General features: G+C 70.9%; 100 protein-coding genes, 1 tRNA gene and 2 pseudogenes (1 of these 103 only partly in view). 58 read left to right on the forward strand and 45 right to left on the reverse strand.

Going from position 1 to position 106028, the window contains the following annotated elements:
* Both ssd and ADK65_RS10455 read left to right on the forward strand, forming a co-directional pair.
* Positions 1-393: the 3' end of a septum site-determining protein Ssd gene (ssd, locus tag ADK65_RS10450; RefSeq protein ID WP_053669684.1), read on the forward strand. The gene continues 711 nt to the left of window position 1, outside the view; only the last 393 of its 1104 coding nucleotides appear in the window; its start codon lies off the left edge, out of view; it ends in the stop codon at positions 391-393.
* Positions 390-1265, forward strand: a pseudogene (locus ADK65_RS10455) (TadA family conjugal transfer-associated ATPase); the annotation flags it as partial. The gene ssd and the pseudogene ADK65_RS10455, both read left to right, overlap by 4 nt.
* Positions 1266-1340: 75 nt before the next feature.
* Here the strand turns inward: ADK65_RS10455 and ADK65_RS10460 are convergent.
* Positions 1341-1604 (reverse strand): GntR family transcriptional regulator, encoded by a 264-nt coding sequence (locus ADK65_RS10460; RefSeq protein WP_053669771.1) that lies wholly within the window; start codon positions 1602-1604, stop codon positions 1341-1343.
* 256 nt (positions 1605-1860) lie between these two features.
* Between ADK65_RS10460 and ADK65_RS10465 the strand changes: the two genes are divergently transcribed.
* The gene (locus tag ADK65_RS10465) at positions 1861-2088 is read left to right on the forward strand and encodes a hypothetical protein (RefSeq protein ID WP_159038758.1); all 228 of its coding nucleotides are present in this window, start codon (positions 1861-1863) and stop codon (positions 2086-2088) included.
* A 121-nt stretch (positions 2089-2209) separates the two neighbouring features.
* Here the strand turns inward: ADK65_RS10465 and ADK65_RS38490 are convergent, their stop codons facing one another.
* Positions 2210-2779, reverse strand: coding sequence for a hypothetical protein (locus ADK65_RS38490; protein WP_159038759.1), 570 nt, complete (start codon positions 2777-2779; stop codon positions 2210-2212).
* Between the two features lie 174 nt (positions 2780-2953).
* On the opposite strand from ADK65_RS38490, the gene ADK65_RS38495 reads away from it, so the two are divergent.
* Positions 2954-3676, forward strand: a complete 723-nt coding sequence (locus ADK65_RS38495) for a hypothetical protein (protein WP_159038760.1) — start codon at positions 2954-2956, stop codon at positions 3674-3676.
* 180 nt (positions 3677-3856) lie between these two features.
* Here the strand turns inward: ADK65_RS38495 and ADK65_RS10470 are convergent, their stop codons facing one another.
* The 7 genes from ADK65_RS10470 to ADK65_RS10490 form a co-directional block, all read right to left on the reverse strand.
* Complete coding sequence (locus tag ADK65_RS10470; protein ID WP_159038761.1) at positions 3857-4264, reverse strand: hypothetical protein; 408 nt, start codon at positions 4262-4264, stop codon at positions 3857-3859.
* A gap of 271 nt (positions 4265-4535) precedes the next feature.
* Positions 4536-4967, reverse strand: a complete 432-nt coding sequence (locus ADK65_RS10475) for a hypothetical protein (RefSeq protein ID WP_053669687.1) — start codon at positions 4965-4967, stop codon at positions 4536-4538.
* Positions 4960-5139, reverse strand: a complete 180-nt coding sequence (locus ADK65_RS38500; RefSeq protein ID WP_159038762.1) for a hypothetical protein — start codon at positions 5137-5139, stop codon at positions 4960-4962. Before ADK65_RS38500 ends, ADK65_RS10475 begins: the two co-directional genes overlap by 8 nt.
* A 307-nt stretch (positions 5140-5446) precedes the next feature.
* Positions 5447-6562 (reverse strand): phage major capsid protein, encoded by a 1116-nt coding sequence (locus tag ADK65_RS10480; RefSeq protein ID WP_053669688.1) that lies wholly within the window; start codon positions 6560-6562, stop codon positions 5447-5449.
* A 52-nt stretch (positions 6563-6614) separates the two neighbouring features.
* Positions 6615-6875: a hypothetical protein gene (locus ADK65_RS38505; RefSeq protein WP_159038763.1), complete on the reverse strand. Its 261-nt coding sequence runs from the start codon at positions 6873-6875 to the stop codon at positions 6615-6617.
* 894 nt (positions 6876-7769) lie between these two features.
* Complete coding sequence (locus ADK65_RS38510) at positions 7770-8165, reverse strand: hypothetical protein (RefSeq protein ID WP_159038764.1); 396 nt, start codon at positions 8163-8165, stop codon at positions 7770-7772.
* Between the two features lie 633 nt (positions 8166-8798).
* A complete protein-coding gene (locus ADK65_RS10490; protein ID WP_053669690.1) occupies positions 8799-10364 on the reverse strand; it encodes a recombinase family protein in 1566 nt (521 codons plus the stop codon).
* 49 nt (positions 10365-10413) lie between these two features.
* Here ADK65_RS10490 and ADK65_RS10495 point away from each other — a divergent pair.
* From ADK65_RS10495 to ADK65_RS37000, 6 genes and pseudogenes are all read left to right on the forward strand, one after another.
* A pseudogene (locus tag ADK65_RS10495) lies at positions 10414-10764 on the forward strand (ATPase, T2SS/T4P/T4SS family); the annotation flags it as partial.
* On the forward strand, positions 10761-11633 hold the full coding sequence (locus tag ADK65_RS10500) for a type II secretion system F family protein (protein ID WP_053669692.1): 873 nt from the start codon (positions 10761-10763) through the stop codon (positions 11631-11633). The pseudogene ADK65_RS10495 and the gene ADK65_RS10500, both read left to right, overlap by 4 nt.
* Entirely contained in the window at positions 11630-12421 is a 792-nt protein-coding gene (locus tag ADK65_RS10505) for a type II secretion system F family protein (protein ID WP_053669693.1), read from the forward strand. The genes ADK65_RS10500 and ADK65_RS10505 overlap by 4 nt, the downstream gene beginning before the upstream one ends.
* Positions 12422-12491: 70 nt before the next feature.
* Positions 12492-12701 carry a DUF4244 domain-containing protein gene (locus tag ADK65_RS36995; RefSeq protein ID WP_078955892.1) on the forward strand — a complete coding sequence of 70 codons (210 nt, stop codon included), beginning with the start codon at positions 12492-12494 and terminating at the stop codon, positions 12699-12701.
* Complete coding sequence (locus ADK65_RS10510) at positions 12688-13047, forward strand: TadE family type IV pilus minor pilin (RefSeq protein WP_053669694.1); 360 nt, start codon at positions 12688-12690, stop codon at positions 13045-13047. The genes ADK65_RS36995 and ADK65_RS10510 overlap by 14 nt, the downstream gene beginning before the upstream one ends.
* The gene (locus tag ADK65_RS37000) at positions 13044-13481 is read left to right on the forward strand and encodes an Rv3654c family TadE-like protein (protein WP_078955893.1); all 438 of its coding nucleotides are present in this window, start codon (positions 13044-13046) and stop codon (positions 13479-13481) included. The genes ADK65_RS10510 and ADK65_RS37000 overlap by 4 nt, the downstream gene beginning before the upstream one ends.
* On the opposite strand, the gene ADK65_RS10515 is transcribed toward ADK65_RS37000, so the two are convergent.
* Positions 13366-15900 carry a DEAD/DEAH box helicase gene (locus ADK65_RS10515; RefSeq protein WP_234352847.1) on the reverse strand — a complete coding sequence of 845 codons (2535 nt, stop codon included), beginning with the start codon at positions 15898-15900 and terminating at the stop codon, positions 13366-13368. The two genes, ADK65_RS37000 and ADK65_RS10515, sit on opposite strands and share 116 nt — an antisense overlap.
* A 78-nt stretch (positions 15901-15978) precedes the next feature.
* Between ADK65_RS10515 and bldG the strand changes: the two genes are divergently transcribed.
* The 11 genes from bldG (at position 15979) to ADK65_RS10570 (ending at position 32310) form a co-directional block, all read left to right on the forward strand.
* A complete protein-coding gene (gene bldG, locus ADK65_RS10520; protein ID WP_003991900.1) occupies positions 15979-16320 on the forward strand; it encodes an anti-sigma factor antagonist BldG in 342 nt (113 codons plus the stop codon).
* A 119-nt stretch (positions 16321-16439) separates the two neighbouring features.
* Positions 16440-16877: an ATP-binding protein gene (locus tag ADK65_RS10525; protein ID WP_053669696.1), complete on the forward strand. Its 438-nt coding sequence runs from the start codon at positions 16440-16442 to the stop codon at positions 16875-16877.
* Between the two features lie 273 nt (positions 16878-17150).
* Complete coding sequence (locus ADK65_RS10530; RefSeq protein WP_053669697.1) at positions 17151-19556, forward strand: sodium-translocating pyrophosphatase; 2406 nt, start codon at positions 17151-17153, stop codon at positions 19554-19556.
* Positions 19557-19749: 193 nt separating this feature from the next.
* The gene (locus ADK65_RS10535) at positions 19750-20340 is read left to right on the forward strand and encodes a small secreted protein (RefSeq protein ID WP_078955894.1); all 591 of its coding nucleotides are present in this window, start codon (positions 19750-19752) and stop codon (positions 20338-20340) included.
* A gap of 68 nt (positions 20341-20408) precedes the next feature.
* Positions 20409-21947, forward strand: coding sequence for a DUF7059 domain-containing protein (locus ADK65_RS10540; protein ID WP_053669699.1), 1539 nt, complete (start codon positions 20409-20411; stop codon positions 21945-21947).
* A 216-nt stretch (positions 21948-22163) separates the two neighbouring features.
* Positions 22164-22361, forward strand: a complete 198-nt coding sequence (locus ADK65_RS10545; RefSeq protein ID WP_053669700.1) for a hypothetical protein — start codon at positions 22164-22166, stop codon at positions 22359-22361.
* A gap of 247 nt (positions 22362-22608) precedes the next feature.
* A complete protein-coding gene (gene topA, locus ADK65_RS10550) occupies positions 22609-25434 on the forward strand; it encodes a type I DNA topoisomerase (RefSeq protein ID WP_053669701.1) in 2826 nt (941 codons plus the stop codon).
* A 200-nt stretch (positions 25435-25634) separates the two neighbouring features.
* Positions 25635-28907 carry a dTMP kinase gene (gene tmk, locus ADK65_RS10555; protein ID WP_053669702.1) on the forward strand — a complete coding sequence of 1091 codons (3273 nt, stop codon included), beginning with the start codon at positions 25635-25637 and terminating at the stop codon, positions 28905-28907.
* A gap of 260 nt (positions 28908-29167) precedes the next feature.
* Entirely contained in the window at positions 29168-30373 is a 1206-nt protein-coding gene (locus tag ADK65_RS10560; protein ID WP_053669703.1) for a DNA polymerase III subunit delta', read from the forward strand.
* 130 nt (positions 30374-30503) lie between these two features.
* On the forward strand, positions 30504-32126 hold the full coding sequence (locus tag ADK65_RS10565; RefSeq protein ID WP_053669704.1) for an alpha/beta hydrolase: 1623 nt from the start codon (positions 30504-30506) through the stop codon (positions 32124-32126).
* Positions 32127-32233: 107 nt separating this feature from the next.
* Positions 32234-32310: transfer RNA gene (locus ADK65_RS10570), tRNA-Thr, on the forward strand.
* Positions 32311-33621: 1311 nt separating this feature from the next.
* Here the strand turns inward: ADK65_RS10570 and ADK65_RS10575 are convergent.
* The 9 genes from ADK65_RS10575 to ADK65_RS10610 all read right to left on the reverse strand — a co-directional run bounded on the left by ADK65_RS10575 (position 33622) and on the right by ADK65_RS10610 (position 41652).
* Positions 33622-34512, reverse strand: coding sequence for a 2-hydroxy-3-oxopropionate reductase (locus ADK65_RS10575; protein ID WP_078955895.1), 891 nt, complete (start codon positions 34510-34512; stop codon positions 33622-33624).
* Between the two features lie 261 nt (positions 34513-34773).
* Positions 34774-35595, reverse strand: a complete 822-nt coding sequence (locus tag ADK65_RS10580) for a PAS domain-containing protein (protein WP_053669705.1) — start codon at positions 35593-35595, stop codon at positions 34774-34776.
* A gap of 25 nt (positions 35596-35620) precedes the next feature.
* Positions 35621-36331, reverse strand: a complete 711-nt coding sequence (locus tag ADK65_RS10585; protein ID WP_159038765.1) for an SDR family NAD(P)-dependent oxidoreductase — start codon at positions 36329-36331, stop codon at positions 35621-35623.
* A 29-nt stretch (positions 36332-36360) separates the two neighbouring features.
* Entirely contained in the window at positions 36361-36597 is a 237-nt protein-coding gene (locus tag ADK65_RS10590) for a phosphopantetheine-binding protein (protein WP_053669707.1), read from the reverse strand.
* Positions 36598-36612: 15 nt separating this feature from the next.
* Entirely contained in the window at positions 36613-37656 is a 1044-nt protein-coding gene (locus ADK65_RS10595; protein ID WP_159038766.1) for a cytochrome P450, read from the reverse strand.
* A 101-nt stretch (positions 37657-37757) separates the two neighbouring features.
* The gene (locus ADK65_RS38515; protein WP_159038767.1) at positions 37758-38222 is read right to left on the reverse strand and encodes a hypothetical protein; all 465 of its coding nucleotides are present in this window, start codon (positions 38220-38222) and stop codon (positions 37758-37760) included.
* A gap of 60 nt (positions 38223-38282) precedes the next feature.
* Complete coding sequence (locus ADK65_RS10600) at positions 38283-39803, reverse strand: amino acid adenylation domain-containing protein (protein ID WP_078955898.1); 1521 nt, start codon at positions 39801-39803, stop codon at positions 38283-38285.
* A 66-nt stretch (positions 39804-39869) separates the two neighbouring features.
* Positions 39870-40238 carry a cupin domain-containing protein gene (locus tag ADK65_RS10605; RefSeq protein ID WP_053669710.1) on the reverse strand — a complete coding sequence of 123 codons (369 nt, stop codon included), beginning with the start codon at positions 40236-40238 and terminating at the stop codon, positions 39870-39872.
* A 184-nt stretch (positions 40239-40422) separates the two neighbouring features.
* On the reverse strand, positions 40423-41652 hold the full coding sequence (locus ADK65_RS10610) for an MFS transporter (protein WP_053669711.1): 1230 nt from the start codon (positions 41650-41652) through the stop codon (positions 40423-40425).
* A gap of 265 nt (positions 41653-41917) precedes the next feature.
* On the opposite strand from ADK65_RS10610, the gene ADK65_RS10615 reads away from it, so the two are divergent.
* Positions 41918-42775 (forward strand): hypothetical protein, encoded by an 858-nt coding sequence (locus ADK65_RS10615; protein ID WP_053669712.1) that lies wholly within the window; start codon positions 41918-41920, stop codon positions 42773-42775.
* Positions 42776-42827: 52 nt separating this feature from the next.
* On the opposite strand, the gene ADK65_RS10620 is transcribed toward ADK65_RS10615, so the two are convergent.
* Both ADK65_RS10620 and leuA read right to left on the reverse strand, forming a co-directional pair.
* Complete coding sequence (locus ADK65_RS10620; protein WP_053669713.1) at positions 42828-43637, reverse strand: ABC transporter ATP-binding protein; 810 nt, start codon at positions 43635-43637, stop codon at positions 42828-42830.
* A complete protein-coding gene (leuA, locus tag ADK65_RS10625) occupies positions 43634-45433 on the reverse strand; it encodes a 2-isopropylmalate synthase (RefSeq protein WP_053669714.1) in 1800 nt (599 codons plus the stop codon). The genes ADK65_RS10620 and leuA overlap by 4 nt, the downstream gene beginning before the upstream one ends.
* 189 nt (positions 45434-45622) lie before the next feature.
* Between leuA and ADK65_RS10630 the strand changes: the two genes are divergently transcribed.
* Both ADK65_RS10630 and ADK65_RS10635 read left to right on the forward strand, forming a co-directional pair.
* Positions 45623-46312, forward strand: a complete 690-nt coding sequence (locus ADK65_RS10630; protein ID WP_053669715.1) for a FadR/GntR family transcriptional regulator — start codon at positions 45623-45625, stop codon at positions 46310-46312.
* A 32-nt stretch (positions 46313-46344) separates the two neighbouring features.
* Positions 46345-47130 (forward strand): thioesterase II family protein, encoded by a 786-nt coding sequence (locus ADK65_RS10635; RefSeq protein ID WP_053669716.1) that lies wholly within the window; start codon positions 46345-46347, stop codon positions 47128-47130.
* A gap of 10 nt (positions 47131-47140) precedes the next feature.
* On the opposite strand, the gene ADK65_RS10640 is transcribed toward ADK65_RS10635, so the two are convergent.
* Complete coding sequence (locus tag ADK65_RS10640; protein ID WP_053669717.1) at positions 47141-48022, reverse strand: AraC family transcriptional regulator; 882 nt, start codon at positions 48020-48022, stop codon at positions 47141-47143.
* Positions 48023-48229: 207 nt separating this feature from the next.
* On the opposite strand from ADK65_RS10640, the gene ADK65_RS10645 reads away from it, so the two are divergent.
* Together ADK65_RS10645 and ADK65_RS10650 are read left to right on the forward strand one after the other, a co-directional pair.
* Positions 48230-49123: a glycosyltransferase family 2 protein gene (locus ADK65_RS10645; protein WP_053669718.1), complete on the forward strand. Its 894-nt coding sequence runs from the start codon at positions 48230-48232 to the stop codon at positions 49121-49123.
* A gap of 441 nt (positions 49124-49564) precedes the next feature.
* Positions 49565-51553 (forward strand): AfsR/SARP family transcriptional regulator, encoded by a 1989-nt coding sequence (locus tag ADK65_RS10650; protein WP_053669719.1) that lies wholly within the window; start codon positions 49565-49567, stop codon positions 51551-51553.
* A 46-nt stretch (positions 51554-51599) separates the two neighbouring features.
* Here the strand turns inward: ADK65_RS10650 and ADK65_RS10655 are convergent, their stop codons facing one another.
* Together ADK65_RS10655 and ADK65_RS10660 are read right to left on the reverse strand one after the other, a co-directional pair.
* On the reverse strand, positions 51600-53291 hold the full coding sequence (locus ADK65_RS10655) for a bifunctional 3'-5' exonuclease/DNA polymerase (RefSeq protein WP_053669720.1): 1692 nt from the start codon (positions 53289-53291) through the stop codon (positions 51600-51602).
* Positions 53292-53345: 54 nt separating this feature from the next.
* On the reverse strand, positions 53346-54086 hold the full coding sequence (locus ADK65_RS10660) for a Clp protease N-terminal domain-containing protein (protein ID WP_053669721.1): 741 nt from the start codon (positions 54084-54086) through the stop codon (positions 53346-53348).
* A gap of 205 nt (positions 54087-54291) precedes the next feature.
* Between ADK65_RS10660 and ADK65_RS10665 the strand changes: the two genes are divergently transcribed.
* Complete coding sequence (locus tag ADK65_RS10665; protein ID WP_053669722.1) at positions 54292-55404, forward strand: DUF2786 domain-containing protein; 1113 nt, start codon at positions 54292-54294, stop codon at positions 55402-55404.
* 17 nt (positions 55405-55421) lie between these two features.
* Here ADK65_RS10665 and ADK65_RS10670 read toward each other — a convergent pair whose 3' ends face one another.
* The 4 genes from ADK65_RS10670 to rpmB all read right to left on the reverse strand — a co-directional run bounded on the left by ADK65_RS10670 (position 55422) and on the right by rpmB (position 57413).
* The gene (locus ADK65_RS10670; RefSeq protein WP_053669723.1) at positions 55422-55946 is read right to left on the reverse strand and encodes a DUF4232 domain-containing protein; all 525 of its coding nucleotides are present in this window, start codon (positions 55944-55946) and stop codon (positions 55422-55424) included.
* A 242-nt stretch (positions 55947-56188) separates the two neighbouring features.
* On the reverse strand, positions 56189-56704 hold the full coding sequence (locus ADK65_RS10675) for a hypothetical protein (protein WP_053669724.1): 516 nt from the start codon (positions 56702-56704) through the stop codon (positions 56189-56191).
* Between the two features lie 167 nt (positions 56705-56871).
* Positions 56872-57177 (reverse strand): 30S ribosomal protein S14, encoded by a 306-nt coding sequence (rpsN, locus tag ADK65_RS10680; RefSeq protein WP_053669725.1) that lies wholly within the window; start codon positions 57175-57177, stop codon positions 56872-56874.
* Positions 57177-57413, reverse strand: coding sequence for a 50S ribosomal protein L28 (rpmB, locus tag ADK65_RS10685; RefSeq protein ID WP_053669726.1), 237 nt, complete (start codon positions 57411-57413; stop codon positions 57177-57179). The genes rpsN and rpmB overlap by 1 nt, the downstream gene beginning before the upstream one ends.
* A gap of 63 nt (positions 57414-57476) precedes the next feature.
* Here rpmB and rpmG point away from each other — a divergent pair, with 63 nt between their 5' ends.
* The 5 genes from rpmG (at position 57477) to ADK65_RS10710 (ending at position 60286) form a co-directional block, all read left to right on the forward strand.
* Complete coding sequence (gene rpmG, locus ADK65_RS10690) at positions 57477-57641, forward strand: 50S ribosomal protein L33 (RefSeq protein ID WP_053669727.1); 165 nt, start codon at positions 57477-57479, stop codon at positions 57639-57641.
* Between the two features lie 2 nt (positions 57642-57643).
* Complete coding sequence (locus tag ADK65_RS10695) at positions 57644-57901, forward strand: type B 50S ribosomal protein L31 (protein WP_053669728.1); 258 nt, start codon at positions 57644-57646, stop codon at positions 57899-57901.
* Between the two features lie 4 nt (positions 57902-57905).
* On the forward strand, positions 57906-59108 hold the full coding sequence (locus ADK65_RS10700) for a CobW family GTP-binding protein (protein ID WP_053669729.1): 1203 nt from the start codon (positions 57906-57908) through the stop codon (positions 59106-59108).
* Positions 59109-59114: 6 nt separating this feature from the next.
* Positions 59115-59348 (forward strand): 30S ribosomal protein S18, encoded by a 234-nt coding sequence (rpsR, locus tag ADK65_RS10705; protein ID WP_053669730.1) that lies wholly within the window; start codon positions 59115-59117, stop codon positions 59346-59348.
* A gap of 719 nt (positions 59349-60067) precedes the next feature.
* Entirely contained in the window at positions 60068-60286 is a 219-nt protein-coding gene (locus tag ADK65_RS10710) for a DUF397 domain-containing protein (protein WP_053669773.1), read from the forward strand.
* Between the two features lie 92 nt (positions 60287-60378).
* Here the strand turns inward: ADK65_RS10710 and ADK65_RS10715 are convergent, their stop codons facing one another.
* Positions 60379-60894: an ATP-binding protein gene (locus ADK65_RS10715; RefSeq protein WP_078955900.1), complete on the reverse strand. Its 516-nt coding sequence runs from the start codon at positions 60892-60894 to the stop codon at positions 60379-60381.
* A 343-nt stretch (positions 60895-61237) separates the two neighbouring features.
* On the opposite strand from ADK65_RS10715, the gene ADK65_RS10720 reads away from it, so the two are divergent.
* From ADK65_RS10720 to ADK65_RS10745, 6 genes are all read left to right on the forward strand, one after another.
* Positions 61238-62062: a helix-turn-helix domain-containing protein gene (locus tag ADK65_RS10720; RefSeq protein ID WP_053669774.1), complete on the forward strand. Its 825-nt coding sequence runs from the start codon at positions 61238-61240 to the stop codon at positions 62060-62062.
* Between the two features lie 96 nt (positions 62063-62158).
* Positions 62159-63622 carry an aldehyde dehydrogenase family protein gene (locus ADK65_RS10725; RefSeq protein ID WP_053669732.1) on the forward strand — a complete coding sequence of 488 codons (1464 nt, stop codon included), beginning with the start codon at positions 62159-62161 and terminating at the stop codon, positions 63620-63622.
* A 106-nt stretch (positions 63623-63728) separates the two neighbouring features.
* Positions 63729-64280: a DinB family protein gene (locus ADK65_RS10730; protein ID WP_053669733.1), complete on the forward strand. Its 552-nt coding sequence runs from the start codon at positions 63729-63731 to the stop codon at positions 64278-64280.
* Positions 64281-64290: 10 nt separating this feature from the next.
* Positions 64291-64932: a PadR family transcriptional regulator gene (locus ADK65_RS10735; protein WP_053669734.1), complete on the forward strand. Its 642-nt coding sequence runs from the start codon at positions 64291-64293 to the stop codon at positions 64930-64932.
* A 73-nt stretch (positions 64933-65005) separates the two neighbouring features.
* Positions 65006-65956, forward strand: a complete 951-nt coding sequence (locus ADK65_RS10740) for an ATP-binding cassette domain-containing protein (protein WP_053669735.1) — start codon at positions 65006-65008, stop codon at positions 65954-65956.
* Complete coding sequence (locus ADK65_RS10745; RefSeq protein ID WP_053669736.1) at positions 65953-66714, forward strand: ABC transporter permease; 762 nt, start codon at positions 65953-65955, stop codon at positions 66712-66714. The genes ADK65_RS10740 and ADK65_RS10745 overlap by 4 nt, the downstream gene beginning before the upstream one ends.
* A 106-nt stretch (positions 66715-66820) precedes the next feature.
* Here the strand turns inward: ADK65_RS10745 and ADK65_RS10750 are convergent, their stop codons facing one another.
* A complete protein-coding gene (locus tag ADK65_RS10750) occupies positions 66821-68227 on the reverse strand; it encodes a glutamate decarboxylase (RefSeq protein ID WP_053669737.1) in 1407 nt (468 codons plus the stop codon).
* Between the two features lie 48 nt (positions 68228-68275).
* Positions 68276-69568, reverse strand: coding sequence for an ion channel protein (locus tag ADK65_RS10755; RefSeq protein WP_420709004.1), 1293 nt, complete (start codon positions 69566-69568; stop codon positions 68276-68278).
* 114 nt (positions 69569-69682) lie between these two features.
* On the opposite strand from ADK65_RS10755, the gene ADK65_RS10760 reads away from it, so the two are divergent.
* The gene (locus ADK65_RS10760; RefSeq protein WP_053669738.1) at positions 69683-70444 is read left to right on the forward strand and encodes a MerR family transcriptional regulator; all 762 of its coding nucleotides are present in this window, start codon (positions 69683-69685) and stop codon (positions 70442-70444) included.
* 19 nt (positions 70445-70463) lie between these two features.
* Here ADK65_RS10760 and ADK65_RS10765 read toward each other — a convergent pair whose 3' ends face one another.
* Positions 70464-70829, reverse strand: a complete 366-nt coding sequence (locus ADK65_RS10765) for a YbjQ family protein (protein ID WP_053669739.1) — start codon at positions 70827-70829, stop codon at positions 70464-70466.
* Between the two features lie 135 nt (positions 70830-70964).
* Between ADK65_RS10765 and ADK65_RS10770 the strand changes: the two genes are divergently transcribed.
* Entirely contained in the window at positions 70965-71903 is a 939-nt protein-coding gene (locus ADK65_RS10770; RefSeq protein ID WP_053669740.1) for a DedA family protein, read from the forward strand.
* A 100-nt stretch (positions 71904-72003) separates the two neighbouring features.
* On the opposite strand, the gene ADK65_RS10775 is transcribed toward ADK65_RS10770, so the two are convergent.
* On the reverse strand, positions 72004-73701 hold the full coding sequence (locus tag ADK65_RS10775; protein ID WP_053669741.1) for a threonine/serine ThrE exporter family protein: 1698 nt from the start codon (positions 73699-73701) through the stop codon (positions 72004-72006).
* Positions 73702-73822: 121 nt separating this feature from the next.
* The gene (locus ADK65_RS10780; protein WP_007452023.1) at positions 73823-74314 is read right to left on the reverse strand and encodes an inorganic diphosphatase; all 492 of its coding nucleotides are present in this window, start codon (positions 74312-74314) and stop codon (positions 73823-73825) included.
* 79 nt (positions 74315-74393) lie between these two features.
* Between ADK65_RS10780 and dacB the strand changes: the two genes are divergently transcribed.
* The 7 genes from dacB to ADK65_RS10815 all read left to right on the forward strand — a co-directional run bounded on the left by dacB (position 74394) and on the right by ADK65_RS10815 (position 83080).
* Entirely contained in the window at positions 74394-75980 is a 1587-nt protein-coding gene (dacB, locus tag ADK65_RS10785; protein WP_053669742.1) for a D-alanyl-D-alanine carboxypeptidase/D-alanyl-D-alanine-endopeptidase, read from the forward strand.
* Between the two features lie 77 nt (positions 75981-76057).
* Positions 76058-77197, forward strand: coding sequence for a zinc-dependent metalloprotease (locus ADK65_RS10790; RefSeq protein ID WP_053669743.1), 1140 nt, complete (start codon positions 76058-76060; stop codon positions 77195-77197).
* 196 nt (positions 77198-77393) lie between these two features.
* Positions 77394-78431 carry a tRNA lysidine(34) synthetase TilS gene (gene tilS / locus ADK65_RS10795; RefSeq protein ID WP_053669744.1) on the forward strand — a complete coding sequence of 346 codons (1038 nt, stop codon included), beginning with the start codon at positions 77394-77396 and terminating at the stop codon, positions 78429-78431.
* Between the two features lie 61 nt (positions 78432-78492).
* Positions 78493-79053 (forward strand): hypoxanthine phosphoribosyltransferase, encoded by a 561-nt coding sequence (gene hpt / locus ADK65_RS10800; RefSeq protein ID WP_053669745.1) that lies wholly within the window; start codon positions 78493-78495, stop codon positions 79051-79053.
* Between the two features lie 186 nt (positions 79054-79239).
* The gene (gene ftsH, locus ADK65_RS10805) at positions 79240-81279 is read left to right on the forward strand and encodes an ATP-dependent zinc metalloprotease FtsH (protein ID WP_053669746.1); all 2040 of its coding nucleotides are present in this window, start codon (positions 79240-79242) and stop codon (positions 81277-81279) included.
* A 127-nt stretch (positions 81280-81406) separates the two neighbouring features.
* Complete coding sequence (folE, locus tag ADK65_RS10810; RefSeq protein WP_053669747.1) at positions 81407-82012, forward strand: GTP cyclohydrolase I FolE; 606 nt, start codon at positions 81407-81409, stop codon at positions 82010-82012.
* Between the two features lie 234 nt (positions 82013-82246).
* Positions 82247-83080, forward strand: a complete 834-nt coding sequence (locus ADK65_RS10815; protein ID WP_234352848.1) for a hypothetical protein — start codon at positions 82247-82249, stop codon at positions 83078-83080.
* Positions 83081-83092: 12 nt separating this feature from the next.
* Here the strand turns inward: ADK65_RS10815 and ADK65_RS10820 are convergent, their stop codons facing one another.
* The 6 genes from ADK65_RS10820 to ADK65_RS10845 all read right to left on the reverse strand — a co-directional run bounded on the left by ADK65_RS10820 (position 83093) and on the right by ADK65_RS10845 (position 88155).
* Positions 83093-83581: a DUF3180 domain-containing protein gene (locus ADK65_RS10820; RefSeq protein ID WP_053669749.1), complete on the reverse strand. Its 489-nt coding sequence runs from the start codon at positions 83579-83581 to the stop codon at positions 83093-83095.
* 58 nt (positions 83582-83639) lie between these two features.
* Entirely contained in the window at positions 83640-84251 is a 612-nt protein-coding gene (folK, locus tag ADK65_RS10825; protein ID WP_053669750.1) for a 2-amino-4-hydroxy-6-hydroxymethyldihydropteridine diphosphokinase, read from the reverse strand.
* A complete protein-coding gene (gene folB / locus ADK65_RS10830; RefSeq protein WP_033310312.1) occupies positions 84248-84607 on the reverse strand; it encodes a dihydroneopterin aldolase in 360 nt (119 codons plus the stop codon). The genes folK and folB overlap by 4 nt, the downstream gene beginning before the upstream one ends.
* Before the next feature lie 237 nt (positions 84608-84844).
* Complete coding sequence (locus tag ADK65_RS10835) at positions 84845-85351, reverse strand: nuclear transport factor 2 family protein (RefSeq protein ID WP_053669751.1); 507 nt, start codon at positions 85349-85351, stop codon at positions 84845-84847.
* The gene (gene folP, locus ADK65_RS10840) at positions 85348-86229 is read right to left on the reverse strand and encodes a dihydropteroate synthase (protein WP_053669752.1); all 882 of its coding nucleotides are present in this window, start codon (positions 86227-86229) and stop codon (positions 85348-85350) included. Before folP ends, ADK65_RS10835 begins: the two co-directional genes overlap by 4 nt.
* An 84-nt stretch (positions 86230-86313) precedes the next feature.
* Positions 86314-88155: a phosphatidylglycerol lysyltransferase domain-containing protein gene (locus ADK65_RS10845; protein ID WP_053669753.1), complete on the reverse strand. Its 1842-nt coding sequence runs from the start codon at positions 88153-88155 to the stop codon at positions 86314-86316.
* A 231-nt stretch (positions 88156-88386) separates the two neighbouring features.
* Here ADK65_RS10845 and ADK65_RS10850 point away from each other — a divergent pair, with 231 nt between their 5' ends.
* Both ADK65_RS10850 and ADK65_RS10855 read left to right on the forward strand, forming a co-directional pair.
* Positions 88387-89505 (forward strand): alpha/beta hydrolase, encoded by a 1119-nt coding sequence (locus ADK65_RS10850; protein WP_053669754.1) that lies wholly within the window; start codon positions 88387-88389, stop codon positions 89503-89505.
* 135 nt (positions 89506-89640) lie between these two features.
* The gene (locus ADK65_RS10855) at positions 89641-90990 is read left to right on the forward strand and encodes a hypothetical protein (RefSeq protein ID WP_107092263.1); all 1350 of its coding nucleotides are present in this window, start codon (positions 89641-89643) and stop codon (positions 90988-90990) included.
* A 58-nt stretch (positions 90991-91048) separates the two neighbouring features.
* Here the strand turns inward: ADK65_RS10855 and ADK65_RS10860 are convergent, their stop codons facing one another.
* Together ADK65_RS10860 and ADK65_RS10865 are read right to left on the reverse strand one after the other, a co-directional pair.
* Complete coding sequence (locus tag ADK65_RS10860; RefSeq protein WP_053669776.1) at positions 91049-92338, reverse strand: PH domain-containing protein; 1290 nt, start codon at positions 92336-92338, stop codon at positions 91049-91051.
* A 131-nt stretch (positions 92339-92469) separates the two neighbouring features.
* Positions 92470-93000, reverse strand: a complete 531-nt coding sequence (locus tag ADK65_RS10865; protein ID WP_053669756.1) for a PH domain-containing protein — start codon at positions 92998-93000, stop codon at positions 92470-92472.
* Between the two features lie 31 nt (positions 93001-93031).
* Between ADK65_RS10865 and ADK65_RS10870 the strand changes: the two genes are divergently transcribed.
* Complete coding sequence (locus tag ADK65_RS10870; protein ID WP_053669757.1) at positions 93032-94183, forward strand: NADH-quinone oxidoreductase subunit D; 1152 nt, start codon at positions 93032-93034, stop codon at positions 94181-94183.
* Positions 94184-94207: 24 nt separating this feature from the next.
* Here the strand turns inward: ADK65_RS10870 and ADK65_RS10875 are convergent, their stop codons facing one another.
* The gene (locus ADK65_RS10875) at positions 94208-95227 is read right to left on the reverse strand and encodes an SAM-dependent methyltransferase (protein WP_053669758.1); all 1020 of its coding nucleotides are present in this window, start codon (positions 95225-95227) and stop codon (positions 94208-94210) included.
* Positions 95228-95345: 118 nt separating this feature from the next.
* Here ADK65_RS10875 and ADK65_RS10880 point away from each other — a divergent pair, with 118 nt between their 5' ends.
* Entirely contained in the window at positions 95346-96539 is a 1194-nt protein-coding gene (locus tag ADK65_RS10880; RefSeq protein ID WP_053669759.1) for a sensor histidine kinase, read from the forward strand.
* Between the two features lie 93 nt (positions 96540-96632).
* On the forward strand, positions 96633-97301 hold the full coding sequence (locus ADK65_RS10885; protein ID WP_053669760.1) for a response regulator transcription factor: 669 nt from the start codon (positions 96633-96635) through the stop codon (positions 97299-97301).
* Positions 97302-97364: 63 nt separating this feature from the next.
* On the opposite strand, the gene ADK65_RS10890 is transcribed toward ADK65_RS10885, so the two are convergent.
* A complete protein-coding gene (locus tag ADK65_RS10890) occupies positions 97365-98471 on the reverse strand; it encodes a DUF5937 family protein (RefSeq protein WP_053669761.1) in 1107 nt (368 codons plus the stop codon).
* Positions 98472-98630: 159 nt separating this feature from the next.
* On the opposite strand from ADK65_RS10890, the gene ADK65_RS10895 reads away from it, so the two are divergent.
* Positions 98631-98831: a hypothetical protein gene (locus ADK65_RS10895; RefSeq protein WP_053669762.1), complete on the forward strand. Its 201-nt coding sequence runs from the start codon at positions 98631-98633 to the stop codon at positions 98829-98831.
* Here the strand turns inward: ADK65_RS10895 and ADK65_RS10900 are convergent.
* Positions 98824-100005: a threonine aldolase family protein gene (locus ADK65_RS10900; RefSeq protein ID WP_053669763.1), complete on the reverse strand. Its 1182-nt coding sequence runs from the start codon at positions 100003-100005 to the stop codon at positions 98824-98826. The genes ADK65_RS10895 and ADK65_RS10900 overlap by 8 nt on opposite strands.
* 183 nt (positions 100006-100188) lie before the next feature.
* Between ADK65_RS10900 and ADK65_RS10905 the strand changes: the two genes are divergently transcribed.
* From ADK65_RS10905 to ADK65_RS10925, 5 genes are read left to right on the forward strand one after another with little or no spacing between them, the layout of a single operon-like run.
* On the forward strand, positions 100189-101136 hold the full coding sequence (locus ADK65_RS10905) for a Rossmann-like and DUF2520 domain-containing protein (RefSeq protein ID WP_053669764.1): 948 nt from the start codon (positions 100189-100191) through the stop codon (positions 101134-101136).
* The gene (gene panC / locus ADK65_RS10910; protein WP_053669765.1) at positions 101133-102134 is read left to right on the forward strand and encodes a pantoate--beta-alanine ligase; all 1002 of its coding nucleotides are present in this window, start codon (positions 101133-101135) and stop codon (positions 102132-102134) included. Before ADK65_RS10905 ends, panC begins: the two co-directional genes overlap by 4 nt.
* A complete protein-coding gene (locus tag ADK65_RS10915) occupies positions 102131-103840 on the forward strand; it encodes an L-aspartate oxidase (RefSeq protein ID WP_053669766.1) in 1710 nt (569 codons plus the stop codon). The genes panC and ADK65_RS10915 overlap by 4 nt, the downstream gene beginning before the upstream one ends.
* A gap of 5 nt (positions 103841-103845) precedes the next feature.
* Positions 103846-104820 (forward strand): carboxylating nicotinate-nucleotide diphosphorylase, encoded by a 975-nt coding sequence (gene nadC, locus ADK65_RS10920; RefSeq protein WP_053669777.1) that lies wholly within the window; start codon positions 103846-103848, stop codon positions 104818-104820.
* Between the two features lie 14 nt (positions 104821-104834).
* Positions 104835-105632, forward strand: coding sequence for a type III pantothenate kinase (locus tag ADK65_RS10925; protein WP_053669767.1), 798 nt, complete (start codon positions 104835-104837; stop codon positions 105630-105632).
* The last annotated feature ends 396 nt before the right edge of the window (positions 105633-106028 follow it).

The raw sequence follows: 106028 nt of genomic DNA on the forward strand, positions 1-106028 counted from the left end.
GCGGCCCGGCGCCGGGGCGGCACCGTCGTGGTCGACGTTCCGCGCCGGATCGACGACGGCGTGGCCGAGGTGCTCTCCCAGCTGGACGTGGGCGTGCTGGTGGTGCCCGCCGAGCTGCGGGCCGTCGCGGCCGCGGGGCGGGTCGCCTCCGCGGTCGGCATGGTTCTCCGGGACCTGCGGGTGGCGGTCCGCGGGCCCTACCCGCCGGGACTCGACGACCGCGAGGTGGCCCGGCTGCTCCGACTGCCCCTGGTCGGCGAGGTGCCCGTCGAGCCGGGGCTGTCGCGCCCGGACGAGGGCATGGCACCTCCGGGCGCCGCCCCGCGCGGACCGCTGGCCCGGTTCTGCAAGGGGTTCTGGGAGCGCGCCCTCGTCGAGGCGGGTACGGCATGAGCACCCTGGCGGGGCTCGAGGGCGCGGCGCTGCTGGACGGGGTGCGGCGGTGGCTGGCCGAGAGCGGGGCCGAACCGACCCCCGCGCGCGTGGCGCAGGCCCTGCGCGAGCAGGGACGGGTGCTCGGGGACACCGAAGTCCTCGGCGCCGCGGCGCAGTTGCGCTCCGAGCTGGTCGGCAGCGGACCGCTTGAGCCGCTCCTCGCCGATCCGACGGTGACGGACGTGCTGGTGTCGGCCCCGGACCGGATCTGGGTGGACCGGGGCGGCGGACTGGAGCTGACGCAGGTGCGGTTCGCGGACGCGGCGGCCGTGCGACGGCTCGCCCAGCGTCTCGCCGCCGTGGCCGGACGCCGCCTCGACGACGCCCGGCCCTGGGCCGACGCCCGGCTGCCCGACGGGACGCGGCTGCACGCGGTGCTGCCGCCGGTGGCCGTGGGCTGCGCCTGCCTGTCACTGCGGGTCGTGAGGCCGCGTGCCTTCACACTCGGCGAGCTGGTCGCGGCGGGCACCGTGCCGCCGGGCGGGGACCGCGTGTTGCGCGCCCTGCTCGACGCCCGGCTGTCCTTCCTCGTCAGCGGCGGCACGGGCACCGGCAAGACGACGCTGCTGAGTGCCCTGCTGGGGCTGGTGGGGCCCGGGGAGCGGATCGTCCTCGCCGAGGACTCGGCGGAGCTGCGGCCCGACCACCCGCACGTCGTGCGACTGGAGACCAGACCCGCCAACCAGGAGGGCGCGGGCCTCGTCACGCTGGAGGACCTGGTGCGCCAGGCCCTGCGGATGCGGCCCGACCGGCTGGTCGTGGGCGAGGTGCGCGGGCCCGAAGTGGTGCACCTGCTGGCCGCGTTGAACACCGGCCACGAGGGCGGGTGCCTGCTCTAAGCGTACATGCGTGCAGCACACGGCGGCAGGCAGGCGCGACAGGCCTGAGCACCCCGCGCTAGGCGCCTAGTTGGCTTCCGGCGGCAGCGGGTCAGACACGAACCATCCGCGCTGAGGGACGGCGAACAACCAACCTTCGTCGGCGAGGGCAGCCAGCCCCCGGCGCACGGTCGTGCGGGCAATGCCGTACGTCTGCACGAGCCGGTTCTCGGAGTCGATAGCGCGCCCAGGTGCCCAGTCACCCCGCCGGATGCGTGCCTTCAGAATCTCGGCAAGTTGTCTGTACGGCGTCAGCGGTGCTCCGTGATCAATCTCGGCCTCAGCGTCCATAAGCTCAGCGTGCGCGCCCCTATCCGTCTCCACACTTCGAGCTACGTACAGACACGTAGCGATACAAGGCGATACATTCGAGGTGTCGAAACGAAAAGCGCCCCAGGGTGACCGGGCAATGGTCAACACCTGGGGCTAAGACACGAACGGAGCGTGTCCTATGCGCGAGCCTAGGCGACTTGGGTACGACGCTGTAACCGGCAAGACGGCATACGCGCTGACGGCGCCGGGCGGCTTGCTCGAAGGCGTGGCCGACATGACGGCGCTGGAAACGGCGACCGTGTGGCGTGCGCTCGCTGAAGCGATGATCGAAGGCGACCAAATCAGCGGCGACGAAGCGGCGTTCGTGTTGGCGCGGGTGGTCGAGTCGCTAGGCGACGTCCTGGCGATTGCGGCGCGGGTGGTGGGCGACAACGATGCCCTTGCGCTGTACGCGGAAGCCGGGCGGAACATGGGCGCGGGCTTGCGCGGCATGAAGTCGTAAGCGCCCCAGGAACGCACAGAAGCCCCCCACAACGCCCAGGACTTCCCGGGTGATCGTAGGGGGCTTCGTCGTGCTTTCAGCGTGTCTCGGGGGCGTCAGTTGGTGGCGTTGTGCGCTTTCCTCACGGCAGGCTTCGAGGCGCCGTACCGTCATCGTCAAGGGCCGCGCTTGCGATTAACGCGAACTCGTCGATGGAATCAGAAAGTAGGTTTACAGTAGACAGAAGCGTTGCCATGACGCCCTCAAAGTGATATTGAGCTGCCTCATGTCGGTCTTCATCGTCTTCGTCCACTCCGAGAAAGACAAATTCCTCATGTGCTGCGACGCCTAACTGGTGGACAACCTCGAGTGCAATGTCTCGCACTTCAGAAGCGCCCGTGATTACAGTGGCAGGGCCCAGCAAGCTTAGGTCAACCCATCGCGAGTTTACCGACTTCCTGATTTCCTCCCGCTCATCGACACTCACCCGCTCGTATCTTTCGAGTATTGCGAAACGCTCTTTCAGATCAGTCGCCACTTCAATGAAGGCTTTGTAAGCCTCTCTTCGGGGCTCATGCCTGTCTTTTACGTATTGCGACCTTGCTGATATTCGCGCCCCTTCACGCTGCGCCAAGCCCGAAACGAAAGCCGCGCCGATAGTCGCCAGAGAACCCAACAGTGTCCCGAGTAGTGCCGCTACAACTGCAACCATGGGCCGATTGTCGGCGATCTCTGTCCGGTAGTCCAGAAGCCATCAAACGACGAAGCCCCGTAGGTAGCCCAGAGTGCTTGTCGGGCCCCACGGGGCTTCGCCGGTGCTCCAGGCGTGTCCACTGACTTTGTCAAACGCCTCCCGCAGCAGCGTCGCAGAGGGCATCATCAACCCATGCTTGCGAGTCTGCTGCCAGGGTTGCGTCACTTCAGGACGCCGTTCGCTGTCGGGTCCATAACCGTGTTCACGTTGTGGGTGCTAGCTGGGGATCTGATACCTGAGCGCAGCGAAGCGCACGGATTCTTGGAGCGCATATATGTCCTTGCCGAGGTAGCAGGCAGGCCCATTGTCACCGCAGCCATTGCCGTCGTGCTCTACTTGATTGGCGACCTCGTGAGGGTGTCAACCAAGAATGCCGAAAATGGATACAAGCGCGTTACTACTCACTTGCGAATCCTGTCAGATGAATCGCGCGTTGAATTGCAGAACTTCGCCGACAGGGCATATCTACGGCGTGAGCCGGCTGAAAGTAGTCCGATCCCGAGAACTGGTCTAGTGCGCAGGATCGAGCACGAGTTTCCTGAGATTAGAATGCGGCTCATCGCGAATCATTTGGACATCTATCTAGAGCATGACCGACTAGATTCGGAGGCGGAATTTCGCATCAATATGGCCCTATACTCAGGGAATATGTGGCTCGCACTGGGAGTTGCTTGGGCACCTTGGTTACTGTTGGGACTCGGCGCCTCGGTAGTGTTGCTCAAGAACGGGGTGAGAGCATTGAATGACGCTAACGCGATCCTAGTGCAAGCCGTGGTTTCCGGGGTTGTGCTCTCGCGCTACTTTGAGGAAGAGATGCAACGAGACGCAGCCTGGGAAACGAGCGAAAATGAGTGAGGCTCTCTGCTTTGGGTCAGAAGCAACAAGGGCACGTTGCCGATGCATGAAGATCAGCAACAGTCGGCGGACGCTCATTCTCGCGCTCCCACAGCACAATCCACGCTGGCCACAGCTCATGGCTGCATGGATCGACATCGGCCGAAATGAGCGCGCACGAAATGGGGGAAAGGTCGTATCTCATGCGCTCAGCCCCTTTGCACGCTGAAGCGCTGCCTTGAAGAGCGCGTCAATATCGTCGTCGCTGTCGGCTCCGCCCTTCACGAATTCGTGCTTAAGAAGCTGAGCGTCAATCTGCGGCAGGAAGCGAAGTGCAGGATGCGCGACGGGCACCCCAGCGGAGCCGGGCACTAGAACGCCCTCAGCGCGCACAGAAGCGATCAGCGCATCCCACACGGCGCGAAGGTCGTCTGTGCGGCCGGACGCGTCCCCAGCAGCCTTCAGCGGGATTACAGCGGCAGGCGTGCGATCCGCTGCGAGCTTCAGCCGGTTCGCGCGCTTCCGGCAGGCTTCCCCGCAGTAGACCATTCGCCGGTCGGCGTCCTGGGGCAGGGGCTTTCCGCAAGCCCCGCAATTTCGGTTGTGCATAGTCACTTCCTTCGTGGTGAATTCCGGCGCTGTGTGACACCCGGCGGGCCAGTCACTCACGCGTGCGTTTTCCGAGCTGGGGCCGGGATCGCTGAGAGGTCGTGCGGCGAACTTTCGGCGCGCCCTCCCTCCCCTGCGCAACGTCGAGAGCAAAGGCAACGACCCGTCAGGCATGACGCTGACCTGGGCAAGCACCCTGAGCCGGCGTTTTCCTGACGGGTCCTCACATAGCTAACGCGAACCCGGCAGCCTACTCACGTGAGTAGGCTGATCAGCCACGCTTGAATTGAATAGGGGCACCCGGCTTCACACCACTGCCGACCATTGCCGCATGGCTCGCCGTGAAGGTCTTCGTCTGAGCGTTGTACAGGAAGGCAGCGCTCTCGACTGGGGCGACGTCGATATACCCGCGCTGACGGGGCGCGCCCAGGTCGATACCCATTTCCGCCGCACGCTGTACGCACTCCGCGAACGGTAGGAAGTGAAGCCCCTGATCCTGGGCGCAGCGCCAATCCATCATGACGAGACTGCCCGCTTCAGTGCGCGCGACCACAGCCCCGGCGACCGGCCCGTATGTATCGCACTCGACACACCGAATCGGCGTGAATTCGTAGTGGCGCGCGAGACTCGCACCGTAGGTAATCAGCGCACGGTCACGGCGAATGCGGCGCTGTGCAATTCGCGCCCGGCTCTTCTTAAACACTGTCGCTCACCAGTCCCCAGGATCGAAGATTCAGCCATTGCTCACAGTCGGCGCACACCATGCCGTCAGTCGTCAGCGGTGGATTGTTGAAACGCTCTTTCAGGCGCGCGCCGTGAATGCGTGACAAGTCGGCAGGATCAAATTCCGTCGCTGCGCTGTGCGTGGTCGCCACGTCGCATCTCATACGCCTCGCCACATTTCACGCTGATGGAGCCATTGCGTGCAGGCGCGGCAGACAAGCGTGTGTCGCGATTTCTTGGCTGAAGCTATCCGCACGTTGGCGCGCCTGAGAACTTCGCTCAGCTCGACAACTTCCACGAACGAGGGTTTGTGAAATGGCGTGCCGCCGTCGCTTATAGCTTCGGCCCGTTCTCGCCCCCGGCAATCGGCCAGCATTGCGCACGGGAGAAGACCCGGGAAACCAGCCGCTTCAGCGCGTTCGGCAATGGTTTCCCGGACTCTTACCCAGTCATTCAAGCTCACGCGGCAGGCTTCACGATCTGGACGTGAGCGGCATTCGCGACGACGACGTCGCTCACGCGGGCACGACCTGCAAACCCAACCTGATCCAGCTTGAAAAGGTCCGGGTGATCGGTTGCGGAAGCCACACCCAGGTTTTCGCGCATACCCACAGCGACGCTCGCAAGCGAAGCAACAATGGCAGTGTCGGCAGGCACGGACGGAATGGCCACGATCTCAGGAAGCTTCGCGAGCAGCGCGCCGTCAATGGCGCCCAGGAAGGCCGCCTCAGTGTCCGGGTGCATCAGGATCGTGTCAGGCAGCACACGCGCCGTCTTGACCCGCGCAACGGCGCCCAGGACGCTCGCAACGTCTACGGCCCCCGTGGTCGAAATGCCCACGTCCATTAGGCCATTCACGGTCACGTCACCGTCGGTTCCGCCGCTGATGATCAGGTCATCAACTCCCGCACCCAGCGCCGACAGAAGCGCCGCATCAATGGACGCCTCAAGCTGCGGGTAATCCTGAATTTCGTCACGGGCAGTCTTGACGTAAGCGGCAACCTTCACAGTCTCGAAGATGCCAATCTCGCCGTTCTCAAGGTCGCCCGGACCCATCGGCTCATTCCGTCCGGCCACAGCGGCAGTGAGCTGGGGAACGATCGGAACATACCCGCGAGTCGAGTTGTGGGTGAAGGTCTGGACACGGCCGAGAAGCTGAGAACCATTCGGCGCCGCAGCGAGCATGACCGGCACGGCATTCCAATTGCCCGTGTCCAGCGCGTCAAGGGCGTCGGCGGAGCGCTCAGCGAACACGAAACCGTCGGCGCGCACAAGCGGCATTCCGAGAACGCGAACGCCCTCAAGGGCGCGTCGCTGAACGCCGTCGGGACGCTGACGCGCGCCCAGGGAAACCAGGTTGTTGAAGTCGGCGGAGTCGCGCTCAGTCTCAACGGCGCTGCCGACAAGACCGCGCACGGCGGCGTCATGCTCGGCTATCTCAGAGAGAAGACGCGCTTCAGCATCCTTCGCCCCAGCGGGCAGGTTGCTTCCGTACTTCGCCTGAAGCGCCGTCAGCTTCGCAGTGGCGGCATCCCGCTTCGCGATGTGGTCGGCGGCAAGGGTGGCGTTAAGCATGGGTAATTTCCTTTCGGGAAACTGGGTGATGGGTCGCGGTGAATGCGCGCTTTTAGCGGCGCGGAGTTAGGTCGATATCGAGCACCGCAAACGGCTTTCCTTCGACGTTCGCGACCCTGTAACCGGCGCGCTTCATTGCCGCACAGAACGCACGTCCGTTGAGCATTGGATACCCGCCCTGTTCTTGCGCCCAGCGGCAGGCAATGCCGTACAGGAGACTGACGGTCACGAAGTGTTGACGCCGGTCAACCGTATTGGCGCGAAGGAAATCGAAGACCAGGTCGCGCTGCTCCGGGGTGTAAGGCTTAGCCATTTCCCGACGCCCCAGCGATATTGCGCATGGCGGCAGCAGCACCCGCAGCGTTCGGAATGACGTTGTCCGGCGCGTCAGCGGGCAGAAGACTGATTCCGCGAACCTGGGGCTTTCCGTCGGAGCGGCGAAGGGTGATACGAGCCCCGCGCTGCTGCACAACGTCCTCAAGCGCTCCGGCCTCAATGAACGGCCCATCACGCTCACGCGCCCAGTGGAAGCACACATTGCGAAGCACGTACAAGGGCACCCCCCTGCCGGGGACAGTGCGCCGGTCAAGGAACTCGTTAATCGTCGGAATCATGGGTTGCCCTTCGTGGGTAGGGATGAGAAAGGCGCACAGCGTTTGTTTGCTATGCGCCTTCGGGAGAAATTCGGGGCAGTCAGCCGGCTGTGACCTAGACCACTAATTCGATCGAAGCTCTATGCCGGAAATCGCCACGCCTCTATTCGTGCGCTTCTGGCTTGCCCCGCGCCGCAGTAGCGACTTCTTGAAGGCAAGTCGGCTCATTACCTCTTGCGTGGGGAACCGCTCTTCCCGGCAGAAGTCCAAGTAGGTGGCGTATGCGTCACTGAGAAGGACAGAGCCGCTGACGTCTACGCGGAAGCAGTCCGTGAACCAATGCCGCTCAGCGAAGACACTCACTCGCCGGAATGCAACAGGCGGAGCGTCGGACATGCTGCTTTCGTAGTCGCGCGCACAGCGCCCACAGAAAGGCCAGTAGTGCGCCGGGTTGCTGCTGTACCGGCGGAACTTCTGATCGACAACGGCAGAAGCGGAGTTGTCCACGATCCAGCGCGAAGCGTTGTCGGTGCAGTGAATACAGCCGAAGTCCGTAACCGGTCCGTAGTGAGCCTCGACGGCCCTCAGCGCATCCGTGTAAGCCGTCTCGGCATTCATCGGGCACCCGCCACAGTGGCGCGCTTCTCCGCACGATAGAAAGCCGTCCTACAGCGCGGAGCACAGAAACGGCGCGGACGGCCCTTGCCGCTGTACGCGATATCGGCGCCGCAGTGCTCACACTCGGCACACTCGCGGAGCTCTTCGGCTTCCTCGCGCGCGTTCTGTGCGTCCAGTCGTGCGTCTGCCTGCGCGTCAACGCACGTTTCATTGCGGTCGTTCTCGTCGCACGTCGTCTTGTTCTTCGACGTGATCACGATTCGCTCGCCGCACAGCGTGCACGTGGAATGCAGGGGAAGGCCGAGCTTCCGCCGCTCTTCCTGCCATCGGGCAATGCGCCACGCCGACGCACGGCAGGCAGCGGAGCAATAGCGCTCTTGGTTGTCGCCCAACCGTCCGCCACAACGGGCGCATTGGGTCGTGTGAAGGTCGTAAGGAAGATGGGGCATGGCGATGCCGCCCTTTCGTTGTCACAGAAACGAAAAAGCCCCCGGTACGTAGGGAGTCCCCCTCAGTGCTGTGACCCACTGAGAGTTTCTCGACCTACGCCCGGGGGCTTAGTCGTGCACGCTTTGGCCGTAGCGAATGGCCGTCCCGCGTGCGGGGAGTCATGAGAGCGGGATTGGCGCAAGCGCCGTCACAGACCCGCAGCGAGAAGCGCCGTAGCGTCTCTCTACCTTTATGAAGGGAGTCGGTGACTAGGACAGCGGGCATAGCGAGGGCGGGACGCTCAAAGCGGTGTTCTTAAAGTCTGCGACTGTGAACGCTTACCCCTAGTACTATAGATTTTCTTATTGGATACGTAGAAAGAGTTTGCATCATCTACTAAAAGAACAACCCAGGTCAGAAGCCTGCCGCCTGCCCGCTGTGGTGACGCTGCCCCGAAGCCCCTGAGCACCCGTCTCCGCCCCGCTGAGAGCTTCGACGTCCGCCGGTAGCTCCGCGCCCCTCACAGTCCCGCACGCGGGCATACAGAAGCCCCCGACCCTTCCCGCTGTGGGGCTGGCCGGGGGCTTGTCTGTCGGCTACGCGCTCAGGGCTTCAGGGTGCCCCTGGATACTCGCTTCAACTTGCGCAATGGCCATGAGTTCGCCTGCCGCCGGGTCGTTGCGGAACCACGCCGGTCCCTCGTAGTCCACGGCCACTCGTGAAGGGTCAAAGCGCTTGGGTGCTCCGGGCGTTGTTGGGCGAACGATTACAACGGCGCCCAGGTCCTCCAGCAAGCCCCGTCGACCTTCGTCAGTACGTCGCTCCCATTCGTCCGCCACAGTGCCCCCAGCATCCACCCAGCGACCTTCAGCGTGGTCGGCTTCAGTGCGCAACTCAGCCTGCCGCTTCTCCAGCGCCGTCAGTTGTGCGATGACCATTCGCGCCGCCGTGCCGTTCGGGTCGAGCTGGGCAAGGTTCCCGGCAAGCCGCTCAATCTGCGCCGTCACTTCGGAAAGCTGAAGCACTGCGCTGCCGTCGGGTTCCGCCCAGCGCTTGAGTTCAACCCTGCCGAAGCGCTTCAGATAGTCGACGGCAACAAGGTCGTCCAGCATCGGCGCTGTGATCACGTTGGGCCGGTGAATTCCGCGCTTACCAATACCGTTTCGACAAACGTACGTCGAGTAGTCCTTGCCGTTCACCGCGCGGCGCTGCCGGTACATGGGTCCGTCGCACTCGGAGCACAGTGCGACGTGAAGGAGCAGTGCCTTACCCGTGCGCTCTGCTCCGCGCCCCTTCGACTTGCTGTCGACGATTGCCCGCACTGCCGCCCAGGTTTCCCCGTCGAGAATTTCCGGACCGGCGGAAACCGGGTTGCCTTCGGCGTCGAGCACGGGCTGATTGGTTACGGCGCTGCGCTTCGTTCCCGGCACTGACTGAACAAGCCACCCGCGAAGGGCAGGCGTGTAGAGGACATCCCGCAGCGTATCCAGATGCCATTTGTTGCCCCGCAGCTTCCGCCCGTCGCGCTGCCGTGCGTGGTCGGCGGGTGGCAGGATTCCCCGCTCATTGAGTTCGCGGGCAAGGCCCGACAGTGTAGCGCCGTGATTAATGAGCTTGTCAGCACAGTCACGGACTACGGAGGCGGCAGTTTCGTCAATGACCCAACGCTTGTTGTTGACGGGGCCCGTGACCGCGTAGCCGTAGGGCGCCAATCCTCCCAGGTGGTTGCCGCGCGCCTTGAAGTGCTTCTTGCTGTCCGTGATGCGCGCCGTAATCATGTCGCGCTCGTACTCCGCGAATGCGGCAAGAACGTTGATGATGATGGACGCGTTTTCTGGCGATACAACGCCGTCCGCCGTTACGACCGTCGAGTGAGTGGACTTCGCGGCGTCGAGGAGCCGCTGAAACTCCAGCACGCTCCGGGCGTACCGGTCGAGCTTCGCGGCAAGCACGTAGTCAACGCGCGGAAGCCACGACAGCACTTCGCGCATTCCGGGGCGGTCTTCGAGCTTGCTTGCGCCGCTGACGTTCGTGTCCGTGGCGACGTGTACGACCTTCCACCCGCGCGCTTCGGCGTATGCGCGGCAGATGGCAATGCGGTGGTCGGGCGCCTCCTCAGCGAACAAGCGGCTGAGTCGGTCGTAGATGACGACGGTCTTCATGACTGCCTTCAAGGGAGTCGGTGACCTACCCGCCGTGGACGGTTAGGCCGGACACCCGGGCGGGTGCGGGACCGTGCACGCCAACGCCGCCGCCGATGTGCCCGCCCGGCTGGAGGCGCTCGGCACGGCGGCGGGCCTGGACCGGGCCGCATTGCACAGCCAGTTGGCCGCCGCCCTCTCCGTGGTGCTGCACCTGGTGCGCGACCGGGCCGGACGGCGGCGGATCGCCGAGGTGCACGTGCTGGAGCGGGACGCGTCGGGCCTGGTGCGGACCGTACCGGCGCTGCGATGGGGGGCGGAGGCGTTCGTGCGCGAGCGCGGATGGGAGCGGCTGAGGGGACTGCTGCGGGGCGGGACGAGTGGGATCGAGCCGGGTGCGGACGAGAGGGGACAGCGATGACGGGGGTGCCTGAGATGACGGTGGGTGCGGCCGCGGCGTGCATGGGGGCGGCTGCCTGGATGCTGGCCGGACGGGAGGAGACGGCACGGCGGGCGAGATTGCTGCTCGCGGACGACGGCCCCGTCCGGAGAGGGCCCCTCGGTTGGCGCAGCGCGGCCGGTGAGCTGCGCCGCGTCCGTGGGCGGCTGCGGGTCGAGTGGTGGTCGGCGGTGGCCGGGCTGGTGCTGGCGGTGCTCGGAGCGTCGGTGCTGCCGATCGTCCTGGGCGCGGCCGGGGTGCCGTTGCTGCGGAGGGCCCGGCTGGACGCCCGGGCGCGGCGGGACCGAGAGCGCCGGGCCGACGCGGTGATCGCGTTGTGCGGGGCGCTCGGGGGCGAGGTGCGGGCCGGACGCCAGCCGGGTGAGGCACTGCTCCGGGCCGCCCGGGACTGCGGCGGTCTCGCGGACGCGCAGTCCACGGTGCTGGCCGCGGCGCGGTTCGGCGGTGACGTGCCGGACACGCTCACCACAGCGGCACGGCAACCGGGCGCCGAGGGCCTGCGCGGACTCGCGGCGTGCTGGCGGGTGGCCGTGGACCAGGGCGCGGGGCTCGCGGCCGGACTCGACCGGCTCGCCGCCGCCCTGCGCGCCGAACGCGACCAGCGGTGTGATCTGCGAGCGCAGTTGGCGGGAGCCCGGGCCACGGCGGTGATGCTGGCCGGGCTGCCTGCGCTGGGGCTTCTCATCGGGACCGCCCTCGGCGCCGACCCCTTCCACGTCCTGCTGCACACCGGGGCGGGCCTGGGCTGTCTCGCGGCCGGCGGGGTGCTGGAGGGCCTGGGCCTGTGGTGGGTGCGGCGGATCGTGCGGGGCGCGGAGGAGGCGGCATGAGCGGGGACGTCGTCCACAGGCTGGGGGCGGCCGTGGGGATCGTGCTGGCCGCCGGATGGCTGGCGCGCCGGCTGGTCCGGGCGCGGCGCCGTCGCAGGATGCGCCGTCGGCTGACCGAGCTGTCAGGGGTACGGGAGGCAGCGGTTCCTCTCCGGCGGCCCGCCTGGCGCCAAGCCGCACGGAACTGGCCGGCTCCGGTGGGCGTGGCGTGCGCCGGGTGGGTGCTGATCGGAGGCCTCGCCGGGGCCGCCGTGGGACTGGCCGGGGCGGTCGGGGTGTGGCGGTGGCGATCGAGCCGGGAGACGGCCGACGCGGACCCGGGCGCCCCCGGCCTCGCGGAGGCGGCCCGGCAACTGCCCCTCGCCGCCGACCTGCTGGCGGCGTGCATCGCGGCGGGCGCCGGCCCGGTGATCGCGGCCCAGGCGGTGGGTGAGGCCTTGGGCGGCCCCGTCGGCGATGCCCTCGCCCGGGGTGCGGCGGAGGTGCGGCTGGGCGGCGAACCGGGCTCGGCGTGGCGGCGACTGAGTGCTGTGCCAGGCGCCGAAGGGCTGGCCCGGCTGCTCGAACGGGCCGATGTGTCCGGGCTGCCCGCGGCCGTGCCGGTCGCACGGCTCGCCGCCGAGGCCCGGGCGGACTGGGGCCGCGCCGCCACGGCCAGGGCCCGTCGAGCGGGCGTGATGGTCAGCGCCCCGGTCGGGCTGTGCTTCCTGCCCGCGTTCATCGCGGTCGGTGTGCTGCCCGTGGTGATCGGACTCGCGGGCGGGGTGCTCGGAGGGGGTGGTGGGTGACGCGGCGACGGATCCGGAACACGTGAGCGACACATATTGATGATTCGGACTCTTTCCTACGGGGGTTGAGATGTATCAGGCGGTGCGGGCACGACTGTGTGCCCTGGTGTGCGGGATGCGCGCGGCGCGGCGGGACGGAGGGATGGTCACCTCCGAGTACGCGATGGGAATCGTCGCGGCGGTGGCGTTCGCCGTGGTGCTCTACAAGGTCGTCACGAGCGGCGCGGTCAGCGCGGAGCTGCAGAAGATCGTGAAGGACGCCCTCAATGCGCGGATGTGAGCGGGGCGCGGACCGGGGGTTCGTCACGGCGGAATCGGCCGTGGTGCTGCCGGTGCTGGTGATGTTCGCGATGGCGCTGGTGTGGGGGCTGCTGGTCGTGGCCGCGCAGATCCAGTGCGTGGACGCGGCGCGGACGGGCGCGCGTGCAGCGGCCCGCCAGGACTCGCCGGGCGCGGTCGTGAGGCTGACCCGCGAGGCGGCGCCGCCCGGCGCGAAGGTGACGGTCAGCCGGGACGCGGAGCACGTCCGGGTGACCGTCGTGGCCGAACCGCCGGTGCTGCGGGGGCTGTCCTTCGCCGTGCGCGAGGAGGCCGTGGCGTCGGTGGAGGAGGCGGTGGGCACGTGAGAGGGGGCCGAGCGGTGGTGGGGCCGGACCGGGGCTCCGCCACCGTCTGGAGCGTCGGGGCGATCGCCGTGTTGTGCGTGGTGTTCGGTGTCGTCCTCGCGCTGGGGCAGGCCGTCGTCGTCCGTCATCGTGCGGCGGGCGGGGCCGATCTCGCGGCGCTCGCCGCGGCGGACCACTGGGCCGAGGGCGGCACGACGGCCTGCGCCCGTGCCGGCCGGCTGGCCGGGGCGCAGGGTGTGCGGCTCGTGCGGTGCGAGGTCGCCGGTGACGTTTCCGACGTGACGGTGGCGTCGGGCCGCGGACCGTTCACGGTGGAGGTCAGGGCGCGGGCGGGGCCTCCGACGGCTCCGCCGGGCCGCTCGGCGGGTTCGGAGGGGACGGCGCCTCGTCCCCCGGCTCCTTCTCCTCCGGCGCCCCCTCCAGCAACACCGTGAGGAGCCGCACCGCCCCCCTCTTGTGCAGCGGGTCGTTGCCGTTGCCGCACTTGGGGGACTGGATGCAGGACGGGCAGCCGGCGTCGCACTCGCAGGACGCGATGGCCTGGCGGGTGGCGGTCAGCCAGGTGCGGGCGGTGTGGAAGGCGCGCTCCGCGAAGCCCGCACCGCCCGGGTGGCCGTCGTAGACGAAGACCGTGGGCAGGAGCGTGTCGGGGTGGAGCGGGATCGAGACGCCGCCGATGTCCCAGCGGTCGCAGGTCGCGAAGAGGGGCAGCAGGCCGATCGAGGCGTGTTCGGCGGCGTGCAGGGAGCCGCCGAGGATCTCCGGGTTGATCCGGGCGCGGTCCAGCTGGTCCTCGGTGACGGTCCACCACACGGCCCGGGTGCGCAGCGTTCGGGGAGGCAGGTCGAGTTTCGTCTCGCCCAGGACCTCACCCGTGATGAGCCGGCGGCGCAGGAAGGAGACGACCTGGTTGGTGACCTCGACGGAGCCGTAGCAGAGGCGGCCGTCGCCCCAGGGGATCTCCACGTCCGTCTCCAGGACGGAGATGGACGTGGTGTCGCGGGCGACCGTGGAGTAAGGCGGGGCGGCCTCCTCGACGAGGGCGACGGAGTCCTCCAGGTCCAGCGACCGCACCACGTAGGTGCGGCCCTGGTGGAGGTGGACCGCCCCCTCGTGGACCGTCGAGTGCGCGGCGCCGGCGTCGACCGTGCCGAGCAGCCGGCCCGTGCCGGTCTCGACGACCTGCACCGGGCGCCCGCCCTCACCTCGGATGTCGGTCAGGTCGGCGGCGCGCTCGCGACGGGTCCAGTGCCAGGCCCTGGTGCGGCGACGCAGCAGCTTCGCGGCCTCCAGCTGGGGCAGCAAGCCCTCGCTCGCCGGGCCGAACAGGCCGAGGTCCTCGTCCGTCAGGGGCAGCTCCGCCGCGGCCGCGCACAGGTGCGGGGCCAGCACGTAGGGGTTGTCGGGGTCGAGGACGGTCGATTCGACGGGTTGGTCGAACAGGGCCTCGGGGTGGTGGACGAGATAGGTGTCCAGCGGGTCGTCGCGGGCGACCAGGACGGCCAGGGCCCCCTGCCCGGACCGTCCGGCCCGGCCCGCCTGCTGCCAGAGGGAGGCCCGGGTGCCCGGGTAGCCGGCGATGACGACCGCGTCGAGGCCGGAGATGTCGATGCCGAGTTCGAGGGCGTTTGTCGCGGCGAGGCCCAGGAGTTCACCCGAATGGAGGGCTTGTTCGAGAGCACGGCGCTCCTCCGGGAGATAGCCGCCCCGGTACGCCGCGACACGCCGGGTCAGGGACCGGTCGACCTCGGCGAGACGCTCCTGGGAGATGACCGAGATCAGCTCGGCGCCACGCCGGGAGCGGACGAAGGCGACCGAGCGCACGCCCTGCACGGTGAGATCGGTCAGCAGGTCGGCGGCCTCGGCGGTGGCCGTGCGGCGGACGGGGGCGCCCTTCTCGCCGTGCAGCTCGGTCAGCGGCGGTTCCCAGAGGGCGAACACCAGTTCACCGCGCGGGGAGGCGTCGTCGGCCACCTCCAGCACCGGCAGGCCGGTGAGGCGCCGGGCGGCCACGGAGGGCTCCGCGGCCGTCGCCGAGGCCAGCAGGAACACGGGCGACGCGCCGTAGCGGGCGCACAGGCGGCGTAGCCGGCGCAGCACCTGGGCGACGTGGGAGCCGAAGACACCGCGGTAGGTGTGGCACTCGTCGACGACGACGTACTTCAGCGACTTCAGGAAGGAGGACCAGCGGGGGTGGGACGGCAGGATGCCCCGATGCAGCATGTCGGGGTTGGTCAGGACGTAGTTGCCGTACTGGCGGATCCACTCGCGTTCCTCGAACGGAGTGTCGCCGTCGTACACGGCCGCGCGCACCGAATGGCCCAACGGGTGTGAAAGTTCCTTCACCGACCGGCACTGGTCCGCCGCGAGCGCCTTGGTCGGAGCGAGGTAGAGGGCGGTCGCGCCCCGGCCGTTCGGGGCCTCGGCACCCTCCAGGAGGGTGGAAAGGACCGGCACGAGGTAGGCCAGGGACTTGCCGGAGGCCGTGCCGGTGGCGACGACGACGGACTCGCCGTCCAGGGCGTGCTCGGCCGCCCGTGCCTGGTGGGCCCAGGGATGCTCGATGCCCGCGGCCCGCACGGCGGCCACCACCTCCGCGCGGATCCGGTCGGGCCAGACGGCATGCCGACCCTCACGCGGGGGCAAGTGCTCCGTATGAGTAATGCGCGAAGCCCTGCTCGGACCGGACGCGAGGCGGTCCAGGACCGCGCCCGGCGCGGGCCGGGAGGCGGGGTCCGTCGGGGTCCGATCGGATCGGTGATTCTTGGCCATCGGCACCGAGTGTGTCACTGGAGTGACGGACAATGGAGCCAAGGCGTCGTGCACGCCTGCCGGTAAGTGATTGAATGCCATCGCGGCTGGCGAAGCGTCCAGGGGCTGAAGCCGAATGCCCCAAGGGCGACCGCTCGATAGCAAGGTGCTGGAGGATCCGTGGACCTGTCCCTGTCGACCGAAACCATGGGCGATCGCACGATCGTCAGGGTCGGTGGCGAAATCGACGTATATACCGCGCCCAAGCTGCGCGAGCAGTTGGTCGAGCTGGTGAACGACGGCAGTTTCCACCTTGTCGTCGACATGGAGGGCGTGGACTTCCTCGACTCCACCGGACTCGGCGTACTGGTCGGCGGCCTGAAGCGCGTGCGGGCCCATGAGGGCTCACTGCGCCTGGTCTGCAACCAGGAGCGCATTCTGAAGATCTTCCGTATCACCGGCCTCACCAAGGTGTTCCCGATTCACACCTCGGTCGAGGAAGCGGTTGCGGCCACCGACTGACGCCGGTCCCGGGCCATGTGCCCGGGACGGCCGACGGTCGGCGAAGAAAGACCGAGGGGGCCCGGGCTTCGGCGGCCCGGAGCCTCTCGACAGCACGCCCGAAGTTGCGAGGGGGATGCATGGCCACCGTTGAGCTCCGCTTCAGCGCGCTGCCCGAGCACGTCAGGACCGCCCGGCTGGTGGCGGCTGCGGTGGCGCGCAGGGCCGGAGTGGACGAGGCCGTCCTCGACGAGGTCAGGCTCGCCGTCGGCGAGGCGTGCACCCGGGCCGTCGGGCTGCACCAGACCGTCGGGATCTCGGCGCCGGTGAAGGTGCTGCTGATCGAGGAGGAGAAGCAGTTCTCCATCGAGGTCGGCGACGAGGCCCCGCACGCGGTGGCCGGCGGGCGCGCCCCCGGCGAAGGACCCGGCGACTCCGACGGTGAGGCCGACGAGGACGAGATGGGCCTCGCGGTCATCAGCGGACTCGTCGACGACGTCGAGGTCAGCGCGGGTGAGCACGGCGGCCTGATCAAGATGACCTGGCCGACCACGCCGCCGCCGACGATTCTGGTCTGACACCGCCACCGCACACACCCGTTCTTCCGAAGGGCCCCACCCGTGGGGCCCTTCGTCATGTGCGGGTGTCAGTGGTCGCCTTTACAGTAGTTCCTGAGCCGTTCAATGCGTGAATTCGTTCACGATCATTCGCGTGCTCCCGGTAGTCCCAGAATGCTTTCAGGGCATTACCCCGGAAGGCCAATTCCGTTTATCGCGCTCTGTTTTGATCAGGTTCCGGTACCTACAATCCCGTCCACATCTTGAGCTCAGCCCAAGCGTCAAGGAGGACGAATGGCGGGGCTTTCCCTCTCACAGCAGTCGGGCCATCCCACAGACCTCGCAGCAGCCGTACTCACCGATGGCAACCGCGTTCTGATCGTGGTCATCGCGGTCGTCGCACTGGCGGCGCTGGCGGTCGCGGGCGTCCTGGTGCGCCAGGTGCTCGCGGCCGGCGAGGGCACCGACAGCATGAAGCAGATCGCCGCAGCGGTCCAGGAAGGCGCCAACGCCTATCTGGCCCGTCAGCTGCGCACGCTCGGCGTATTCGCCGTGGTCGTGTTCTTCCTGCTCATGCTGCTGCCCGCGGACGACTGGAGTCAGCGTGCCGGACGGTCGGTGTTCTTTCTGATCGGAGCGGCGTTCTCGGCGGCCACCGGCTATATCGGCATGTGGCTCGCCGTGCGCAGCAATGTGCGTGTCGCCGCGGCGGCGCGTGAAGCGACCCCGGCCGCAGGCGAGCCGGAAAAGGATCTGACCGCCGTCTCGCACAAGGCGATGAAGATCGCCTTTCGTACGGGGGGCGTGGTCGGCATGTTCACCGTGGGCCTCGGCCTGCTCGGCGCCTCCTGCGTCGTGCTGGTCTACGCGGCCGACGCGCCCAAGGTGCTCGAGGGGTTCGGTCTCGGGGCCGCGCTGATCGCGATGTTCATGCGGGTCGGCGGCGGCATCTTCACCAAGGCCGCCGACGTCGGCGCCGACCTGGTCGGCAAGGTCGAGCAGGGCATTCCGGAGGACGATCCGCGCAATGCCGCGACCATCGCCGACAACGTGGGCGACAACGTCGGCGACTGCGCGGGGATGGCGGCCGACCTCTTCGAGTCGTACGCCGTGACCCTGGTCGCCGCGCTCATCCTGGGCTCGGCCGCCTTCGGGGACGTGGGGCTCGGCTTCCCGCTGCTCGTGCCGGCGATCGGTGTGATCACGGCCATGATCGGCATCTTCGCGGTGGCGCCCCGGCGCGCCGACCGCAGTGGCATGAGCGCCATCAACCGCGGGTTCTTCATCTCCGCGGTGATCTCGCTGGTGCTGGTGGCGGTCGCCGTCTTCGTGTACCTGCCGGGGAAGTACTCCGAGCTCGACGGGGTCACCGACCCCGCGATCCTGGGCAAGGACGGCGACCCGCGCGTTCTCGCCCTGGTCGCGGTGGCCATCGGCATCGTGCTCGCCGCCCTCATCCAGCAACTGACCGGCTACTTCACCGAGACCACCCGCCGGCCCGTGCGGGACATCGGCAAGACCTCGCTCACCGGCCCGGCCACCGTCGTCCTCGCCGGTATCTCCGTGGGTCTCGAATCGGCCGTTTACACCGCCCTGTTGATCGGACTCGGCGTGTACGGGGCGTTCCTGCTCGGCGGCACGTCGATCATGCTGGCGCTGTTCGCGGTGGCGCTGGCAGGCACCGGTCTGCTCACCACGGTCGGTGTGATCGTCGCGATGGACACCTTCGGGCCGGTCTCCGACAACGCGCAGGGCATCGCGGAGATGTCCGGGGACGTCGAGGGCGCGGGCGCGCAGGTGCTGACCAACCTGGACGCGGTCGGCAACACCACCAAGGCGATCACCAAGGGCATCGCGATCGCCACGGCCGTGCTCGCGGCGGCGGCGCTGTTCGGGTCGTACCGCGACGCGATCATCACCGGCGCACGGGACGTGGGCGAGAAACTCAGCGGGGAGGGCGCCCCGATGAGCCTGATGATGGACATCTCCCAGCCCAACAACCTCGTGGGTCTCGTCGCGGGTGCGGCGGTCGTCTTCCTCTTCTCGGGGCTGGCGATCAACGCCGTGTCGCGGTCGGCGGGTTCGGTGGTCTACGAGGTGCGCCGGCAGTTCCGTGAGAAGCCCGGGATCATGGACTACAGCGAGAAACCGGAGTACGGCAAGGTCGTCGACATCTGTACCAAGGACGCCCTGCGCGAGCTGGCCACGCCCGGTCTGCTGGCCGTGATGGCTCCCATCTTCATCGGCTTCACGCTCGGCGTGGGAGCGCTCGGGGCGTTCCTGGCGGGCGCGATCGGCGCGGGCACGCTGATGGCGGTGTTCCTCGCCAACTCCGGTGGCGCCTGGGACAACGCCAAGAAGCTCGTCGAGGACGGCCACCACGGCGGCAAGGGCGGCGAGGCCCATGCGGCGACGGTGATCGGAGACACGGTCGGCGACCCCTTCAAGGACACCGCGGGCCCCGCGATCAACCCGCTGCTGAAGGTCATGAACCTGGTGTCGCTGCTCATCGCGCCCGCGGTGATCAAGTTCTCCTACGGTCCGGACAGGAGCATCGGGGTGCGGATCATGATCGCCGTCCTGGCTTTCCTCGTGATCGCCGGGGCGGTGTACGTCTCAAAGCGGCGCGGAATCGCCATGGGTGACGAAGACAATGCCGGTTCGCAGCCCAAGTCCGCCGATCCGGCGGTGGTTTCGTAGGGAGGATTCCCCAGCCCCAGCTCAAGGTGCGGGCGGGCGGCACGCGTTGGCGTGGCGTCCGCCCGCGCCGTGTGGGTACACGATCACGCGTGAGCCTTCTCTCGCTTGGTGCAAAAGGTTACAAAACGGTCTTAATAGACGTCTGGCGTGCGGTTGTCGTGCATCTGGCGTGTATGTTCCGGGGCCGAGAGCCATGGAAGGGACCAATCCGGTGAACAAGAAGCTCGCGGCCGCACTGTCCGGCGGTGCGGTACTGGTACTGGCGCTGTCGGGCTGCGGCGGCGACGACGGCAACGACAAGCTGGACTCCTGGGCCAAGCAGGTCTGTGACGCCGTTCAGCCGCAGGCCAAGAAGATCGAGTCGGCCAATGCCGCGATCCAGAAGGAGACCTCGGACAACAGCACGCCGAAGGACGTCCAGAAGACCGACGCGCAGGCCTTCCAGGACATGTCCGACGCCTACAAGGCGATCGGGAACGCTGTGAACAAGGCCGGGGCGCCTGACGTCGAGAACGGCGAGAAGAAGCAGAAGGACGCGGTCAAGGAGCTCAACTCGATCTCCGCCTCGTACGCCTCCCTCAAGAAGCAGGTCGACGAGCTCGACACCAAGGACCAGGGCAAGTTCGCCGACGGCCTGAAGGACATCGCCACCGAACTGGACAAGCTGAGCCAGAGCGGGAACGACGCCCTGAGGAACCTGGAGGAGGGCGAGGTCGGCCAGGCGATGGCCCAGCAGTCCAGCTGCAAGGCGGCCACGGCGTCGGCGGGGGCCACCCAGAGCTGAGGGAAAACGCGCCGCGGGGGCAGCTCGCCCCTGCACGGGCACGTGCGCCGTCCCTCCCGGCGGCCACAATGGGGGGCGTGAGTAACGCCAGCCAGACACCCCTGCCCCCGCTGCCCTCCTCCGACCGTCCCGAGGTCGCCGCCCGGCTCCGGGACGCCCTGCTCGCGGCCTCCTTCACCGCCGACGGGCTGCTCGAACTGCTCGGCGCCCCCGCGTACGCGGCGCTCGCCCGGAGCGAGACCGTGCCCGCTCTCCGGGCGACGCGCGGGGACACGCCGCTGGAGCTGCTCGTCCGGCTGTTCCTGCTCCAGCAGCCCGTGCCGCACGCGCGCGTGGCGGAGGTCCTGCCCGTGGACGCCTGTCTGGAGACCGGCTGGCTGACCCGGACCCGCGCAACCGACATCTCCGCGACGGTCGACGTCCGGCCCTACGGCGGTCCCGGCGGCGAGGACTGGTACATCGTGTCCGACCTCGGCTGCGCGGTCGGCGGCGCCGGCGGTATCGGCCGGCGGGACGAAGGCGTCGTCCTCGGAGTCGGCGGCGCCTCCACGACCCTCGCCGGCATCACCGTGCGGACGCCCGTCGCCGCGGCACTCGACCTCGGCACCGGCTCCGGCATCCAGGCCCTGCACGCGGCGCAGCACGCCACGCGCGTGGTGGCCACCGATCTCAACCCGCGCGCCCTCCACATCACCGGCCTCACGCTGGCGCTGTCCGGCGCAGCGGCCGCCGATCTGCGCGAGGGCTCCCTCTTCGAACCGGTCCGGGGCGACGAGACGTACGACCTGATCGTGTCCAACCCGCCGTTCGTGATCTCGCCCGGCGCCCGGCTGACGTACCGCGACGGCGGGATGGGCGGGGACGATCTGTGCCGCACGCTCGTTCAGGAGGCAGGGGAGCGGCTGAACCAGGGCGGGTTCGCGCAGTTCCTCGCCAACTGGCAGCACGTCGAAGGGGAGGACTGGCAGGACAGGCTCAGGTCATGGGTGCCCCGCGGGTGCGACGCCTGGATCGTGCAGCGCGAGGTGCAGGACATCAACCAGTACGCCGAGCTGTGGCTGCGCGACGCCGGTGACCACCAGGGCGACGCGGCGGAGTACCAGGCGCGGTACGACGCATGGCTCGACGAGTTCGAGGCGCGCAAGGTGAAGGCCGTCGGCTTCGGCTGGATCACCCTGCGCAGGACGGACGCCGCCGTGCCCTCGCTCACCGTCGAGGAGTGGCCGCATCCGGTCGAGCAGCCCCTCGGCGACACGATCCGGGCCCACTTCGACCGGCTCGACCACCTGCGCGACCACGACGACGCCGCCCTGCTCGAAGGGCACTTCCGGCTCGCCGCCGAGATCGTGCAGGAGCAGGTCGGGCTGCCCGGCGCGGAGGACCCCGAGCATGTCGTGCTGCGCCAGAACCGCGGCATGCGCCGGGCGACCCGGGTGGACACGGTCGGCGCGGGCTTCGCGGGCGTGTGCGACGGCACGATGAGCGCCGGGCGCATCCTCGACGCCATCGCCCAGCTGATCGGGGAGGACCCGGTGCTGCTGCGCGACCGCACCCCGGCCCAGATCCGGCTGCTGGTCGAGCAGGGGTTCCTGGAACCGGTCCGCTGAGCGGCCGGCCGCCGGGGGCGGGGCGTCGAGGGGGCCAGCCAATAAATTCGAGTCGATTTGAACACCTCGGCCGAAGCGGGTCACGGGGAAGCGGACGCCCCTGATCCACCGCCGCGTCGCCCCGGCGTTCACCTCGGGTTCGCCTGCACGCCGCCCACGCGTGTCAGCCTCCCGTCGGCGGGGATGCGCGACAGGGGAAAAGGGGCACGACGGGGCATGGAGAGCGAACCAGCGATCTTCGCGGGAGTGGTGTTCTCCCTGTTCGGAGGGGCCCTGCTGGCCTGGACCACGATGCGCGTGCGGCGGCACCTGCCCGTCGCCGAGGGGGTGAGGCCGGTCCCCTCGGCGGCCCTCGCGGGCGTCGTCGCGGTGCTCGCCCTGGTGCTCGGAGCGTGGTGCTTCAGCCGCCTGTGAGGGTCGCGCCGGCGACGCAGCCGTCCGTGACCGCGAGGTCGCGTTCCGCACAGGACGAGGCCCGGCCCCGGGACTCCGGGCGGCAGGATCGGTGGTAGTCGGGTTACCGTTCGAGTGGCCGTTGCGGGCTTTTCCCGTTTGACACGGGGGCGGGATGTACCGTCACACTCCGCAGCGTCACCACGTACCCAGCCCCGGTAGAGCGACTCCGGGGAGGCCCCAGCGTCGACCGGAGAGAAGAGCGAAGTTGTCCCCGACCAGCGAGACCGCAGAGGGCGGCCGCCGACTCGTCATCGTCGAGTCGCCCGCCAAGGCGAAGACGATCAAGGGCTATCTCGGCCCCGGATACATCGTCGAGGCGAGCGTCGGGCACATCCGCGACCTTCCCAACGGCGCCGCCGAGGTGCCCGAGAAGTACACCGGCGAGGTCCGCCGCCTCGGTGTGGACGTCGAACACGACTTCGCGCCGATCTATGTGGTCAACGCCGACAAGAAGGCGCAGGTCAAGAAGCTCAAGGACCTGCTGAAGGAGTCCGACGAACTCTTCCTCGCCACCGATGAGGACCGCGAGGGCGAGGCCATCGCCTGGCACCTCCAGGAGGTGCTCAAGCCCAAGGTCCCGGTCAAGCGGATGGTCTTCCACGAGATCACCAAGGCCGCGATCCAGGCCGCCGTGGCCAACCCGCGCCAGCTCAACCAGAAGCTTGTCGACGCCCAGGAGACCCGCCGCATCCTCGACCGCCTCTACGGCTACGAGGTCTCGCCGGTCCTGTGGAAGAAGGTCATGCCGCGGCTGTCCGCGGGCCGTGTCCAGTCCGTCGCCACCCGACTCGTGGTGGAGCGGGAACGCGAGCGCATCGCCTTTCGTTCGGCTGAGTACTGGGACCTGACGGGCACCTTCGCGACCGGCCGCGCGGGAGACCCGTCGGACCCGTCGTCGCTGGTCGCGCGCCTGCAGACCGTCGACGGCAGGCGGGTCGCGCAGGGCCGCGACTTCGACTCCCTGGGACAACTGAAGAGCGCGAACACCCTCCACCTCGACGAGGCGAACGCCCGCGCCCTGGCCGCCGCCCTGGAGCAGACGCGGTTCGCCGTGCGCTCCGTCGAGTCCAAGCCGTACCGCCGCTCGCCGTACGCCCCGTTCCGTACGACGACGCTGCAGCAGGAGGCCAGCCGCAAGCTCGGCTTCGGCGCGAAGGCCACGATGCAGATCGCGCAGAAGCTGTACGAGAACGGCTACATCACCTACATGCGTACGGACTCCACGACGCTGAGCGACACGGCGGTCTCCGCCGCCCGCGCCCAGGTCACGCAGCTGTACGGCGCCGACTACCTGCCGCCGCAGCCGAGGACGTACGCCGGGAAGGTCAAGAACGCGCAGGAGGCCCACGAGGCGATCCGCCCCTCGGGCGACCGTTTCCGCACTCCCGCCGAGACCGGACTGACCGGTGACCAGTTCAAGCTGTACGAGCTGATCTGGAAGCGGACCGTCGCCTCCCAGATGAAGGACGCGACCGGCAACAGCGTCACGGTGAAGATCGGCGGCACGGCGGCCGACGGCCGGGACGTCGAGTTCAGCGCGTCCGGCAAGACGATCACCTTCCACGGCTTCCTGAAGGCGTACGTCGAGGGCGCCGACGACCCGAACGCCGAGCTGGACGACCGTGAGCGCCGGCTGCCGCAGGTCTCCGAGGGCGACGCCCTGAGCGCCGAGGAGATCACGGTCGACGGGCACGCCACCAAGCCCCCGGCCCGCTACACCGAGGCCTCCCTGGTCAAGGAGCTGGAAGAGCGCGAGATCGGCCGCCCGTCGACGTACGCGTCGATCATCGGCACCATCCTGGACCGCGGCTACGTGTTCAAGAAGGGCACGGCCCTGGTGCCGTCCTTCCTGTCCTTCGCCGTGGTCAACCTTCTGGAGAAGCACTTCGGGCGGCTCGTCGACTACGACTTCACCGCCAAGATGGAGGACGACCTCGACCGCATCGCCCGCGGTGAGGCGCAGTCCGTGCCGTGGCTGAAGCGGTTCTACTTCGGCGAAGGCACGGTCAGCGGCGCCGCGGCCGACGCGGGCAACGGCGACGGGGACCACCTCGGCGGTCTCAAGGAGCTGGTGACGGACCTGGGCGCGATCGACGCGCGCGAGGTGTCGTCGTTCCCGGTGGGCAATGACATCGTGCTGCGGGTCGGCCGCTACGGGCCGTACATCGAGCGCGGCGAGAAGGACACCGAGCAGCACCAGCGCGCCGACATCCCCGCCGACCTGGCGCCCGACGAGCTGACCGTCGACCTCGCGGAGGAGCTGCTCGCCAAGCCCAGCGGCGACTTCGAGCTGGGTGCGGACCCGGCCACCGGCCACACGATCGTCGCCAAGGACGGCCGCTACGGCCCGTACGTGACGGAAGTCCTCCCCGAGGGCACCCCGAAGACGGGCAAGAACGCCGTCAAGCCGCGCACGGCGTCCCTGTTCAAGACGATGTCCCTGGACACGGTGACCCTCGACGAGGCCCTCAAGCTGATGTCGCTGCCCCGTGTCGTCGGTACCGACGCCGAGGGCCAGGAGATCACCGCGCAGAACGGCCGCTACGGCCCGTACCTGAAGAAGGGGACGGACTCGCGTTCGCTGCAGGCCGAGGAGCAGCTGTTCACGATCACGCTGGAGGAGGCGCTGGCGATCTACGCCCAGCCCAAGCAGCGTGGCCGGGCGGCCGCCAAGCCGCCGCTGAAGGAGCTCGGCACGGACCCGGTGAGCGAGAAGCCGGTCGTGGTCAAGGACGGCCGCTTCGGCCCGTACGTCACCGACGGCGAGACCAACGCGACCCTGCGCTCCGGTGACAGCGTCGAGACGATCACCCCGGAGCGCGGCTTCGAGCTGCTCGCGGAGAAGCGCGCCAAGGGTCCGGCGAAGAAGACCGCGAAGAAGGCGGCCAAGAAGGCGCCGGCGAAGAAGACGACGGCCAAGAAGACCGCGGCGAAGAAGACCACGACCGCGAAGAAGACGACGGCGAAGAAGACCACCACCGCGAAGACGGCCGCCAAGACGGCGACCGCCACGAAGTCCGCGGAGGACTGAGCGACGCACCGAGCGGCCGTCGTGCCTCCAAGTCCGTGGAGGCACGAGGTCGTTCGGCGCTGTCCGGAAACCGGACCACCGTGTCCGGTTATTCGCGCAGGGTTCGGAAAGCGAACGCCCCGGCAACACTTCGATGTCGGGGCGTGCGCATGCCAGCCCGCGCCCTCCGGGGTGTCGGTGGCTCCCGATAGGCTGAACGCATGACGCGAGCCGACCACCCAACGGCCCCTCAGCCCGCCCCCGACGACGCCCTGGTCGCGGACTCCCGCGAGCGTGCCGTCCGCGCCCTGCTGCGACGACCGCAGCTGAAGCGGTTGTGGAGCGCACAGCTCGTGGGCGGCGTGGGGGACACCCTCGCCCTTCTCGTACTGGTCCTCCTGGCGCTCCAGGCGGCCGTCGCCGAAGGCTCGTTCGGGGGCGGCTACCGAGGCGTGGCGTTCGCAGTGGCGACCGTTTTCGGGGTGCGCATCCTCGCGACACTCCTCTTCGGTGCCGTTCTGCTCGGCCCGCTCACCGCCCTCACCTCGCAGGACGGCCCGCTCGACCGCCGCTGGACCATGGTGGGCGCCGACGGGGTGCGCGCGGCGCTCCTCATCGTCGCGCCCCTGTGGATCGACTGGACGCCCGACAACGCACTGGCCCTCCTCCTCGTGACGGCGTTCGTGACGGGCGTCGCCGAGCGGTTCTGGACGGTGTGCCGCGAGAGCGCGGCTCCCGCGCTGCTCCCCGCCCCGCCGCCGGAGGGGGCGACGGTCCGGCCGCTGCCCGACCACATGGACGCCCTGCGCCGCCTGTCGCTGCGCACCGGCTTCGCGGCCATCCCCCTCGCCGCCGTCGTGCTGGTCGTCGCGGCCCTGTTCAACAACCTGCTGGGCGCCGGCATCGACTGGTTCGGCCAGCATCAGGCGGCCCTCGCCTCCTACGTGGCCGCCGGGCTGTTCGCCGCGTCCCTGTCGCTGCTGACCTTCCTGGAACTGCCCGGCACGCGCACCCCCCGCGCGCGCTCGCCGCTCGAGGGACTGCGCCGCCCGAAGACCACCACCGGCGCCGACAAGGGCCGCACCGGCGCGATGCCGCTGCTCGTCCTGTCCTGCGCGGCCGTCGCCGCGGCGGTGTCCGCCGCCGTCGCCGTGGCCGTGCTGCACGCCAAGGACCTGGGCGGCGGTCCGGTCCTCTACGGCCTGTTCGTGGCCGCACTGACCGGCGGCGTGGTCGTCGGCATCCGTACCGCGCCCGCCCTGGTGCCCGCCCTGTCGCGCCGCCGGCTGCTCGCGCTGACGATCGCCTTCACCGGTGTCGCCCTGCTGGCAGCCGGGCTGGTCCCGGACGTCACCACCGTGCTGCTGATCCTCGCGCTGGCCGGCGTCGGCGCGGGCCTGTCCGCCAACATCGGGCACACCCTGCTCGACCAGGAGACCGAGGAGAGCCGGCGCGCCCGCACGACGGAGCACCTGCACGCGGTCGTCCGGGTCTGCGTCGCGCTCGGCGCCGTGATCGCCCCGCTGGTGGCGGCGGCGATCGGACCGCACCGGCTGGAGAGCGGCAAGTTCGTCTTCGCGCACGGCGGCGCGGCCTTCACGCTGATGCTGACCGGCGCCCTGCTGCTGCCCGTCGCCGCGCTGGTGCTGGCCAAGGTCGACGACCGTTCCGGTGTGCCGCTGCGCAAGGACCTGAAGGACGCCCTGCTCGGCGGCGACGACCCCGACCAGGGGGCCGCGGCCTCCGGCTTCTTCATCGCCCTGGAGGGCGGCGACGGGGCCGGCAAGTCCACCCAGGCCGAGGCGCTCGCGGAGTGGATCCGCGCCAAGGGCCACGAGGTGGTGCTGACGCGCGAGCCGGGGGCCACGCCCGTGGGCAAGCGGCTGCGGTCGATCCTGCTGGACGTGTCGAGCGCGGGTCTGTCGCACCGCGCGGAGGCGCTGCTGTACGCGGCCGACCGGGCCGAGCACATCGACACCGTCGTACGGCCCGCCCTGGAGCGCGGCGCGGTCGTCATCTCCGACCGCTACATCGACTCGTCCGTCGCCTACCAGGGCGCCGGCCGCGACCTGTCGCCGACCGAGATCGCCCGGATCAACCGCTGGGCGACGAACGGGCTGGTTCCGCATCTGACCGTGCTGCTGGACGTCGCCCCGGAGACGGCGCGCGAGCGGTTCACCGAGGCGCCGGACCGGCTGGAGTCGGAGCCCGCGGAGTTCCACGCGCGCGTGCGGGCCGGTTTCCTCACCCTGGCCGCCGCCGACGCCGGGCGGTACCTGGTGGTGGACGCCGGCCAGGAGCCCGAGGCCGTCACGACCGTCATCCGGCACCGCCTCGACCAGGTGCTGCCGCTCTCCGAGGCCGAGATCATGGCCCAGGAGGAGGCGCGGAAGAAGGCCGAGGAGGAGGCCCGCCGCAAGGCCGAGGAAGAGGCCGCCCGCAAGGCCGAGGAGGAGCGCCTGGAGCGCGAGCGCCAGGAGCAGCTCGCCAAGCTGCGTGCCGAGGAGGAGGAGCGCAAGCGCCGCGAGCTGGAGGAGGCGCAGCGCCGCGAGGCCGAACGGCAGGCGGAGGAGGCCCGGCGCCGGGCCGAGGAAGCCCGCAGGAAGGCCGAGGAGGAGCGGGCCCGCCTCCTCGCGGAGGAGAAGGCCCGTGCGGAGGAGGAGGCCCGCCGCAAGGCCGAGGAGGAGCGGCGCCGCAAGCAGGCCGAGGAGGAGGCACGGCTGCGTGCCGAGGCCGAGGCGCTCCGCCTGGAGAAGCAGCGCAAGGCCGAGGCGGCGCTGCTGCGGGCCGAGGAGGCCCGGCGGCTCGCGGAGGCGGCCGCCGCGGCGGCCGAGGCCGGCCCGAGGAGCTCCACAGCGAAGAAGGATGCCGCGGGTCCGGCGGCCTCCCAGGACGCGGCGACCGTCCCCACGCCGGTGGTGACACCGGGCGGTGCGGCCGACGACACGACCGTGCTGCGCCCGGTGCGCGACGACGAGCAGCGAACGGGCCGGGGGCGGACCTCCGGTGAGTCCGACGCCGAGGTGACGGCCGAGTTGCCGAAGCCGCCGGTCTCGCCGGTGGCCGGGTCGGAGACGGACGTCCTGCCCCCGTTCTCGCCCCGCCCCGGGGACGAGACCGAGGTGCTGCCGCAGGTGCGTGAATCCGACGCCTACGGCGCGGCCGACGAGACGGCGGTGCTGCCCCCGGTCCGGTCCGAGGACGCCGAGGAGACGGCCGTGCTTCCGCCGGTGCGCGGAGACGAACCGGCGGACCGGGTTCCGCCCGGCTACTTCCGGAAGGAGGCCCCGGCCGCCCGGCCCGACGGCACCGAGGACCGTACGCGGGAGATGCCCCAGGTCGACGCCGAGGGGACGCCGCGCCGCCGGTCGGACTGGGCCGAGGAGACGCCGCTGGACGACCTGCCCTCGCTCGCGGACGAGCTGCTCGGACCGCACGACGACGAGCCGGACGAGGGCCGCGGACGCCGTGGGAGGGGCGGCCGGGGGCGCTGAGGCCTCCGGCGGTCCGGCGCCGAGACCTCCGGCGGGCTGACGGGAGGAGGCCGGCTTCCGGGCCCCCCGGGGGCACTGAGGGCCTCCCGGCGGGCGGCCGCGCGAGCCCGCCGGCCGGACCCGCGCGAGCCCGCGGGCCGGACCGCGACGTGGCCGGCCGGACCGGATGCCGCGCACCGGATGGGGCGTCGGGGGTTGTCAGTGGGAGCCGCCACAATGGAGCCCGCAACGCGGAACGTGACGAAAGGGCGGCGTGACCCATGACCGTGTGGGACGACCTCGTCGGGCAGGAGAGGGTGAGCGAGCAGCTGGCCGCTGCCGCCCGGGACGCCGACGCGCTGGTCACCGCGGCCGCCACGGACGCTCCGCCGCCCGAGGCGTCGAAGATGACGCACGCCTGGCTGTTCACGGGCCCGCCCGGGGCCGGGCGGAACCAGGCGGCGCGCGCGTTCGCGGCGGCGCTGCAGTGCGTCAGCCCCGACCGGGCCCTCGGCGGCTCCCCGGGCTGCGGCTTCTGCGACGGATGCCACACGGCACTCGTCGGCACGCACGCCGACGTCACCACCGTCGCCGCCGTCGGCACGCAGATCCTCGCCGACGACATGCGCGACACCGTCCGCAAGTCGTTCACGTCCCCGGCGAACGGCCGCTGGCAGATCATCCTCGTCGAGGACGCCGAGCGGCTGAACGAGAAGTCGGCCAACGCCGTCCTCAAGGCCGTGGAGGAGCCCGCCCCGCGTACGGTCTGGCTGCTGTGCGCCCCCTCCATCGAGGACGTCCTGCCGACCATCCGCTCCCGCTGCCGCCACCTGAACCTGAGCACGCCGAGGGTCGACGCCATCGCCGACATGCTCGTCCGCCGCGAGGGCATCGAGCCGGACGTCGCCGCCGCGGCGGCCCGCGCGACCCAGGGCCACGTCGACCGGGCGCGCCGACTTGCCACCGACCCGGCCGCGCGCGAACGCCGTGCCGCCGTGCTCAGACTGCCGCTGCGCGTCGAGGAGATCGGCGGTGCGCTGAGGGCCGCCCAGGAACTCGTCGACGCGGCCGCCGAGGACGCCAAGCAGCTCGCGGAGGAGACGGACGCCAAGGAGACCGAGGAACTGAAGGCCGCTCTCGGCGCCGCCCAGGGCGGTCGCATGCCGCGCGGCACCGCAGGCGTGATGAAGGACCTGGAGGACAAGCAGAAGCGCCGCAGAACGCGCACGCAGCGTGACAGCCTGGACCTCGCCCTGACCGACCTCACGGCCTTCTACCGCGACGTCCTCGCCCTCCAGCTCGGCTCGCGCGTGGCCATCGCCAACGCGGACGCCGAGGACGCCCTGGAGCGCCTCGCCCGCGGCAGCTCACCCGAGGCCACACTCCGCCGTATCGAGGCGATCGCGGCCTGCCGTGACGCCTTGGACCGCAACGTGGCGCCGCTGCTCGCGGTGGAGGCGATGACGATGGCGCTCAGAGCGGGCTGAGGACCCGGCAGGACCCCAGGGCCGCGCATGCGGGACACCGGGGCCGGGCATGCGGTTGACGCCGTAACTCGTGCGAGGCACGACGCGCACGCAGGGCACTCATGCCGTCGCCCAGAGTTACGATCGCTGGATGGACACACGGCGTACCCCCCGTTCCGCCTCCGGCTCCGGGGGTCTCCACCGCAGGACACGCAACCGGGCCGAGACCGCCGTAGGTCTCCTCGCCGCGGCCGCGCTGCTCGTCTCCGCCTGCTCCTCGGGGAGCGCGACGACCTCCGCCGCCTCCGCGGCGCAGGAAGCGGCCCTCGGCGCGCTGCCGAAGACCACCCCCGCGGCGCTCACCTCGTACTACGGGCAGAAGCCGGCCTGGCGCGACTGCGGTGCCCCCGGCTTCCAGTGCGCGACCCTGAAGGCACCGCTCGACTACGCCGAGCCGTCCGCCGGCGACGTCCGGCTCGCCCTGACCCGCAAGAAGGCGACCGGTCCGGGCAAGCGGCTGGGCTCGCTGCTGGTGAACCCCGGCGGGCCGGGCGGCTCGGCGATCGGCTACGTGCAGGCGTACGCGGGCATCGGCTACCCGGCCGAGGTGCGGGCCCGCTACGACATGGTGGCGGTCGACCCGCGCGGCGTCGCCCGCAGCGAGCCCGTGGAGTGCCTGGACGGACCGGGGATGGACAGGTACACGCGCACGGACACCACGCCCGACGACGCGAAGGAGACGGACGGGCTGGTAGCGGCGTACCGGACGTTCGCCGAGGGCTGTGGCGCGGACGCGCCCCGGCTGCTGCGCCATGTGTCCACCGTGGAGGCGGCCCGGGACATGGACATCGTGCGGGCGGCGCTCGGGGACAAGAAGCTGAACTTCGTCGGGGCCTCGTACGGCACGTTCCTCGGGGCGACGTATGCAGGGCTGTTCCCCAAGCGGGCGGGCCGGCTGGTGCTGGACGGTGCGATGGACCCGTCGCTGCCGGCCCGGCGGCTGAACCTCGAACAGACGGCGGGCTTCGAGACGGCGTTCCGGTCGTTCGCGAAGGACTGCGTGCGGCAGGCCGACTGCCCGCTGGGCGGCAAGGGCACCTCGCCCGAGCGGGTGGGCACGAACCTCAAGGCGTTCTTCGAGAAGCTGGACACCCGCCCCCTGGCCACCGGTGGCGCCGACGGCCGCCGTCTCACCGAGTCGCTCGCCACGACCGGTGTGATCGCGGCCATGTACGACGAGGGCTCCTGGGAGCAGCTGCGCGAGGCGCTGACGTCCGCGATGAAGGAGAAGGACGGCTCCGGACTCCTCATGCTGTCCGACGGCTACTACGAGCGGGACGCCGACGGCGCCTACAGCAACCTGATGTTCGCCAACGCGGCGGTGAACTGCCTGGACCTTCCGGCCGCCTTCGACACCCCGGAGCAGGTGCGCACGGCCCTGTCCGAGTTCGAGAAGGCGTCGCCGGTCTTCGGCGAAGGCCTCGCCTGGGCCTCCCTGAACTGCGCCTACTGGCCGGTGCACGCCACGGGTGAGCCCCACCGCATCGAAGCGAAGGGCGCGGCGCCCATCGTCGTGGTCGGCACCACCCGTGACCCGGCGACCCCCTACCGCTGGGCACAGGCCCTGGCCGGCCAGCTCTCCTCCGCGCGCCTGCTCACCTACGAGGGCGACGGCCACACCGCCTACGGCCGCGGTAGCTCCTGCATCGACAAGACGATCAACGCCTACCTCCTGCGCGGCACCCCGCCCACGGCCGGAAAGCGCTGCTCATAGCCCTGCTGCCGGCCCCGGAAGGCCCGCCTCCGGGGCTGGTACGGAGCACCCTCGGAAACTGTGTAGACTTACCGTCGTTGCTGATCGCACCATAGTGCGGACAGCGCGCCGCCTTAGCTCAGATGGCCAGAGCAACGCACTCGTAATGCGTAGGTCTCGGGTTCGAATCCCGAAGGCGGCTCCATTGAGGCCCAGCTCAGACAGTGTCTGAGCTGGGCTTTTGCGTTCAGCGGATGCGGCGGCGGCACTTCGATCGGGCCGCGCTGTCCGTGGTCTCATTGCTGGTCTCAATTGACGGTCCCGGACGGAGTTCCGTCCCACTGGGCAGGGCGACCTTGGGGCCCGGCATGAGGGTGTCGCTCATGCGACGCGAGGCGTCCTTCGACAGGTGCGACCGCCCTTGGACGTAGCGGCGGGTCCGGCTGAGACATCACTCTCCCCGTCCGCTTACCCCCGTCGGCCTCAAGCCTCGCACGGCGTGCGATCCCACTGCTTGCAACCGATCTCCCCGAAACGGGCCATTGAGGATGATAGAGGCTCATTGAGGGTCGCCCCGATGCGGGAGATCGTCCGCGGGAGGTCGTCGCAGGGATCTGCGAAAACTGCGCCACTCAGCGATCAACTCCACGAGTTGACGTATGAGGCCCGTGAGCAAGACAGCGAGGAGGGCAACGAAGCTGGAGACTTCGATGGCGAATCTTGTGGCTGCGTCCCAGTCCACAGGTTCGAACGCCTTTCAGACGGGCGGTCGAACGGGATCCTGGCAGCCCCAGTTCGACCACCAACTTCGTGGTCATCACTGAGAGACTGCCGACGCTTAGCAAATCCTCTGGCGGGGTCAGCGCCAACCTGGGACAGCTATCTCCTATGTTGAACGATGCCTCTGGTTGTCTTCGGAGCGTTGGTTTCCGGGTGGGCGTCCTGGCTGTCGGTCCTGCGTCTCGTACCGCGCCAGTCGCTGGGCCCCGGTGCACGGCTGCTCTACCGCACAGCGGCCACTCTAGCCGCAACATCCACCAGAAGTACGGCCGATGGTGAACGGCTGAGGCGCTGCTTGGGCGACAGTCCGAGCGGCCTCAGTGGTGGTCTCAACCGTGGTCTCAACTGCAGCCCCTGGCTCTCCTTGTCGAACAGGAGGTCGTCGTCCGACCACAAACAAGGGGGTGGCGGGCAGCGGAGTGTCCGTCGCCTGGACGCTCAGGTCTTCAGGAGTAGGTTCACGTGCGCGTACCCTCACCGGATCCGGACGGCGTCGTGTCACCCGCCGTCCGCCATGGGCGGGCGGGCCGGTGCTCCACGGCTTCTGCCCGGTCGGCCGGTCCGCGTAGTCCTCGTCCAGGTTGTTGATGAGTGCCGGAAGGGCATTGGCCGGGTGGCGATCCTGGTGTTGGGTGCGGAGGGACTGGTGGGCCCCGCGGAGCCGGGTCAGGGCGGTCGGCTCGCGGTTCTGTACCGCCCGCAGGCTTCTTCGTGCTTCGCCTACGTGCGCCGAGGTTCACTCGTGGTCGTAGCCGCTGAGGAGTTCGACGCCATGAAGCAGGGCGGAGTGGTCGAGAGCCGCCTCTCCACGGGCCACGGAGGAGGCCACGAGCTGTGCGGCGAGGCCTCCGAGGGGAATCGAGGCACCGATGGCGCGTGCGGTGTCGGTGACGATGCCCATGTCCTTGTGGTGCAGCCCCATGGCGAAGCTGGGCGTGTAGTCACGCCGCAGGAAGTTGGTCCTCTTGCGGGTGAGGACGTTGGAGCCGGCGAGGCCGCCGCTCAGCACGTCGAAAGCGGCCTCGAGGTCCACACCCGACTTCTCGAGGAAGACCACGGCTTCCGCGCACGCCTGCATGTTGATCGCGAGGACCAGCTGGTTGGCGGCCTTCACCGTCTGGCCGAGACCGTGGGCACCGCAGTGCGTGACGGTCCTGCCGAGGGCTTCGAAGACGGGTTTCGCTGCCTCGAAATCGTCGCCTTCCCCACCGACCATGATCGACAACATGCCTTCGATCGCTCCGGTCTCGCCGCCCGCGACCGGAGCGTCCAGGACACGGATGCGCTTTTTGGCTGCGGCGTCGGCCAGCTCGACCGAGCTCCGCGGTGCGATGGTGGACATGTCGATCAGCAGTGTCCCCGGCCGAGCGTGGGCCAGGATTCCCTCGGGGCCGTAGGCGATGGCCGCGACCTGGGGAGCATCCGGAAGCATGGTGATCACCACGTCGGCGTCGCGGACCGCTGCGCGTACGGACTCCGCGGTTCGGCCGCCTGCCGCAAGCAGGGGCCCCGACTTGCCGGCGCTGCGGTTCCAGCCGTTCACGGTGTATCCGGCTTTGCACAGGTTGACAGCCATCGGGCTGCCCATGGTGCCCAGCCCGAGGAAGGCGATCGTCTTCAAGGACAAGGTTCCTTCGCGTTGTTGGGGGAGCGGAGGGGTTCACGGCAGGAGCGGGCGCACGGTTCCACCGTCGGCTGGTGGCCGGAAGGGTCGGATCACCGTTCAGGAACTGGTGTCAGCTGCGGGGGTTCCTCCCGGAAGGACGGCCGGTCGCCTGGCTCGGACGGGCCCCGGCGAGGGTTGCCCGCCGGGGCCCGTCGTCCCTCTCAAGCGCGCGGTTCCGCCCCCTCCGCAGGGACAGCGGCGCGGCTTGTGCTGCTGCTCGGCTCAGAAACCGAGGTCCAGCGCCTTGACCTTGTCCCGCTCGCGGTCCGGGTGGCTGTCCGGGAAGACGAAGCAGCGGGTGTTCTTCAACTTGTCGTTCTCGACGTTGGCCGTGGAGAAGATCACCACCGGGACCCGCTCACCCTTGTTGAGGAAGTCCGCGCGGAAGTCGATGATCGGTGCGTCCTCGCCCCAGCGGCCCAGGAAATCCTCGACGACGTGCTGGTCGGCGTAGATGTGCCGGATGTGGTGTCCGACGTAGGTGTCCGGATGCTCACTCGCCCCGACGATCGCGATGTCCTTCCAGTTGGCGTGGGCGACCGTGCCGTCCTCTTCGATGAGGTGGATGGCGACGGGGCAGTTGTCGTAGTACGCCTGGATGAACTCGACCGCGTCCCCGCCGACCGGCGTGTAGGCCTGGTCGGACCGGTCCACCTGGGCGATCCACGCCGTGGCGGTGGAGGAGCCCTCCCCCGGCACAGGAGAGGGCGTCGGGTGGGTGGTGACCGGGCGCAGGGCCCAGAAGCCGTAGGGCTTGCCGTCGACGTCGCCGAAGCCGAGGTTGGCGTAGCCGGAAGAGAAGTCGGGGTTCGCGAAGGCCGCCTCCCGGTTCTCCACCGGTGTCCCGGCCGCCAGAAGGGACTCGTAGTCGTCGATGCCCAGTGCGCCGGGGAGCTTGGTGCCGGCCCTGGCGTCGTCCCTCAGCAGCTCTGCTGCGGCCTTGTTGGCCAGCACCACGGCGCCTGCGGCGTCGGTGACCAGCATGCCGGGGGAGGCCCAGTTGAAGAGGTCGAGAAGCTGCTCGCGAGAGGGGTGATCGGACATGGGTGTCTGCCTGCCTTTCTCTGGGTTACAGGACCTTGCGGCTGTAGTTGAAGACCTGACCGGTGGGTCCGTTCGCCGGGAACTCGGCGATGGTGACGATCCACTCCGCCACGGTGCGCGGCGACTTGAGCCAGTCCGTTCCGAAACCCGCGTTGATGGCGCGGATGATCTGGTCGTTCATCTCGCCGTCGAGCCCGGCCATCGTCATGGCGGTGGCCACTGGGCCGGGACGTACCTCGTTCGCCACGACGCCGTCGTCGGCGAACTCGACCGAGCACGAGCGCATCAGGGTGGTCATGGCCGCCTTGCTGGCCGCATACGCCCAGCGTTCGGGCTTGTAGCCGTTCGCCAGGCTCGCTCCGACGAACGTCATCGAGCCGCCGCCGCTCTGCTTGAGCAGCGGAGCCGTCGCCTGGACGAGGTGCAGCGCCGTGCCGACGTTGGTCTCGTATGTGTCGGCCGCCACCTGCCACTCGAGCTTGCCGAGGTCGGTCGGGTCCGGTGAGGCACCGGCGTTGAGTACGACGGCCTTGACCCCGTCCCCTGTGGCAGCGGCCGCGGAGGTGAGCGCGTCCCGCACAGCGTCACCGTCCCGCAGGTCCGCGAGGCAGTCGACGTAGCGGTTCTCCTTCGCGAGGGCGGGGTTGCCGCGCCTCGACAGGCCGATGACGGTGTACTCCCGGCGCAGGAACTCCGTCGCCACGGCCGCGCCGATCCCGGACGAGGTTCCGGACACCACCGCCACCCGAGGGATGTGCTCTTCCATCAGGCTGCCTGGAAGACGGCCATGTCGATGGCCTTGAGGGTGCGCATCGACTCGATGGTGATCACGCCCGGGTCCAGCTTCCGGCCGTGCAGGCGCTCGACCTCGATCACCATCTGGACGAACTGAAGGCTGGTGACCGCGCCCGACTGGATCAGGTCGGTGTCGTCCCGAATGTCGAGTGGCTCGTCGTGCAGGCCGTCGAGCCACTTGCGCAGCGAGGTGATCTTGCTTTCCATTGTGCCCTCTTCCTCTTACCTTGTCCTGAACTCAACGGAAAAGTCGGTGGGATGGGAGAACGACTGGCTCTCCATGCCGAGGCCGTCGCGGGTGATGACCACCTCAGAGCAGCGCTGCGCGATCTCCTCGACGAGCAGCGAGAACTCCGTTTTCGCGAGCATGGCTCCCGGGCATGCGTGTCCTCCGACCGCGAAGGGAATCGAGCCCTTCAGGCTCCTGCCGGTCTGGAATCGGTCAGGGTGGTCGAAGACCCGCGGGTCACGGTTGGCCCCGGCGATCGAGGCGAGTACCGCCGAGTGCCGCGGGACCTCCACGCCTTGAATGGTCAGATCCTCGCTCGCGAACCGGACGATCGTCTGCACGGGCGGGTAGAGCCTCAGGACCTCTTCGATGTAGTCATCCCGTACCGCGTCGTCGCGCAGTTCGTCCAGACTGAAGATGCCGCGTCCCATGCAGTACACGAGTGATGTGATGAACGCGCTGCTGGTCTCGGTGCCGGCCAGGAAGAACAGCAGTGCGGTCGACCGCACTTCGCTGTCGGTCAGCGAGATTCCCTTGCGGTCCCTGGTCCGCTCGATCGTCTCCAGCAGAGACTGCGCGCCGGCGGTCCTGGACGCCCTCTGTTCTTCGATCAGCCGCAGCAGTTCGGCCGCGTTGGCGTGCGTCTCGTCGGTCTCCTGGGTGGGGTAGTCCAGAAGCCGCGCCAGCGGGCGGGTCAGAGTGTGGAATCGGTTTTCCAGTGAGGCGTCGATGCCGAGGATCGTGCACACGATCCCGTACGGGACCTTGTGCGCGAAGGAGTTGTAGAAGTCGTCGGTTTCGATGCCCGCGATGCTGTCGACCAGGGCGTGGACGAGTCCTGGCATCAGCGACTCTTTGTACTCGGCGATGCGTCCCGCGGAGAGAATCGGGGCCATGAGGGCACGGAATGCCCTGTGGCTCGGGCCGTCGGCGTCGAGCACGTTGGGACCGAAGGCGCGTGCGCTGGCCTTGAGCGGATGCTCGGCCACGATCTTGGGGTGAGCGAGCGCCTCCTGCACAGCGGCGTTGCCGGTCACGGCGAACAGCCCCCCGTCCAGCCGGTGCACGTCAGCCCCCGCCGGCAACTGCCGGTACCAGTACGCACGCGACACAAGGCGCGCCGGGGACTCGCTGGTCGCTACGCCGGGCATGTCACATGCCCCCCGACGCCCAGCCCGCTGATCCCGGCCAGCAGCCGCATCGCCGCCAGCCATTCCGCGTTGGTCAGCCCCATGGAACCTGGTTCCGTGTAGAACGCCGTGAGCGAACCGTCCCTGCCGTCGGCCCCGTGGATTTTGCAGTGGAAAACAGCCTGTCCTCGAACTCCACTGAGAGGTACGGGAGGTACGGCTTCTCTTCCGGCAACGCCGACCAGTCCGTCGGTGCCGAGAGCCAGGCTGCCGAATACGATGGCTACTTCCGGGGTGAGATTACGCCGGATCAGTTCGTAGGTGAGTTTGAGGCGCTCTACGGGATCGTGCTGTGTCCGGTACCGGTCGAGGAGGGCATTCGCTGCCTCTTGGACCTGCTCGATTCGGCGTTTGCTCTGGATGGATTCGAGCGCGACAGAGAACTTTTCTTCCGTGCGGTTTTTGGTACTCACGTTCTGATTCCTTGCCTCTGCACGGCGATTACACCTTGGTTCGGAAGTCCGGGCGGGCGCTCAGTTGTTGTAGCCGAAGCGCGCCGAGAGTTCCGTCTTGTTGATTTTGGTGTTTTCGAGAAGCGGCATCGAGGAGACGAAGTGCACCTTGGACGGCACCATGTAGGCGGGCAGTGTCTCTCCGAGAAGGCCCCGCATTTCCGGCTCGCTGATGGCCCTGTCGGGCATCTCTGCGAACAGGACGATGCGCGTTGTTCCGCTGCGGTCGGGGAGAGGCAGGATGACCGATCGCGTACTCCCCAGGGCCCGGGCCGCCGACTCGATCTCGGCCGGTTCTATTCGATGCCCGGCGATTTTGATCTGAGCGTCCTTCCGGCCGGCGAAATGAAGGACGCCGGACTCGTCCATCCAGCCCTGGTCGCCGGTCAGATAGACCGGGGTCTCCTCCTCGCCGGCGGTGATGTGCCGGAAGGCGGCCGCCGTCTGCTGGGGTGCGTCCAGATAGCCGAGGGCGAGACCTGTCCCGCCGATGACGACGTCACCTGTCTCACCTCGCTGAACGGGAGCGCCGTCACGGATGACGTGCAGCTCCGTACCAGGCACGGGAAGGCCCGCCGGGATGCCCGGCCCCTGGTCGGTGTCGTGCCTCGTGATGCGGTGCACCGTGGCGAACACACAGGACTCGACGGGGCCGTAACCGTTGTACAACTCGATGTCCGGACAAGCGTCGAGGAGCTTGCGGCAGTTCGCGGGGGACGGCTTGTCCCCGCCCAGGAGCACGGCGCGCAGACCGCTCAGGCAGTCGATGTCGCCACCCGCGATCACGTCGAAGAGTGACGGCGTGAGGAAGAGGTGGGTGGCACCCAGATCGCGGACATAGGCGCGGATCGAGGGCGGCAGGAGGAGATCGTCCTCGTGCACGACGGCGGTTCCGCCGCTGAGGAGCATGCCCCACAGTTCCAGCGTGAAGGCGTCCCAGGCGACCGCTGCCGCGTGGATCATCACAGGGCGTTCGCCGAAGTCCATGAAGCCGTTCGGGGTGAACAGTCTCGTCGTGGCCCGGTGCGGAGACATCACCGCCTTGGGAGTGCCGGTGCTCCCCGACGTCCAGAAGAGCGTGGCGCAGGCGTCCGGCGGGACATGGGGCAGACCGGCCGGCGCCGCGGGCGGGGTCGTCCGCTGCAGGGCTTCGAAGGTGGTGTGGCTGGTCCGTGCCCGGCGGAGGTGGGCGGAGCCCGCGGAATCGGCGAGCACGACAGGGGGCCGCATGGTGCGCAGCAGCCGGGTGATGCGAGGGATCGGCCACCTCACGTCGAGGATGCCGTAGGCGCCGCCGGCCATGAGTATGCCGAGAAGGACGGCGGCCAGGTCAGGTGACCTGCGGGCGACGACGGGGACGATGCTGCCGGGCCGCACTCCCCGGCTGATCAGCCGGTGAGCGATCCGACGGGATTCGGCTTCGAGTTCCGCGTAGGTCACCGCTCTCTCGGCGGTGACGACGGCATTTCGCTCCGGGAATTTCCGTGCGACGTGAGTGAATGCCTCGTGAATCGTTACTTCTGTATTTTCCCTGCCACGCATGGTGCTATGCACGGTCGATCCCCCGTCGGCGTGTCGTGGACAAGCGGTGAGTCCTTCAGGAAGTTCTCAGCTGAATATCATCGACGACGGGACGATCGAACCGGGAGCGAGGTCGAGCCGCGGAGGGGCGGAGAATTCCAGTAGAACGGCCCCTTCCTCTCCGACGAAGGTGGCCGTGTGCCGCTGGCGGGAAGGGATGTAGGCGACGTCGCCGGCGTTCAGTTCATACTCGGTTCCCTCGCAGACGAAGCGGATGGAACCCTCCGTGACCACGACCCACTGCTCGTTCTCGTGCCAGTGCGGCGGGAGGTTCAGGTCTCCGGACTGATCGGCGACCACCTTGAGGCAGGACATCTCCTGGCCGAACGCGAAACGCCGAGCGAGTGCGATACCTTCGGCCTTCAGTTCCTCGTGGTCGTCCCAGTTGATCTTCACGGTGTGCCCCTTTATGGATATGCGGGTTTGGCGGTCCAGAATCTATTGCCACTGCGTGGCATTGCTTTTCCGAGCCAGACCAGACGGTACGTAACGGCGCAGTTGCTTTCAATGGCCATCTCATATTCCGGGCACTTGATTGGGGAATCGGTGAGGGTTCCCTGTTGCGAATTGGCTGAGATGACTATTGCGTACTACTGGTATTCGTTGCATCGACCGGTTCCGGCGAGGGCGCGTCAGGTGAGGCCAGGACACGGTCGGGAAGGCGGAGCGCCATGACGACAGGGGCGACGAATACGAGCAGCAGCGCGTAGAAGGCGGCCCGCAGACCGCTCGAATCGGCCAACCACCCGAACGCGGGGGAGCACAGGCCGCCCGCCGCCATGGCCATACCGAGCGTCAGGCCGCTGGCCGTGCCCGGGCGGTTGGGCAGGTAGTCCTGCCCCAGGGTCACCTGAGCGGCGAAGGGCAGGAACATGGCCGCGCCGAACAACGTGGCGCTGGCCACGAGGACGGGGAACGCCGGGGCCCAGGCGATGCCCAGCAGTGCTGGAAGTGCCACCAGGTAGCCGATCCGCACCGAGGTCATCCTGCCGTACCTGTCACCCACCCAGCCGCCCAGCAAGGTACCCACGGCACCGGCTGCGGTGTAGCTGGTGAGTGTGGCGGCGCCCGCCGCCGTGGATTGGCCCAGATCGCGCTGCGCGTGCAGGGACACCAGGGAGGTGACCGTGACGAAGGGGATGGACCACCCGACGATGACGGCCACCAGACGGCCGAAGGCGCGCCAGTCGTCGGTTTGCCGCGCGGGGTCCGCTGCAGGCTTCGTCGATGCGGCGGTCACCGAGGGAGCCGCCTTCGTGTAGCCCCGGCGCCGCATCCACGGACCCTTGAGGGCCCACAGGATCGCCATGATGAGGGCGGGGGCGGCCAGCAGGTAGCTGCCGTCGAATCCCACCGACCCGATCACGAGGGTGACGAGCGACGGCGCTACGGCGCCGCCGACCGTACCGCCGACGGAGAACACGCTCATGGCTTTCTGGGAGGAGCCGCCGGCGGCGCGGGCCTGGCTTGTCGCGGGCGGGTGGTACGCCGCGATACCGATCCCCGCAAGGGCGACGCACAGCCAGGTGACCATGTAGTTTCCGGCCAGTCCGGCCATGACCACACCCAGGGCGGCGGTGGTGAACCCCGCCGGAACGAGCCAGGGGCGGGACTTGCGGTCGGAGATCACGCCGAACAGCGGCTGGAACAGGCTCGAGACGCCGCTCGCCGCGAACGCCAGGCCGGAGACAGCGGCGTAGCTGTAGTGACGCTCGGACATCAGGAACGGCAGCATCGCGGGGATCGCGCCCTGGTACAGGTCGTTGACCGTGTGTGTGCCGGTCAGGAAGCCGAGTTGTCCTTTTTTCATCGAAACGTCTGTCCCGTTCGCTGTAGTGCGCTGCAGGACCCCTCAGGTACTCAGGTCCTCTGAGGTGTACCTTAGCGACTGCGGCGGAGCACGGAAAGCCCACTCCAGCAAGGGCGTTGACCACGGCGTACGCGCCACACGCCGTTCGCCCCCCCGCTGCCCGCCGCCCGCCGGAAAGGGCGCGGCCCGCCCTCGGGGCATGTCGCCACGGCGCTGCCCCGACGGGGTTCTCTGCCGATGAGGCACTCACGCGAAGGAGCTTCCGATGAGCGTAAAGACCGGTGTCCGCGTGTCCGAAGGACTCGTTGCACTGGAGGAGGAGCCGACACGGCTCGCCGAGACGCTGGACCGCGTCTGCACGCGGTGGGCCGAGGAGTCGGGCGCTGTCGCACTGACCGTGCCCCCACTGTTGCCGGTCACCGACCTCGCGGTGCTCGACGTCTACCGCAACTTTCCCCAACTCGCGCTCGTGTCATCGTCCCTGGACGTCGCCACGGCAGGCGCGGAACCGATCGCACAGGAGGCCGTCCTCGGTGAGTTCCGTCCCGATTCGCTGCGCGCGGCAGGCCTCGCACTTCCCTCCAGTGCCTGCTACGGCGTGTACCTCCACCACCGGAACCGGCAGGTGCCGCACGAGGGAGCACTGGTGACCCTGGTGGGACAGTGCTTCCGCAACGAGGACCACTTCGACGGGCTGCGCCGCCTCAAGGCGTTCCGGATGCGGGAGGTCGTGGCCCTGGGACCCCCGGAGCACGTCACGGCGCACCTCGATCGGTCGGCTCGCTTCCTGGACGCTCTGGCCGGTGAGATCGGTCTGCCGCTGGAACGCCGAGCGGCCTCCGACCCCTTCTACGACCGGTCGGGAGAGCGTGCCACCTTCCAGCAGATCGTTCCGGTCAAGCACGAGTACGTCTATCAGGGCCTGGCGATCGCCTCGGTGAACACCCATCACACCTTCTTCGGCGAGCGGTGCTCCATATCGCTGCCCGGCGGCGGCCCGGTCTCCACGAGCTGCGTCGGATTCGGCATCGAGCGGTGGCTCCACGCCCTGGCGGTTCACTTCGACGGGGACTGGGATCAGGCCCAAGGCGCCGTCGAGAAGGCCGGGAAGGCATTGGGCTGAGGCCTGGTCGCGGTGGTACCGCCGACGGGGCGGTACCACCGCGACACCCTCCTCAGCCGGAGTGTGCTCTGACCGGACGGTCGGCTCGTACGCTCCAGCGTCCGTCGACGCGGGTGAGGCGGATGGGGTGGTCGAAGCACTTGCTGACCTGGTCGCTGGTCAGGACCTCGTCGGCGGGGCCGGAGGCCAGACAGCGCCCGTCACGCAGCAGCATCACGTGGCTCGTCCCCGGGGGCAGCTCCTCCAGATGGTGAGTGACCAGGACCGACGCGAGATCCCTGTAGGTGTGCTGCAGTGTGTCCATCCGCTCGATGAGCTGTTCGCGGCCGGCGACGTCCAGACCGGTCGCGGGCTCGTCGAGCAGCAGGAGCTCCGGACTGGGCATGAGCGCCCGGGCGATGAGCGCACGGCCTCGTTCCCCCTGGGACAGGGTCGGCCATCGCGCCTCGTGGCGATCGCCGAGGCCGAGCAGATCGATGAGGCGGTCCGCCGTCGCGACCTGGTCGGGTGCCGGGCTCCAGCGCGGCACGCGCTCGATGGTGTTGGTCAGCCCGGTCAGGACGACGTCCCGGACCTTGAGGGGCGAGCGCAGATCGTGCCGCGGGTTGACGTGGCCGACGTGGGAACGCAGTTGGCGCATGTCGACCCTTCCCAGCCGGTGCCCCAGTACCTCGACCGTGCCGCGGGTGGGGTGCGCGAGCGCTCCGAGGAGACCGAGCAGTGTGCTCTTGCCCGCCCCGTTGGCACCGAGCAACGCCCAGTGCTCCCCGGCTCGTACGGTCAGTGACACGTTCTCCAGGATCCGGTTGCCGTCGCGGACGACGTCCACGTCCTCGACGCGGAGCACCGGGCCCGCGTTCACGAGGAGGCCCGTCCGGAGCGGTTGACGGCGGCCATCACGGCGTGGACCGAGGCGGTCAGCACGGAGGTGTCCCAGCCCGCCCCCCAGCACGTGACGCCGTCCACGCGGCACTCCGCGTAGGCGACCGCGGGGCTGCCCGGCCCCGTGGTGGTGGAGTGTTCGGTGTAGCCGAGGATGTCGACGGTGATCCCGACGGTGCGCAGGGCGTCGGCGAGGGCGGACAGCGGTCCGTTGCCGGTGCCCTGGCAGGGGTGTTCCTGCCCGTCGGCGCGCAGCGTGCAGGTGAATCGGTGCTCGCCGGGCACCGGTTCCGTGGTCTGCCAGGCGGCCAGGGCGACCGGTCCGTCCAGGGCCGGGTTGATGTAGGTGGTGCGGAAGAGCTCCCACAGCTCCTTGTGGGACAGCTCCTGACCGGTGGCATCGGTGACGTGCTGCACCGCACGGGAGAAGTCCGGGCGCATCGCGCGGGGCAGGTCCAGGCCGTGGTGGGTGTGGAGGAGGTGGGCGATGCCTCCCTTGCCGGACTGGGAGTTGATGCGGATGACTTCCTCGTACGTGCGGCCGATGTCGCTGGGGTCGATGGGCAGATACGGCACCGCCCACGGAGCCTCTCCGGCGGGGACGCCCTGCTCGGCGGCCTGCTTGGCATGGTGCGCCATGCCCTTGGCGATGGCGTCCTGGTGGGTGCCGGAGAAGGCCGTGTGCACGAGGTCGCCGCCGTAGGGATGGCGCGGGTGGACCGGCAGCCGGTTGCAGTGCTCCACCACCTCGCGCACCGCGTCGATGTCGGAGAAGTCGATCATGGGGTTCACGCCCTGCGCGTACAGGTTGAGGGCCAGGGTCACCAGGTCGACGTTGCCCGTGCGCTCGCCGTTGCCGAACAGACAGCCCTCGACACGCTGGGCCCCTGCCAGGACGGCGAGTTCGGCACAGGCGACGCCGGTGCCGCGGTCGTTGTGCGGATGGACCGAGAGGATCACGGACTCACGGCGCGCCAGGTGACGGTGCATGTACTCGATCTGGTCCGCGTACACGTTGGGAGTGGCGATCTCCACCGTCGCGGGCAGGTTGTGGACGACCGGCCGGTCCGGGCTCGCCTCCCACAGCTCGGTCAGGCTGTTGCACACCTCCAGGACGAAGTCCGGCTCCGTGAGGTTGAAGACCTCGGGTGAGAACTCGAACCGGATGTCGGCACCCGGCCGCCCCTCGGCACGGCGCAACAGGTACGTGGCGGCGTCCAGGATGAGGTCGTGGACTTCGGCGCGGGAGCGGTCGAGGACGACGTCCCGCCAGGTGGGCGCTGTCGCGGTGTAGAGGTGCACGAGCGTGCGGGGGAGCCCTTCGACGGAGGCGATGGTCCGGTCGATCAGATCCCGGCGGGCCGCGGTGAACACGGAGACGGTCACGTCGTCGGGCACGGTGCCGCTGTCGGCCAGGTGCCGTACGAAGTCGAAATCGGTCTGGCTGGCGGAGGGGTAACCTACCTCGATCTCCTTGAACCCCATGGTGACCAGGAGATCGAACATCCGGCGCTTGCGCTCGGTGTCCATCGGCTCGGCCAGCGCCTGGTTCCCGTCACGCAGGTCGACCGGCACCCACAGCGGGGCTTGCTCGATCCGGCGCGACGGCCAGGACCGGTCGGTCAGCGGCAGGGCGACTCGCTGCTCCGCGGGCCGGTAGCGGTGATGGGGCATCGCGCTCGGACGCTGCGGGTTCCAGCGCGGAGCATCCACCGGGACGTCCCCGGAGGGTGTGCGCAGGGTGGGGAACACCGTGTTCTGGAAGGAGGAAGCCATGGTGCAGAACTTCTTTCAGTCGGCCATCCGAAATGACCGGCGCAGCCCGGCACCCCGCTGCGGGGTGCCGGTCATGTCAGGCCCCGCAGCGGCAGCCGAGGAGAAGGAGCTCGTGCAGCAGCATGGGGGTACAGTAACGACAACTCAGCTCCTCAGACAACCCGAGAGGTGTGGAAAGGTGAACCGCACATGTCACTAGGTGCCTTGCGACCGTCCCCCCTGGTCGAGCAGGCCACTCAGCACCTGCGCGAGCAGATCACCGGCGGTGAGTGGGCCGTGGGGGCGAAGCTCCCCGGCGAGACCGCCCTCGCCAAGACCCTCGGCGTGGGGCGCTCCACCGTCCGCGAGGCGCTCCGCGCGCTGGCAGGCGCCGGGCTGGTGCAGGCGCGCCAGGGATCCGGTGTCTTCGTCATCGCGACCAAGCCCAAGGAGGACTGGTCCACCCAGCTCCGCCAGGCGGTCATCACCGATGTCTACGAAGTCCGGATGCTCATCGAGGTGGAAGCGGCGCAGCTGGCCGCGCAGCGCCGCACCGAAGAAGACGTCGTCGCACTCCAAGAGGCTCTGATCAGGCGCCGCGACGCCGCGAACGCCGGCAACGCCGCGTTCGTCGAGGCCGACATCGCCCTGCACGAGGCCGTGGTCGCCGCGGCCCACAACCCGGTGCTCACCGGCTTGTTCACCGAGTTCGTCCCCGTGCTGCAACGACGGCTGCTCGATCTGGTCGAACTGCTCAGCCTCCGCTCCGACGATCCGAACCATGGCGACGAGGGGCACGCCGTACTGGTGAACGCCGTTGCGCGGGGAGACGCCGAAGCGGCCGGACGTGCGCTGAAGGACGAGCTGAAGCAGACACTCGCACTGCTCCACTCCCTCTGACCACGTCGGTTCTCCCGGAGAAGGCGGTAGCCATGCTCGATGCCGGCCCGTGGATACGGTGCTTCCCCGCCGTCGCACCGCCCGCTACACCGTGGACCGTCCTCTTCTTCCCGCACTCGGGAGGCTCCGCCGGTTCGTACCAGCACCTCGCGGCGCGGGTGACCGGCATGGCCCGGGCGGCGTGCGTCCTGTACCCGGGCCGGGCGGAGCGCCGGCAGGAGCCCCTCTTCACCGATGTCCACGTTCTCGCGGATCAGATCGCCGAAGCGCTCACCGAGGTGCGCGGGGACGGACCGATGATCTTCTTCGGTCACAGCCTGGGGGCGGCGGTGGCGTACGAGGTCGTCCGGCGTATGCCCAACCAGCGGCGGATCGTCCTCGTGGCCTCCGGCCACCCCGCCCCCTCCTGTATCAGGCTGCCCGCCCTGGACTTCGCGGGTGACGGCCCGAAGGACCCCGATGAGCCGGTCGTCGAACTGATCAGGTCACTGGGTGGCGTCGACGCCGAAGTTCTGGACCATCCGGTGCTGCGCGCCATGTTCCTGCCCGTCATACGCAGTGACCTCATGGCGCACAGCCGCTACGTCCCCGGTGCCGACTCGGCCGTCAGCTGCCCGGTCATCGCACTGATGGGAGCCGCGGACCCCTTCACCACCGCTCCCGCCGTACGGGCGTGGCGGCGGCACACCTCCTCGACGCTGCGCGTGCACACGCTTCCCGGAGGTCATTTCTTCACCGATGAGAACGCCGGGGACGTGGTGGACATCCTGCGCGAAGTCCTTCTCCCGACGGGTGCGAAGCCGTGCGGGCCGCCCTGACGACCTGCGCTCAGTGACTCACCTCCCGCTCCACCGGAAGCCACAGCTCCGCGTCCGCCTCCCCGCCGTCCGGTGACAGGCGGGTGCGCAGGATCTCCGGGCCGGGGCGGGTGCGGTAGGGGTTGGACGGGAACCACTCGGTGTACACGTCGTGCCAGAGGCGCTGGATCGCCTCGGGGGCCGGGCCCGACGTGGTGAAGACCGCCCAGGTGCCCGGCGGGACCGGGAGGACGGTGGTGCCCTCGGGTGCCGGAGCCGGAGCCGCCTCCGAGGTGATCACGGCGTGGTAGTAGTCCAGTTCCGTGCCCTCCGCGCGGCTCGGATCCAGGTCGTCGCAGACCGCGACGAGGCCCTGCGGCTCCTGGTCGGAGCGTTTCTGCAGGACGTCCAGGGCCGGCTTGTCGAGGCTGCGGACGAAGTCGATGATCGCCTGGTTCGGGCCGGAGTGGATCAGGGGGATCCGGGTCTTGAAGCCTGTGACGGTGAAGGCCGGGCGGTCCACGACGCGGTAGTGCATGCTGCTGCTCCCTTCGACGGTGAGGCGGAAGGTCAACCGGGGCTGGGAGACGAGCGCCGCGCCGGTGCGCCGGGCCTCGCCCGGGCCCACGCCGTGCATCGCGCGGAACGCCCGCGCGAACGCCTCGCCGGAGCCGTAGCCGTAGCGGACCGCGATCTCCAGGAGCGTCGCGTCCCCCGCCAGCACCTCAGCGCCCGCGACCGTCAGCCGACGGCGGCGGATGTACTCCGACAGCGGCATGCCGGCCAGGGCCGAGAACATGCGGCGCAGGTGGTACTCCGAGGTGCACGCCGTACGCGCCAGTTCCGCCGCGTCGACGGTGTGTCCGAGGTCCCGTTCGATCCGGTCCATCGCCCGGTTGAGCCGGTCCAGCACGTCCGGTCTCCTTCCTTTCGTGCCCTCACGCTAGGCAGTGCGTGCCCTGCCGCACCCGACATCCTGTGCCCGTTCCGGTCGGGTCCCGCCCCGCGCCGAACGGCGTAGGCACACCACCGTCCGGCAGGCGTCCGCAAGACGTCCCTACCGTGAACGGCTAGCATCGCCCGTCGATCAGTCAGCTGCCGACCGGTACGAGGTGAGGACATGGGGGCGCCCAGGATCGCCGTCGCCGTGGTGACGATGGGCAATCGACCCGACGAGGTCGACGCCCTGCTGGAGTCCGTGGCCAAACAGGACGTGCCGCCCGAGCGGATCGTCGTCGTCGGCAACGGCTGCCCGCTGCCCGATTTCGCCGGCAGGCTGTCGCTGCCCGGCGAGGTCACCACCGTCGAGCTCGACGAGAACGTCGGCTGCCCGGGCGGGCGCAACGCCGCCCTGGAGCGGCTGCGGGAGTTCGGCGACATCGACGTCGTGGTGGATCTGGACGACGACGGACTGCTCGTCGACCCCGACGTGCTGCGTCGCGTGCGGGACCTCTTCGCCGCCGACGAGCGGCTCGGCATCGTCGGCTTCCGCATCGCCGACGAGCTCGGCGAGACGCAGCAGCGGCACGTGCCCCGCCTCGGCAACTCCGACCCCCGCCGCGGTGGTTACGTCACCGGCTTCCTCGGCGGCGGACACGGGCTGCGGATGACGATGCTCGACGAGGTCGGCGACTGGCCCGCCGAGTTCTTCTTCGCGCACGAGGAGACCGATCTCGCGTGGCGGGCGGTGGATGCCGGATGGCGGATCCTGTACGCGCCCGAGCTGCTGCTCCGGCACCCCAGGACCTCGCCCGCACGGCACGCCATCTACTACCGGGTGAATGCCCGCAACCGGGTCTGGCTGGCCCGGCGCCGGCTGCCGCTCGCGCTCGTGCCCGTCCATCTGGGCGTGTGGGTGCTGCTCACCCTCGCCCGCACCCGGTCGGGCGCCGGGCTGCGCGCGTGGTTCGGCGGATTCGTGGAGGGCGTACGGGAGCCGGCGGGGGAGCGGCGGCCCATGCGGTGGCGGACGGTGTGGCGGCTGACCCGGCTGGGACGTCCGCCTGTCATCTGACGTGCTGCCCGTCTCTTCTCACGTGCGGCCCCTCTTTTGACGTACCGCCAGGCATCCGACGTGCACGTCGTCCGACGCGTCGGCGGAGTCCGGCCTACCGGGTGACCGGTCGCGCCGGAAAGAGGAGTGGGTCCCGGCCGTTCACCTCGTCGGCCGGGACCCGGACCCGGCCGCGGCGGCGACACTCCCCCGAGTTGCGCGTCCAGACGCGCGCACCGGCGGGCCGGATCCGATGGAGTGATCACATCAGGCTTTGCCAACGGATCGCTAACATGTGGCCAATGCTTCGCCGTTGCGTCATCCGCCGATCGGCCGGAAGTCGCCGAACCGAGGCGGAGGACGGCCGGGGCATCGGCTGATTCCGACGCGGCAGGTGAGGCCGGGTGGCGAAAATCCGTCGCCCAGGGGCGGAAACCCGCCACGGCGGGATGCACGGGGGGGATGCGCGCGATGATGCGGTTCGGGCTGTTGGGCCCACCGGTGCTGTTCCACGACGGTCACGGCAGGCCCGGCAGTGAGGCCAGGCCCGTCGCAAGCGCCAAGTCCCGCGCGCTGCTGGCCACCCTGCTCCTCGAGGCCGGACGGGTCGTCTCCGCCGAAGCGCTCGAGGACGCGCTGTGGAGCGGGGCGCCGCCCGTTTCCGCCCGGGCCTCGCTGCACAATCACGTGGCCCGGCTGCGGCGGATGCTGGACGACCCCGGGCGGCTGCGCACGGTCCCGTCCGGCTACGTACTGCGGCTGGACGAGGGCGAGCTGGACGTCCACGTCTTCGACGGACACGTCTCCGCCGCGCGTGCCGCGCACACCGGGCAGGCCTGGGAGCGGGTCGTGCGCGCGTGCACGGCGGCGCTCGGGCTGTGGCGGGGCGCGCCGCTCGCCGGGCTGCCGCCCGAGGTGGGCGGGTACGCCTTCGCGCAGCGGCTGTGCGAGGCCCGGCTGCTGCTCCTGGAATGGCGCTACGACGCCGAGCTGGCGCTGGGCGGGCCGCGGCTGCACGAGCTGGTGCCGGAGCTGACCGCGCTGACCGGCGAGTACCCGCTGCGGGAGGTCTACCACCGGCAGTTGATGCTCGCCCTGCACCGCACCGGCCGTCAGGCCGAGGCCCTGACCGTCCACCGGGAGCTGCGCAACCGCCTCGTCGGCCGGCTCGGCATCGAACCGGGGGCGGGGGTGCGGCAAGCGCATGTGGAGGTGCTGCGCGGGGCCGTGGGCGACGGTGGTGCGGGGGAGCCGGGTGACAGCGGCGAAGTGCCGGTGCGTCCGGCCGGGACGTCCACCGGTGAACCGGGCCGGCCGGTGCCTCCGCCCGCCCAACTGCCCCCGTCACCCACTCACTTCGTCGGCCGCGCCGCCGAACGCGACGGTCTGCACCGCGCGCTCACGGCGCCGGGCCCTCATCCCGTCGCCGTCATCAGCGGCATGGCCGGCGTCGGCAAGAGCGCGCTCGCCCTGCACATCGCCCACCAGGTGGCGGAACGTTTCCCCGATGGGCAGGTGCACCTCGACCTGCACGGCGCCACCCCGGGCATGCGGCCTCTCACCCCGGCCCAGGCGCTCACCGCACTGCTGCATCACCTCGGAACCGAGCCCTGCCGCATCCCCGGGCAGCCGGACGCCGCGGCCGCGTTGCTCCGGTCACTGCTCGCACCGGCCCGCACCCTTGTGGTGCTGGACGGCGCCGCGAACGCCGCGCAGGTACGGCCGCTGCTGCCGGGTGGTGCCGGGTGCGCGGTGATCGTCACCAGCCGTTCGCCGCTGACCGCCCTCGACGGCGCGACCCGGTTCCCGCTCACTCCTCTGCCGGACGAGGAGAGCGCCGAACTCCTGCGCGGTGCCTCGGGACGCGACGGTCTGCAGGGCACGGACGCCGCCCGGCTCCTCGTCGAGCTCACCGGCGGGCTCCCGCTGGCCCTGCGGGTCCTCGCCGCGCGGCTCGCCGCCCGCCGGGCCCTGACGCCCGAGACGCTCGCCCGGCAACTCGCCACCGCCGAGGGGCGCTTGCGCCACCTGGAGTACGACGACCTGAGCGTCCGCCGCTCCCTGGCCGCCGCGTACGACGCACTCGCCGCCTCCGAGCGGGAGGCCGACCGCGACGCGGCCCGCACCCTGCGCGGTATCGGCACGCTCGACCGCCCCGCCTACGGCGTCCCGCTTCTCGCCCGGCTCACCGGCATCGGCGAACCCCGCACCGAGGCGGCCCTGGACCGCCTCCTCGACGTGGCCCTGCTGGAGGAGACGACGTACGGCCGTTACGCGCCGCATGCCCTGGTGCGCGATTTCGCCCGTGAACGGGCCGGAGAGCGGAGCGCCGTCGACACCGCCGGCCCGGCGCCGAACTGGTACGCCGCCGTCGCCGAGCAGGTCCTCGCCGCGGCCGTGGGACCCGGCCCCGACCAAGGCGACACCCCGGCGGGGTCCGCGGCCGCCTGAACGACCACGGACCGCTGTGGCGCAAGTCCCGGCGGCTCTCCGGTGATCACTTGGCGTCGGCGTAGCACTCCACCACGGCCGTCGTGAACGGGAATCGCACCGGCGTCTCCCCGAAGGTCAGCCGCCCGGCCAGGGCCGCCGCCTCGCGGATCGCCGCCACGACCGTCTCGGCCTCCTCCGCCGGGCAGTGCACGATCACCTCGTCGTGCTGGAAGAAGACCAGCTCGGCCGCCAGCTCCGAGCAGGTCCTGCGCAGCGCGGCGAGCAGCAGCAGCGCCCAGTCGGCGGCGCTGCCCTGGACGACGAAGTTGCGGGCGAAGCGGCCGCGGGCGCGCGCGTTGGTGGAGGCGTAGCCGGGCACCCACGCGGCGTTGTCGTCGGACGGGTCCGCCGCGGCGGCCGGGATGCCCGCCTCCTCGGTCGCGTCGTCCGTCCCCCGGGCCGCCGGCGGGCAGGTCCGGCCGAGCCAGGTCCGCACGAGCCGGCCCTCCTCACCGGCCCGGGCCGCGTCGTCGACGTACGCCACGGCCCTGGGGAAGCGGCGTCTGAGCGCCGCGAGATTCTTCAGGCCGTCGCCGGAGGTCTGGCCGTACACCGCGCCGAGCACGGCGAGTTTGGCCTGCGAGCGGTCGCCGGAGAAGGCCCGGTCGGAGACCGCCTGGTACAGGTCGCTCTCCCGCCCGGCCACCTCCATCAGGCCCGGGTCGCGGGAGATCGCGGCGAGGACGCGCGGTTCCATCTGGTCGGCGTCGGCGACGACGAGCCGCCAGCCCGGGTCGGCGACCACGGCCCGCCGGATCACCTTCGGGATCTGGAGCCCGCCCCCGCCGTTGGTGACCCAGCGGCCGGTGACCGTCCCGCCCGCCAGGAACTCCGGCCGGAAGCGGCCCTCGCGGACCCAGTCCTGCAGCCAGGACCAGCCGTGGGCGACCCAGATGCGGTACAGCCTCTTGTGCTCCAGCAGTGGTTTCACGGCCGGATGGTCGACCGACTCGATCTCCCACTTACGGGTCGAGGAGATCTTGATTCCGGCCTGCGCGAAGGCCTTGACCACGTCGGCGGGCAGGTCGGGGCGGACCCGGCGGCCGAACGCGGTGGACACCTCCTCGGCCAGCTCGGCCAGGCGGCGGGGCTCGCCGCCGCCCGCGTACCGCTCGCCCAGCAGGTCGTGCAGCAGCGTGCGGTGCACCTCGGCGCTCCAGGGCAGCCCGGAGCGGTTCATCTCGGCCGCCACCAGCATGCCCGCCGACTCGGCTGCCGTGAGCAGCCGCATGCGGTCGGGGTGCTCGGCGCCGGCGTGCCGCCGCTGCTGCCCGGCGTAGACCGCCAGGAGGTCCGCCAGGGGCAGCGGGACGCCCCGAGGCTCGAACAGGGAGGACTGGGAGCCCGGCTCCGCCGACCGCTGCGGCGGATCGGGCGGTACGGGGCCGCCGCGCAGCCGGGCCAGGGCGGCCGCGGCCGAGCGTGGTTCCCCGTACCGCCCCTCGTGGCCGAGGAGGAGCGTCTCGGCGGCCTCGATGTCGTAGCACCGCTCGACTCGCACCCCCGTGGCGAGCAGGCGCGGGTAGACCTCGGCGGTGGACCGCCACACCCATCGCGTGACGCCGGGACGGCTCCGCACGGCCTGTGCCGCGTCCGCCTCCCGCCGTACCGGTCCGGCGGGCAGCCCGTCCGGGCCGAGGGGGGCGACGTCCACGCCACCGTCCTCGGCCGGGGCGAGCGCCCAACGGTCGGCCATGCGGTGAGTGTGACAGGAGGGTCTGACACTGCCTCCTGCCGCCGTCGGCGCGGCTCAGGACTCGTCCGGCACGTCCTTCTGCGCCTGCACGATCTTCTCCAGGGCCTCGGCCACGAACCGCTCGGTCCGCTCCTTGCCGATGCCCAGGCCGCTGAGGACCCCCTGGCCGTTCTCGTGCTCCAGGAGGGCGAGCAGGATGTGCTCGGTGCCGATGTAGTTGTGGCCGAGGCGCAGGGCCTCGCGGAAGGTGAGTTCCAGGACCTTCTTGGCGGCCGGGCCGTACGGCACGAGCTCCGGGGCGTCCTCGGCGGCCGGCGGGAGCGCCGCCGTCGCCGCCGCGCGGACGGTGTCGAGGGAGACGCCCTGGTCGACGATCGCCTTCGCGGCGAGTCCCTCCGGTTCGGCCAGCAGACCGAGGACGAGGTGTTCGGGCAGGCCCTCGGCGTTGTGCGCAGCCTTGGACGCGTTGTGCGCCGCCATCACCACGCTGCGGGCGCGCGGCGTGTACCGGTTGAAGCCCTGGCTCGGGTCGAGATCGGCCGACTCCTTGGGCACGAAGCGCTTCTGGGCGGCCTGCCGGGTGACGCCCATGCTCTTGCCGATGTCGGTCCAGGACGCGCCGGAGCGCCGGGCCTGGTCGACGAAGTGGCCGATCAGATGGTCGGCCACGTCGCCCAGGTGGTCCGCGGCGATCACCGCGTCCTGGAGCTGGTCGAGCGGCTCCTGGTGGACCTTCTTGATGGCCGCGATGAGGTCGTCGAGACGGACGGATGACGTGGTGTCGGGGTTCGTCATGTGTCAACCGTAGGTTGCGCTATCGGGAGTGTCAACCGCGAGTTGACACCGTATGTGGCCACTGCGGCGAGGTCGCCACCCGACACACCGCGAACCCCGTGCAGGCCATCCCGGAGACGGACAGGCGCGGACGGGCCGAACCGGGGAGCGGGATGCGGGGGGCCGGGGTGCCGGGCACCCCGGCAGGCCGTGGCACCATCGGCCCGTGAGTACGTCCAGCACCGTCGACCGCGCGTTCGCAGCGGCCCTCTACGAGACCGGCGAGACGGCCCTCGACACCGGCGCCTCCCTGCTCGCCTCCGACCCGGCGGCGGACACCGAACTCGACCGGCGCGGACAGGAGTTCGTGGCGGCGGCCTGGCGGCGCGGCTGGCAGCCGGCGGACGTCGTACGGATCGTGCGGCGCGAGCTGGACGACCTGCACGTGCTCCTCGCGGCGGCGCTGATCCGAGCCCAGGCGCCCGGCGACGTGCCCCGGGGCCGCCGCTGGAACGGGCAGCTCGCGGACCTCCCCGCCGACGCCCCGCCCCGCACCGACCGCTTCTCGTACGCGACAGCCGCGCTGGAGCTGTACCGCCTGCTGCTGCGCTTGCCCGCCCTGGAGGCCCTCGACGAGACGCGCGGAGCGGCGCCCGGGGAAACAGGGGGCGAGGCGCGCATGCTCACCCGCATCCGCGCCCTGCTGGCCAAGGCGGAGGCGACCGGGTTCCCGGAGGAGGCGGAGGCGCTCAGCGCCAAGGCGCAGGAGCTGATGGCCCGGCACAGCGTCGACGAGGCGCTTCTCGCGGCGCGAGCACCCTCGCCGGACACGCCGGGGGCCTGCCGGATCGGGGTCGAACCGCCGTACGAAGAGGCCAAGGCGGTGCTGCTGGACGCCGTCGCCCGCGCCAACCGCTGCCGGGCGGTGTGGAACGAACCCCTCGGCTTCTCCACCGTCGTCGGCTTCGAGACCGACCTGGAGGCGGTGGAACTCCTCCACACCTCGCTCCTCGTGCAGGCCACGACCGCGATGACGAAGGCGGAGGCCGCGCAGCGTGCGGGGGGCCGCAAGCGCACCAAGACGTTCCGGCAGGCGTTCCTCGCGGCCTACGCCCACCGCATCGGCACCCGGCTGGCGGCGGCCGCCGAGACCCAGGTGACCGGCGAACTGCTCCCGGTCCTCGCCTCCCGCGAGGTCGCCGTCACCGGGCGGCTGGAGCGGATGTTCCCGGAGACGACCACGACCCGGCTGCGCGGGGTGCGCGACGCGGAGGGCTGGACGCAGGGCGCGCAGGCGGCGGACCGGGCCCGGGTCCGCCACCGGCCGCCGCTGCGCTGACCTGCCGTCGGGGCCCGTCAGTCGCCCGACGTCTCGAAGCCGCTCACCGAGGGCTTCTCGTCCGCCCATGCGACCGCGCCGTACGACCACGCCAGCTCGTGCGCGGTCTTGGTGTCGCCGGGCAGGGTGAAGGACGCCTTGCGCACGTCGAGGCTCTCCGCGGAGCCCGCCTCGCCCCGGACGTAGGTGATCGTGAAGGACGTGGTGGCGCCCTTCCCGAGGGTCAGCGACGGGGCCTTGGCGCCCTCGTCCGGAGAGACGGACGTCGTCTTGTCGTCGGCCAGCAGGTCCACGCCCGGGAAGCCCTTCAGCGTGCACTGCTTGCCCTGGTTGGTGAGCGTGACGGTGACGGTGCCGGTGTCGCCGGCGGCCGGGGCGGCGGCGGCACCGACCTTCACTCCCATGTCGCCCAGCGCACAGGCCGAGTCGCTCGGCCGGTCCGCGTTCTTGACGTCGTCACCACCGGACTTGTCGTCGCTGCAGCCGGTCAGCAGGACCGTAGCGGCGAGGGCGGCGGCGAGGGTGAGGGGGTAGGTGCGCATGAGGTCCTCTGGACGTGTCGAACGAAAGCGGCATCGGGCCCCTGGATCATCACGCACCCGCGCACCGCACGGCCACGCACCCCCTGCGATTCCCCCGAACGCCGGACTCCGGTGCGTAGGCGTGGTAACCCCATGAGCCGACGTCCCCGACGCGCCCCTCGCCCCGGAGGGGCCCCGGCGCCGACGGGCCCGGGCCTCCGGTCAGCCAGGCCTCGGCTGTCGCCAGGTCCGTAGGCCGTGCGTCAGCCGAGGCTTGCCGTCGGCAGGCCCGTCGGCAGTTTGCCACCCTCGGCCTTCGTGTAGGTCTCCGCGCCGAGGCCGCCCTCCCAGGTGACCTTCAAGCTGTTCTCGTCCACCGAGTCGACCATGCCGGTCGCCCGGTCCTTGGAGCCGTCCGTGCACTTCAGGCGGATCATCCGCATGCCGGACTCCTCGCCCGCGGTGCCGCTGCACACACTGCCGCCGGTGGCGAACAACGCCGCCTGCTTGCCGGTGATCACCAGGGCCACGGCCTTGCCACCGGTCGTCGCGAGCCAGCTGCCCGCCAGCGGACCGCCGGACGATGCGCCGGCACCGGAGCCGGAGTCTCCGCCCGCCGGGGCGGACGCCGAGGCCGACGGGGAGGGGCCGGCGGACGCGTCGTCGCCCGAGTCGCCGCCGCTGCTGCACGCGCTCAGCACGAGCGCGCCCGCCAGCCCCGCCGCCGCGGCAGCGACGCGCACGGCATTGGAGCGGCGCGAGAAGATCACCGAAGTCACTGCAAGCCCCCAAGCTGTAGCCGGCCGACCGGCCCGGACGGCACCGGCCGGCCCGTGGCCGGAACGATCGCAGCAAGCTACCAGGGCCGGTCAAGAGCCCCCGGGAACGCCCCTTACCAGGACGACAGGACGACTCGCCCCTCCGGCGGACGTCCCGGGAGCGCCCCTCACCAGCTCGACTTGCGCACCCCGGGCAGATACCCCGCGTGCGCCTGCTCCCGAAGACTCACCCGGGACAGCCCGAACGCCCGGAAGTAGCCGCGCGGCCGGCCGTCCACCTGGTCGCGGTTGCGTACGCGCGTGGCGCTCGCGTCGCGGGGCTGCCTGCGCAGCTCCGCCTGCGCGGCGAGCCGTTCGGCCCGGGTCGACGACGGCCGCCGGATGATCTCCTTCAGCTCGGCCCGCCGGGCGGCGTACCGCGCGACGATCTCCTGCCGCCTGTCGTTCTTCGCGATCTTGCTCTTCTTCGCCATCAGATCCTCACTCCCCGGGCGCGGATTCGGGCGACGGCCGCCTCGATCCCGATCGTGTCGACGGTCTTGATCCCCCTGGTGCTGAGCCGGAGCCGGACGTGGCGGCCCTCGCTCGGCAGCCAGTACCGCTTGGACTGGATGTTGGGGTCGAACCGGCGGGGCGTGCGCCGGTGGGAGTGGGAGATGCGGTTGCCGAAGCCCGGCTGTGTCCCGGTCAGCATGCAGTGCGCGGACATGGTGGTGACGTACCTCTCTGCCTAGACAGTGGAAATGGATTTCATTTTCAGTATCATAGCGGCATGGCACGCAACGAACTCCGTCCGGTCATCAAGCTCCGGTCCACCGCCGGGACCGGCTTCACCTACGTGACCCGCAAGAACCGCCGCAACGACCCGGACCGCATGACCCTGCGCAAGTTCGATCCGGTCGTCGGCCGTCACGTCGACTTCCGAGAGGAGCGCTGACCATGCGCGAGGGAATCCACCCGGAGTACGGCCCCGTCGTCTTCCGCGACCGTGCCGCCAACTACGCCTTCCTCACCCGCTCGACCCTGTCCGCCACGGCGGGCGAGAAGACGATCGAATGGGAGGACGGCAACACCTACCCGGTCGTCGACGTCGAGATCTCGGACGTCAGCCACCCCTTCTACACCGGCACGGCCCGCGTCCTGGACACCGCCGGCCGCGTGGAGCGCTTCGAGCGCCGGTACGGAAAGAAGGGCTGATCCCGTGGCTGTCCCCCCTGGGCTGCCCGTCGTGATCGTCGGCGGGCTGCACGCCGACGCCCGCAGGGCGGCCGTCGCGCGGCTGCTCGCCGACGTGCCCGGCAGTGTCGTCCTCCACCACGACCTGTCGACGGCCGCCGCGGGCACGGTCATACGGACCATCCGAGACGCCACCGGTGTCCTCGACGCGGGGGAGGCGCCGCTCGTCAACGACTGCGCGTGCTGTGCTCTGCGGGAGGATCTGGTGCCGGAGCTGGAGCGCCTGCGGGACGCCGGATCCGCCCGGCTCGCCGTCGTCGAGCTGTGGGACTCCGTCGAGCCCAAGGCCATGGCCGAGGTCGTCACGGCGGGCGGGCTCACCGTCACCGGCGTGATCACGGCCGTCGACCCGGCCCTGGTCCTGCCGTACCTCGGCAACGGCGACGACCTCGCCGACGCCGGTCTCGCCGCCGCCGCGACCGACCAGCGCACGGTCGCCGACACCTTCGCGCGTCAGCTGGAGTACGCCCCCGTCCTCGCCGTCGCCGACTCCCCGGAGGCCGACGACGAGGACCACGAGCTGCTCGCCCAGCTGCACCCGACGGCCCGTCGGGCCCCGGTCGGGCCGGGGTCCCCATCGGACCGGGCCGACGACGGCCTGACCGTCCCGGCACCGCGCAGGCGTCCGCTCTCCCCCCTCGCCGACGCCGCCCTGGCCGGCTTCGACGTCGAGGCGGCCGCCGCCGCGCAGCACCCGGCCTGCGCGCTGCTCCCCGCCGAGGCCGACGCGCACGGCGTCTCCACCCTGGTGTGGCACCGGCGCCGCCCCTTCCACCCGGAGCGGCTGTACGCCGCGCTGGAGGACCTGACCTGCGCGGCCGCCCGCAGCCGGGGCCGGTTCTGGCTCGCCGACAAGCCCGACACGCTCTTCCACTGGGACGCTGCGGGCGGGGCCCTGTGCGTGGAGAGCGCGGGCCCGTGGCTGGCGTCCCTCCCGGACGCGGCCTGGGAGATGGTCCCGCCGGTACGCCGTGCCGCCGCCGCGCTGGACTGGCACCCCGAGCACGGGGACCGCGGCCAGCACCTGGTCTTCACCTCGCCCGGCCTCGACCGGGACGGCCTGGAACGGCTGCTGGAGTCCTGCCTGCTGACCGACGCCGAGTACGCCGCCGGCCCCGATGCCTGGCAGCGCCTGCCGCATGCCTTCGACACCCTCCTGGAGGTCTGACCCGCCATGCCCCGCAAGCCCGACCGCAAGCCCGCCAAGGACCGGCCCAACCCCCTGGACCAGGCCGGGATCACCTACATCGACTACAAGGACACCGACCTGCTGCGGAAGTTCATCTCCGACCGCGGCAAGATCCGCAGCCGTCGCGTCACCCGGGTGTCGTCCCAGCAGCAGCGGCAGCTGGCCAGGGCCATCAAGAACGCGCGCGAGATGGCGCTCCTGCCGTACGCAGGCCGCTGAGGCCGAGCCCGCCGGGTCAGGGTGAGGTTCCCCACGCTTGACGGGCGGTGGAACCATCTGCGGGTGCCGCCACGGGGCCGGGGCAACGCCGCCCGTCGTGCGGCGTCGTGACGCCCGGCGGGCCGTCAGGACCGGGCCGGACGCCCGTCGGACCGGCCGCGCGGCGGCGTTTTCGCGAGCCGTTCCGGGGTGCTCCCGGTTGCGGTGCGCGCGGGTCGCCGGGGCTGCGGGCCCGAGCGGGTGTCCGGCGATGGTCCGAGCCGGGCACCGGCCACCAGGACGACCCCGGTCTCCTGCGACCGGCCCATTTCTCCTCGTCCTCGCAGGCCGCGGCCGCCTTCCGGATGCGGGTCGGCCAGTCGAACGCCTTTCGGGCGGCCGTGCGTCTCAGCTCTCGCTTCGCCGGTGCGGTCCCCGCGCCGCCGCCTCGCCCCGGAGCCGAGCGGATGCTCCGCCTCCACCGGACCTCCCCGAACCGGGCCACTTCGGCGCAGGCCGCAGGGAACGAGAGGCGGGGACGGGCCGTCAAACAGTCGAGAGCTTCGGTCAAGCGGTCGTCAAAGCTGTAACGGCAGGACCACCCCGCGTGCACGTGCATCTGCCCATGCATCTGCACATGAACAGGGCTATGATCCGGGTCAGTTGACCACTGCACCAATGGCCACACCAGCCAGTGCACCACCGGGGAGCGACCTGTGGACCACGACGTGTACAACGGTATGGCGGCCGCCGGACTGCGCGGTGTGGCCTGGCAGAAGAGCCGGCACAGCAACTCGCAGGGCTCGTGCGTGGAGTTCGCCCGGCTGCCGGGCGGTGAGGTGGCCGTACGCAACTCGCGCTTCCCCGACGGCCCCGCGCTGGTCTACACCCGTGCCGAGATCGAGGCGATGCTGCTTGGCGTGAAGGACGGCGAGTTCGACCACCTGGTCGGCGGCTGAGGCTCCGGCAGCCCCCGGTGAAATCGGGGCGATCCGCCCTCAACGCGCGGTGACGCGCGTAGAACCGCGACGCGAGAATGCGCCGCGGTCTCTCATTCCCCGCCGGGCCGCGAACCGGCGGGCGGCAGCCGGAACAGCGCCCAGACCACCTTGCCGTCGAGCGCGCCCGCGAGCGGGTGCCAGCCCCAGCCGTCGCTGAAGGAGTCGACGAGGAACAGTCCGCGTCCGGACTCGGCCGAGAAGTCGTCGCTCTCCCGGGCGATCGGACTGTCGTGACTGGGATCGCGCACCGCGCACACCAGCCGCTCGGCCCACCGCATCAGGTGCAGCCGTACAGGGGGTTCGCGGTCGCCGGTACACGCGTGGCCCGCCGGCAGGCCGTGCCGCAGCGCGTTGGTGACGAGTTCCGAGACCACCAGGCAGACGTCGTCGAACCGCTCGCCCATGTCCCACTGATCGAGGGTTCTGCGGGTGAACCGCCGTGCCTCGCGCACCGCTTCGTAGCGGGCGGGAAGAGCGCAGGAGGCGGCGTCGGACACGGCCGCGGGATCCAGCGGCGGAAGGCCCTGCCGTAACGGCTCGAGCATGGTCGATCCATTCGTCCCCATGCGAGGCACTCCCGGGAATTCGCGGTCGGTGCGATGCGGCGGTGGTGCGGGACCATGGTTTCGGATGCGTACAGCAGATGCAAGGGCAGATGCACGTGCACGTGACCGGAATGAGTTGTCCCGTACCGCTTGTTGGCCAATTTTTCCGTCATCTTCGCGTCGCCCTTTGGCCGTTCGCTTGCCTTCTTCTTGCCCTCGCGTGCGAGCGTCGACCGTCTCGATTCCGTTTCCGTAACCGGACGAGTACTGCTCGGAGTGTTTTAGTGGCAGACTGCGGCCCCTGAAGACGTTGGGGAGGCTGGCGAACGTGAGCGCGGGAGAGCCGGGATCGGTGGTGCGGCGCATGCTGCTCGGATCACAACTCAGGCGACTGCGTGAGGCGCGGGGCATCACGCGCGAGGCGGCGGGCTATTCGATCCGCGCCTCCGAGTCGAAGATCAGCCGGATGGAGCTGGGCCGGGTGAGCTTCAAGACCAGAGACGTCGAGGACCTGCTGACCCTGTACGGCATCACCGACGAGCAGGAGCGTTCTTCCCTGCTGTCCCTGGCCAAGGAGGCCAACGTCGCCGGGTGGTGGCACAGCTACTCGGACGTGCTGCCCAGCTGGTTCCCGACCTACGTCGGCCTGGAGGGCGCGGCCTCGCTGATCCGGGCCTACGAGGTGCAGTTCGTGCACGGACTGCTGCAGACCGAGGCGTACGCCCACGCGGTGGTCCGGCGGGGCATGCAGGGCGCGAGCGAGGCCGACGTCGAACGCCGCGTGGCGCTGCGGCTGGAACGGCAGAAGTACCTCTTCGACGAGCGCGCGCCCGACTTCCACATCATCCTGGACGAGGCCGCCCTGCGCCGCCCGTACGGCGACCGCGAGGTGATGCGGGGCCAGCTCCAGCACCTCATCGAGATCTCCGAGCGGCCCAACGTCCGGCTCCAGGTGGTGCCGTTCAGCCTCGGCGGCCACTCCGGCGAAAGTGGCGCGTTCACGCTCCTCAGCTTCCCGGAGTCCGACCTGTCGGACGTCGTCTACCTGGAGCAGCTCACCAGCGCGCTGTACCTGGACAAGGCCGAGGACGTCGCCCAGTACGAGAAGGCGCTCAAGGAACTCCAGAGCGACAGCCCGGGCCCCTCGGAGAGCCGGGACCTTCTGCGGGGCCTCCTCCAGCTCTCCTGAAGTACTCCTCCAACTCACCTGAAACATCAGTACGATGACGTGTGATCAGATCGTCAAGGCGCGATCGGAGATCTTCCAGGGATCGAGGGATCACACATGTCGTCGTCCTGCTTCACCGACCTCGCACAGCAGTACATCGACGGTGAGTGGCGCCCGGGTACCGGTTCCTGGGACATCATCGACTTCAACCCGTACGACGACGAGAAGCTGGCGTCGATCACCATAGCCACGGCCGACGAGGTCGATCAGGCCTACCGGGCGGCGGCCCGCGCCCAGAAGCAGCGGGCCGCGACCAACCCCTACGCCCGCCGGGCGGTCTTCGAGAAGGCGCTGCGCCTGATCGAGGAGCGCGAGGCCGAGATCTCCGACGCCATCATCGCCGAGCTCGGCGGCACGCGTCTGAAGGCCGCCTTCGAGCTGCACCTCGCCAAGGAGTTCCTGCGCGAGGCGGTCCACCTGTCGCTGGCCCCCGAGGGGCGGATCATCCCCTCGCCGGTGGACGGCAAGGAGAACCGCGTCTACCGCGTGCCGGTCGGCGTGGTGGGCGTGATCAGCCCCTTCAACTTCCCCTTCCTGCTGTCGATCAAGTCCGTCGCCCCGGCGCTGGCGCTGGGCAACGCGGTGGTGCTCAAGCCGCACCAGAACACCCCGATCGTCGGCGGTTCCCTGGTGGCGAAGATCTTCGAGGACGCGGGGCTGCCCGGCGGCCTGCTGAACGTCGTCATCACCGACATCGCGGAGATCGGCGACGCCTTCCTGGAGCACCCGGTCCCCAAGGTCATCTCCTTCACCGGCTCCGACGCGGTCGGCCGGCACGTGGCGACCGTCTGCGCCCGGCTGTTCAAGCGCTCCGTGCTCGAACTGGGCGGCAACAGCGCGCTGGTGGTCCTCGACGACGCCGACATCGACTACGCGGTCGACGCGGCCGTCTTTAGCCGGTACGTCCACCAGGGCCAGGTCTGCATGGCCGCCAACCGGATCCTCGTCGACCGGTCGGTCGCGGACGCGTTCACCGAGAAGTTCGTCGCCAAGGTCAAGACCCTCAAGGCGGGCGACCCGCGCGACCCGGAGACCGTCATCGGCCCGGTCATCAACTCCTCCCAGGCGGACGCCGTCTCCTCGGTGGTCGAGCAGGCCCTCGCCGAGGGCGCCACGGCCCTGCTGCGCGGCGGGCGGACCGACAACCTGGTCGAGCCGTCGGTGCTGACCGGCCTCCCCGCCGACTCGGCCCTGCTCAAGCAGGAGGTCTTCGGGCCGGTCGCGTTCCTCGTCCCGTTCGACGGCGAGGAGGAGGCCGTACGCCTCGTCAACGACACGCCCTACGGCCTGAGCGGTGCCGTCCACACCGGGAACGTGGAGCGGGGCGTCGCCTTCGCCAAGCAGATCGACACGGGCATGTTCCACGTGAACGACGGCACCGTGCACGACGAGCCGATCGTCCCGTTCGGCGGCGAGAAGCACTCGGGGATCGGCCGGCTCAACGGCGACACGATGCTCGACTCGTTCACCACGACCAAGTGGATCTCGGTGCAGCACGGCCGGAGCGGGTTCCCGTTCTAGAGCCTTCCGGCGCGCCGGCCCTTGAGGACAGAACCTGACCTCAAGGGCCCGTAGCGTGGTCGGTGTCAGGGGGAGAGACCCCCTGACCCGGCGAAAGGCGGCGGTCATGGTCACTCACGTTCCGGCGGAGGCTCACGGCGACGAGCGGGGGGCGCTCCTGTCCTTCATCGCCGAGCAGCGTGGCGGCGTGCGCCGGGCGGTGCTCGGGCTGACGGACGAGCAGGCGTCGTCCCGTCCCAGCGCGAGCGAGCTGTCCCTGGCCGGGCTGGTCAAGCACGTCGCCGAGGTCGAGCAGATGTGGGTCTCCCTGGCGAAGGGCGAGCCGCCCGCCGTCGTGCGGGACCAGAGCAACTGGCACGAGTGCTTCCGCCTGGTCGAGGGCGAGACCGTGGCCTCGCAGCTGGCGTACTGGGAGAAGGTCGCCGCCGAGACGGAGGCGTACATCCGCTCGGTCCCCAGCCTCGACGACACCTTCGCGCTGCCGGCCCAGCCCTGGTTCCCGCCGGACGGCCGGGTCTCCCACCGCTGGCTCTGCCTGCACCTCATCCGTGAGACGGCCCGGCACGCCGGTCACGCCGACATCATCCGTGAGTCCCTGGACGGCAGGACCGCCTTCGAGCTGGTGGCCGAGGAACAGCGGACGGCGGCCGGGTCCTAACCTGGACCGCATGTCAGCGATCCGTCTCCTCGTGCTCGGCGCGGTCCGTATGCACGGCCGCGCCCACGGCTACCAGGTGCGCAACGACCTGGAGTACTGGGGCGCGCACGAGTGGTCCAACGCCAAGCCCGGCTCGATCTACCACGCCCTGAAGCAGATGGCGAAGCAGGGGCTGCTGCACGCGCACGAGATCGCCCCGTCCACGGCCGGCGGCCCGCCGCGCACGGAGTACGAGATCACCGAGCAGGGGACCGAGGAGTACTTCCGGCTGCTGCGGGACGCGCTGGTCACCTACGACCAGCGCGGGGACGTGAAGACGGCCGCCGTCGGCTTCGTCGTCGACCTGCCGCGGGCCGAGGCGGTGGCGCTGCTGAAGGAACGGACCCTGCGGATCGAGCAGTGGCGGGCCTCCGTCCTGGAGCACTACGTGCCCGAGAAGGGCCCCGAACAGCTCGGGCACATCGGCGAGATCATGAACATGTGGGTCCACACGGCCGACTCCGAGGGCGAGTGGACCCGCGGTCTCATCGAGCGCATCGAGGGCGGTGCCTACACCTTCGCCGGCGAGGGCGACCCGTTCGTCGGCATCCTGGCCGACGACGAGGAGAACCCGTACGCGACAGGGGAGTCGCATCCCGGGGACGCTGACTAATCAAGTTTGACGACTGGCTGGGCCGGGGTTACTCTCGACCGTGTAGTCAACTTTGACTAGAGAGGGAGGCCTGGTGGCCGACACGGCGATCACCGTCGAAGGCGCGGAGAAGACGTACGGCGACAAGAAGGCGCTGAACGGGCTCGGTCTCACGGTCGCGCGCGGCACGGTGCACGGAGTGCTCGGGCCGAACGGCGCGGGCAAGACCACCCTGGTGAGGATCCTGTCCACTCTGCTGCGGCCCGACGCCGGCCGGATCGAGGTGGCCGGGCACGACGTGGTGCGCGAGGCCTACGCCGTGCGGCTGCGCATCGGCCTGCTCGGCCAGCACGCCGCGCTCGACGAGGAGCTCGGCGGACGGCAGAACCTGGAGCTGTTCGGCCGGCTGCACCACCTGGGCGCACGGCGGGCACGCGCGCGTGCGGACGAACTCCTGGAGCGTTTCGGTCTGGCCGACACCGGCCGCAAGGCGGTACGGCAGTACAGCGGCGGCATGCGGCGCCGCCTGGATCTCGCCGCGTCCCTGATCACCGAGCCGGAGGTGCTCTTCCTGGACGAGCCCACCACCGGTCTGGACCCCCGCGGGCGTGCCGAGGTGTGGTCGTCCGTCCGCTCCCTGGTCGACGGCGGTACGACGGTCCTGCTCACCACCCAGTACCTGGAGGAGGCCGACCAGCTCGCCGACCGCATCTCGGTCGTCGACGCCGGCCGGGTCATCGCCGAGGGCACGGCCGACGAACTGAAGGCCGAGACGGGCGGCGACCGCATCGACGTGATCCTGCGCGACGCCGGTCAACTGGGCGCCGCCGTCGCCCTGCTGCCGCTGACCGGGATCAGCGTGGACGCCGACCGCCGGCTGCTGAGCGCCCCGGTCACCGACCGCATGGAGGCGCTGTCCGGCGTCGTACGGGCCCTGCGGGAGGCCGGGATCGAGGCCGAGGACGTCGCCCTGCGCCGCCCGACGCTGGACGAGGTGTTCCTGCACCTGACCGGAGACGACCACCGGGTGAAGGAGGCCGCATGACCGCGCACGCCGTGACCGACTCCTGGACCATGACCCGCCGGGAGCTCGCCCGCTGGGGGCGGCAGCCGGTCCAGCTGGCCGTCAATCTGGTCTTCCCGGTGATGCTGCTGCTGATGTTCGGCTACCTCATCGGCGGCGGCCGAGGGGTGAGCGGCGAGTACCGCGACTACCTGATCCCCGGCATGCTCGCGCTCACCATGGCCTTCGGCCTGGAGGGCACGATGCTCGCCGTCACGCAGGACCTCGACAAGGGTGTGATCGACCGCTTCCGCTCGATGCCCATGGCCAACGGGGCGGTGCTGGTGGGCCGTTCGGCCGCCGACATGCTCCAGTCGGCGATGGCCCTGGTCGTGCTGATCGGCGTGGGCGCCGCGCTCGGCTGGCGGCCCGGCGGCGGCCCGCCGGCCCTCCTCGCGGCCGTCGGCCTGCTGCTGCTGTTCCGGTTCGCGATGCTGTGGATCGGCATCCACCTGGCCCTGGTGGCGGGGAAACCGGAGATGGTCCAGGCCGTGCAGATCCTGGTCTGGCCGGTCGGCTTCCTCTCCAACGCCCTGGCCACACCCGGCTCGATGCCCGGCTGGCTGGGCACGGTCGTCGAGTGGAACCCGATGTCCCACACGGCCACGGCCGTACGCGACCTGTTCGGCGTGCCCGGCACGGAGTCCGGGCACGCCTGGGCCGCGGTCGCCTGGCCCCTGGCCCTGCTGGCGGTGTTCTTCCCACTGGCGGTACGGCGGTTCGGGCGGCTGAGCCGTTAGGCCGTGTCCTCCAGGGCCTGTCGTCCGGATCAGCCCGCAGACGCGGGGCCTCACCGGTACTGACAAGAACCGCCGACATCCTGCGACCTGATCCGAACGACAGGCCCTAGTGGTGGAAGCTCGTCGCCGCGCCCTTGTCCTCGGTCAGCGGGCGCGGCTGCCGGCGCAGGTCCGGCAGGAGCCGCTCCAGGTCCTGCGCGAGCAGGTCGGCGAGGTCGGCGGAGAAGCCGTTGCGGCACACCACCCGCAGCACGGACAGGTCCTGACGGTTCGCCGGGAAGGTGTACGCGGGCACCAGCCAGCCGTGCTCGCGCAGCCGCCGGGAGACGTCGAAGACGTCGTACGCCGTCACGTCCGGGGCGGTCGTGAAGGCGAACACCGGTAGTTCGTCGCCCCGGGTCAGCAGCCGGAAGTCGCCGAGCGCCTCGACCCGCCCGGCCAGGCCCGTGGCCACGTCCCGCGCGGCCTGCTGGACGGCCCGGTAGCCGTCCCGGCCGAGCCGCAGGAACGTGTAGTACTGCGCGACGACCTGCGCGCCCGGGCGGGAGAAGTTCAGCGCGAACGTGGGCATGTCGCCGCCCAGGTAGTTCACCCGGAACACCAGTTCCTCCGGCAGCGCCTCCGCGTCCCGCCACAGCGCCCAGCCGACACCCGGGTAGACGAGGCCGTACTTGTGCCCCGAGGTGTTGATCGACGCCACCCTCGGCAGCCGGAAGTCCCACACGAGGTCCTCGTCGAGGAACGGCGCGACCATGGCCCCGGACGCCCCGTCCACATGCACCGGGACGTCCAGTCCGGTCCGTTCCCGCAGCGCGTCCAGCGCCGCGCACAGGTCCGCGATCGGCTCGTAGGACCCGTCGAAGGTGGAGCCGAGGATGCCGACCACGCCGATGGTGTTCTCGTCGCACAGCTCGGCCGCGGCCTGCGGGTCCAGGTGGAACCGCTCGCCCTCCATGGGCACCAGCCGGGCCTCCACCTCCCAGAAGTTGCAGAACTTCTCCCAGCAGACCTGCACGTTGACGCCCATGACGAGGTTGGGCCGGGCACCGGGGTAGCGGTCGGCGTTGCGCTTCGCCCAGCGTCGCTTCAGCGCCATCCCGGCGAGCATGCACGCCTCGCTCGACCCGGTCGTCGAACACCCCACGGCGGTGGACGGGTCGGGCGCGTTCCACAGGTCCGCGAGCATCGCCACACAGCGCCGCTCCAGCTCGGCGGTGCGCGGATACTCGTCCTTGTCGATCATGTTCTTGTCCCGGCACTCCGCCATCAGCAGCCCGGCCTCGGGTTCCATCCACGTGGTGACAAAAGTGGCGAGGTTCAGCCGGGCGTTGCCGTCGAGCATCAGCTCGTCGCGCACGAGCTGGTGGGCGGTCGCCGGTGCGATGGGCTGGTCCGGGAGCCGGTGGGTGGGCGGGGCCTCGGCCATGTCGCCGAGCGGGTTGGCGGGGCCGTAGAAGGGGTTGACGGACAGGCGGCTCTCGGCGGCTCGGCGGGGGCCTTCATGGAGCGGCATGGGTGCCTCCAGGGGTGGGTTCTCACGGGGTGATCGGGGAAGGGAGCTTCAGCGCACCGACGTGCCGTCCTTGCGCAGCTGCATCTGCGGCCGGCCCGTGACCAGCAGCCAGGCCGGCAGCGAGGCGATGCAGAGCAGGGCGATGATCCCCGGCTCGGCGACCAGCACCGCGGCGACGAACAGGCTGATCCAGCCCTGCCGCGTGATCGCCAGCAGCACCCCGAGCACACCGGCGGACACCCCCACCGAGGGATGCACTCCGGACACCAGGGCGTGCGCGCACAGGCCGAGGGCGGTGCCGACGAACACGGCGGGGAAGATCCGCCCGCCGCGAAAACCGCAGGACGCGGCGACGACCAGCGCGGCCAGCTTCACCACGGTCATGACGGCGAACTCCCCGGCCGACCAGCCGTCCGGGTCGTGCGCCAGTGTGACGATCTCGTCGAGCCCCTTGAACAGCGTCAGATGGCCGCCGAGCGCCGCGAGGGCGCCGAGCACGAGCCCGCCGGCGGGGAGCATCAGCATCGGGTGCCCCAGCCGCCGGAACGCCGCGTGGACGTAGGGGAAGGCCCGCACGGCGCACAGGGCGAGCAGCGCGCCCACCGCGGCCACCACGACCGCCGCCAGCAGGTCGGACCAGCCCGCCCGGCCGAAGGACGGCAGGTTCAGGGCGAAGCTCGGGTGGTCGAGGAGGGTGATGGTCAGGGAACCGGCGGCCGCGGCGGTCAGCGGCGCGAAGAGGTTGTCCCACAGAGCGCCGCGTGACTCCTGGCGGGCCAGCAGCTCGGAGATCGCCAGGGCGGCCGCCACCGGCGTGCCGAACAGGGCGCCGATGGTCGCCGCCTCCGCCAGCGCCGGCCAGATCCGGCCCGGTGCCCGGGGGACGAACCGGCCGCCCAGCCACGCCGCGAGGCCCACGTTCACGGTGATGACCGGGTTCTCGGGGCCGAGGCTGGGCCCGCCGGCCAGCATCAGCGCGGTCACCAGCACCAGTCCCGGCAGGACGAGCGGCGGCAGCACGGGGGCGTCCAGTCCGACGGTCGCCGGATCCGGGCCGGCGTGCCCCGGCACCTTCCACACCACCAGCCCCACCGCGACGCCGGTCGCGAAGAGCACCGCGAACATCCACGCCACGGAGTACCGGCCCACCCCGAGCGCGTCGGGCACGGTCTCCCACAGCACGTCCTGCAGCTGCTCGGCGGCGACCTCCACCCCCACCAGGATCAGGCTGGAGATCACGCCCACGACGACGGCGGGCAGGATCGACGGCAGCAGGGCACGGGCGGGCGTCGACGGACGGACGGAGGGTGCCTGGTCTTCGGAGTCCTGGACCACGGGCACACGATAAACGGATCAAACGTTACAAACGGGATAAGAGGGCAACACGCTTGCACCTCACGTGGCGTGAGGCCCGACCGTGGACCCGGAAGAAGACGGAAGAAGGAGGGCGCGGAAGTGAGCTACTCCGTGGGACAGGTCGCGGGCTTCGCCGGCGTCACGGTGCGCACGCTGCACCACTACGACGACATCGGTCTGCTCGTCCCGAGCGAACGCAGCCACGCGGGGCACCGGCGCTACAGCGACGCCGACCTCGACCGGCTGCAGCAGATCCTGTTCTACCGGGAGCTCGGCTTCCCGCTCGAGGAGGTCGCCGCCCTGCTCGACGACCCGGAGGCGGACCCGCGCGCACACCTGCGCCGGCAGCACGAGCTGCTGACCGCCCGGATCGAGAAACTGAGCAAGATGGCGGCTGCCGTGGAGCAGGCCATGGAGGCACGCACGATGGGACTCAACCTCACGCCCGAGGAGAAGTTCGAGGTCTTCGGGGACAACGACCCGGAGCAGTACGCCGAAGAGGTGGAAGCGCGCTGGGGCGACACCGACGAGTACGCCGACTCGCAGCGCCGCACCGCGAGCTACACCAAGGAGGACTGGAAGCGCATCCAGGCCGAGGCCGCCGACTGGGGCGAGCGATACGGCGCCCTGATGTCGGCGGACGAGCCGCCCACCGGCGAGGCGGCCATGGCCCTGGCGGAGGAGCACCGGCAGCACATCTGCACGTGGTTCTACGAGTGCTCCTACGAGATCCACCGCTGCCTCGGCGACATGTACGTCTCCGACGAGCGGTTCAAGGCGTTCTACGACGCGCTGCGCCCGGGCCTCGCCGAGCATCTGAGGGACGCGATCGTCGCGAACGCGGCGCGCCACGCCTCCTGATCCCCGGCCCGGGAGTGCCTCACTCCCGGGTCAGGACCACCGCCGTGCCGTACGCGCACACCTCGGTACCCACGTCCGCCGCCTCCGTCACATCGAAGCGGAAGGCCAGGACGCCGTTGGCGCCACGCGTGCGTGCCTGCTCGACCAGCCGCTCCATCGCCTGGTTGCGGGTCTGCACCAGCGTCTTGGTGAGCCCGCGCAGCTCGCCGCCGACGAGGGACTTCAGCCCGGCGCCGATCTGGCTCCCCACGTGCCGGGACCGCACGGTCAGGCCGAAGACCTCGCCGATCACCTCCCGCACGTGGTAGCCGGGTACGTCGTTCGTCGTGACGACGAGAACCTCGGGCTCCGGGCCCTGTCCGCCGCCGTAGTCATCGATGCCCATGGTGCACAGCTTTGACCGGGGGAGCGCACAGTGCATCCTGAGTACGCCCATGGAACCTGGGCCATGACGGCTGCGTTGATACGTTGAGGCAGCCAGCCCCCGCCCGTACCCCACTGCAGCAGGAGCCACATCCCCGTGACCACGCTTGCGCTCGGCCCCGAGTGGCTCAGCCCGGACTACCTGATCTCGACGTTCAGCCTGCCCGGCATCCTGCTCATCGTCTTCGCGGAGTCCGGTCTCTTCGCGTTCCTGCCCGGCGACTCCCTGCTCTTCACGGCGGGGCTCTTCGTGGCCGAGGGGACCTACATCAGCCAGCCGCTGTGGCTGGTCTGCACGCTGATCGTGCTCGCCGCCGTCCTCGGCGACCAAGTGGGCTACATGATCGGCAAGTTCCTGGGCCCGAAGCTCTTCAACCGTCCGAACTCCAAGCTCTTCAAGCAGGAGAACCTGGACAAGGCCCACGAGTTCATGGAGAAGCACGGCCCCAAGGCGATCGTCCTGGCCCGCTTCGTCCCCATCGTGCGCACCTTCGCCCCCATCGTGGCCGGCGCCGGCCGCATGAAGTACCGCACGTTCCTCACGTACAACGTCATCGGCGGCATCGCCTGGGGCACCGGCGTCACCCTCGCGGGCTACTGGCTCGGCCAGATCGGCTTCATCAAGAAGAACGTCGAGGCGATCCTCGTCCTGATCGTCCTGCTCTCCGTCGTCCCGATCATCATCGAGTACCTGCGCGACCGCTCGAAGAAGAAGCGCGCCGCGGCCGAGGCCCCCGAGCAGCAGCGGCAGCAGCAGCCCCCCGCCATGGACGACGCGACGACCCAGCTGCGCCGCATCACCCCCGACGACCAGCCGCCCCACCAGCAGCCGCAGCAGCAGCCCTACGGCAACCAGAACGGCTACAACGACCAGCAGTACTACAACCAGTACCCGCAGAGCCCGGGCTACGGCCGGCAGCAGCCGCAGCAGCAGCCCTACGGCACCCAGCAGCAGCCGCAGCAGCCGCAGCAGCCCTGGGGCACACCGCAACAGCCGTATGGCACCCAGCAGGGGCCTTACAGCAACGGCTACTGAGCCCCGGCCTTCCCACGGGGGCGCGGGGAACTGCGCGAACAGCCCCACGAGCCCGCGGCCGCCAACCGACCCACCGCCCTGACGCCGTAGGCACTCGGCGCTAGAAGCCCCTGGTGCGCTTGGCGGCCCGCCGCTTCTCCGCGGAACCGATCCTCAGGAACATCCGCGAGATCTCCGACCCGAGGTTCACCCCGATGGCGATGGCCATGGCGAGCGCCACCGCCTTCGACAGCGACACCAGCCCCTCGTCCACCTCGTTCTGCGCGATCGCCAGCAGCCCGAAGTACGTCGCGGAACCCGGCAGCAGGGGCCCGATCGCCGCCGTCGTGTAGGGCAGGGCGGAGGCGAACTGGTACCGGGACAGCAACTGCCCGAACAGCCCCACGAGCCCGGCCGCCGCCGCCGTGGACGCCACCGGCGAGATGTCGCCCACGTAGTGCATGGCGCCGTAGACGACCCACGCCACCCCGCCGTTCAGCGTCACCCACATCACGGTGGAACGATCCTGCTGGAGCAGCACCGCGAACGCCAGTGACAGCAGCATCGACGCCCCGATCATCATCACCGGGTCGTCGGAGGCACCGAGCGCCTGGTCGGGGTTGAGCCGCGCGCCCAGCTGCACACCGAAGTACAGCACCAGCAGCACACCGGCGACGATGCCGACGAAGAAGTACATGACCTCCAGCAGCCGCGCGGACGCGGTGATGTAGAAGCCCGTCAGGCCGTCCTGCACACCCGCCACCAGCGCCCGCCCCGGCAGCAGCGCGAACAGACCACCGGTGATGACCGCGGAGGCCTTCACGTCCACGTGGCCGATCGTCAGTGCGACCCCGATCGCGGCCGGCGGCATCGCGGCCACCGTGAACTGGTAGAACTCCGGCAGCCCGCGCCCCGCGCACAGCCACGCCAGCCGGTCACCGAGCATCGCGCCCAGCGCCGCCGCGACGAACACGATCAGGTCACCGCCCACGAGCACGGAGGCCGCACCGGCCAGCAACCCGCTCGCCCCGGTCAGCGCCCAGCCGGGATACGGATGCCGGTTACGGCGGATCTCCGCCAGCCGCCGGTAGGCCTCCTCCAGGGAGACCGCCGTCTCGTCGTCACTGAGGTCGTCCACCAGCTGGTACACGGCCGCCAGCCGCGTGTAGTCCGTGCCCCGGCGGCGCACGGTCCGCGAGGCCGTGACCGGGTCGTCGACCAGGGACGGCTGGTACGAGATCGCCAGCAGCGTGAAGGTGACGTTGGGCTCGCAGCGGTCCAGCCCGTACGACCGGCAGACGGCGAACATCGCCGCCTCCACGTCCTCGGCGCCCTCACCGCCCGCCAGCAGCAACTCGCCGATACGCAGCGTCAGGTCGAGCACACGGGGCACCGCGGGCCCGCTGTCATCGGTGCCGCGCTGGGTCGGCTCCGGCGCCGGCCGCTCCGCCACCGGCATGCGCAGCATCGTGCGCATCCGGTCCTGCCAGGGCACGTCCTTGGTCAGGCTGACCACGGGAATCCCGCTCGGCGGAGTGAAGGCCGACGGCGCGTGCTTCGAGCTGTACGTGCTCGGCGGGGTGAAAGCCGACCCCTCCTGCTCCGCCGACGGCGCGGCCTGGACGTCCAGCCCGTGCGGCACGGCGAACTCGGACGTCGTGTCGGAGTCCGCACCGGCCGGTCTGTGCAGCGCCAGCCCCTCGGGGATCGCGAACTCCGACGTCGTCGACATGTCCCCGTCGACACCGGTCCCGGCCGGAGGGACGAACGCACTCCTCGCCTCGTCCGACCTCGGTTTGCGGTCCTCCGCTTCCGTCACTGCCTGGCGCTCCCTGTACGACACGTCAGCCTCGTACCCCCCACAGCCTCAGTATGCGCACAGACGGACGAACGGGCCGCACACGCAGGCGTGCGGCCCGTGAGCATCAGGAACAGGCAGGTCAGTGACCGCCCTGGTCCTTGAAACGCTTGTAGGACCGCTCGATCTCGGCCTCGGCGTCCGTGCGGCCCACCCAGTCGGCACCCTCGACCGACTTGCCCGGCTCCAGGTCCTTGTAGACCTCGAAGAAGTGCTGGATCTCCAGGCGGTCGAACTCGGACACGTGGTGGATGTCCCGCAGGTGCTCCACGCGCGGGTCCGTCGACGGCACGCACAGCAGCTTGTCGTCGCCGCCGGCCTCGTCCGTCATGCGGAACATGCCGATCGCCCGGCAGCGGATCAGACAGCCCGGGAACGTCGGCTCGTCGAGGATGACCAGCGCGTCCAGCGGGTCGCCGTCCTCGCCGAGGGTGTTCTCGACGAAGCCGTAGTCGGTCGGGTAGGCGGTCGAGGTGAAGAGTCGCCGGTCCAGGCGGATACGACCGGTCTCGTGGTCCACCTCGTACTTGTTGCGCGAACCCTTCGGAATCTCGATCGTGACGTCGAACTCCACCGGTGGCTCCTCCATGATCAACACATAGTTCTGGTGGTTAAGTGTCCCTCACGCAGGTGTGTGATCGCGAAAGGGGCTGGTGGTCGTGCCAGAGCTGAGGCCTTGGCGGGCCGCGAAACCGCACGTGGTGCGGCTCGCGGAGGCCGTTCGACCGCGCCTGGCCCGGGCCGCAGCGGCTGCGAAACCACGGCTCACGCGGCTCGCCCGAGCCGTAAAACCGCAGGTCACGAAGGTCGCGCGCCCGAAGACCTGGCAGTACACCGCGGGCGCCGCCACCGCCGGACTCGCACTGACCGCCGGTGTGGTGACCGCCGCCGGTCCCTGGGACTCCTCGGGTCAGCGTACGGCCGAGCGGGACCGGGCAGTGGCCCTGGGCCGCGCGGGTGGCACAGATCACGGCAGGGCCCCCGGCGCACCCGGCCGGCCCCGGCCCGCACCCAGCGCCGGACCCGTACTGACCGGCCTCGGCGGCGTCAGCACCGTGAAGACCGTCCCCGACGGCAAGGTGCTCGCGGACGCCCTGCGCCCCCTGCTCGCGGACCCCGCCCTCGGCCCCCGGCCCGCCGCGGCCGTCATGGACGTGACCACCGGACGGCGCCTGTTCGGCTCCGGCGCGGGCACCGGCCTCACCCCGGCCTCCACGACGAAGATCGCCACGGCCGTCGCCGCCCTGTCCGCGATGGGCCCCGACCACCGCCTCACCACCCGCGCCGCCCTGGAACCCGACACCGGGGAAGTCGTCCTGGTCGGAGGCGGCGACCCCACGCTCACCGCCCGGGAGAAGGCCGGAGGCTCGGCGAGCCTGCGCGCCCTGGCCTCCCGGACGGCCGCCGCGCTCGCCGACCGGGGTGTGCGCGAGGCGACCCTCTCCTACGACACGACCCTCTACGCGGGCGACGAAAAACACCCGATCGGGGACAACCCCAACCTCGCCCTCGTCAGCCCCCTGATGGCCGACGAGGGCCGCACGAACGATTCCCAGCGCGGCCCGGCCGAGCGCGTCGACGATCCGGCGGCGGACGCGGCACGCCGCTTCGGGGAGTTCCTGACGTCGTACGGCATCAAGACCACCGCCCCCGGCCCGTCCAAGGCCACGACCCGCGCCGAGACCCTCGCCGCCGTCTCCTCGCCCCCGCTCTCCGCCCTGGTCGAACGCATGCTGACCAACAGCGACAACGACATCGCCGAGGCCCTCGCCCGCCAGACGGCGATCGCCACGGGCGAACGGGCCGACTTCGCCGGAGCCGGCGAAGCCATCGGCTCACAGTTGCGCGGCCTCGGCCTCCCCCTGAAGGGAGCCGCCTTCAAGGACGGCAGCGGCCTCGACCGCGCCGACCGCCTGACCCCCGGCCTCCTCACCGCCCTGCTCGCGAAGGCGGGCGACCCCTCCCACCCGGAGCTGCGCCCGGCCCTCACCGGCCTTCCCGTCGCCGGCTTCACCGGCACCCTGGCCACCCGCTACCACGACGGGGCGTCCGGCGTCGTCCGCGCCAAGACCGGCACCCTCTCCGGCGTCCACACCCTCGCGGGCACCCTGGTCGACGAGGACGGCCGCCTGCTGGCCTTCGCGTTCATGGCCTCCGGCACGGACCCCGGCGCGCCGACGGCCTCCCAGCGGGCCCTGGACCGGATCGCGACGGCTCTGGCGGCGTGCGGCTGCAGGTGACGGACGGGACCGGCCCGCCGGGGGCTCCGGCCGTCGCCGCCCTGCCCCAGCGGGCGGCCCTCACGTACGGTTGACGCATGACGAGCATCGGTGGTGCTTCAACCGGCATGGTCGACTGGAACCTCGCGGTGGCGACCGCGACCCGGCTCGTGAGGCCGGGCCCCGAGGTCAGTCGCGACGAGGCCCGGGCCGTCGTCGCGGAGCTGCGCCGGCACGCCAAGGCCTCGGAGGCACACGTCCGGGAATTCACCCGTCTGGGCACCGAGGAGGGGCACGACACCCCCGTCCTCGTCGTCGACCGGCCGGGCTGGATCCGGGCGAACGTCGCCGGGTTCCGGGAGATCCTGCGGCCCCTGCTCGACAAGATGCAGGAACGGCGCGGCAGCACCACCGGCGGTGCCGTCATGAGCGCCGTCGGCGGCAAAGTCACCGGCGTCGAACTCGGCATGCTGCTGTCCTTCCTGGCCTCCCGCGTCCTCGGCCAGTACGAGACCTTCGCCCCCGCCACCGGCGACCTCCCCTCCGGCGGCTCCCCCGGCGCACCGGGCGGCGGCAGGCTGCTGCTCGTCGCCCCGAACATCGTCCACGTCGAGCGCGAACTCGACGTCGACCCGCACGACTTCCGGCTCTGGGTCTGCCTGCACGAGGAGACCCACCGCACCCAGTTCACCGCCGTGCCCTGGCTGCGGGACCACCTGGAGGGAGAGATCCAGTCGTTCCTCCAGGAAACCGACGTCGACCCCATGACCGTCCTGGAACGCGTCCGGGAAGCCGCCCAGAGCCTCGCCGGGGGCCGCCCCGAGGCCGAGGAGGACGACGGCGGCCGCTCCCTCGTCGAGATCGTCCAGACCCCCGCCCAGCGCGAGATCCTCGGCCGCCTCACGGCCGTGATGTCCCTGCTGGAGGGACACGCCGACTTCGTGATGGACGGCGTCGGCCCGGACGTCGTGCCGAGCGTCGGGGAGATCCGCGAGAAGTTCCAGCAGCGCCGCGCCAAGGGCGCCTCCCGCCTGGACCTGGCCCTGCGCAAACTGCTCGGCATGGACGCCAAGCTCCGGCAGTACCGGGACGGCGAACGCTTCGTGCGGGCCGTCGTAGACGAGGTCGGCATGGACGGCTTCAACCGCGTGTGGACCTCACCCAACACCCTCCCCACCAAGTCGGAGATCGCCAAACCGGCGGACTGGGTCGCGCGGGTGCATCGCAGGGCCGAGTAGTGAACGTCGCGGGAAGGTCGTGAAGGGAAACCGGCCGACGGCAGGCGAACGCCCCTCCAATCACCCGTCCGAGGGACCGTGAGGCAGGGGTAGGCGTGCAATGCTCGGGGAACGGCCCGGTTCTGTCACCATCTACACACTCTGCGTGACCGGCACGCGGGCTCACCCCCCGAAAACTTCATGAAGGGAACCGGACATGGGTCCCCATCCTGCGGTCGCGGCGATACGCCTGGCGGTCCGCCGCGTCCTCCACGACCTCCTCACCGAACACCACCGCGCCCCCGCCGCGGTCCCGCACGCCCTCACACACGAGCCCCCACCCCCGCCGCTCGTGCTCGTGGCGTGCTCCGGCGGCGCCGACTCGATGGCCCTCGCCTCCGCCCTCGCCTTCGAGTCCCCCAAGCTCGGCATCAGGGCCGGCGGCGTCACCGTCGACCACGGTCTCCAGACCGGCTCCGACCAGCGCGCCGCCGAAGTCGTCCAGCGCCTGCGCGAACTCGGCCTCGACCCCGTCGACTCCGTCGCCGTCACCGTCGGCCGCACCGGCGGACCCGAAGCCGCCGCCCGCGACGCCCGCTACGCCGCACTCGACACCGCCGCCGAACGCCACGGCGCCGCCGCGGTCCTCCTCGGACACACCCGCGACGACCAGGCCGAAACCGTCCTGCTCGGTCTCGCCCGAGGCTCCGGCATCCGCTCCCTGTCCGGAATGGCCGCGGTCTCGGGGGCCGGCGGCCGCTACCGGCGCCCCTTCCTGGAACTCGACCGGCAGACCGCCCGCAAGGCCTGCATGGTCCAGTCCCTGCCCGTCTGGGACGACCCCCACAACGCCGACCCGGCCTACACCCGCTCCCGGCTCCGCCACGAGGGCCTGCCCGCCCTGGAGAAGGCCCTCGGCAAAGGCGTCGTCGAGGCCCTCGCCCGGACGGCCCGGCTCTCCCGCGACGACGCCGACGCCCTGGACTCCTGGGCCGGTCAGGCCGAGGCCACCGTCCGCGACGCCGCCGGGTTCCTGGAGTGCGCCAAGCTCTACGCCCTGCCGCCCGCCGTACGCCGCCGCATCCTGCGCCGGGCCGCCATCGCGGCCGGTGCGCCCGCCGGCTCGCTGTTCGCCCGCCACATCGAGGAAGTCGACCGGCTGATCACCGGCTGGCGCGGTCAGGGAGCCATCAACCTCCCCGGCAAGGTCGTGGCCCGGCGGCAGGGTGGCAGACTGGTGATTCGGCAAGGCTGAAGCACGACCCCTCCCCGCAGCCGGCGGAGGGGCCGCTCGGCCGGTGGGACGACCGAAAGTGATGCGGGTGGACGCGAAAGACATGGGTGCCGACCTCGAGAAGGTGCTCATCACCAAGGAAGAGATCGACGCCAAGCTGGCCGAGCTGGCCGCGAAGATCGACGCGGAGTACGCGGGCAAGGACCTGCTGATCGTCGGAGTGCTCAAGGGCGCGGTGATGGTCATGGCCGACCTCGCCCGGGCCCTGTCCACCCCCGTCACCATGGACTGGATGGCCGTATCCTCGTACGGGGCGGGCACCCAGTCCTCCGGTGTGGTGCGGATCCTCAAGGACCTCGACACCGACATCAAGGGCAGGCACGTCCTGATCGTCGAGGACATCATCGACTCCGGCCTGACCCTGTCCTGGCTGCTCTCCAACCTCGGCTCGCGCGAGCCCGCATCCCTCAAGGTGTGCACCCTGCTGCGCAAGCCCGAGGCCGCGAAGGTCGCCATCGACGTGGAATGGGTCGGCTTCGACATCCCCAACGAATTCGTCGTGGGCTACGGACTCGACTACGCCGAGAAGTACCGCAACCTCCCGTTCGTCGGTACGCTCGCGCCCCACGTGTACGGCGGCTGAGAACACGGCCGGAGTGCCGTCACGGTGATCGGGAACCCCAGCGGGCTTCCCGCCGTTGGAGCAGGCGTGGACGGATCGCCAGATGTCCCACGCGGCTTCAGGTGACAATGCTGGGGTACCGTCCGAAGAACAGTCTTTATCAAACTCACTATGGCAGGAGGGACGGGGCGGCACCGCTCCGTATGGATGGACGTGAAGCGATACTTCCGTGGGCCGGTCATGTGGATCGTGCTGGCCGTCCTTGCCGTGGTCGTGTTGATGCAGGTCGTCGGCTCGTCCGGCGGCTACAAGACGGTGGACACCGGCCAGGTCGTCCAGGCGATCAACCAGAACAAGGTCGAGTCGGCCAAGCTGACCACCGGTGACGAGCAGACCATCAAGGCCACGCTCAAAGACGGTGTGAAGGTCGAGGGCAGCTCGAAGATCCAGGCGAGCTACATCGGCGACCAGGGCGTCGACATCGCCAACACGCTGCAGAACAAGTACCAGGACAAGCAGATCCCGGACGGCTACACCGTTTCGCCGTCCAAGCAGAACCCGTTCGTCGGCATCCTGCTCTCCCTGCTGCCCTTCGTGCTGATCGTGGTCGTGTTCCTGTTCCTGATGAACCAGATGCAGGGCGGCGGCTCCCGGGTCATGAACTTCGGGAAGTCCAAGGCGAAGCTCATCACCAAGGACACCCCCAAGACCACCTTCTCCGACGTCGCCGGATCCGACGAGGCCGTCGAGGAGCTCCACGAGATCAAGGAGTTCCTCCAGGAGCCGGCCAAGTTCCAGGCCGTCGGCGCCAAGATCCCCAAGGGCGTCCTGCTCTACGGGCCCCCCGGCACCGGCAAGACCCTGCTCGCGCGTGCCGTCGCGGGCGAGGCCGGCGTCCCCTTCTACTCGATCTCGGGTTCCGACTTCGTCGAGATGTTCGTCGGTGTCGGCGCCTCCCGCGTCCGTGACCTGTTCGAGCAGGCCAAGGCGAACGCCCCGGCGATCGTCTTCGTCGACGAGATCGACGCGGTCGGCCGCCACCGCGGCGCCGGCCTCGGCGGTGGTCACGACGAGCGCGAGCAGACCCTGAACCAGCTCCTCGTCGAGATGGACGGCTTCGACGTCAAGGGCGGCGTGATCCTCATCGCCGCGACGAACCGGCCCGACATCCTCGACCCCGCGCTGCTGCGCCCCGGCCGCTTCGACCGGCAGATCGCCGTCGACCGCCCGGACATGCAGGGCCGTCTGGAGATCCTCAAGGTCCACCAGAAGGGCAAGCCGGTCGCGCCCGACGTCGACCTGTCGGCCGTCGCCCGCCGCACGCCCGGCATGACGGGTGCCGATCTGGCCAACGTCCTGAACGAGGCCGCCCTGCTGACGGCCCGCAGCGACCAGAAGCTGATCGACAACCACATGCTCGACGAGGCGATCGACCGTGTGGTCGCGGGCCCGCAGAAGCGGACCCGGATCATGTCGGACAAGGAGAAGAAGATCACCGCGTACCACGAGGGCGGACACGCCCTGGTCGCGGCGGCCTCACCCAACTCCGATCCCGTCCACAAGATCACGATCCTGTCGCGCGGCCGTGCCCTCGGCTACACGATGGTGCTGCCGGACGAGGACAAGTACTCGACCACGCGCAACGAGATGCTGGACCAGCTGGCCTACATGCTGGGCGGCCGCGCGGCCGAGGAGCTCGTCTTCCACGACCCGACCACGGGTGCCGCCAACGACATCGAGAAGGCCACGGGCCTGGCCCGCGCGATGGTCACGCAGTACGGCATGACCGAGCGTCTCGGCGCGATCAAGTTCGGTGGCGACAACACCGAGCCCTTCCTCGGCCGTGAGATGTCTCACCAGCGCGACTACTCGGAAGAGGTCGCCGCGCTCGTGGACGAAGAGGTCAAGAAGCTCATCGAGACGGCGCACAACGAGGCCTGGGAGATCCTCGTCGAGAACCGCGACGTCCTCGACAACCTCGTGCTGCAGCTGCTGGAGAAGGAGACGCTCGGCAAGGAGGAGATCGCCGAGATCTTCGCGCCGATCGTCAAGCGCCCGCCGCGACCTGCCTGGACGGGTTCCTCCCGTCGTACGCCGTCCACCCGTCCGCCGGTCCTCTCCCCCAAGGAGCTGGCCCTGACGAACGGCGCGAACGGCGCGACGCCGGCCATCTCCACCGCGAAGAGCACCGCGGCGGAGCCCGCCCCGGCGCCCGAGCGGACCCCGGAGGACCGCCCCGAGAGCTGACCTGAGCTCTCCCGGCGGCCCACCGCCCCGGAATGGATGCCGCGCCCCCCAGGTTTTAGCCTGGGGGGCGCGGCTTTTCGCCACTTGTGCAGGCCGCCCCGAGAAGGACACAGGAACGAGGCAGCAGATGACCGACCCCGTGACGCTGGACGGCGACGGCCAGATCGGCGAGTTCGACGAGAAGCGCGCCGAGAACGCCGTACGCGAACTCCTGATCGCGGTCGGCGAGGACCCGGACCGCGAGGGCCTCCGCGAGACACCGGCGCGGGTTGCGCGGGCGTATCGGGAGCTGCTCGCAGGGCTAAGGCAGGAGCCCGAGGATGTTCTGACGACGACGTTCGACCTGGGGCACGACGAGATGGTCCTGGTGAAGGACATCGAGATCGTTTCCCTCTGTGAACATCATTTGTTGCCATTCCACGGTGTAGCCCATGTGGGTTACATCCCGGCCGAGACCGGCAAGATCACCGGCCTGTCGAAGCTCGCTCGTCTCGTCGAGGTGTTCGCTCGGCGCCCGCAGGTGCAGGAACGACTCACCACGCAGATCGCGGACTCGCTGATGAAGATCCTCGAGGCACGGGGCGCCATCGTCGTGATCGAGGCGGAGCACATGTGCATGTCCGTGCGCGGCATTCGCAAGCCGGGGGCCAAGACCACGACGTCGGCGGTCCGTGGCCAGCTTCGGGACTCAACGACCCGGTCCGAGGCGATGAGTCTGATATTGGCGCGCTGACCAGATTGTCAGTGGTGCCCGATACCGTCCTTGATCAGTGGGGGTGCTCGCTGATCAGGGGGGATCGCGGTGGGGTGTGGGCTGCCGAGCAAGCAGTTGGTGAGTGTGGTCGGCGGGGCTCGCCAGGCCCGGAACGTCGAGGTGGGCTCGAAACTGTGGAGCCTGGACGGTACGCGGACGGTGCAGACGACCGTCGTCGGAATCTCGGCTGTCAAGGCGCGTGAAGTCGTTGACGTGGTGACCGACCGTGTCACGTTCACCGTCGCCCCGCGGCAGGAGCTGCGCACGACCGAGGGCTGGGTTCCGGCAGTTCACGCCCCAGGCACCATGATCGCCTGGACACACGCCCGGAAGTTGTGCCGGGAGCGACCGACGATCGTGACCGGGTACGAGTTCGGCTATCTGGTCGGGGCCACTTGTGCTGACGGCACGGTCGGCAAGAACTACGTGTCCCTCGTCGTCAATGACGAGTCCTTCGCGTCGCGGTACGCCGAGTGTCTGACCAAGGCCACCGGGCTGTCCGCGCGCCTCGAACCGGTGACGCGGCCCTCCGGGTTTCTCGGGCGGGACGTGTCGGGGTTCCGCGTGCGGGTGGTGTCGTCGTACCTCTCCGACGGTATGCGGCAGTACGTGGGAGGCGACGCGCACCACATGCGGCAGCGCTTCCCGCGGGTCGTGCTGCGCGATGACGTCACGTTCTCCGGCTTCCTCGACGGGTACGTGGACGGTGACGGCCACCGGATCCGCAAACACTGGGCCGCGCGGGTGGTGGTCAGCGGAAATGTTCCGTTCCTACGCGATTTGGCAGCGATCATCGGTGCGCGGTTCACACCGAACTCCGTGCCAGGTCGTGCGTCACGCGTGTACATCTCCGACCAGTGGGCCCGCAGGGGGACATTCCGGCCGGAGTACCACCCGTTGGAGCCGGAGGAGAACACATGGGTGGAGGTGCGGGACGTTCGCCTGCGCCGAGCCGGCGGGACGAAGCCCTTCACCCTCTACAGCTACCGCCTCGACCCCCACCCCGGCTTCCTCGTCAACGGGCATCTCGCCCGTCAGCCCTGGTGAGCGCCGACGGCGTCAGACCGTAGGGGCCACCCCCGTGCCGTCGTTCTCGTCGTCCTCCGGGAGCTTGCAGACCCGCTCCAGGAAGATGGCGGCCGCTATGACGCCGATGCCCGCGACGACCGAGAGACCGGCGTAGATGGCCTGGTCGCGGCGGGCGGGGATGTCGAGGGATTCCAGGAGGAAGACGCCGGTGCCGCCGTACATGCCGGCGACGAGGGCGGCGACCAGGGCGCTGGCGTGGCCGAAGACGACCGCGCGGGCCGCCATGAGGGGGTCGACGCCCTTCGCCTCGGGGCGGCGCTCGCGCTGGGCCTTGAGACGGGCGCGGATGGAGAGCGCCGTGGCCAGCAGGATCACGGCGATCACGGCGAGGACGATGGGGGCGGCCAGCGGGACGCTCGGGAGTGTGCCGACCGAGTTCCACAGGCGGGCTCCCGCCCAGGACAGGACTCCGGCCACGACGAAGACGCCGGCCAGCACCCGGATACGCAGCTCTCTCACGGTGTCCCTTCGTTCCCCCGGCTTCCGGCCCGGTTCGCGGCCGTCTTGACCTTAACGGCTACTCGGGCAGCCGGAGTTCCAGGTCGGGGCGGGGCGCCACCCCGGCCCGGGTGACGGCGTCGAGGAAACCGGCGACGGGACCGCGGCCGGGCAGCTGCGCCTCGGGGTCCAGGTCGTGCCAGGGGGCCAGGACGAAGGCGCGTTCGTGGGCGCGCGGGTGGGGGAGGGTGAGGTGCGGGTCGTCGGAGACGACGTCGGCGTAGGAGACGATGTCGACGTCGAGGGTGCGGGGGCCCCAGTGCTCGTCCCGGACGCGGTGGAAGGCCTCCTCGACCGCGTGTGCGCGCTCCAGGAGCGAGGACGGCGGGAGGGTGGTCTTGAGGACCACGACGGCGTTGAAGTAGGCGGGCTGGCTGCCGGGGTCGACGCCCCAGGGCTCGGTCTCGTAGACGGGGGAGACGCCCTTGACGCGGACGCCGGGGGTGTCCTCCAGGGCGTCGACGGCTCCCTGGAGGGTCTCCAGGCGGTTGCCGAGGTTGGAGCCGAGGGCGACCACGGCCCGTTTGGGGTTGGACAGGGTCGTGTCGGCGGCGTCGACCTTCTCGACGACGGAGGCGGGCACCGGCTGTACGGTCGGGTCGGTCGGACCCTTGATGAAGGGCGCGGTCATGCTCGGCTCCGGGTGATGGTGACGGTCACGTCGTCGAAGGGGACGGTGATCGGGGCGTTCGGCTTGTGGACGCAGACCTCGACCTCCTGTACTCCCTCGTGCTTCAGACAGGCCTGGGCGATGCGCTCGGCGAGTGTCTCGATGAGGTCGACGGGCTCGCCCTGGACGACGGCCACGACCTCCTCCGCCACGATGCCGTAGTGCACGGTCTTCGCCAGGTCGTCGTCGGCCGCGGCCGGTCGGGTGTCCAGGCCGAGGACGAGGTCCACGATGAAGGTCTGGCCCTCCGCGCGTTCCTCGGGGAACACGCCGTGGTGCCCGCGGGCCTTCAGGCCGCGCAGCGCGACACGATCCACGCGAATCACTCCTGCAATCGTCGGTCAGGGCCGGTGGGTGCCGTGTGCGGTCGGCACACCGGCCTCGGTCGAATCTACCTGCGCGCACGGGCGGGCCCGGGCCACGGGGGCCTGGGCCGGCGCCGGGTCCGGCAGGGTTCATCCGGCGTTTCCCCTGGGGAAGGCGCCGGTGCACAGGCTGGTAGCCGCCCCTACCCGGGCGTCCGTGATTCCAACCACTTCCTGGCGCGTACCCACTCAGGTGGGGGTGTCGTCCTGCTCGTCCTCGTCTGTTTCCGCCAGGACGGGGGAAGCGTGGTGCGACCAGATCTTCCACCCCTGGGGCGTGCGCCGGAACACGTTGGTGGCGACCACGAGCTGTCCGACGAGGGGGCCGAGCTCCTCGCCGGCGCCCTCGGGTGCGGGGCCGCCGCTGAGGATGTTCTCCGTGCAGGTCACCAGGGCGGTGTCGCCGGTGACCGAGACGTGCACGTCGGTCAGGAAGAACTGGATGTAGTCGGTGTTCGCCATGATCAGCGCGTACGACCGGAGGACTTCGCCGCGGCCGGTGAGGACGGGCCAGCCGGGGTGGACGCAGGAGACCACCCCGGTGTCGGCCGGGTCGTGGTACGACTCGTCGACGCCCAGGTCGGCGGGGGTCAGCCAGAGCGACGCCAGTTCCTCGAAGTCGCCCTGTTCCAGTGCCTCGTAGAAGGCGGTGTTGGCGGCCTCGACCTGTTCGACGTCGGTGTGCGGGGCGCTCACCGGGTTCCTTCTGCGCCGGTGCGTGCTCCTTCGACGGCGCGGGCGACCCGTACGGCGTCCGCGGTGGCGCGCACCTCGTGGACGCGGACCGCCCATGCTCCGGCGTGTGCCGCGAGCGCGGAGACGGCGGCGGTGGCCGCGTCGCGTTCGCGTGCGGGCGGCGGGGGGCCGTCGGGGCCGGCGAGGACCCGGCCGAGGAAGCGTTTGCGGGAGGCGGCGACGAGCAGCGGGTGGCCGAGGGCGAGGACCCGGTCGAGGCCCGCGAGGAGGGCGAGGTCGTGCTCGGCGTCCTTGGAGAAGCCGAGGCCGGGGTCGACGATGACGCGGTCGGGGGCGATGCCGCCGGCCAGGACGGCCTCGACGCGTGTGTGCAGTTCGTCGACGACCTCGGTGACGACGTCGGTGTACTCGCCCCTGACGTTGCCGCCCTGGAGGAAGCCGCGCCAGTGCATGACGACGAAGGGGGCGCCGGCGTCGGCGACGGCCGGGATCATGCGGGGGTCGGCGAGGCCGCCGCTGACGTCGTTGACGAGGGCGGCGCCGGATGCGAGGGCCCGTTCGGCGACGGAGGCGCGCATGGTGTCGACGGAGACCGTGACGCCTTCGGAGGCCAGGCCGCGGACGACGGGGATGACGCGCCGCAGCTCCTCGTCCTCGTCGACCCGGGTGGCGCCGGGGCGGGTGGACTCGCCGCCGACGTCGACCAGGTCGGCGCCCTCGGTGACCAGGCCGAGGCCGCGTTTGACGGCGGCCGTGGTGTCGAAGAAGCGGCCGCCGTCGGAGAAGGAGTCCGGGGTGACGTTCACGACCCCCATGACCGCGCAGCGGTCGAGTTCCGGTAGGCCCGCCACGCGCCCGCGTCCGCTCTGGTTGCTCATATGTTCAGCGTAGGCCCCGGCGGGGGCCGTCCGGCGCTGCGGCCCGGGCGTGGGCCGCGGGCGTGGGCCGCGGGTGGGGCGGCCTCACGCCGCACGGACGTCCCGTTCCGCCGGGGTGCCGTGGGCGCAGGGGCGGGGTGTGGTCAGGCGCCGGCGGCGCAGGGAGCGCGGCAGGGGCAGGGGCAGGGCGAGGGAGACGAAGCCTTCGGCCTGCATGGCGGCGAAGCCGATGCGGGGCAGGTCGGCGGGGGCGCGGTAGACGACGAAGCGCGGCTCCCAGCGTGGCTGGAACTTGGCGTTGAACTTGTAGAGAGACTCGATCTGGAACCAGCGGGAGAGGAAGACCAGCAGGCCGCGCCAGGCGCGCAGCACCGGGCCGGCGCCGATCTTCTCGCCGCGGGCCAGCGCCGCGCGGAACATGGCGAAGTTGAGGGAGACGCGGGTGATGCCGAACCGGGGGGCGGCCTGGAGGGCGGCCACGATGAGCAGCTCGTTCATGCCGGGGTCGGCCGAGCGGTCGCGGCGCATCAGGTCCAGGGAGGCGCCGTCGGTGCCCCAGGGCACGAAGTGCAGGATCGCCTTCAGGTCGCCGTAGGGGCCGGGGTGGTCGTCCTGTTTGTGGGCGGTGGCGATGAGGCAGTCGCCGTCGGCGGGGTCGCCGACGCGGCCGAGGGCCATGGAGAAGCCGCGTTCGGTGTCGGTGCCGCGCCAGTCGTCGGCGGCGCGGCGGATGCGGTCCAGTTCGGCTTCGCCGAGGTCACGGACACGTCGTACCCGGGTCTCGTAACCGGCGCGCTCGATGCGCTTGACCATCTGGCGCACGTTGCGCATCGCGCGGCCGGCGAGAGAGAAATCCGCGACGTCCACCACCGCCTCGTCGCCGAGTTCGAGGGCGTCGAGCCCGGTCTCGCGGGTCCACACCTCGCCGCCGGTCTCGGAGCAGCCCATGACGGCGGGGGTCCAGGAGTGGGCCCTGGCCTCGTCCATGAACCGTTCGATGGCGCCGGGCCAGGCCTCGACGTCGCCGATCGGGTCGCCGCTGGCGAGCATCACGCCGGAGACGACGCGGTAGGTCACCGCTGCCTTGCCGCTGGGGGAGAAGACGACGGCCTTGTCGCGGCGCAGCGCGAAGTGGCCGAGGGAGTCGCGGCGCCCGTGCTTGTCCAGCAGGGCGCGCAGCTGGGCCTCGTCCTCCTCGGTGAGCCGTGCGGCCGGGTGCTCGGGGCGGAAGGCCAGGTAGATGGTGGTGACGGCGGTGAGCAGGCCGAGGGCGCCGAGGGAGAAGGCGACGGTCCAGGAGGTGTCGCCGCGGTAGTCGACCGGGCCTTCGAAGCCGAACAGGCCGTAGATGACGTGGGTGATGCGGTCGGCGAGGCTGGGGTCGCCGATGATGCGTCCGCTGTGGACGCTGACGACGAGCAGGCCGAGCGCGAGTGAACCGGCGCTCATGAGCACGAAGTTGGCGAGGGCCTTCCAGCGGCTGCGCGGGTCGGGCAGGGCGTTGAACTCGTCGCGGTGGCGCAGCAGGGGCGCGAGCAGCAGCAGGGAGATCAGGACGCCCACGAGCGAGTGCCGGTAGGTGAACTGGGCGACGGCACCGGCGGGCAGCAGCGCCACCGCGGCCCGCCAGGCCCGGCGCTTGGCGCGCTTGAGGCCGTGGGCGAGCAGCAGCAACAGCACGCCGGTGCTGAGGGAGAGGGCGGCCGCGAACGGGCCGAGCGCGCCGGGCAGTACCTCGGCGATGGCGTGCATCCTGCTGTGCCGGAAGCGGGGGAAGACGCCCGCGGCGATGTCCAGGACGCCCACCAGGGCGCAGGCTCTGCCGACGAGGGCGGGGACGGCCTCGGGGCGTGGTCCGCTCAGTATCCGGCTCATCCGGCCCGGGTGGGCCGTGCCGCTGCCGCGGCGCGGAACCCCACCCGACATTTCCTCATCTGTCCTGACAGACATCGCATCCCGTAGTTCTGCGAGAGACCTTGGATCCGGTGCCGATTGGGGCATCCGGCGACATTGCGCCCTCTAGGACGGTGTCTCGGGGAGAGAGGTTCACTCCCCACGTCAAAGGCGTTTCAAAGGCCGAGGAAAGTCCGGGACAAGCCCTTGCGAAGGTGTGAGGGGTGCGGGCCCGGACGGGGAGTGCGGACAGGTGACCGACCCATGGGTCTGACGAGCGATGAGGTGCTGGCACTGGCCGTGCTGTCCGCCGTGCTGCTGTTCGCCGGCACGGTCTGGCTGTGGCCGCGGCTGGCCCGGCGCGGTCTGCGTGCCGTGAGCGGGCGGGTCGCCCTGCTGCTGGGCACCCAGGTGGCGCTGTTCGCCGCGGTGGGCCTGGCAGCCAATCAGTCCTTCGGGTTCTACGCGAGCTGGGCGGACCTGTTCGGTCAGGAGAAGGACCAGGGCGTGGTCGTCGACCACACTCCGGGCGGCGGTCCGCTGAAGGTGCTCGGCTCGCGCCGGGTGCCGGGGGCGGGCGGTGCGCAGCCGCAGGCCGGCGGCCGGATCCAGCAGGTCGACATCGTGGGCCGTACGACGCACATCGCCACACCCGCGTACGTCTATCTGCCGCCGGAGTACTTCCAGCCGCGGTATCGCACCGAGCGCTTTCCCGCCGCCGTGGTGCTGACGGGTTATCCGGGTACGGCCTCGGCGCTGGTGGAAAAGCTCCGCTATCCGCGTACGGCTCTGGAACTGGCGCGGGCGGGCCGGGCGAAGCCGATGATCCTCGTGATGCTGCGGCCCACCGTGGCGCCGCCCCGGGACACGGAGTGCGTCGACGTCCCGGGCGGCCCGCGGACCGAGTCGTTCTTCGCGAAGGATCTCCCCGACGCGTTGCGCACGCACTACAGGGTGGCCGAAAAGCCGGGCGGTCTGGGCATCATCGGCAACTCCACGGGGGGTTACTGCGCCTTGAAGATCGCCCTGCACCATCCCGGCGTCTACGCAGCCGGGGCCGGCCTGTCGGCTTACTACAAGGCGCCGATCGACGCCACGACAGGCGATCTCTTCCAGGGCGACAAGACGTTGCGCAATCGCGCGGATCTGCAGTGGTACCTCGCGCACGAGCCCGCTCCCGATACCTCCCTGCTGGTCAGCACCAGCAAACAGGGAGAGACCAACTACAAGGACACGCTGAGGTTCATCGAGCGGGTGGAGGGCACCGGGCGGACGCGGATCTCGTCGATCATCCTCGAAAGCGGCGGGCACAACTTCAACACCTGGCGGCGTGAGATTCCGGCGGCGCTGGAGTGGATGAGCGGGCGGCTGATCGGCCCCTGAGAATGATCTTGGGAATGGGGTGAGCGACCGATTCCGGTTGTTGCCGAGTTCTGAAGTGGTGTGAACGTTTCGGTACGGCTTTGTTTTTGCGGGGTGGGTCACCATGAATCGCCTACGCGCGGTAAGTTTCTGGCCATGCCACGTGGACGTCACCGCCATTCCCCGCCCCTGCACAGGTTGCTCCCCCCGTCGGCGATCGCAGGCGTCTCCCTCGTCTGCGCCCTGGGGCCCTGGGTGTTCACGGAGCGGATGGTGCTCCGCGGTCTGGCCGCGGCCGCCGCGGCGACGGCGGTCATCGGCGCGGTCGTGCTGCGCCGTTGGGACACCCAGGCGGGCAAGCGCGTCGCCGATCTCACGCGCGCGCGGGCGAGCGACGAGTGGCGCTTCGAGGAACGCGTCGCCGAACTGGAGGCCGACCTCGAGGAGTCGCGCGAGCTGCGCGCGAAGCTGGAGCAGCGGCTGCGCGCCAAGCGCACGGAACTGGCCGGACTGCGCAACGAGCACGCCGCGCTGCTGCGCCGGTACGCCACGGCGGAGGCCGAGCGCGCGAGCGTCCTGGAGGATCGCCGGGTCCTCGAGATAGAGGCGACGGCTCCGGTCCGGGTCGCCCTGCCGTCCGGGGCGTCGGACGCGGTGCCACCTTCCCCGAAGCCGGACGAGGCGCCCGCCGCCGCTGCCGCTCCGGGTGTCGAGGAGCAGCCCGCGGTGCCCGCCGTGTTCTCGCCGGAGGGCTCCCGGCTGTTCCGGCGGGCCGCGGCCGCACTCGCCCGGTTCGACGGTGAGACGGTTCCGGACCCGGACGGCGGCGGCGACGGCGACGGCGACGGCGTGCCGGAGGACGAGGACAAGGACGGCGCCCCGGAGGCCGCGCAGGGGCCGGAGCGGGACCAGTCGGAGCAGCGGGAGCGGGCGCAGGACGGCGAGGCGCGGGAGAGGTCCGAGGCGGCCGACGGCCACGAGCGCGCGGCGGCCGAGACGACCGTGCCGGTGGCGGGAACCGTGCCGGCCGGCGAGGACGGGCCCACCGTGCCCGTCGGCGAGACCGAGTCAGGGCAACTCCCGCAGCCCGCACGCCCCGAGGAGCCGACCCGGGCCGAACAGGTCACCGGCCCCGGCCGGTCCGAGCGCCCCGGCCGGTCCGCCCGGCCCGAGCAGCCCGCCGGCCGGCTCTCCGGGCACTACACCGTGCCGACCGCCGTGGCCGTTCCGCCGCAGGCGCCGGTGCGGCGTCCGCAGGCCGGGGGCGGGTTCGACTTCTTCGGCACGAAGGCCGGTACCTCCTCGGCGGCTCTGGAGGCCGTGCAGAACGAGGATCTCGCCGATGTCGTCGGCCAGGAGGCGCTCGCCCTGCACAAGGCCGAGACCGAGGCCCGCTACAAGCCGGCCGACGAGGAGTCGCGCGGCATCGGTCAGGTCATCGACCTGACGGCACACGACGAGACCGAGCAGATCGACGTACAGGGACTGCGCAGCGCGGTGTCCTGAAGTTCGTGGTGACGAAGGGCCCCTCGGCCATGTCCGGGGGGCCCTTCGCTGTTCGGCGTCACGCCATCCAGCGGTCGGGTCGCGCCTCCCTGCGCCCCGTCCGGGACCGCTCCGCCTGCGCGGCCAGCAGCTCGCGCGCCTCACCGGCCTCCCGCAGCCTGGCCCGCACCGTGTTGTTCGCGCCCGTGTCCACGCACACGTCGGCCACGCCCCGGGCCCGCTCCCACGGCCCCTGCGTCATCCGCACGCTCTGCACCTTGGCGTGCGGCACCAGCGCCAGGCTCCGTCGCAGCAACCCGGACCGGGCCGCGAACACCGCGTCCGTGACGGCGAGTCCGTAGCCGCGCCACCACAGCGGCACGCACCAGCGCGCGCCGCGCGACGCCGGTGACAGGGCCGCGGGCCCCGGCACGCTCACCCCCGGCAGCACGCGCCCGACGACGTCCTCGGCGATCTCGCGCGGGGCGACCGGCACCAGCACGGAGTTGGACGAACCGGCCACGTCCAGCTCCACCCGCACCCAGCCGCGCCGCCGCCACAGCAGCGGCTCCACGATCCGCACGGTCTGCACGCGCCCCGGCGGCACCGTCTCGTGGGCCCGGTCCAGCAACCCGTGGTCGATGCGCAGCCCGTCGGGCGACTCGGCCACCGTCCAGTCGTACTCGGCGACGAACCGCCCCACGCTGCTCGCACCCGCCGCGCCCAGCAACGGCAGCGCGACCGCGAGGACCGTCCACAGGCTGTGGGTGACCAGCCACAGCACCGGCGGGACGACGAGGGCCGCGGCCAGTGACATCCAGGTGGCACCCGTCAGCACCAGCGACAGGGCGAGCACGCCGGGCGGCACCCGCAGCAGCTGCCGGGACGGGGCCTCGCCGACCTCGTGCGCGGTCTCGGGTGCGAAACCGGCCGCCCGGGCGAGCAGTTCGGCCCGCAGCGTCCGTGCCTCGCCGGCGCCGAGGAAGGCCAGCTCGTCCTTCTTGTCGGTGCCGATCACGTCGAGTTTGAGCTTGGCGACGCCCGCGACCCGGGCCAGCAGCGGCTGGGTGACGTCGACGGCCTGGATCCGCTCCAGCCGGATGTGCGCGGTCCGCCGGAAGACGAGCCCGGTACGGATGCGCAGTTCGCTTCCGGTCACCGCGAAGTGCGTGAACCACCAGGAGCAGAAGCCGTAGAGGGCGGCGGCCGGGACGAGCACGGCGAGGCCGATCAGCAGCGTGGTCGTGGTCAGCCGGGTGAGATGGCGCTGCGCGCCGTCGGGATCGTGCACGGCCCAGCCGATGAGCACGGCGACCGGTGCCCAGGCGCGGCGCAGCGGGGTGACGGGGTGCAGCCGCCGCTCCACCACCTCGGCGGCGGTCTCCGAGGCACCGGCGGTCTCCGAGGCACCAGTGGTGGCCGAGGCACCAGCGGTCTCCGAGGCACCGGCGGTTCCCGAGGCACCGGCGGTCTCCGAGGCCCCGGCCGCCTCCGGCGCCGTCACAGCCCCGCCGACCGGGCTTCGCCCAGCTCGGTGAGCCGGTCGCGCAGCCGTTCCGCCTCGGCCGGGTCCAGACCCGGGATGGTCGCGTCGGTGGCCGCGGCGGCCGTGTGCAGCTGCACGCTGGCCAGCCCGAAGTGCCGCTCGACGGGCCCGGACGTGACCTCGACCAGCTGCATCCGCCCGTACGGCACGACCGTCTCCTCGCGCCACAGCACGCCCCGGCTGATCAGCAGGTCGTCGGCCCGCTCGGCGTACCGCCAGGAACGCCAGTTGCGCTCGGTCAGTACCCAGCCCCAGGCCATCAGTGCCAGCGGCGGCAGGGCGAAGGCGCCCCAGGCCGGACCGGCCAGCAGCCCCGGCAGCAACCCGGCCGCCAGGGCGATCAGCCCGAGCCACACGACCAGCAGCAGCCGGCGCATCCTCAGCAGCCCGGGCGGCAGCGCGATCCACACCGGCTCGTCGCCGGCCGGCTCGGCCGTGCCCCGTGTCCCGCCCTGCCCCACCTCGTGCGGACTCCCCGTATCCATGGGGCCAGCGTACGTAGGAGAGACTGTGTCCATGACTCCTACGACGGAGACCATGGTCGGAATCGGCGGCGCCGCGGAGAGCACCGACATGGTGCTCAACATCGGCCCGCAGCACCCTTCCACCCATGGCGTGCTGCGGCTGAAGCTCGTCCTGGACGGCGAGCGCATCATGCACGCGGAGCCGGTGATCGGCTACATGCACCGCGGCGCGGAGAAGCTGTTCGAGGCGCGCGACTACCGCCAGATCATCATGCTGGCCAACCGGCACGACTGGCTGTCGGCGTTCTCCAACGAGCTCGGCGTGGTCCTCGCCGTGGAGCGGATGCTCGGCATGGAGGTGCCCGAGCGCGCGGTATGGCTGCGCACGCTGCTCGCCGAGCTGAACCGGGTGCTCAACCACCTGATGTTCCTCGGCTCGTACCCGCTGGAACTCGGCGGGATCACCCCGATCTTCTACGCCTTCCGGGAGCGCGAGGAGCTCCAGCACGTCATGGAGGAGATCTCCGGCGGGCGGATGCACTACATGTTCAACCGCGTCGGCGGCCTCAAGGAGGACCTGCCGGCCGGGTGGACCACGCGCGCACGCACCGCAGTCGCCGACGTGCGTTCCCGGATGGACCGCTTCGACGACCTGGTGCTCGGCAACGAGATCTTCCGCGGCCGGACCCGGGGCGTGGGCACCCTCTCGCCCGAGGCCGTGCACGCCTACGGGGTGAGCGGGCCGATCGGGCGGGCCTCGGGCGTCGACTTCGACCTGCGCCGGGACGAGCCGTACCTCGCCTACGGCGACCTCCAGGACACCCTGAAGGTGGTCACCCGGCAGGAGGGCGACTGCCTCGCCCGCTTCGAGTGCCTCCTGGAGCAGACGCACAACGCGCTGGACCTGGCCGACGCCTGCCTGGACCGGCTGGCCGAGCTGCCGCCCGGGCCGGTCAACCAGCGGCTCCCGAAGGTCCTGAAGGCACCCGAGGGACACACGTACGCCTGGACCGAGAACCCGCTCGGCATCAACGGCTACTACCTCGTCAGCAAGGGCGAGAAGACCCCGTACCGGCTGAAGCTGCGCTCGGCGTCGTACAACAACATCCAGGTGCTGACGGAGCTGCTGCCGGGGACGCTGGTCGCGGACATGGTGGCGATCCTGGGGTCGATGTTCTTCGTGGTCGGGGACATCGACAAGTAGGGCTCACTCGCGAAAAGGCAGCGCTCACCCCGGGAACGGGCCCGGGACCCCGACCGGCTGCACCAGCCAGCCGAAGTCGCCGAGACCGCCCGCCGCGGTGAGCTCGGCGGCCTCACCGGCGCTCGCGAGGGCGCGTACGTACGCGGCCGGGTCGGTGGAGGCCAGCGACAGCGGGGGGCGTGCGCCGGTCACGTCCAGGGCCCGCAGCGCCTCACGCTGCGGGAGCAGGCGCCCGCCGGGCAGCGCGCACGCGTCCAGGGCGACATGGGCCGTGATGTCGCAGGAGCCGTCCGGGACGGGCGCGGTCTCGCGGCCCTCCCGGAATCCGGTGAGCGTGCCGAACGGCGGCCGGGCGCCCGCCGTGTGCGCGTAGTCCACGGCCACGGCGAGCCCCCGCCGCAGCGTCCCGACCGCCCCGGCCCAGGCCTCGTCCCGGGGCAGGCCGATCTCGGCGCGCAGCCCCTGCTCTCCGGGCAGCGGCCACCACCGCTCCAGCCACCGCGCCGGCGCCCCGTCCACCGGCTCCCCGAGCCGCTCGGTCCCGTCCTGCCGGACCATGACCAGCCGCGCGACGCCCTCGGCGTCCACCTCCACGACCTCCACGGGCACGTTGTCCAGCCACTCGTTGGCGAACAGCAGCCCGGTCGCCCCCTCCGGGGGTGCGTCCAGCCACTCGATCCGGTGATCGAGCCCCGCGGGCGGCCCGGCGATCTCCACGGCGTAGGCGCGCGTCCGCGCCGCCACGTCGGCGGGGAGCGCGGCGAGCACCCCGCCCGTCAGTTCACCCCGCCCGGCCGCCATGTCGACGAAGTCCAGCTCCGCGGGCCGCCCCAGCGCCTCGTCGACCCGGCACAGCAGCCGGGCCACGGCCCCCGCGAACAACGGCGACGCATGCACGGACGTGCGGAAATGCCCGGCCGGTCCCTCCGCGCGCCGGTAGAAGCCCCCCGGCGCGTACAGAGCGTCCTGCGCCGCCGCACGCCACCCGCGCCACTCCTGCCACTCGTGCCGCCCGTCCCGCTCGTCCCGTGTTCCTGCCGTCACCGGGCCAGGCTATGTGGACACAACGAACGCAACTCCACCTTGCGGAGTACGCGCGCCCGGCGCGGATCGGCCCTCCGGTTGACCCCTGCACCTATCGCTCTTCCCTACGCTGGGTTACGTGCAGCGCCTCTATGACTTCCTCCGCAGGCACCCGACGTGGGTCGACGCCACCTGGGCCGTCGTCCTCCTCGGGATTTCGGTGCTGGGCGGAGCGGCGGGCGAGCGGATCGGCCCCTGGTCCGTGGTCGTCCCGATCACGGTGCTGCTGAGCCTGGTGGTCGCGTTGCGCCGCCGGATGCCGGAGAAGATGCTGCTGCTCGCGGCGGCGGTCGGCGTGGCGCAACTGGTCACCGACGTCGCGATCCTGCCCGCCGACTTCGCCATGCTGGTGATCGTCTACACCGTCGCGGTGGAAGGGGCCCGGTGGGCCTCCCGCTTCGCGCTGGTCGCCGGCCTGTGCGCGGCCCCCCTGGCGCAGCTGCGCTGGTCGAACGAGCAGACGGGGGTCGCGGGCGACATCGCCCTGGCGGTCCTCCAGACGGTCCCCTTCGCCCTCGCCTGGGTGCTCGGCGACTCCATCCGCACCCGCCGCGCCTACTTCGCGCAGCTGGAGGAGCGGGCCGCCCGCCTGGAGAAGGAGCGCGAGGCACAGTCCAAGGTCGCCGTCGCCGCCGAACGGGCCCGGATCGCACGCGAGTTGCACGACGTCGTCGCGCACAACGTCTCGGTGATGGTCGTCCAGGCCGACGGCGCCGCCTACGTCCTGGACGCCGCGCCCGACCAGGCGAAGAAGGCCCTGGAGACCATCTCCTCCACCGGCCGCCAGGCCCTCGCCGAGATGCGCCGCCTGCTCGGCGTGCTGCGCACCGGCGAGCACCAGGAGGCCGGCGAGTACGTGCCGCAGCCCGACGTCGAGCAGATCGAGGACCTGGTCGAGCAGTGCCGGGGACACGGACTGCCCGTCGACTTCAAGATCGAGGGCACGCCCCGGCCGCTGCCCAGCGGTGTGGAGCTCACCGCCTACCGCATCGTGCAGGAGGCGCTCACCAACACCCGCAAGCACGGCGGGCCCAACGCGGGCGCGAGCGTGCGCCTGGTCTACTTCGACGACGGCCTCGGCCTGCTCGTCGAGGACGACGGCAAGGGTGCCCCGCACGAGCTGTACGAGGAGGGCGGGCTCGACGGCCAGGGCCACGGGCTGATCGGCATGCGCGAGCGGGTCGGTATGGTCGGCGGCACCCTGGACGCGGGCCCGCGCCCGGGCGGAGGATTCCGCATCAGTGCCCTGCTGCCGCTCAAACCCGCGCACTGACGCCGCACGCCCCTCGACGGCACCTGTAACGCCTGTAACTCTGCAACGCCCTGAAACGACCCCTGTGGACGATCCCGACATGGAAGAGGCCCGATGACGATCCGCGTGATGCTCGTCGACGACCAGGTGCTGCTGCGCACCGGGTTCCGGATGGTGCTCGCCGCCCAGCCGGACATGGAGGTCGTGGCCGAGGCGGGTGACGGCGTCGAGGCCCTCCAGGAACTGCGGACGACCGAGGTCGACGTCGTGTTGATGGACGTGCGCATGCCGAAGCTCGACGGAGTGGAGACGACCCGCCGGATCTGCGCGGACACCGACCCGCCGAAGGTGCTCATCCTGACCACTTTCGACCTCGACGAATACGCCTTCTCCGGGCTGAAGGCGGGCGCCTCCGGCTTCATGCTCAAGGACGTCCCGCCGGCCGAACTCCTGACCGCGATCAGGGCCGTGCACAGCGGGGACGCGGTCGTCGCGCCCTCCACCACCCGGCGGCTGCTGGACCGCTTCGCCCCGATGCTGCCGGGCACCCAGCAGCCCCGGCACAAGGAGCTGGAGCGGCTCACCGACCGCGAGCGCGAGGTCATGGTGCTGGTCGCGCAGGGCCTGTCCAACGGCGAGATCGCGGCGCGGCTGGTGCTGTCCGAGGCGACCGTGAAGACGCACGTGGGCCGCATCCTGACCAAGCTCGGGCTCAGGGACCGGGTGCAGGTCGTGGTGCTGGCCTACGAGACCGGGCTGGTGCGGGCCGGGGGGCACGGCTGACCGTCCGTGCCGACCTGACGGGACCCGTCGGGAGCGGGCCGCCGACCCGTCGGCGCGGGCCGGTTACCTGAGGATCCCTTCCAGGAACTCGCTGCCGAGCCGGGCCACCACCGTCACGTCCAGCTGGTGCAGCACGTAGCGGCCGCGGCGGCGGGTGGTGATCAGGCCCGCCTTCTTCAGCACGGCCAGGTGCCGGGATATCTCCGGCGCCGTCATGCCGAGCACCTGTGCCAGCTCGCTGGTGGTGTGCGCGCTGCGGGCCAGATGGCGGCACATGCGCATCCGCACCTGATGGGACAGAGCGGTCATCCGCAGGGCCAGCTGTTCGAGCGCCTGCGGTGCGGCGAGCTCCGGGGAGCCCACCGGGTAGTGCAGCACCGGCTGCCAGCCGTACCGGTGCAGGACCATCAGATGCGGCCAGCCGAGACTCGTCGGGACGAGTAGCAGGCCGCCGTCGCCCGTGGACGTACGGCCGTCGCCCAGCTTGTCGACCGTGATCAGGGTGCCGGCCGGGTCGAGCGTGATCGCCGGCGACACCGCGGCCAGCCCCTCGGCCAGGCCCTTGCGCCGCAGCAGATCCGTCTTGTGCCGGGCGTCGGCCGCGAGCTGGTGACGCAGCCGGGACCAGGCCTCCGCGAAGAACGCCTCCTCGCAGTCCCGCAGGAACTGCCGCAGCCAGGCCCGGATCGTGGGCGGGTCGGCCAGCAGCCGCTCACCGAAGCGCAGTTGACGTGGTCCGCGCGCGGCCGCCAGTTCCAGCGCCCGGCGGCGGGTCTCCGGGTCGGACAGCGTCGTCCGTCCCTGGTCGCCGTAGCAGCTGCCACAGGTGAACTCCATCGCCGCGTCCACGAACTGCTCGTCGGACAGCTTGTCGAGCTGGTCCAGCTCCTCGGTGAGGGTCGCGGCCGGGAGCGTGCGCCGGTCCGGCAGACCCGCCCAGGGCAGGAACAGGTCCGAGAACGTCGTCCGCCACAGGAAGTCCGCCTCGCACATCCGGTCGGCCAGATGCGGGTCGAGCCGGGCCGTCACCCCGGTGACCCAGCCCTGCAGGCCCGGGTGGTGTGCCGGTTCGGACAGCGCGTGCAGGGCCATGCCGAGTTCGGCCAGGGGCGACGGCACGACGGCGACCGCCTCGGGCCGCAGCCCCTCGATGTCGATGTGCACGCTCATGACCTCATGGTGCACCCGGCCACCGACAGCGCCCCCGTCGATTGACGGGCCCCGTCAATCGACGCGACGCCGCCGCCCGTTGGGAAGCACGGTGGGACCACCGGGGCAGCCGCGGAGCCTTCGGACCTCCATCACCCCGTCCCGCAGAGGCGATTCACCATGAGCATCACGCAGCAGCATCTCCTCGACACCTTCCGCGCCCGCTCCCTCGGCGAGCCCGCCCCGCCCGCGCCGGGCACCCACGAATGGCAGGTCGTGAGGGAGTGGCGCGACGAACGGAACGTCCGTGCCGCCCTCGCGGGCCGCCCGGCCCGCCGTCGGCTCCGGGACGCCCTGAGGCGGTGGCGGCGCCCTACCTGACCTGCTCCGGCAGCCGGGCCACGAACTCCGCCACCGCCGCCTTCACGTCCTCGGCACTCCACTGCAGCCCGTCGGCCCGCACGTGCACCTCCGTGAGCGCCAGCCCGGGACCGCCCCGGTCCCAGCCGTTGCCGAACAGGACGACCCCCGTCTCCTCGGCCACGCGGACCGCCGCCTCCCCTAGGACCTCCGGCTCGTACGGCAACCACACCTGGAAGTCATGCGTGTGCGGAACCTCCGGGTGCACACGCGCCCACGGCACCCCGGCCGCCGCGAACGCCTCGCGCATCGCGGCGGCCACCACGCGCGCGTGGGCCACGTACTCCGGCAGCCGGGGCAGTTGCCGCTCCAGCCCGATCAGCGCCGACAGCACGGTGGGGAACTGCTGGAAGACCATCCCGCCGTACCGGTGCCGCCAGGTCTTCGCCTCCTCGACGAGCTCCTTCGGGCCCGCGAGTGCCGCGCCGCCGAAGGCCTCCAGGGACTTGTAGAACGACACGTAGACGCTGTCGGCCAGGGCCGCGATCTCCTCCAGCGGGCGGCCGAAGTGGACGGTGGACTCCCACAGGCGTGCCCCGTCGAAGTGCACCACCGCGTCCCGTTCCCGCGCCGCCTCGACGACCGCGGTGAGTTCCTCCCAGGCGGGCAGGACGAAACCGGCGTCCCTGAGGGGCAGTTCGACCATCAGCGCCCCGAAGGGCTCCTCGAAGTCGCGCACCTCGGCGGCGGTCGGAAGCCGCGGTTCGCTCGTCAGCCGCACCGGGCGCAGCCGGCCGACCTCGCTGAAGGCGTTCCGCTCGTGCACCTCGGGATGGCTGAGCGCGTGCAGGGCGACGGTCGGGTTCCCGGTGCGGCCCGCCCAGCAGCGCAGGGCCACCTGCTGGGCCATCGTGCCCGTCGGGAAGAACGCGGCGCCCTCGGTGCCGAGCAGCCCGGCGACCTTCGTCTCCAGCGCCTCGACGACACCGTCGCCGTACACGTCGGACAGCTCGTCGAGGTCGTGGACGGCCGCCGCCTCCTCCAGCAGCGCCAGGCGCTCCCGGAGACTCCGGTGGAAGCCGAAGCGCGCGAACACGCGCCGGGCCCCGCGATGGGCGGCCAGCCGCCGCTCCCGCAGACGTGCGACCGGGTCCTCGTCCGTCACCGGGTGGTCGTGTTCCGCCGTATCGGTCATGCCCCGGATCCTGCCCCGCGGGCGTGCGGCGGGGCACCTGCATTTCCGGACGCCGAGACGGGAGTGCCGCACGCGCCATGCACAGCCTGTGGACGACCGGACCGTCCCCCGAACCGATCGCGTTAACATGACGAGAAATCGTCCGGTACCCGGAGCGGACTGGAACGGGAAGGCCGCCGTCGAGTGAACACAACCCCACAGCCAGACCCCAAGGACCGCCCCGCGCGGCTCACCGTCGGCGTCGTCGGCGCCGGCCGAGTGGGGCCCGCGCTCGCGGCGTCCCTGCAGCTCGCCGGGCACCGCCCGGTCGCCGTCTCCGCCGTCTCGGACGCCTCCCGGCGCCGCGCCGCGCACCTGCTGCCCGACGTGCCGGTGATGCCGCCCGCCGAGGTGCTGAAGCGGGCGGAGCTGGTGCTGCTGACCGTCCCCGACGACGCCCTGCCCGACCTCGTCACCGGCCTCGCCGACACCGGATCCGTCCGGCCGGGGCAGCTCCTGGTGCACACCTCCGGGCGGTACGGGGCGCGAGTCCTGGACCCCGCCCTGCGCGCGGGCGCCCTGCCGCTCGCCCTGCACCCCGCGATGACCTTCACGGGCACGCCCGTGGACGTCCAGCGGCTGGCGGGCTGCTCCTTCGGCGTCACCGCCCCCGAGGAACTGCGCCTGGCCGCCGAGGCCCTGGTCATCGAGATGGGCGGCGAGCCGGAGTGGATCGCCGAGGAGAACCGTCCGCTCTACCACGCGGCGCTCGCCCTGGGCGCCAATCACCTGGTCACGCTGGTCGCCCAGGCCATGGAGCTGCTGAGCGCGGCCGGTGTCTCGGCCCCCGACCGGATGCTCGGCCCGCTGCTCGGCGCGGCCCTGGACAACGCCCTGCGCTCCGGCGACGCGGCCCTCACCGGCCCGGTCGCGCGCGGCGACGCGGGCACGGTCGCCGCCCACGTCACCGAGTTGCGCCGACACGCCCCCCAGGCCGTCGCCGGGTACCTGGCGATGGCCCGTGCGACCGCCGACCGGGCCCTGGCCCACGGCCTGCTGAAGCCGGAACTGGCCGAAGATCTCCTCGGGGTACTCGCCGACGGGACCGATGGGACCGATGGCACCGACGGCACCGAAGGGGACGCCCGATGACCACGACCCTGCTCAGCACCGCCGCCGACCTGCACGCACGCGCGCGTGCGGGCCGCCGCGCCGTGGTGATGACCATGGGCGCGCTGCACGAGGGCCACGCCACGCTGATCCGCACCGCGCGCACCATCGCCGGGCCGGACGGCGAGGTCGTCGTCACCGTCTTCGTCAACCCGCTCCAGTTCGGGCAGGGCGAGGACCTCGACCGCTACCCGCGCACCCTGGACGCCGACGTCGAGCTCGCCGGCCGGTCGGGCGCGGACGTCGTGTTCGCACCCGCCGTGGACGAGGTCTACCCGGGCGGCGAGCCCCAGGTCCGCATCACCGCGGGCCCCATGGGCGAGCGCCTGGAGGGCTCCTCCCGCCCCGGCCATTTCGACGGCATGCTCACCGTCGTCGCCAAGCTGCTGCACCTCACGCGCCCCGACGTGGCCCTGTACGGGCAGAAGGACGCCCAGCAGCTCGCCCTGATCCGCCGCATGGTGCGGGACCTGAACTTTGGCGTGGAGATCGTCGGGGTGCCCACCGTCCGCGAGGAGGACGGCCTGGCCCTGTCCAGCCGCAACCGCTACCTGTCGGCCGCCGAGCGGCGCACCGCCCTCGCCCTGTCCGGTGCCCTGTTCGCGGGCCAGGACCGGCATGCCGCACAGGAGGCACTGCGGGCCCGGGCCCGGGAGGTGCCCGCCACGCGTGCGCGTGCCGAGGCGCTCAGCGCCATAGGGGAGTCCCGCGCGGCGGCCGACGCGCACGCCGTGGCGACGGCCGTCCCCGGCGGCCCGGCGGCCGTCCGCGCCGCCGCCCGCCAGGTCCTGGACGAGGCCGCCCGCCTCGAACCACCGCTCGCGCTGGACTACCTCGCCCTGGTGGACCCGACCGACTTCACCGAGATCGGGGACGACTTCACCGGCGACGCGGTCCTCGCCGTCGCCGCCCGCGTCGGGGCGACCCGGCTGATCGACAACGTCCCGCTCACCTTCACCAGTTTCGGAGCCGCCTCGTGACCACCACAGGCATACGACTGCACGCGCCCGCCCCCGGGTGGTCCATCGCCGCGGACGTGGTCGTCGTCGGCTCCGGCGTCGCCGGACTGACCGCCGCCCTGCGCTGCGAGGCCGCCGGCCTGCGGACGGTCGTCGTCACCAAGGCCCGCCTCGACGACGGCTCCACCCGCTGGGCCCAGGGCGGCATCGCCGCGGCGCTCGGCGAGGGCGACACCCCCGAACAGCACCTCGACGACACCCTGGTCGCGGGTGCCGGCCTCTGCGACGAGGACGCGGTCCGGCTCCTGGTCACCGAGGGTCCCGACGCCGTACGCCGTCTCATCGAGACCGGCGCCCGGTTCGACGAGTCCTCCGAGGGCGACCTCGAACTGACCCGCGAGGGTGGCCACCACCGCCGCCGCATCGCCCACGCGGGCGGTGACGCCACCGGCGCCGAGATCTCCCGCGCCCTGGTCGAGGCCGTACGCGCGCGGGGCATGCGCACCATCGAGAACGCGCTCGTCCTCGACCTCCTCACCGATGCCGAGGGCCGCACCGCCGGCGTGACCCTGCACGTCATGGGGGAGGGCGCGCACGACGGCGTCGGGGCCGTCCACGCCCCCGCCGTGGTCCTCGCGACCGGCGGCATGGGCCAGGTCTTCTCCGCGACGACCAACCCGTCGGTGTCGACGGGCGACGGCGTGGCGCTCGCGCTGCGGGCCGGCGCGGAGGTCAGCGACCTGGAGTTCGTCCAGTTCCACCCCACCGTGCTGTTCCTGGGCGCGGACGCGGAGGGCCAGCAGCCCCTGGTCTCCGAGGCCGTGCGCGGCGAGGGCGCCCACCTGGTCGACGCCGACGGCGTGCGCTTCATGGCCGGACAGCACGAACTCGCCGAACTCGCCCCCCGGGACATCGTCGCCAAGGGCATCCTGCGCCGCATGCTGGAGCAGGACGCCGAGCACATGTACCTCGACGGCCGGCACTTCGGCGCGGAGATGTGGGAGCACCGTTTCCCGACGATCCTGGCCGCCTGCCGCGCCCACGGCATCGACCCGGTCACCGCCCCCATCCCGGTCGCCCCGGCCGCCCACTACGCCTCCGGCGGCGTCCGCACGGACTCCCACGGCCGTACGACCGTCCCGGGCCTCTACGCGTGCGGCGAGGTCGCCTGCACCGGCGTGCACGGAGCCAACCGCCTGGCGTCCAACTCCCTGCTCGAAGGCCTCGTCTACGCCGAGCGCATCGCGGCCGACATCGCGGTGAACGGCCTGCACGCGCGCGTGCCCCAGCCGGTCCCGCACCCGGAGACCCCCGAGCACCCCCTGCAAACCGCTCAGGCCCGTTTCGCGATCCAGCGGATCATGACGGGCGGGGCGGGCGTGCTGCGCTCGGCCGGCTCCCTCGCCAAGGCCGCCGACCAGCTCCAGCGGCTGCACACCGACGCCAGGGAGGCCCTCGCCGAGAACGGCAGGACGGCCGAGGCCGGCGTCGACACCTGGGAGGCCACCAACCTGCTGTGCGTGGCCCGCGTCCTGGTCGCCGCCGCCCTGCTGCGCGAGGAGACCCGGGGCTGCCACTGGCGCGAGGACCGCCCCGAGCGCGACGACGACGCCTGGCGGCGCCACATCGTCGTGACCTTGAATCCGGACCGCACGCTGGCCGTGCGCACCACGGACACCACAGACTTTCCCCCGACCGTCCCCACCCAGGCCCCCCAGGAGCAGTGACCGACGTGAGCACCCCCGACCTTCCCCTCGCCTCCTCCGGAGGCTGCGGAGACGGCTGCGCCTGCGGCGCGGACGACGAGACATACCTGGAGTGCGGCCTGGACCCCGCACTCGCCCAGCTCCTGGCCGACTCCGGTCTCGACCCCGTCGAGGTCGAGGACATCGCCAACGTGGCCCTCCAGGAGGACCTGGCCCACGGCGTGGACGTGACGACGGTGGCGACCATCCCCGAGGACGCGGTGGCCACGGCCGACTTCACCGCACGCGAGGCGGGCACCGTGTCCGGTCTGCGCGTCGCCGAGGCGGTCATCTCGGTCGTCTGCGAGGAGGAGCTCGAGATCGAGCGCCACGCCGAGGACGGCGACCGCGTCGAAGCGGGCCAGAAGCTCCTCTCCGTCACCACCCGCACCCGCGACCTCCTCACGGCCGAGCGCAGCGCGCTGAACATCCTGTGCCGCCTGTCGGGCGTCGCGACGGCCACGCGCGCGTGGGCGGACGCGCTCGACGGGACCAAGGCGAAGGTCCGCGACACCCGCAAGACGACACCCGGCCTGCGCAGCCTGGAGAAGTACGCGGTGCGCTGCGGCGGCGGCGTCAACCACCGCATGTCCCTCTCGGACGCGGCCCTGGTCAAGGACAACCACGTGGTCGCGGCGGGCGGTGTCGCCCAGGCCTTCCAGGCGGTCCGCGAACGCTTCCCGGACGTGCCCATCGAGGTCGAGGTCGACACCCTGGACCAGCTCCGCGAGGTCCTGGACGCCGGAGCGGACCTGATCCTCCTGGACAACTTCACGCCGGGCGAGTGCGAGGAGGCGGTGGCCATCGTCCAGGGCCGCGCCGCCCTGGAGGCCTCCGGCCGCCTCACCCTCGGCAACGCCAAGGCGTACGCGGACACCGGCGTCGACTACCTCGCCGTCGGAGCCCTCACCCACTCCTCGCCGATCCTGGACATCGGCCTGGACCTGCGGCCGGCGGAGTAGGGGCGGTACGGGCCATGCTGCTGACGATCGACGTGGGAAACACCCACACCGTGCTCGGCCTGTTCGACGGCGACGAGATCGTCGAACACTGGCGCATCTCCACGGACGCGCGCCGCACGGCCGACGAACTGGCGGTCCTCCTCCAGGGCCTGATGGGCATGCACCCGCTCCTCGGCGACGAGCTGGGCGACGGCATCGACGGCATCGCCATCTGCGCCACCGTCCCCTCGGTCCTGCACGAGCTCCGCGAGGTGACCCGCCGCTACTACGGCGACGTCCCGGCGGTCCTCGTCGAACCGGGCGTCAAGACGGGCGTCCCGATCCTGACCGACAACCCCAAGGAGGTCGGCGCGGACCGCATCATCAACGCGGTCGCCGCGGTCGAGCTCTACGGCGGTCCGGCGGTCGTCGTCGACTTCGGCACCGCGACGACGTTCGACGCGGTCAGCGCACGGGGCGAGTACGTCGGCGGGGTCATCGCCCCCGGCATCGAGATCTCCGTCGAGGCCCTCGGCGTCCGCGGCGCCCAGCTCCGCAAGATCGAAGTGGCCCGGCCGCGCAGCGTCATCGGCAAGAACACGGTCGAGGCCATGCAGTCGGGCATCATCTACGGTTTCGCCGGCCAGGTCGACGGCGTGGTCAACCGCATGGCCCGCGAGCTGGCGGACGACCCCGACGACGTCACGGTCATCGCGACGGGCGGGCTGGCCCCGATGGTGCTGGGCGAGTCGTCGGTGATCGACGAGCACGAACCCTGGCTGACGCTGATCGGGCTGCGCCTGGTGTACGAGCGCAACGTGTCGCGCATGTGAGCCGCCGCTCGGCGCCTTCGCCGGGGCCGGGTGGGTGCGCAACTCGGCGGAGCGGGGTGCCTCCCCCAAGCTCTCGGCTTCGCTCGAGCAGGGGGGACCCCCACGCCCACCCGTGCCGCCCTGGGGGCACCTCCCAGGCCCTTAAGGCACTGGGGGAGGCACGACTGCCCGCAGGCTGAGCGGAGACGCGCCCGCACCCGCGTACGGCGAGAAGGGGTCGTGTCGGGGGGTGTCCGCCCGCAGCGGTTGTCGCGTCAACGGACAGTCAGTCGGCACGCAACCCCATCGCGACGTTCCGAGGACGGACACCCCCCGGCGCGGCCCCGACCCACACCCGGCGCCACGCGAAGACGCGCACCCCCACCCGCCGCCACGCGAAGACGCGCACCCCCACCC

Origin of the sequence: Streptomyces sp. NRRL B-1140, from assembly GCF_001280065.1 — a bacterium.
Taxonomy (GTDB): domain Bacteria; phylum Actinomycetota; class Actinomycetes; order Streptomycetales; family Streptomycetaceae; genus Streptomyces.

Coding starts and splice junctions, on each gene's coding strand:
- ADK65_RS10460 (WP_053669771.1), bottom strand. CDS start 1,604: ATGGACGCTGAGGCCGAGATTGATCACGGAGCACCGCTGACGCCGTAC.
- ADK65_RS10465 (WP_159038758.1), top strand. CDS start 1,861: ATGACGGCGCTGGAAACGGCGACCGTGTGGCGTGCGCTCGCTGAAGCG.
- ADK65_RS38490 (WP_159038759.1), bottom strand. CDS start 2,779: ATGGTTGCAGTTGTAGCGGCACTACTCGGGACACTGTTGGGTTCTCTG.
- ADK65_RS38495 (WP_159038760.1), top strand. CDS start 2,954: ATGCTTGCGAGTCTGCTGCCAGGGTTGCGTCACTTCAGGACGCCGTTC.
- ADK65_RS10470 (WP_159038761.1), bottom strand. CDS start 4,264: ATGCACAACCGAAATTGCGGGGCTTGCGGAAAGCCCCTGCCCCAGGAC.
- ADK65_RS10480 (WP_053669688.1), bottom strand. CDS start 6,562: ATGCTTAACGCCACCCTTGCCGCCGACCACATCGCGAAGCGGGATGCC.
- ADK65_RS38505 (WP_159038763.1), bottom strand. CDS start 6,875: ATGGCTAAGCCTTACACCCCGGAGCAGCGCGACCTGGTCTTCGATTTC.
- ADK65_RS10490 (WP_053669690.1), bottom strand. CDS start 10,364: ATGAAGACCGTCGTCATCTACGACCGACTCAGCCGCTTGTTCGCTGAG.
- ADK65_RS10500 (WP_053669692.1), top strand. CDS start 10,761: ATGACGGGGGTGCCTGAGATGACGGTGGGTGCGGCCGCGGCGTGCATG.
- ADK65_RS10505 (WP_053669693.1), top strand. CDS start 11,630: ATGAGCGGGGACGTCGTCCACAGGCTGGGGGCGGCCGTGGGGATCGTG.
- ADK65_RS36995 (WP_078955892.1), top strand. CDS start 12,492: ATGTATCAGGCGGTGCGGGCACGACTGTGTGCCCTGGTGTGCGGGATG.
- ADK65_RS10510 (WP_053669694.1), top strand. CDS start 12,688: ATGCGCGGATGTGAGCGGGGCGCGGACCGGGGGTTCGTCACGGCGGAA.
- ADK65_RS10515 (WP_234352847.1), bottom strand. CDS start 15,900: ATGGCATTCAATCACTTACCGGCAGGCGTGCACGACGCCTTGGCTCCA.
- ADK65_RS10525 (WP_053669696.1), top strand. CDS start 16,440: ATGGCCACCGTTGAGCTCCGCTTCAGCGCGCTGCCCGAGCACGTCAGG.
- ADK65_RS10530 (WP_053669697.1), top strand. CDS start 17,151: ATGGCGGGGCTTTCCCTCTCACAGCAGTCGGGCCATCCCACAGACCTC.
- ADK65_RS10535 (WP_078955894.1), top strand. CDS start 19,750: ATGGAAGGGACCAATCCGGTGAACAAGAAGCTCGCGGCCGCACTGTCC.
- ADK65_RS10540 (WP_053669699.1), top strand. CDS start 20,409: ATGGGGGGCGTGAGTAACGCCAGCCAGACACCCCTGCCCCCGCTGCCC.
- ADK65_RS10545 (WP_053669700.1), top strand. CDS start 22,164: ATGGAGAGCGAACCAGCGATCTTCGCGGGAGTGGTGTTCTCCCTGTTC.
- tmk (WP_053669702.1), top strand. CDS start 25,635: ATGACGCGAGCCGACCACCCAACGGCCCCTCAGCCCGCCCCCGACGAC.
- ADK65_RS10560 (WP_053669703.1), top strand. CDS start 29,168: ATGACCGTGTGGGACGACCTCGTCGGGCAGGAGAGGGTGAGCGAGCAG.
- ADK65_RS10565 (WP_053669704.1), top strand. CDS start 30,504: ATGGACACACGGCGTACCCCCCGTTCCGCCTCCGGCTCCGGGGGTCTC.
- ADK65_RS10580 (WP_053669705.1), bottom strand. CDS start 35,595: ATGTCCGATCACCCCTCTCGCGAGCAGCTTCTCGACCTCTTCAACTGG.
- ADK65_RS10590 (WP_053669707.1), bottom strand. CDS start 36,597: ATGGAAAGCAAGATCACCTCGCTGCGCAAGTGGCTCGACGGCCTGCAC.
- ADK65_RS10600 (WP_078955898.1), bottom strand. CDS start 39,803: ATGCGTGGCAGGGAAAATACAGAAGTAACGATTCACGAGGCATTCACT.
- ADK65_RS10610 (WP_053669711.1), bottom strand. CDS start 41,652: ATGAAAAAAGGACAACTCGGCTTCCTGACCGGCACACACACGGTCAAC.
- ADK65_RS10615 (WP_053669712.1), top strand. CDS start 41,918: ATGAGCGTAAAGACCGGTGTCCGCGTGTCCGAAGGACTCGTTGCACTG.
- leuA (WP_053669714.1), bottom strand. CDS start 45,433: ATGGCTTCCTCCTTCCAGAACACGGTGTTCCCCACCCTGCGCACACCC.
- ADK65_RS10630 (WP_053669715.1), top strand. CDS start 45,623: ATGTCACTAGGTGCCTTGCGACCGTCCCCCCTGGTCGAGCAGGCCACT.
- ADK65_RS10635 (WP_053669716.1), top strand. CDS start 46,345: ATGCTCGATGCCGGCCCGTGGATACGGTGCTTCCCCGCCGTCGCACCG.
- ADK65_RS10645 (WP_053669718.1), top strand. CDS start 48,230: ATGGGGGCGCCCAGGATCGCCGTCGCCGTGGTGACGATGGGCAATCGA.
- ADK65_RS10650 (WP_053669719.1), top strand. CDS start 49,565: ATGCGCGCGATGATGCGGTTCGGGCTGTTGGGCCCACCGGTGCTGTTC.
- ADK65_RS10655 (WP_053669720.1), bottom strand. CDS start 53,291: ATGGCCGACCGTTGGGCGCTCGCCCCGGCCGAGGACGGTGGCGTGGAC.
- ADK65_RS10660 (WP_053669721.1), bottom strand. CDS start 54,086: ATGACGAACCCCGACACCACGTCATCCGTCCGTCTCGACGACCTCATC.
- ADK65_RS10670 (WP_053669723.1), bottom strand. CDS start 55,946: ATGCGCACCTACCCCCTCACCCTCGCCGCCGCCCTCGCCGCTACGGTC.
- rpsN (WP_053669725.1), bottom strand. CDS start 57,177: ATGGCGAAGAAGAGCAAGATCGCGAAGAACGACAGGCGGCAGGAGATC.
- rpmB (WP_053669726.1), bottom strand. CDS start 57,413: ATGTCCGCGCACTGCATGCTGACCGGGACACAGCCGGGCTTCGGCAAC.
- rpmG (WP_053669727.1), top strand. CDS start 57,477: ATGGCACGCAACGAACTCCGTCCGGTCATCAAGCTCCGGTCCACCGCC.
- ADK65_RS10695 (WP_053669728.1), top strand. CDS start 57,644: ATGCGCGAGGGAATCCACCCGGAGTACGGCCCCGTCGTCTTCCGCGAC.
- rpsR (WP_053669730.1), top strand. CDS start 59,115: ATGCCCCGCAAGCCCGACCGCAAGCCCGCCAAGGACCGGCCCAACCCC.
- ADK65_RS10710 (WP_053669773.1), top strand. CDS start 60,068: ATGGCGGCCGCCGGACTGCGCGGTGTGGCCTGGCAGAAGAGCCGGCAC.
- ADK65_RS10715 (WP_078955900.1), bottom strand. CDS start 60,894: ATGGGGACGAATGGATCGACCATGCTCGAGCCGTTACGGCAGGGCCTT.
- ADK65_RS10720 (WP_053669774.1), top strand. CDS start 61,238: ATGCTGCTCGGATCACAACTCAGGCGACTGCGTGAGGCGCGGGGCATC.
- ADK65_RS10725 (WP_053669732.1), top strand. CDS start 62,159: ATGTCGTCGTCCTGCTTCACCGACCTCGCACAGCAGTACATCGACGGT.
- ADK65_RS10730 (WP_053669733.1), top strand. CDS start 63,729: ATGGTCACTCACGTTCCGGCGGAGGCTCACGGCGACGAGCGGGGGGCG.
- ADK65_RS10735 (WP_053669734.1), top strand. CDS start 64,291: ATGTCAGCGATCCGTCTCCTCGTGCTCGGCGCGGTCCGTATGCACGGC.
- ADK65_RS10745 (WP_053669736.1), top strand. CDS start 65,953: ATGACCGCGCACGCCGTGACCGACTCCTGGACCATGACCCGCCGGGAG.
- ADK65_RS10750 (WP_053669737.1), bottom strand. CDS start 68,227: ATGCCGCTCCATGAAGGCCCCCGCCGAGCCGCCGAGAGCCGCCTGTCC.
- ADK65_RS10765 (WP_053669739.1), bottom strand. CDS start 70,829: ATGGGCATCGATGACTACGGCGGCGGACAGGGCCCGGAGCCCGAGGTT.
- ADK65_RS10790 (WP_053669743.1), top strand. CDS start 76,058: ATGACGAGCATCGGTGGTGCTTCAACCGGCATGGTCGACTGGAACCTC.
- tilS (WP_053669744.1), top strand. CDS start 77,394: ATGGGTCCCCATCCTGCGGTCGCGGCGATACGCCTGGCGGTCCGCCGC.
- hpt (WP_053669745.1), top strand. CDS start 78,493: ATGCGGGTGGACGCGAAAGACATGGGTGCCGACCTCGAGAAGGTGCTC.
- ftsH (WP_053669746.1), top strand. CDS start 79,240: ATGGACGTGAAGCGATACTTCCGTGGGCCGGTCATGTGGATCGTGCTG.
- folE (WP_053669747.1), top strand. CDS start 81,407: ATGACCGACCCCGTGACGCTGGACGGCGACGGCCAGATCGGCGAGTTC.
- folK (WP_053669750.1), bottom strand. CDS start 84,251: ATGACCGCGCCCTTCATCAAGGGTCCGACCGACCCGACCGTACAGCCG.
- folP (WP_053669752.1), bottom strand. CDS start 86,229: ATGAGCAACCAGAGCGGACGCGGGCGCGTGGCGGGCCTACCGGAACTC.
- ADK65_RS10845 (WP_053669753.1), bottom strand. CDS start 88,155: ATGTCGGGTGGGGTTCCGCGCCGCGGCAGCGGCACGGCCCACCCGGGC.
- ADK65_RS10850 (WP_053669754.1), top strand. CDS start 88,387: ATGGGTCTGACGAGCGATGAGGTGCTGGCACTGGCCGTGCTGTCCGCC.
- ADK65_RS10855 (WP_107092263.1), top strand. CDS start 89,641: ATGCCACGTGGACGTCACCGCCATTCCCCGCCCCTGCACAGGTTGCTC.
- ADK65_RS10865 (WP_053669756.1), bottom strand. CDS start 93,000: ATGGATACGGGGAGTCCGCACGAGGTGGGGCAGGGCGGGACACGGGGC.
- ADK65_RS10870 (WP_053669757.1), top strand. CDS start 93,032: ATGACTCCTACGACGGAGACCATGGTCGGAATCGGCGGCGCCGCGGAG.
- ADK65_RS10885 (WP_053669760.1), top strand. CDS start 96,633: ATGACGATCCGCGTGATGCTCGTCGACGACCAGGTGCTGCTGCGCACC.
- ADK65_RS10890 (WP_053669761.1), bottom strand. CDS start 98,471: ATGAGCGTGCACATCGACATCGAGGGGCTGCGGCCCGAGGCGGTCGCC.
- ADK65_RS10895 (WP_053669762.1), top strand. CDS start 98,631: ATGAGCATCACGCAGCAGCATCTCCTCGACACCTTCCGCGCCCGCTCC.
- ADK65_RS10900 (WP_053669763.1), bottom strand. CDS start 100,005: ATGACCGATACGGCGGAACACGACCACCCGGTGACGGACGAGGACCCG.
- panC (WP_053669765.1), top strand. CDS start 101,133: ATGACCACGACCCTGCTCAGCACCGCCGCCGACCTGCACGCACGCGCG.
- ADK65_RS10925 (WP_053669767.1), top strand. CDS start 104,835: ATGCTGCTGACGATCGACGTGGGAAACACCCACACCGTGCTCGGCCTG.